The following is a 113,522-nucleotide window of genomic DNA, read 5'->3' as shown; positions in this document are numbered from 1 at the left end:
AGCAGCCGCAGCAGCGCGGCCCCGTCGGTCGGGTCGGCCAGCACGCGCAGGGTGCACACCACGTCGCGGACCTCGGGAGTGTCCAGCAGACCGCCGAGGCCCACCACCTCCACCGGCAGGCCGCGCTCGCGCAACGCCGACTCGATCGCCGGGATCTGGCTGCGGACCCGGACCAGCACGGCGGTCGTCGGCCGCTGCGCCACCGGGATGTGCTCCGGCGCCGCGCCGGGCATCCGGGCCGCGCCGCGCCAGGCGGCGAGCACACTGTCGGCGATCCACGCCGCCTCGTCGGCGTACGTGGGCAGCAGCGCGCAGTGCACCGTGCCACCGGCCGCCCCGCCGGGGCTGCGATGCGGAATCGGGTCGCGGACGGTCAGCGCGGAGCGCAGCTCCGGCACCCGGGCGCCGGCCGCGCGCAACGGCGTGGACAGGGCGTTCGCCACCCGGAGGATCTCCGGGCGGTTACGCCAGCTGGTGGTGAGCCCGAGCGCCGGGGCCGGCTGGCCGTCGGCGCGGGCGAACTCGGTGGGGAACCGGTCGAGGGTGCCCGCGCTGGCGCCCCGCCAGCCGTAGATGGACTGGCACGGGTCACCCACCGCCGTCACCGGGTGCCCGCCACCGAACAGCGCGTTGAGCAGCACCACCTGCGCGTGGCTCGTGTCCTGGTACTCGTCGAGCAGCACCACCCGGAACCGGTCCCGCTCGATCTCGCCAACCCCGGGGTGATCCCGGGCCACCCGGGCCGCCCGGGCGAGCTGGTCGGCGAAGTCCATCGCCTCGAAGTCCAGCTTGCGCCGGGCGTACGCCCGCACCAGCGGCAGCAGGCGCAGCCGGGTCTGTTGCAGGGCGAGCGCCTTGCGCACGTCGGCGTACACCCGGCCCGGCCGCGACTGCACCTCGGCGAAGAACCGGCCGGTCCAGGCGGCCAGTTGGTCCGGTGCGACCAGGTGCTCGTCCAGCTCACCGGCGAGCGCCAGCACCGCGTCGGTGATGGTGCTCGGCATCCGATCCACCTCGGACATGTCACCGTCGTAGTTGCGCACCAGCAGGTCGACCAGCTGCCAGCGGGACGCCTCGGTGAGCAGTCGGGTGGACGGCTCGTAGCCGGCCCGCAGACCGTGCTCGGTGACGATCCGCCCGGCGTACGAGTGGTAGGTGGAAACGGTGGGCTCACCGGCGAGCGGGTCGTCCAGCGGGTCGCGACCCTTCCGGCCGAGGCGGCGGATCAGCTGGTCCAGCCGGGTGCGGACCCGGTGGGCCAGCTCACCGGCCGCCTTACGGGTGAAGGTCAGCCCGAGGATCTGCTCCGGGCGCACGTACGAGTTGGCCACCAGCCAGACCACCCGCGCGGCCATCGTCTCGGTCTTGCCGGACCCGGCCCCCGCCACCACCAGCAGCGGCTCCACCGGAGCGGCGATGATCGCGGCCTGCTCCCGGGTGGGCGCCGGCAGCCGCAGCAGTTTGGCCAGCTCCACCGGGGTGTACCGGGGCCCGGAGTCCGCCAGCCGGGGCGTCGGCGGGGGGCCCGCGCCGAACAGGGTGGGCTGGGTCATGGGTTCTCCGGACGTCGGACGGTCGGCGGCTCGACCACCTGGCGCCCCTGCCCGGAGACCGGGCAGCTGGTGCGCACCGGGCAGACCCGGCACTTCGAGTTGGCCACCGCGGCGAACGTGGCGGCTGCCATCGTATCGGCGGTCCGCCGGACCAGCGCCGTCGCCCAGCCGGCCGCCGGGCCCTCGCCCGCCGCCGGCTGATTCTGCTCCCGGGCATCCTTCGCGGACGTGCCGAGCTGCACCAGCGCCGCGCCGCCGGACTCGTCGCCGAACTCGGCGAACGCGCCCGCCTCCACCGCCGCCTGGTACGCGCCGAGCTGCGGGTGCTCGGCCAGTTCGGAGCCGGTCACGGCTGTCGACTTGCCGGTCTTGAGGTCGATCACCACCAGCCGGCCGGCCTCGTCGACCTCCAGCCGGTCGACCCGCCCGGTCAGGTCGACCGGTCGCTGCGGATCGTCCAGGCGGACCGCGAACTCGTGTTCGATGGCGAGCAGCCGGCGCGGGTTGGTGGCCAGCCAGCGCAGCAGCTTGTCGACCATCGCCTCGGCGCGCTCCCGCTCGGGGCCGGCCATCCATCGGGCGGCCAACTCGATCGCGTCGAACCGGGCGGCCACGTAGTCGAGCAGGGCGCCCCGGTCGGCGCTGGCGTCCTCGGCGAGCATCGCGGCGGCGTGCACCAGGTTGCCCACCCCCTGCGCGGTGCTGGTCGGGCCGCTGCCGCCGTGCCGTTCCAGGAGCCAGCGCAGGCTGCACCGCAGCGCGCTCTCCATCGCCGACGGGGTGACCCGCACCGGCGCCCCCTCGTCGACAAGCGGCCGGTCGTCGGAGAGCGCCCGCAGCCCCCACCAGTCGTCCGGGTGCGCGCCGGGCACACCCGCGGCGGCGAGCCGCGCCAGCTCGGCCGCCGCGGCGCGCCGCCGGGCCGCCGGTGCGGCCGGGTCGGTGATGGCGGTACGCAGTTCGGCGACCAGCGCCGGCAGGGTGAGAGCCCGGGGCGGCCGGGTGACCGGCAGCGCGCCGGGCTGGTCCGGCTCGTCGTCGTCCCTGCCCTCGGCGCCGTCATTCCCGGCCGCCGGCGCTGCCACCCGAGCCGGTCCGCCGTTGCCGACCACGCCGCCACCGGTCCCGCCGCCGGTCGCGCCGTCAGCGGTCACGCCGCCGGTCGCGCCGTCAGCGGTCACGCCGCCGGTCGCGCTGCCGCCGGTACCGGCCTCGGCGGAGGGGGTGCCGTCCGGTACGCCGGTGACGGGGCCGCCGCTCGGGGGGCCGGTGCGCGGGCCGGGCGTGCTCGGCGGCGCGGTCGGCGGGCCGGGCGTGCTCGGCGGCGTGCTCGGGCCCAGTTCGTGCAGGAAGCGGCTGGGCTGCTCCTCGTGGTCGTCGCCGCCGACCGCCGCCGACGCCACGGCGCTGACCAGCAGGCGGTGGCGGGCCCGGCTGATGGCGACGTGGAAGAGCCGGCGCTCCTCGTCCAGCAGTGCCGAGGTCTGGCCCACCACGGTTGCCGCCCGGGCGCCGCCAACGGACCGGCCGGCCAGCACGTCGACCAGCCGTTCGGAGCCGAGCAGGCTGCCGCGCAGGCGCAGGTCCGGCCAGATGCCCTCCTGCACTCCGGCGATTGCGACCAGGTCCCACTCCAGGCCCTTCGCGGCGTGCGCGGTGAGCAGTCGTACCGCCGCGCCCCGGTCGGCCGTCGGCGCGATGGTGTCCGCCGGCAGGTCCTGGGCGAGCACGTGGTCGAGGAAGACCTCGGTACGGGCGCCGGGCAGCCGGTCGGTGAAGCGGGCCGCCGCGTCGAAGAGCACCAGCACGGCGTCCAGGTCCCGGTCGGCAGCCTCGGCTCGCCGGCGTCGGGCCAGGTCGCCCTCGCCGGCGGCCGGCCGCCCCTGGGCGATCGCGCCGGCCCAGCGCTCGGCCAGCCCACTGGCGTCCCAGACCTCCCAGAGCACGGTCTCGGCGGTCGCGCCGGGTTGGGCCGCGGCGTCCCGGGCGGTGGCGAGCAGCCCGGCCACCGCCTGCGCCGGCTCCGCCCACCGCCTGTCGATGCCCGCCAGGTCCGTCGGGTCGCGCAGCGCCTCGACGATCAGCTCCCCGGACGGACGGCGGTCGCCGCCGGCCAGCGCCAGGGCGCGCAGGCCCTGACGCAGCCGCCGTTCGGCCAGCGGGTCCGCACCGCCCAGCGGCGAGTGCAGCAGCGCGACGGCCGCCTCCTCGTCCAGCCGGTCCGGTTCCAGTGCGCAGCGCAGCAGGAGCAGCAGCGGCGCCACCGCGGGTTGCAGGTGCAGGGGCAGGTCCTCGCCGTGCACCACGGTCGGGACGCCGGCGGCGTGCAGCGCGCGTTGCAGGGTGGGCAGCTGCAACGCCGTCGACCGCACCAGCACCGCCATCCGCGACCACGGGACGCCGTCGAGCAGGTGCGCGGCGCGCAGCGCGTGGGCCAGCCAGGCGGCCTCGCTGGTGGCCGAGCGGAACGTGTGCACCTCGACCACACCGGCCGGGGCGTCCGGCAGTGGGCGCAGCCGGCGGTGCGCCATCGGACCGCGCAGCCGGCGGCCCAGCCGGGCCATCGCGGCGAGCAGGACCGGGCCGGCCCGGTACGACGTGCTCAGCAGCACCTGCGCGGCCGGTGCGCCGGAGGCCGTCCGGAAACGGTGCCCGAACGTGGTCACGCCGGCCGGGTCCGCACCACGGAAGGCGTACGTGGAGGAGTCGGGGTCGGCGAACGCGACGAGCGACTTGCCCCCTCCGGCGATGACCGAGAGCAGTTCGAGCTGGGCGGGATCGGTGTCGGCCAGTTCGTCGACGTACACGTGGGCGAGGCGGCGACGCTCGGCGGCCAGCAGCTCCTCGTCGTCGCGCAGCAGACCGGTGGCGGCCCGGACCAGCTCGGCCGGGTCGTACGCGATCGAGCCCCGGTTGCTGACGTCACGCAGCGCGAGCACCGCGACGTACTCCCGCAGGAAGCGGGCGGCGGCCGGCCAGTCGGCGCGCCCGAGCTTCTCGCCCAACCGGGCCAGGTCGACCGGACCCACCCCGCGCTCGGCGGCGCGCATGAGCAGGTCGCGCAACTGACCGGCGAAGGCCCGGGTCCGCAGTGCCGGGCGCAGGTCGGCGGGCCAGCCGACCGGGTCGTCCTCGGGCTCCTCGCCCACCACGTCCAGCAGCTCGCGGATGATCAGATCCTGCTCGGGGCCGGTGAGCAGCCGGGGCGACGGCTCGCCGCGTTCGGCGGCGGCGCGGCGCAGCAGCCCGAAGGCGTACGCCGGGAAGGTGCGCACCAGCGGCTCGCGCAGCACGCGGTAGCCGTCCTGCGCGACCCGGGCCTCGATGCGCTGGCGCAGCGCGGTGGCGCCGCGGCGACCGAAGGTCAGCACCAGGATCCGCTCGGGATCGACCCCCTCGGCGACCCGGGCGGCGACCGCCTCGACGAGGGTGCTGGTCTTGCCGGTGCCGGGACCGCCGAGCACCAGCATCGGCCCGTCGGTGTGCGCGACGACCTCCTGCTGGACGGGATCGGCACGCCAGTGCAGGCTCGCCGGCCCGGGTGTGCCGGCGACGACACTGCCGTCGACGGGCGCGGCGGTGCCGCCCGCGTCCCCGTCCCCCCGCGCCGGCCCCCCGGGCCGCCGCACCAACCGGTACGCCTGCATCCCCAAATCCCATCACCCCCCTACGACACCAACCCCACCCCACCCGCGCCGGTCATGGAGGTGGCGGCACGACACGCCGACGGCCCTGCCGCCACCCTCATGACCGACCGGGTGGGACCCGGAGTCAGGGTAGGTGGGACTCCAGCGCTTTCACCGCTTCGGGGACCGTGGCGACCACGGTCAGCAGGTTGCGCCCGGCGGGTTTGAGGAAGTTCTGGTCGGTGAGGGTGGCCAGCCAGTCCAGCAGGGGCCGGTAGAAGCCGTCCGCGTCGATCAGCACCATCGGCTTGGCATGCATAGCGAGGGTGGCGGTGGTCCAGACCTCGAACAGCTCGTCCAGTGTGCCCAGCCCGCCCGGCAGGGCGAGGAACGCGTCCGACCTGTCGATCATCAGCGTCTTGCGGCTGGCCATCGAATCGGTCACCAGCAACTCGTCCGAGGCCAGGTCGGCGACCTCCAGATCGACGAGCGCCTGCGGGATGACGCCCACGGTGTACCCGCCGGCGGCCCGCGCGCCGTCGGCCACCGCGCCCATCATGCCGACGCAACCACCGCCGCTGACCAGCGTGTGCCCGCGCCGGGCCAGCTCCGCGCCGGTCTCCGCGGCGAGGTCGAGCCAGCGTTGGTCCAGGGTGCGGGACGAGGCGCAGAAGACGCAGACCGCCGCCATCAGCCCTCCCGGGGCCGGTCGGGGGCCTGCTCGGCGGCGGCCTGCTGGTCGGCGCCGGTACGCGCCACGGCCTCGTCGCGGACCGCCTCCTGCTCGACGGAGAGCGCCGCCTCGGCCTCGACGATGTGGCGGACGGCCGCGTTGACGTCGTCGGTGAGGCAGATCAGATCCAGGTCGACCGGGCCGATCTTTCCGCTGGCGGCCATCGTGTCGCGCAGCCAGTCGAGCAGCCCCTGCCAGTAGGCGACCCCCATCAGCACGACCGGGAACCGGGTGACCTTGCCGGTCTGCACCAGGGTGAGCGCCTCGAACAGCTCGTCCATGGTGCCGAACCCGCCGGGCAGCACCACGAACGCCTGGGCGTACTTGACGAACATGGTCTTGCGGGCGAAGAAGTAGCGGAAGTCGATGGCCAGGTCGACCCAGTCGTTGATGCCCTGCTCGAACGGCAGCTCGATGCCGAGCCCGACGGAGAGCCCGCCGGCCTCGGTGGCGCCCCGGTTGGCGGCCTCCATCACTCCGGGGCCACCCCCGGTGATCACCGCGTAGCCGGCCCGCGCGAGCGCGCCGCCCATCTCCTCGGCCAGCCGGCACTCGGCCGTGTCCGGGCCGCTGCGGGCCGAACCGAAGACGCTGACCGCCGGCGGCAGGTCGGCGAGGGTGTCGAAGCCCTCGACGAACTCGGAGAGGATGCGCAGCGCACGCCAGGCGTCCCTGGTCTTCCAGTCCTCGCGCCCGCGCGAGTCCAGCAGCCGCTGGTCGGCGGTGCTGCTCGGGATCGCCCCCCGGCGCAGCGTGACGGCGCCCCGGTGCCGCTCCTGCCCCGGGCCGCGGCCGGCCTCCCGCCCGTTGTTCTGGCTCATGAAGCAACCGTAGTGGAGCCGCACACGCCGGGTGTGCGGGGCGGGGACGTCGAGAAATAGTTCGCGATCATGGGCAACTATTTGGCTTCCCCGTACGTCTTACTATTCACATACCGGGTATGCCCGGGCGCGCGCCTTCGGGGGAGGAGACAGCGTGATCAGCAACAGCGAGATGATCCGGATCCGTCGACAGATGCAGCGACGGATCCACGACGTGGTGGCCGAGCGCCGCCGCGCCCGTGACCTCGACCCCGCCCTGTCGCCCGCCGCCACCGGATCCGGAGCCGATCAAGAGGTTCGCGCCGCCGACAACGGGCCAGGCTGACGCGAACCTCTTGATCGCCGGAAACCGGGCCGACCGGCCAGCCCGAAAAGGGCCCGACCAGGTCAGGCCGGGGCGAGCCAGCGGTGCAGCGTCGCCGCGCCGTCACGGATCTTGCTGATCTCGACGTGCTCGTCGGGGTGGTGGGCGAGGTTCGGGTCGCCCGGGCCGAAGTTCAGCGCGGGGATCCCCATGGCCGCGAACCGGGCCACGTCCGTCCAGCCCAGCTTGCCGATCGGCGCGGCGCCGACCGCGGCCAGGAACTCCTTCGCCGGGGCCGCCTCCAGCCCCGGCGCGGCACCCGCGGCGGTGTCGGTCACCCGCACCTCGAAGCCGGCGAACACCTCACGCAGGTGCGCCTCCGCCTCGGCGGGGGTGCGGTCCGGAGCGAACCGGTAGTTGACCTCGATCTCGCAGTGGTCGGGGACCACGTTGCCGGCCACGCCACCGTTGATCCGTACCGCGTTCATGCCCTCGCGGTAGTCGCAGCCGTCGATGGTGACCCGGCGTGCCTCGTACGTCTGGAGACGGCGCAGCACCTCCCCGGCCGCGTGGATCGCGTTCACGCCGTGCCAGGAGCGAGCCGAGTGGGCGCGGACGCCGGTCGTGGTGACCACCGATCGCATGGTGCCCTGGCAGCCCGCCTCGACGATGCCGTACGTCGGCTCCAGCAGCACCGCGAAGTCCGCCTCCAGCCACTCCGGGAACGCCTGCGCGACCAGGTTCAGCCCGTTGTAGCGCGACTCGATCTCCTCGGCCTCGTAGAAGAGGTACGTCACGTCGTAGCGCGGGTCGGGCAGCGTCACGGCCAGGTGCAGGGCGTACGCGACGCCGGACTTCATGTCGGAGGTTCCGCAGCCGTACATCAGGTCGCCGCGCATGGTCGACGGAAAGTTGTTGTTCAGCGGCACGGTGTCCAGGTGACCGGCGAGCACGACGCGCTGCGACCGGCCGAGGTCGGTGCGGGCCATCACGGTGTTGCCGTGTCGGTGCGTGGACAGGTGCGGTACTCCCCGCAGCACCTCCTCGACGAAGTCGGCGATCGCCTTCTCGTTGAGGGACACGGACTCTATGTCGACCAGTACGCGGGTCAGCTGCACCGGATCGGCGAGGACCTCGGGGGTCAGCGGGTTCTCCATGGTTCGCACGGTACCTTCAGGTCTGTCAGCGCGAGGAGCGAGCCGAGGCCGGCCTGGCCGCGACCGAGAGGTGTAACAGTGACGTCCGCAGATTCCGCCTGGGGCATCGGCCTGGCCACCGTCACCGCCGACGGGCAGGTGCTCGACACCTGGTATCCGACCGGCAAGCTGGGCCTGGGTGAGCTGCCGCTGGTTGCCGGCGAGGGCGAGTCGGACGTGCTGGACCTGCCGCCGGGCGCGCTGGGCGACCGGTCGCTGCCCGGTCTGCGTACCGTCCAGGTGGTCACCGTGATCGGCTCGCTGGACGACCCGATCAAGGACGCCTCCGACGCGTACCTCCGGTTGCACCTGCTCTCCCACCGCCTGGTGCGGCCCAACCAGCTCAACCTGGACGGCATCTTCGGCAAGCTCGCCAATGTGGCCTGGACGTCTGCCGGGCCGTGCCCGCCGGAGCGGGTGGACGAGCTGCGGGTGATCGAGCGGGCGGCGGGCCGGCACCTGTCGGTGTACGGGGTGGACAAGTTCCCCCGGATGACCGACTACGTGGTGCCCTCCGGTGTGCGGATCGCCGACGCGGACCGGGTCCGGCTCGGCGCCCACCTGGCCGCCGGGACCACAGTGATGCACGAGGGCTTCGTCAACTTCAACGCCGGCACCGCCGGCACCTCGATGGTCGAGGGGCGGATCGTGCAGGGCGTGCTGGTCGGCGACGGCTCCGACATCGGCGGTGGCGCCTCGATCATGGGCACCCTCTCCGGTGGCGGCACCGAGAAGGTCAGCATCGGCGAGCGCAGCCTGGTCGGCGCGAACGCCGGCGTCGGGATCTCGCTCGGCGACGACTGCGTGGTCGAGGCCGGCTGCTACATCACCGCCGCGTCGAAGATCACCCTCCCGGACGGCCGCGTGGTCAAGGCCCGGGAGCTGTCCGGCGTCGACGGCCTGCTGTTCTGGCGCAACTCGGTCACCGGCGCGCTGGAGGCCCGCCCGCGCACCGGCCGGGGCATCGAACTGAACGCCGCCCTGCACGCCAACGACTGACGCCCCCGCCGGGTCCGCGGCGCTCGGCCGCGGACCCGACGGGGTACGCCTCAGCGCAACCGGTACGCCTGGATGATCCGTTCGGTCACCGTGTTGCCGGCGGCGTCCCGAGCGGTGGCCCGCAGGGACACGTGGCCGGGTGCCGCGGGATGCCGGACGGTGGCCGTCCAGCCGTGGCCGCCGTGCCGGACTCGGGCGGGTCGCCAGGTCCGACCGCCGTCGTAGGAGACGTCCACCCGCAGCCCGGTCACGCGCGATCCGTTGGCACCGGGCTGTGGCTGCACCTGCACCGGGATGACCAGGCTCCGACCGGCCGCGGCGGCGTTGTCCCGGTCCAGCGCAGGCGTGAACCGGATCGCCGACAACGGCAGTGGCCGGTAGTCGTCGCCGGGCACGTGCCCGGACCGGAACGTCCACACCGCCCCGACCTCGGTGCTCAGGTCGGTGAAGCTGCGCTTCGTCGACACCTCCAGCCGGTAGTCCGCGGCGCCGGGCGGCACCGTGAACTGGCCGTACCCCGGCTCGGTCAGCTCGTCGACCAGGACACCGTTGCGGTACAGGGCGGTCCGGCCGGCGTCCGTGATCGACCCGCCGGCGTGGCCGTCGGCGTCGCCGTGCAGCGGGAGGCTCACCAGGATCTCGTCACCGAGGCGGGTGACGCCCTCGCCCGGCCAGCGCGGCGCGGGGAAGGACGGCCCGTACGGCGCGCTGTTCCAGGTCTCCCCGACGTGCCGGCCCGCCCGGTACGCCTTCGGTTCGGCCTGCAGCACGGCCTTGGTGTCGAGCCACCCCTCCTCTGTGGGCACGCCGAACGTCAGCTCGGAGGACCAGCGCACACCGTTGGTGTTGTAGTACTCGACGCGTCGCCCGGGCACCGCGGTGGGCAGGACCGTCGCCCAGCCGCCCAGGTCCGGTTCGAGGTGCGGGAAGACCACCCGCTCGGCGACCATGCCCGGGTAGCCGCCCCGGAACTCGTGCGTGACAGTGGCCAGGTCCCGAGCGCGGTAGGTCTTGTCGAAGCCGGTCGGCATGCGGCCGGGGATCTTCTCGCTGAGCGCGTACAGGTAGGGGCTGCTGGCCACCTCCGGCTTGCGCCACTGGCTGCTCACCGTGCCGAAGAACCGTGCGCCGGAGACCACCCGACCGAGGTGCCCGGTGGCCAGCCCGGTGAAGTCAAACCCGAGCAGACCGAAGCCGTAGGACTGGTCGTCCGCGCCGATGAAGTTCGCGCCGATCTCCACCAGATCCGGGACGGCAGTCCGCTCCGGGATGGTGGTGCGCACCGGCCGTGCCTTACGCGCGTCGACGGTGATTGTGACGTCACGGTCGAGCACCAGCTCCGGCTGGACCAGTTGGGCCGCGACGTCGTCGCCGAAGACGATGCTGGCCAACCCGTACCGGCCCCGGGGGACGCGGACCTCGACGGTGCCGTCGGGGTCGTACAGGTGGCGACTTTCGAAGGTGTCCAGGTCGACCAGCGCGGTGATGTGGTCGCTGGCTGCCGCGCCGCTGTCGTCGAGGTGCCGGACGGTGAGCTGATAGCTCTCCACCTCCCGGTTCACCGCGACCGGGGTGACCGCCACGGCGGCGCCGGAGCGGGCCACGATGCGGCCGGTCCAGTAGCCGTCCGTACCGAGCCGGGTGTCCACGGTGACCGTGGTGCCCGCCGTGCCGCCGGCGGGCACGGTGACCTGACCCGCCCCGAGGGAGAACATGCCGGCCGGAGCCGGTTGGCCGTCCGGGCCGGTCACCTCCAGACTCAGGTCAAGGGTGAGTGGGGCCGGGCCGTCGTTGTGCCAGTCGACCTGCCGGGCGACCGGGGCGTCGTCGTCGTGCGGCCAGGCCGGCTGACCGAAGGAGACGCTGACCGGGGTGCTGGTCACCCGCTGGGTGATCGCGCGGGCCACGTCGACCCGGCCGGCACCCTGCTGGAAGGCGGTCTGCTCCGGGTGCGGCTTCGCCGAGGCCATCAGGGTCGCCTTGAGCTGGGCCGCCGCCCACCCCGTGTGCTGCTGGGCGAGCAGCGCCACCGCGCCGGTGACGTGCGGCGCGGCCATCGAGGTGCCGGAGAGCGCGAGGTACCCCTCCCCCACCGGCTCGCCGATCTGCGCGCCCTTGGCACGGGCGGCGACGATGCCGACCCCCGGGGCGGTCAGGTCCGGCTTCAGCCCGCCGTCGCCCACCCGGGGGCCACGGCTGGAGAAGTCGGCCAGCGCGTCGTCGCGGTCCACCGCACCGACGGTGAGCGCCGCTTCGGCGCTGCCCGGCGAGCCGACCGAGCCGTCCGTGCCGTCGTTGCCGGCGGAGAGGACGAAGAGCGCGCCGGTCTGCGCGGTCAGCGACTCGACCGCCGCCTCCAACGGGTCCACGTCGGGGGTGTCGGTGCCGCCCAGGCTCATGTTTATCACATCGGCGTGCTGGTCGACGGCCGCCCACTGCATCCCGGCCAGGATCGCCGAGTCCGTGCAGCCCTGCTCCTCGCAGACCTTGCCGTTGAGCAGCGTGGCGTCCGGGGCGACACCGTGGTATTTGCCACCGGAGGCGGCCCCACTGCCCGCGATGATCGAGGCGACGTGCGTGCCGTGACCGACCGTGTCGTCGGTGTCGGTGGCCTCGGTGAAGTTCCGTGCCTCGGCGATCCGACCGCTCAGGTCGGGGTGGCTGGCGTCGATCCCGGTGTCCAGCACCGCCACGCGGACACCCCGGCCGGTGAAGCCGGCCTGATACGCGGCCGGGGCGCCGATCTGCGGCACGCTGTGGTCGAGGGTGACCTGCCGACGACCGTCGAGCCAGATCCGTTCGGCACCCCCCGCCGTGCCGACCCGGGCACCGGCGCCGGTGAGCGCCGCCCAGACCGTGGTGGCCTTCTGCTTGTCGGCGGTCGCGGCGAACCCGCCGATGGCCGGCAACTCCGCCGTGACGGTCAGGCCGGCGGGCGCCGCGACGCGCTTGCGGGCGCCCGAGTCGGCGGCGACCAGCACCGGCAGGTCGTTCCGGCGCGCGTCGTCGTAGCCGGCGGCGATCAGCCCGGTCACGTCGAACAACCGCCGGTCGACCCGGCCGGCGCGAACCAGGGGCAGCGCGTCCTGCGGCAGCACCGTGAGGTGGCCACGGTCGCGGGTGGTGAGGAACCGCTGGTGCGTACGCCCCGGACCGGGGCGCACGGAGGCGGACCCGGAGTCGGTGACGCTGACCCGGTCTCCGGTGAGCAGGGTGACGGTGGTCGTGGACGCGGCGCGCGGGGCGGCGCCGGTGGTGGCGTTGGTGGCCGTGGCGGTGCTGGTGGGTGGTTGGGCCGCGGCGATCACCGGAGTGCCCAGCACGAGGGCTGCGGCGGCGATGGCGGCGATCACTCTGCTGCGTCGATGCAACGGATCCTCCTTGGTGGAGCGTGGTAACCAGAAGACGCATTGACCGCCGCTAGTATTGCATACCGGGTATGCATAAAAGAGGGCCGAAATATAACGGACCTGCCAACTGATGGCAGGTCAGCGGGCATCATCGACCGGGTGACCTCCATGAAGGACAAAATGCTCGCGGGTGAGCCCTACCTCGCCGACGATCCCGAGCTCATCGCCGATCTGGACCGGGCCGCCCGGTTGATGGAGCGCTTCAACACCAGCCTCGCGGCGGATCCGGCGGCGCGGCTCGCGGTGCTGCGCGACCTGCTCGGCGAGCTGGGCGACGGCACCTGGATCCGTCCACCGTTCTACTGCGACTACGGCTGGCAGATCCGGATCGGGCCCCGGAGCTTCGTCAACTACAACGCCGTCTTCCTCGACGTCGCGGCGATCACCATCGGCGCGGACGTCCAGGTCGGACCGAACGTGCAGCTCCTCACGCCGACCCACCCGGTGGAACCCTGCCCGCGCCGCGACAAGTGGGAGGCCGCCAAACCGATCACCATCGGCGACAATGTGTGGCTCGGCGGCGGCGCGATCGTGCTCGCGGGAGTGACGATCGGCGCGAACACCGTCGTCGGCGCCGGAGCGGTGGTGACCCGCGACCTACCCGCCAACGTGGTCGCGGTCGGTAACCCGGCCCGACCGGTCCGCGAACTCGACTAGGAGAACAGCATGGGCACGATCCACATCGACCTGTTCGCGACCCTCGACCTGGTCGGCCAGGCGCCGGGCGGCCCGGACGAGGACCCGGAGGGCTTCCCGTACGGCGGCTGGCAGGCGCCGTTGTTCGACGAGACGGGCGGCCAGCAGGTCATGGAGGGCATGCGGGGCATGGACGCGCTGCTGCTGGGCCGCCGGACGTACGACATCTTCGCCGGCTACTGGCCGAAGCAGGGCGACGGGATCGACGGCGACATCGCCACCCTGTTCAACCGCATCCCGAAGTACGTCGCCTCACGGGGCAACCCGGATCTGGGCTGGGCCGGCTCGACCCAGCTGGGCTCCGACCTGGGTAGCGCCGTGCGCGAGCTGCGGGACAGGCACGAGACGATCCACGTGATCGGGAGCCTGAACCTGGTCCAGACGCTCCTGCGCGAACGCCTCTTCGACAGGCTCAACCTGTGGATCTTCCCCATCGTGCTGGGCGTCGGTAAGAAGGTCTTCGACGGTGGGGCCGTACCCGCCAACCTGACCCTCGTCGAGCCGCCCGCCACCTCCGCCAAGGGCGCGGTGCTCCTGCGGTACCGACTCGCCCCGGGAACGCCCGGCACCGGGGACATGACCGGCGAAGACCGCGGCGGGCAGTGACGGCGGTCTCGCTCAGGCCACCGGCGGGTCGGGCAGGCGGACCACCAGGTCGGCCCGATCGGCCGTGGGGGTGACGCGGGCCGCGTTGGCCTCGTCGCTGCCCAGCGCCCAGACCCGTGCCTGCTCCGGTGACCGCCCGTACGCCTCGTGCCGAGCGGTCAACCGGCGCTGGCGCAGCTCGACGTCCAGGTCGAGGAACCACACCTCGTGCAGCAGCGTCCGGACCTCCTGCCACGGAAAGTCCGGCACCAGCAGGTAGTTGCCCTCGGTGACCACCAGGCGGACCGACGGGGGCACCTCGATCGCCCCGGCCACCGGCTCCTCGATCTCACGGCGGAACTCCGGCGCGTAGACCGAGGTCGGCTCCAGCCGGCGCAACCGGCGCAGCAGTGAGACGTACCCGTTGGCGTCGAAGGTGTCGATCGCGCCCTTGCGGTCGGCGCGGCCCAACCGGACCAGCTGCGACTGGGCCAGGTGGAAGCCGTCCATCGGCACCAGCCGGGCGCTCGGCCCTACCTCGGCGACGATCCGCTCGGCCAGGGTGGACTTGCCGGCGCCGGGCGCCCCGGTGATGCCGAGCAGTTGCCGCGGGCCGGCGTCGGCAAGTGACCGCGCCCGCGCCACCAGTTCGTCGACGGCCAGCACCCGGGCCTGCGGCATCAGCCCAGCACCGGATCGCTGATCGTGAACCGGGCCTGCACCGCCGCCTGCACGGTCTGCGGCCGCGGGTCCAGCTCCAGCTCGGGCGCCCCGCCGCCGGCGCCGCCCCCGACGTCGAAGGCAGCGCGGGCGAACATCGGCCGGTCCCCCGGACCGGCGTCGGCCAGCTCGATCAGCGCGGTGACGCGGGCGCCGAGGGCCTCGGCGTACTCCCGGGCGCGCAGCAGTGCGTCGCCGATCGCGGCGTGCCGCGCCTCGCGGTGCGCGGGGCTGTCCGGGCGCAGCTCCCACCAGGGGCCGGCCACCTCGACCTGGTCCTGGTCGGCCAGCCGGAGCATCAGCTCACCCAGAGCGGTGAAGTCGGTGACGGTGACCGTCGTGGTGACGCTGCCGAGCCAGCCCACGACGCGCTCACCCGAGCGCTTGGTCTGCGGCCGGACCCACAGGTCGCCGGCCTCCCGCCGGGCCACCGCCGGCTCGGCACCGTCCAGCAGCACCCGGACAGCGGCGGCCCGCTCGGCGAGCTGCGTCAGCGTCGCCTCCCGATCCCGACCGCGGGCCGTCACGGTAACCGCGAACCGCGCCAACTCGGGCGGCACCTCCCGGGTCGCCTCGCCGCGCACCTGCACCACCGGGCCGTCCGTCGCCATGCCTGCCAGCCTAGTCAGCCACCGGGAGCCACGCCGGGTAGGAGACGACGTCCGGGCCGATCCGGCATCCCGTCAGGTGGCCACCGGCGTCGCCCAGCCCGCGCAGCCAGGCCACCTCGACGGCATGGTCGCCGCCGGCCGGGAACTCGCGGTCCGCCGGCGCGAACCGGCGGCCCCGCAACGCCGACCGCGCCGCGCCGGCCTGCGCGTACCCGGCGGTGAGCGCGGACGCGTCGCCAGCACGCAGCGCGCCGGCCAACTCGTCCAGCAGCACCCGGACCTCGGCCAGCTCGTGCAGGACCCGTTCGCGGTTGCCGAGCAGCATGTTCGCCGTCCGCTCGGCCGGGGTGCCGGCGACCCGGGTGCCGTCGGAGAAGCTGCCCGCGGCGAGCGCCAGCACGGCGTCGCGCAGCGGCGACCGCTGCACCGCCCCGGCCAGCGCGCCGGCCAACAGGTGCGGCACGTGCGACGCGAGCGCGGCCACCGAGTCGTGCGCCGGCGCGGACATCGGCACCACCCGGGCACCGAACAGCTCCACCAGCAGCCCGGTCAGCCAGCGGAACGCGACCGTCGCGGCACCCGTCGCCGGGCAGAGCACCCAGGCGGCACCGGTGAGCAGCGTCGGCGAGGCCGCCGTCAGGCCGGCGGACTCCGCGCCCGCCATCGGGTGCCCGGGTACGAAACGGTCGGTGAGCCCCAGCCCGTCGGCGGCCGCAGCCACCTCGACCTTGGTGCTGCCGACGTCGGTCAGCACACAACCCGGCGCGGTCAGGCCGGCCACCTGGGCCAGAGTCCGGGGCAGGGTGGGCAGCGGACCGCAGAGGAAGACCACGTCCCGGCCGGCGACGGCCTGCTCGATCGTGGCCGGGGCCGACACACCGCGCTCCCGCGCCCGTTCCCGCGTCACCGGGTCGGGATCCCAGCCGGTCACGTCGAGGCCGGCGTCGGCGAGGCGCAGCAGCAGCGAACCACCGATCAGGCCGGTGCCGAGCACCGCCGCCCGTACGGTGGCGTACCGTCCGGTGCCGCCGTCGGTCATCGCCGGCCGCCCGGGGTCAGGCCCGCAGCCGGCCGGCGACCGCTGCGACGTGCTCGTCGGACTCGGTCAGCGCCACCCGGACGTACCGCTGCGCGGAGGGGCCGTAGAAGACACCGGCCGCGACCAGGATGCCGCGCCGCGCCAGCCAGTCGACGGTCTGCCAGCAGTCCTCGTCGCGGGTGAGCCACAGGTAGAGGCCCGCCTCCGAGTGCTCGACCGTGAAGCCGGCGCCGGTGAACGCGGCGGTCAGCACCTCGCGCCGGGCGCGGTAGCGCTCCCGCTGCTCGGCGGCGTGCTCCTCGTCCTGGAGGGCGGCCACCATCGCGGCCTGCACCGGCGCGGGCACGATCATGCCGGCGTGCTTGCGGACCTTCAACAGCTCGGCGACGAGAGCCGGATCGCCGGCCACGAACCCGGCCCGGTAGCCGGCGAGGTTGGACCGCTTGGAGAGCGAGTGCACGGCGAGCACTCCGGTGTAGTCGCCGCCGCAGACCTGCGGGGACAGCACCGAGACCGGCTCGGCCGACCAGCCCAGCGGCAGGTAGCACTCGTCGCTGGCGACCACCGCACCGCGTTCCCGGGCCCAGTCGACGACCTTGCGCAGGTGCGCCGCGGGCAGCACCCGCCCGGTCGGGTTACCGGGCGAGTTGACCCACACCAGCCGGACGCGCGAGGACGGACCGACCGCGGTGAGCGAGTCGGCGCGGACCACGGTGGCACCGGCCAGCCGGGCCCCGTCCTCATAGGTGGGGTACGCGATCGACGGCACGACCACCACGTCGCCGGGGCCGATGCCGAGCAGGGTGGGCAGCCAGGCGACCAGTTCCTTGGAGCCGATGGTCGGCAGGACGCCGAGACCGTCGACGCCAGCGCCACAGGCCCGGGCGACCCACGCCGCGATCGCGTCGCGCAGCGCCGGGGTGCCCGCGGTCAGCGGGTAACCCGGAGCGTCGGACGCGTCCGCCAACGCCTGACGGATCACCGCCGGAACCGGGTCGACCGGCGTGCCCATGGAGAGGTTGATCAGGCCCTCCGGATGCGCCGCGGCCAGCGTGGCCGCGGCGTCCAGGGTGTCCCAGGTGAACTCGGGCAGCCGTGCCGAGACCGGCGCGGGCCGGTTCAGTGGCCCTCGCCGCGCGGCGGCTGCGCGGCGACGAAGGTGGCGTCCTTCTCCACCTTGCCGATCTTCGAGGCGCCCCCGGGCGAGCCCAGGTCCTCGAAGAACTCGTAGTTCGCGCCCGTGTAGTCCTTCCACTGCTCCGGGACGTCGTCCTCGTAGAAGATCGCCTCCACCGGGCAGACAGGCTCACAGGCACCACAGTCGACGCACTCGTCGGGGTGGATGTAGAGCATCCGGTTGCCCTCGTAAATGCAGTCGACCGGGCATTCCTCGATGCATGCCTTGTCGAGCACATCCACGCACGGCTCGGCGATGATGTAGGTCACCGGTCTTCTCCTCCGCAAGACGCGCCGCGATCTCCCGCGACGGTAAGAGCCTAGTATCTCGCCGGGGAGGGGGTCGATCGTGCTCCGACAGCAGGATGTGGGACACCGGATCGTGGTCCGCCGGATTGTGGGGATTCGCGAAGGCCGCCCGCTGTTTTCCGATGCCCTCGGCGAGCTGGTGGAGTTGAGCGAGACTCATCTCACCCTCGCCACGGCGCAGGGCCCGCTGCGGGTACCGGTGGCGCAGGTGCACCGGGCCAAGCGGGTGCCGCCGACCCGCCGGCCGACCGCCGCGGCGGTGGTGGCGCTCGAACGGGCCGCCGACGAGGCCTGGCCGGCGCCGACGCGCGGCCGGCTCGGCGACTGGCTGCTGCGCTCGGCCGAGGGTTGGACCGGCCGGGCCAACTCGGCACTGCCGATCGGCGATCCGGACCGACCGCTGGCGGCGGCGGTGGACGCGGTCGAGCGCTGGTACGCCGACCAGGGCCAGCCCGCGATGATCAACACGCCGTTGCCGCTCGCCGCGCCGGTCGGCGCCGAGCTGGACGAGCGCGGCTGGGACAGCCGCCCACCGACACTCGTACAGACCGCGCCGCTGCCCCTGGCGACGCCCACCCACGGCGTCCCGGCCGGCGGGCCGCGGGGCGCGGTCGTCGAGGTGACGACCGCGCCGAGCGACGAGTGGCTGGCCATCGCCGCCGGCCGCAAGGGCGGCCTGCCGGATGCCGCACGCCACGTGCTCACCGCCGTGGACCAGGTCCGCTTCGCCCACGCGTACGTCGACGGCACGCTGGTGGCGATCGGGCGGGGCGCGGTGACCGGTCCGGGGCGTTGGTTGGGACTCAGCCTCATCGAGGTGCTGCCGACGCTACGCCGGCAGGGGCTGGCCCGGCGCGTGATCGACACGCTGGTCGCGTGGGGCGCCTCGGCCGGCGCGACACACGCGTTCCTCCAGGTGGAGCAGCACAACGCCGCGGCGGTGGCGCTCTACCGGGCGCTCGGCTTCACCACCCACCACACCTACCTGACCCGGGTGGCCCCGCACTGACCCGCGCCGGGCCCGCGGCGCGGTCCGCTCAGCGGCGGACCACGCGGCGGGGCTTGGCCGCCTTGACCTCGGCGTACCGCTTGAGCTGCTGCGAGCGGTGGTCGAGACCGAGAGCGGTCGCCACCAGGTACCCGATCATGGTCCCGAGGCCGGTGGCGAGCAGGTAGAGCCAGATCTGGGCGAAGAACGTGCCCGCGCCGCCGGCGAACGGGTTGTGGCCCACCAGCAGCGGCCCGACCAGCACGGTCAGGGCCATGGCCACCAGCACCACGACCGCCACGTCGCCCGCCCACACGGCCAGCGGCCGCACGCGTCCCCAGCGGAAGGCGACCACGGCCAGCGTCAACCCGATCACCACGAACATCGCCAGCGACACCCGGTCGGCCGCCGCGTCGTCGCTATCGAAAGCGAACCGGGTGATCAGCCGGGCGACCACGTTGACCGCGAACAGTCCTCCCGCGAGCACCCCGATGGCCCGCCACCGTGTGTCCATCGCACGACCTCCTGCCGTACGCCCCGTTTGCGGGGCCGCATCCCTGGCAGGAATATCTACCACTCGTACCTGTGTGGCGTCACCAGCGGCCGAGAGTGGGCGGCGGGGCGAGGATCTGCCGGAAACCCATCACGGCGAACGTCATCGCGCCGGCCACGATCATCGCCAGGCCGACCCAGTTGTCGCCGGCCAGCAGCAGGTCGCCCTCGGTGGTGCGGATGGCGGCCACCGCCATCAGGGCGAACCACGGCACCGCCGGCAGCGCCACCGCCCAGCGACGGCCGACCACCTCGTGCGCGAACCAGCTCAGCACGATGTTGGCGCCGACGGCGAGCAGCGCCGAGACCCCGATGAGCTGCCCGCCGACCCGGAGGGTGGCGAGCAGCAGCTCCAGCACACCGGTCACGACGCCCGCCACCATCACGACGACCGCGCCGGTCAGCCGCAGACCCAGGTCCAGCAGTCGCGGCGGTGGCCCCGCCTCGGGCGGGGTGTCCTGGTCGTTCACGACCGACATCGGCGCGGCGGGGAGCGTCACCGGAGACCGGCCGCCGCGACCGGGGACCGGTCCGCGGGGGCCTCTCCGGGCAGCCCGGCGAAGAGGTCGTCCTCCCAGCGGTACGGGCCGACGCCCGGCCCCTTCGCGCCGACCGCGAGGGTGAAGAACTCCACGCCCATGAACTCGCCCCCGAAGTTGCCGGCGATCGAGTAGAGCCAGGAGGTGGCCGGGATCTGGGTGGCGTGCGCCCGCATGGCCGCCTCCTTGGCCGCGTGCTGGTCGGTGCCGTCGATCCGGGCGGCGATCTGGTCGTCCGGGGTGCCGAAGGGCAGCTCGGCCAGATCCTGGATGCCGGCGAACGGATTGTCCGAGGATTCGGCGAAGTGCGCCATGCCCGCCTCCAGCACACTGAGCGGCATGGCCGTCCAGTAGACCTTCGCCGGGGCGCAGCCCTCGGCCGCGGCCAACTCGACGGCGCGCATCGCCACCCGGTGCGCCTGGATGTGGTCGGGGTGGCCGTAGAAGCCGTTCGGGTCGTACGTGATCAGCACCTGGGGGCGTACCTCCCGCATGATCTCCACCAGGTGCCCGGCGGCCTCGTCGAGGTCGGCCTGCCAGAAGGCGCGGGGGTGGTCGTTCGTCGCGAGGCCCATCATTCCCGAGTCTCGGTAGCGGCCAGCGCCGCCGAGGAAACGGTGGTCGCTGACGCCGAGCGCGGCGCAGGCGGCGGCCAGCTCGGCGATCCGGTACCCGCCGAGCTGGTCGGCCTCGGCGGCGGCGAGCTGCGCGAGCACCGGTACGTGGATTTCGCCCTCCTCGCCGAGGGTGCAGGTCACCAGCGTGACGTGTGCGCCGGCGGCGGCGTAGTGGGCCATGGTCGAGCCGGTGCCGATCGACTCGTCGTCGGGGTGCGCGTGGACCAGCAGCAGGCGGCGGTCGGGCAACGTCGTCACGACGGTCACTCTAACCGGCGGTTCGGTTCTGGAGTCGTCGACGCGTCCGCCCAGGTCGGCCACATCACGCCCGGCGCGGCTCTACGATTTGGCCTGTGGACTTTCCGGAGCTGGCCGCCCGTACCCGCCGGTTCAGCCACGGCGCGCCGCGCGCTGTCTCCGTGGCCGAAGACGGCTCCCGGGTGATCTTCCTGCGCTCCGCGGGCCCGGAGGATCCGGCGGACGCGCTCTGGCTGCTGGACGTGGCGACCGGCGAGGAACGCCTGGTGGCCGATCCGGCGACCCTGCTGGGCACCGAGGGTGACGTGCGGGCGCTCTCCCCGGGCGAGCGGTCGCTGCGTGAACGGCTGCGACTCACTGCCGCCGGCATCGGCTCTTACGCGCTGGACGCCGCCGGACGGGTGGCGGTGTTCGCGCTGGCCGGTCGGCTGTTCCGGGCCGATCTGGTGCACGGTGACGTGGTGGAGGTGACCGCCGTCGGTCCGGTGCTGGATCCTCGACCAGATCCGACCGGGGAACGCCTGGCGTACGTGACCGACGCGGCCGGTGGGGTGCGCCGGGGTGAGCTGCGCGTCATCGAGGCGGATGGCACGGACACCCTGCTGGCTGGCGAGGACGCCGGGGTGAGCTGGGGTCTGGCCGAGCACATCGCGGCCGAGGAGTTCGGCCGGTACCGGGGCTACTGGTGGTCCCCGGACGGGCGGATGGTGCTCGCCGCCCGGGTGGACGAGTCCCGGCTGGACCGCTGGCACCTGCACGACCCGGCCGAGCCGGCCAGCCCGCCGACGGCCGTCGCGTACCCCCGGGCCGGCGGCCCGAACGCCGAGGTCAGCCTGCACCTGCTGGACCTGGACGACGGCTGGGTCGACGTGCACTGGGACCGGGAGACCTACCCGTACCTGACCGGGGTGAGCTGGGGCGAGGCCAGCCCGCTGATCACCGTGCTGCGCCGCTCGCAGCAGCACGGGCTGGTGCTCGCGGTGGACCCGCGCACCGGTGAGACGCAGGTGCACGCCGAGCTGGCCGATCCGCGCTGGGTGGAACCGATCGCCGGCACGCCGGCACACCTGCCGGACGGCCGGGTGCTGGTCGGCGGCGAGCTGGCCCACGACGGGTACGACGCCCGCTGCCTGTTCGCCGACGGCACCCTGCTCACTCCCCCGTCGCTGTACGTGCGACGGGTGGTGGGTCGACTGCCGGCCGTCAGCGGTCCCGCCGACCTGCTGGTCGAGGCGAGTGACGGGGAGCCGAGCGAACGGCACCTGTTCCGGGTCCGTACGACCATCGGGGGCGGGGTGGACGCCCGGCGACTCACCACCGACTCGGGCTGGCACACGGCGGCCGTCGGCGGGGACGTCCTGGTGGTGGGAACCGCCTCCCTGGACCACGCCGGAGTGCGGTGGACGGTGTCGCGCGGCGGGCAGGAGCTGGCCGAGCTGCGGTCACTGGCCGCCAACCCGCCGTACTCTCCGCTGCCCCTGCTGGAGCGAGTGACCGACCGGCGGCTGCCGGCGGCGGTGCTCTACCCCGACAACCATGTGACGGGCCGGCGGCTGCCGGTGCTGCTGGACATCTACGGCGGTCCGGGACACCAGGAGGTGGTGGCGGCCCGGGCCGCGTGGCTGGAACGGCAGTGGTGGGCCGACGCCGGGTTCGCGGTGGTCACCATCGACAACCGGGGTACGCCGGGCGTGGCGCCGTCGTTCGAGAAGGCGATCCACCGGCGGGTCGCCGACGTGATCCTGGCCGACCAGATCGACGCGCTGACCGCGCTCGCCGGCAAGCACCCGGACCTGGACCTGGGCCGGGTGGGGGTGCGGGGTTGGTCATTCGGCGGGTGGCTGGCCGGGTTGGCGGTGTTGCGCCACCCAGAGCTGTTCAAGTGCGGCATCGCGGGCGCCCCGGTGACCGACTGGGCGCTGTACGACACCGCGTACACCGAGCGTTATCTCGGCCTGCCCGAGGACGGCATGGACGTGTACGCGCACCACTCGCTCATCGAGTTGGCTGCGGAGCCGGTCACCGGTCCGGACCAGGCCCGCCCGTTGCTGCTGGTGCACGGCCTGGCCGACGACAACGTGGTGGCCGCGCACACGCTCCGGCTCTCCGCGGCCCTGCTGAGCACCGGCCGCCCGCACGCCGTGCTACCGCTGACCGGCGCCACCCACATGGCCGCGAACGGCACCGCCGAGCGGCTACTCCCCCTGGAACTCGACTTCCTCCGCACCCACCTGTTGTCGGGCGGTATTCGATAAGCCATTTCGGCACGTCGGGTCCCCTGCCGCATGCCATGCTGACCGAAGCGTGAGCCGACCGGGCCATTCCCGGGGCGGCACCGCTTTCCCTTGTGCCGAAAGGACTCCACGTGGTGGGGATTGCGTCGTCCTCGCAGTTCCGCCACCTGATCCCGCTGCTCGCGGACCGGTACCGGGTGATCGCGCCGGACTTCCCGGGTTTTGGCCACAGCGCCAGCCCGGACCGGTCGACGTTCGACTACACCTTCGCCACCTTCGCCGATCTGATGGACGGCCTCCTTGGCCAGCTCGGCGTGGATCGCTACGCGCTCTACTGCTTCGGCTACGGGGCGCCGACGGGGTTCCGGCTGGCCCTCAAGGGGCCCGAGCGGGTCGGCGCGCTCATCGTGCAGAACGGCAACGCGTACGAGGAGGGCCTGAGCGAGTTCTGGGATCCGATCAAGGCCTACTGGGCGGAGAAGACCGACGAGCGCCGTCAGGCCATCGCGTTCATCCTCGGCCCCGACACGGTCAAGTTGCAGTACACGCAGGGGGTGCACGACCTCAGCCGACTCGACCCCGACCGGTGGACCCACGACGCCACCCAGCTCGCCCGCCCCGGCAACGCGGACATTCAACTGGATCTGTTCTACGACTACGGCAGCAACGTCACGCTGTATCCGGAATTCCAGGCGTTCTTCCGCGACCATCAGCCACCGACGCTGATCATCTGGGGCCAGAACGACCCGATTTTCCCACCCGAGGGCGCCCACCCGTATCGGCGCGACCTGCCGTCGGCCGAGTTCCACCTGCTCGACACAGGCCACTTCCTGCTGGAAGACAAGCTCGACGTCGCCGCGCCGATCATCCGCGATTTTCTCGACCGCTCCATCGGTCGTTCCTGAACGCGGTCTGCTGGCGCCGCCTCCAACACTCAAGAGTTAGACGTTGTTTGGTCTTGTGGGGCGTCGACGAGGACCTGCATCAGATCCTGCAGTTGTCGCGTGAGGGTGCCCTGGTCCACGCCAGTGAGTGCCGGGGTTGCGATGACCTTGCGCATCAGCCACACCCCGGCGATTAGGGAGAGCAGCAGGTCCCCGCGTAGCGCGGCTTCCGGCCCGGGCAAGATGCCGGCCAGGTGCTGTCCCACGTGCTTTTCGATCGCCGCACGCATGATCTCAGCAGCTCGTGGATTTGCCGCAGAGCGCAGCATCAGCAGGAACGGGTCCAGGTTGTCGGCGTCTGGCGCGGTCCGGGCAGCCAACCTGGTGGCCGTCTGTTCGCTCAGCTCGCTCGGGTCGTTGCTGACGACGGTACGGGGAGCGAACGAGCGGTCCACCGCCTCGGCGAAGAGCTGCTCCTTCGAGCCGAAGTAGCGGTTGACCAACATCGCGGTCACCCCGGCACCCCCGGCGACCTCACGCACCCCAGCGCCGTCATAGCCCAGTCGGGTGAACGCCTCTATTGCTGAATTCAGGATCGCCTCGCGGGTTGCGCTGGCGTCTCGTCGCCGTGGGCCATGGTCCGATTCGTGTGTGCCTGTCGTCACATCTACGAGTGTAGACTACCGCTTCTCGGCGTGTCTACAGTCGTAGACATAGCAACGTGATGGCCATAGGAACGGGAGAACCTCATGGATCTGCAACTGAACGGCAAGCGTGCCCTGGTGACCGGCTCAAGCTCCGGCTTGGGCGAGGCGATGGTGCGTCTGCTCGCCACCGAAGGCGCTGAGGTGATCGTGCACGGACGGGACGAAAAGCGCGCTACGGCGGTAGCTGAGGCGATCCGTGCCGGCGGTGGGAAAGCCGACATCGCCCTGGGCGATCTCACCACCGACGAGGGCGCGGACGCGGTAGCTACAGCGGCTCTGGCCGGAGGTTCCGTCGACATCCTGGTCAACAACGCTGGCGCCTACAAGCACCTCTCCTGGACCGATGCCACGCCGGACACCTGGCGCGATACCTACGAGGGCAATGTCATCTCCGGTGTACGGATGATCCAACGACTGGTGCCCGCCATGCGAGAACGTGGCTGGGGCCGCGTCATCACCATCGGTGGAGGCCTCGCCACACAGCCGTTGTTCCAGCACCCGCAGTACAACGCCACGCTCGCCGCCCGGCACAACCTGGCTGTCTCGCTCGCCCGGGAACTGAAGGGCACCGGCGTGACCTCGAACATCGTCGCACCCGGCGCGATCCTCGTGGAGGCCGTCAAGGACCTGCTGACCGAGATCGCCCCCGCTCGAGGCTGGGGCGAGACCTGGGAGCAGATCGAACAGGACGCGACGAACGAGTTGGTTCCCAACGACGTCGATCGTCTCGGTCGGCCGGAGGAAATCGCCACCGCTGTGGCCTACCTGGCCAGTCCGCTGGCCGGCTACATCAGCGGCGCCAACCTCCGCGTCGACGGCGGTCACATCCGCAACGTCACCTGACGTGCGCCGCAGAACCCTCGACGACGAAGGTCCCCTTCCGACAGCTGTCGGAAGGGGACCTGCCTGCCCGGTCTTGAGTCCGTGCGCGTAATAGCGCGGACAGCGGTCAGCCCTTGGGGCTGGGGCCGAAACGGTTCGCTCCGGGCGTGCCGTCCTGCACGAAGAACACGATCAGGACGATGGCGCCCACGAGCGGCACCAGACCGATCAGCACCCACCACCCCGTGCGGTCGGTGTCGTGCAGGCGTCGCACCGCGACAGCCAGCGTCGGCAGCAGCAGCAACAGGGAAGCGATAAGACCGATGACACCGCTCGTCGAACCCTCCACGAAGGTCAATCCCAGCACGCTGTCCAGGATCGCGGCGGCAATGCTGACAAGGACAGTGAACAGGGCGAACCACCAGTACTCAGACCGGCGGGCCCGACCCGTAAAGCCGACGTACTGGCTGAGAACCGATTTGATTGCGGCACCGAAGGACATAACTATCTCCCGTTTGTGAGGGGCTCTCAAGGTCATCGCGAAGGCAGCCAAACAGATCGATGTGACGGGGTCAACGGCCGAGCGGTGCGTCATTGCCGCTCAAGCGGTGGTGCTGCCGCACTCTGTCGGCTCCGGGGCGGCCAAGGGCAGCGCCGGATCGAGCGACGGTACGGGAGCGCTGGAATGGCGGCGGCTGGTGTTGTACCAGCGATGCCGGCGTGTCGTCGGCGTCACGGCCGTGTTCAGTCGTCTTCGATGCGTCCGGTCGTGGGGTCAACCATGGCCAGGAAGTCGCGGATGTTCTCCCGGTGCTCGTCGAGTGACAGGCCGGCGGTCGGACTCATACCGAAGCCGTAGCCGGGGTTCGGCCCGCTGAGCCACGTGTAGTCGGTGCCATCGCACTCGTTTCGGCGGAGAGCGAACGTCTCTCCATCGACGTCGAGCGTGCGCGGCGTGGCATCAGCGGCGCCTTCACTCTCGGGGCGCAGGCCGGGCACGGCCTCTGTGGGGGTTTCCCCGTCGCCGTTGCCGTCATCTGGGTAGATCTCCGCCATGTGCCCATCTTCGTGGAATTGTCGGCCCGTCGGACCGATCCGTCCCGGTGGGTGGCGGAGGCGGCCAGCGTGCGCTTTGGCCGGCCCGGCATGTCGATGTGCTGTTGAGCGGTATACCTCAGAGGTATGAATATGACTCTGAGGTATACCGCTCAACAGGGCACCCGTCCCGGCGGAGGTGACCGACGGTCACCGCCGACGGCTGACACGTGCGCGTTGCCGCTGCTGGTGGGCACGCCAAGCCCTAGCTGAAACGGCGAGGCCCCCTCCCGACGACGCTGTGGAGAGGGGGCCCTGCCTGCCTGCGATACGACCTACGGCTTGACGTACGCGTTCACGAACGACGGGTAGCCGAAGACGCTGGAGATGAAGACCCCGCCGGCCTTGGACCCGTGCACGTTGTAGGCCACGTCGACGAAGAGCGGCACCACGGGCGCGTGCTCCTTCATGATCCGCTCGTCGAGCTTGGCCCACTCCGGGCCCTGGTCGGCGGCGGGCATCGCCTGGATGCGGTCCATCTCGGCGTTGATCGCCGGGTCGTTGAAGTAGGACTGGTTGCTGTTGCCCTCGGCCTTGATGGTGCGGCCGTCGTAGAGCACCGGCAGGATCGACGCCCCGCTCGGCCAGTCCGCCGCCCAGTTACCGATGTACAGGTCCCAGGGGTTGTCCTTCTTCTTGACCTCGTCGAGCTTGGCGTCGTCGGAGATGTTCCGCAGCGTGATCTTGAAGCCAGCCCGCTCCAGGTTGGCCTTGAGCTGGGCGCCCTGCTGCTGCTCGGTCGAGTTGTCGGCGACACCGAGGACCAGCTCCGGCGTCTTGCCGCCGAGCAGCTCCTTGGCCTTGTCGACGTTGCCGTTGGCGCCCGCCGGGTACGCGTCGTACGCCTTGTAGCCGATCGTGGCCGACGGCATCAGCGTGGTCATCGGCGCGGCGACGGTCTGCCCGCCCATCGCCTTGATGAGGCCCTCGCGGTCGATGGCGTAGTTGAGCGCCTGACGGACCTTCAGGTCGGTGACCCGCTGGTTGTTGATGACGAGCTGGTTGGCGCTCGGCGTGGGCGAGAGGATGGTGCGCGACTTGAGCGCGGCGTCCCCGGCCACCTTGGCGACCAGCGAGGCGGGCACGGTGTTGAAGGCGAGCGCGCTCTGGTCGGCGCCGTTGTCGGCGATCACCCGGTTGTTGGCGGCGTCCGCCGTCGGGCCGAAGGTCCACACGAACTGGTCCGGGTACTGGTGGCGGACCGGGTCGGTCTTCGGGTCCCAGTTGGGGTTGCGGTCCAGGGTGATCTGCACGCCGACCTGGTTCTTGGCGACCTTGTACGGGCCGGACGAGAACGGCTGCTTGTCCAGGTCGACGCCGGTGTCCTTGTCCGCCGGCAGCGGCGCGGTGGTCGGCAGCGAGACCGCGAACGGCAGGTCACAGCGGGGCTTGGCGAACTCGAAGCGCAGCGTCTTGGCGTCCGGCGTGGTGAGGCCGGGCGGCAGCGACGTCTTGTTCTTCTTGAAGTCCCACTTGGTGTCGAACTGCGGGGTGTCGGCCAGCCACTCCTGGATGTAGGTGGGGCCGCCGGAGAGGTCCGGGTCGAATGAGCGGGCGATGCCGTACGCGATCTCCTTGGAGGTGATCGGTCGGCCGTCCTCGAACTTCACCCCGTCCTTGATGGTGAATTCCCAGACCTTGCAGTCGTTGTTGACGTTCTTGCCCGGCGTCTCGGCCAGGTCGCCAACGAGGACGAGGCCGCCCCTGCCGTCGTCCTTCCAGGTGGTCAGGTAGCGCGCGAAGAGCGGGTTGGTCATCAGGCCGGCAAACGAGTACGTCCGCTGCGGGTCCAGGTGGGAGATCGGCGACTCCCGGATGATGGTGAAGGTGCCGCCCTTCGCGGCGCCGCTCACCTCGGCCGCCGGGCCCTGCGAGTCCTTCGGGTCGGTCGCGATGACCCCGGACTGCTGCCGTTCGGTGTCCACAGTGGTGCCCTCGCCCGTGTTCTTCGAGCACGCACCCAATGCCACCACCAGAGCGATCGCGCCGCCTGCGGCAGCCACCACGCGTGGTCTCATGAAGTACCCCCTTCACCCATGTGTCGTGCGGTTTCGCCGGGGCGAGAACCGCCGACGTCCCGAGGATCGTAAGGAAGAAAACCTACGAGTTGTGTAACAGTTGTCGATAAATTTCGCCACCAGCCGCGCGGTGGCCACCCACCGCGTCAGCGCAGCCGGACCCGGGGGTCGATGGCCGCGTAGAGCAGGTCCACCAGGACGTTCGCCAGCACCACGAAGACGGCCGCGATCAGCACGGTGGCCATGATGGTGGGCAGGTCACCCGAGCGCACCGCGTCCACGGCCGTACGCCCCAGCCCCTGGATGCCGAACGTCGTCTCGGTGATCACCGTCCCGCCCAGCGCCCCGCCCACGTCCAGGCCGGCGATGGTCACCACCGGGGTGATCGCCGCGCGCAGCGCGTGCCGCCCGTACACCGTCGGTTTGGCCAGGCCCTTGGCCCGCGCGGTCCGCACGAAGTCCTCCGACAGCGTCTCCAGCATCTGCGCCCGCGACAGCCGGGCGTAAATGGCCGAGAACAGGAAGGCCAGCGCCACCCAGGCGAGCACCAGCCCACTGGCCCACTTCGCCGGATTGTCGAACAGGGACGTGTAGCTGGGCACCGGCAGCAGCCGCAGGTTGTAGACGAACACCAGCAGCAGCACCGCGCCCACGAAGTAGAGCTGCAACGACGCGCCGGTCAGCGAGAAGCCGATGGCCAGGCGGTCCAGCCAGGTGCCCCGGCGCAGCGCCGAGATCATGCCCAGCCCCACCCCGAGCAGCAGCCAGAGGATCGCCGCGGGGATCACGATGCTCAGCGTCACCGGCAGCACCCGGGCGATGGTGTCCGAGACCGCCTCGTTGGAGACGTACGACCAGCCCAGGCAGGGCGCGTCACACCGGCCGCCCTGCGCGCTGCCCAGGTCACGACCGGTGACGATGCCCTTCATGTAACCGGCGTACTGGCTGATCAGCGGGTCGTTCAAGCCCAGGTCGTCGCGGACCCGCTCGAGCCGCTCCGGGTTGCAGTTCTTCGGGCACATGCCGGTCACCGGGTCACGCGGCAGGGCGAAGAACATCAGGAAGGTCAGCACGCTCACCGCGAACAGGGTCAGCGTCGCGGAGAACAGCCGCTTGATCAGAAACCGTGACATGAGTCCACCCCTACCGGGACGACTTCGGGTCGAGCGCGTCCCGCAACGCGTCGCCGAAAAGGTTGAAGGCGAACACCAGCGCGAAGATCGTGATGCCCGGGAAGAACACGTACGCCGGGTCGGTCTGGAGGAAGTCCAGACTGCGGTAGATCATCCGGCCGAAGCTCGGCGTCTCGTCGCTGAGGCCGACGCCGATGAACGACAACGCGGCCTCGCTGGTGATGAACTGCGGCACGGCGAGGGAGAACGACACCAGGATCGGCGCCCAGATGTTCGGCAGCAGTTGCCGGAAGATGATGTGCCCCAGCCCGGCGCCGCTGGCCTTGGCGGCCTCCACGAACTCCCGCTCGCGCAGCGCGATCACCTGCCCGCGCACCAGGCGGGCCGTGCTGGTCCAACCGAAGATGGCGAACACGGCGATCAGCACGCCCACCCCGAAGGCGGACGACACCTGCCCCCGCTCGCCGTAGAAGCGCAGCGTGATGGTGGGAGTGAGCGCCAGCGCGATGATCAGGAACGGCATGGCGAGGGTCAGGTCGGTGATCCAGTTGATCACCGCGTCCAGCCAGCCGCCGAGGTAACCCGCCAGCGCGCCGAGCACGATGCCGATCGTGGCGGTGATCAGCGCGGCGGCGAACGCGATGAACAACGACGTCCGCAGCCCGTAGATCAACCGGATGAAGATGTCCCGGCCAAGCCCAGGCTCCAGCCCGAACCAGTGGTCCCCGGTGACACCCCCGACGTAACCCAGCGGCATGCCGAAGCCGTCCAGCAGGCTCTGGAACTGCTCGCGCGGCCCAATCCCGTAGACCATCTCGATCAGCGGGGCGGAAAGCCCAAGGAGCAGGAAGAACACCAGGAGTACGCCGCTGACGACGGCCGTCCGGTCCCGACGCAGCCGCAGCCAGGCGAGCTGACCGGGCGAACGCCCGACGACGCCCTTGGCCTCGGGCCCGCCCGGGTCCGCGCTGGACTCGATCTCGGCGAGCGCCACACCCTCCACCGGAGACAGGCTCACGACGACACCTCCTCGACGTTCGCTGCGACGCCGCGACCTGTTCCGGCGGCGGCCACGTCCGGGCCGGCGTCGGCCGGCTCGGGGAAGTGACACGCGGTGGCCTGCCGACCGCCGTCGCGCGGCACCAGCGCCGGCTCCTCGGTGGCGCAGATGTCCTGCGCCTTCCAGCACCGGGTGCGGAACCGGCAGCCCGACGGCGGGTCGAGCGGGGTGGGCACGTCGCCGGTCAGCCGGATCCGGCCCGCCGGGCCGAGCTGCGTGACGTCCGGGATGGCCGAGAGCAGAGCCCGGGTGTACGGATGCTGCGGGCGCTCGTAGATGTCCGCCCGGTCGCCGATCTCCACGATCCGCCCGAGGTACATGACCGCTACCCGCTGGCAGAAGTGCCGGACCACGGCCAGGTCGTGCGCGATGAACACGAACGCCAGGCCCAGCTCCCGTTGCAGGTCGCGCAGCAGGTTGACGACCTGCGCCTGGATCGAGACGTCCAGGGCGGACACCGGCTCGTCGGCGACGATCAGCTTCGGCCGCAGGGCCAGCGCGCGGGCGATACCGATGCGCTGGCGCTGGCCGCCGGAGAACTCGTGCGGATACCGGTTGTAGTGCTCCGGGTTCAGCCCGACCAGCTCCAGCAGCTCCTGCACCCGCGCCTTGATCCCGCCCGGCGGCTTGATCCCGTTGACCTGCAACGGCATCGCCACGATCCGACCCACCGTGTGCCGGGGGTTCAGCGACGCGTACGGGTCCTGGAAGATGATCTGAAGTTCCTGCCGCAGCGGGCGCAGCTCGCGGCGGCCGGCGTGGGTGATGTCCCGCCCGTCGAACTCGATGCTGCCGGCGGTCGGCTCCAGCAGCCGCACCAGCATCCGGCCGGTGGTCGTCTTGCCGCAGCCGGACTCCCCCACCAGGCCGAGCGTCTCGCCAGGGCGTACGTCGAAGTCGAGACCGTCGACCGCCCGCACCAGGCCGGTGCCGCGCAGTCCCTGGCGGACCGGGAAGTGCTTGGTCAGTCCGCGCACGCGCAGCAGTGGTTCATCGGTCATCGGGCCACCCCCACGGATGCCACGTTCTCGGCGTAGATCGCGGCGCGTTCCTCGGCGCTCAGATGGCAGGCCACCAGGTGGCCGTCGGCCCCGGCCGGACGCAGCTCGGGCACCTCCGTGCGGGACCGGTCGCCGACGCGGTCGTCGTAGCGGCAGCGTGGGTGGAAGGCGCAGCCGGTCGGCAGGTTGATCAGGCTGGGCGGGTTGCCGGGAATCGGCACCAGGTCCGCGTCCGCGTCGCCGTGCAGCGACGGCACGCTGGAGAGCAACCCCCAGGTGTACGGATGCTGCGGCGAGCGGAGCACCTGCTCGACGCTGCCGTGCTCGACGGCCCGCCCGCCGTACATCACCAGCACCTCGTCGGCGACCTGACCGACGACGCCGAGGTCGTGCGTGATCAGGATGATCGCGGAGTGGAACTCGGCCTGGAGGTCGGCGAGCAGGTCCAGGATCTGCGCCTGCACGGTGACGTCCAGCGCGGTGGTCGGCTCGTCGGCGATCAGCAGCGCGGGGTCGTTGACCAGGGACATCGCGATCATCGCCCGTTGGCGCATCCCGCCCGAGAACTCGTGCGGGTACTGGTCATAGCGGCGGGCCGGCTGCGGGATGCCGACCCGGTCCAGCATGTCCACCGCGCGCTGGCGGGCCTCGCGCCGGTTGGCCTTCGGGTGGTGCACCCGGTACGCCTCGGCGATCTGCCGGCCGACGCTGTAGTACGGGTGCAACGCGGACAGCGGATCCTGGAAGATCATCGCCATGTCCCGGCCGCGCAGCCGGCGTACCTCCTCGTCGGGCAGGCCGACCAACTGCCGGCCGCCGACGGAGATCTCGCCGGTGATGGTGGCCCGCTTGGGGTCGTGCAGGCCGAGGATGGCCAGCGACGTGACGCTCTTGCCGGAGCCGGACTCGCCGACGATGCCGAGAGTGCGGCCCCGCTCGACGGCGAACGACACCCCGTCGACCGCGCGCACCACGCCGTCGGAGGTGTCGAACCGGACCCGCAGGTCACTCACCCGCAGGTAGGCGTCCTGGTCGGAGCGCTGTGCCGGCACGGCGGGACGGTCGTCCGGGTCCCCGGACGGCGACGGTTCCGAGCTGTCCACGGCCACCTCCCTCAGTGACGAAGAGAACTTACAACAAAGTCCCGAGGGTGAAAATAAGCTACAAAGTCGGCACGTGTCAGCGGGCCCGAGCGTAACGAGTCCGCATCGGCCCTGAACAGCCCTCACCTCGGGCATTCATGGTCTTAAGCGCACGTCAGGTGCGATCATTGGCCGAGCACTCAGCAGAGGATTCCCGCTGGCACGAGGTGGAGGTGAAGATGACCGCGGCGGTGTTCAACCACGAAGGCCCGTGGACCGAAGAGGAGTACCTCGCCCTCGGCGAGACGCAGCAACGCGTCGAACTCTTCGACGGGAGCCTCCACGTGACCCCAGCCCCCACCCCCCGACACCAGAACATCTCCGGCGAGCTACGCGCGGTGCTACGAGCCCCGGTTCGCGAAGCCGGCCTGCACGTCCTGGAAGCGGTCAACGTCCGCCTGCGGCCCGGCCGGATTCCGATCCCCGATCTTGTCATCACCGGGCCAATCGACTTCGACGAACTCAACGTCGAGGCAGGGGACGTGCGGCTGGTTTGCGAGATCATCTCGCCGAGCAACGCGTCGACCGACAAGGTGCTCAAGATGCACTACTACGCCGCCGCCGGCATCGAGTGGTATCTCCTGGTCGAGCAGGACAGCGGCACCATGCATCTGTACCGGCGGCGGGGCGGTCACTACACCGAGCAGTCCGTAACCCGACCGGGCGATCTGTTGGTGCTCACTGAGCCGGTGAAGGCCACCATCCGGCCGGAGGATCTGCTCCCCTGACGGGTGTCGGTCGGCTGGCCTAGGGTCGGTCCATGACCGAGTTCGACGCGGCCACCGCCGCCGTCCAGGCCGCCCTCGACGCGGGAGCGCGGTACGCCGACGCGCGGGTGATGCACCGCCGCTACGAGTCGATGACCGCGCGCAACGGCGACGTGGAGGAGCTGACCCAGGACGAGAGCATCGGGCTGGGCGTACGGGCGCTGGTCGGCGCGAGTTGGGGCTTTCACGCCGTACCCGATCTGTCGGATGCCGCCGCCCGCGACGCCGGCCGGCGCGCGACCCGGACCGCGATGGCGAGCGCGCGGGTGCCCGGCCCGCCGGTCGACCTGGTCGCGGTCGAGGCGGTCGCGGCGAGCTGGGCTTCGGACTGCCGGATCGACCCGCTCGGGGTGCCCCTGTCGGACAAGGGCGACCTGCTGGTCGGCGCGACCCGCACGATGGCCGAGCACGGCGCGGACCTGGCCGAGGGGCTGTACCAGATCTGGGACACCGCCAAGTGGTTCGTCTCCAGCGAGGGCCACCGGATCGACCAGCGCATCCGCGAGTGCGGCGGCGGCATCTCGGCCACCTCGATCGGTGACGGCGAGACACAGCGGCGCTCCTGGCCCAGCTACCGCGGGCAGTACGGCACCACCGGCTGGGAGCTGGTCGAGTCGCTCGACCTGGCCGCGCACGCCGCGCAGATCGCCGAGGAGTCCCGGGCGCTGCTGACCGCGCCGCCCTGCCCGGCCGGCGAGACGGATCTGATCCTCGGCGGCGAGCAGTTGGCCTTGCAGATCCACGAGTCGGTCGGGCACGCCATCGAACTGGACCGGATCCTCGGCTGGGAGGCCGCGTTCGCCGGCACGTCCTGGCTGGACCTCGCCCAGCTCGGCTCGCTGCGCTACGGCTCCGAGCTGATGAACATCACGATCGACCCGACGATCCCCGGCGCGCTGGGCAGCTTCGGCTTCGACGACGAGGGCTCACCTGCGGTCAAGCGGGACGCGGTGCGCGACGGTCGCTGGGTGGGAGTGCTCGCCGGCCGGGACTCGGCGGCCATGGCCGGCCTCGACTACGGCGGCAGCGTCCGCGCCGACGGATGGGCCCGGCTGCCGATGGTGCGGATGACAAACGTCGGCCTGGAACCCGGCCCGCACACCCTGGAGGAGATCATCGCGGCCACCGACGACGGCGTGCTGATGGACCTCAACCGGTCCTGGTCGATCGACGACAAGCGGCTCAACTTCCAGTTCGGCTGCGAGGTCGGCTGGGAGATCAAGAAGGGTCGCCGGGGGCGGATGCTGCGCAATCCCACGTACACCGGGATCGGTCCGCTCTTCTGGCGCTCGATGGACATGCTCTCCGGCGAGACGGTGCCCTGGGGGACGCCCAACTGCGGAAAGGGCCAGCCGGGCCAGATCGGGCACACCGGCCATCCGGCCGCGCCGGCCCGCTTCCGCAACGTCCGGGTGGGGGTGTCGGCGTGAACGCTGTACGCGCCGCGCAGTCGCGACCAAAGGAGCTGCCGTGAGTGGGGCGAGGGAGTTGGAGCTGGCCGGGCAGGTCATCGAGCTGGTTCGGCGTCTCGGCGGGCCGGCCGCGCAGGCCGAGGCGGTGGTGACCCGGGCGGACCTGGCGCTGACCCGGTTCGCCAACTCGGCCATCCATCAGAACGTCGCCGAGTCCACCGTCGGCGTCCGGCTGCGGGTGCACGTCGACGGACGGACCGCCGCCGGCAGCGGCAGCGTGGTCACCACCGACGGGTTGGGCGCGCTGGTGGAGCGCACCCTGGCGGCGGCGCGGCTCTGCCCGCCCGACCCGGGTTGGCCGGGGCTGGCCCCGCCGACACCCACACCGGACGCCCCGCCCGTCGACGAGGCCACCGCCCACGCCGAGCCGGACCAGCGGGCCGACCGGGTCGGCGCGTTCGTGGCCGCCGCCGGGGGCCTCATTACGGCGGGATACTGCCGCACCGCGCACCGCTCGTCGGCGTTCGCCAACTCGGCCGGGCACACCGCGTACGGTCGCTCGGCGGAGGCGGCGATGGACGGCATCGCCCGGCGCGACGGCGCGGACGGGGTGGCCCGACGCTGCGTCGACCGGCTGTCCGACCTCGACGGTGCCGAGCTGGGAGCGCACGCCGCCGCGAAGGCGCAGGCGGCGGCCGACCCGGTCGAGCTGCCGCCGGGGCGCTACGAGGTGGTGTTCGAGCCGGCCGCCGTGGCGGACCTGCTGCAGAACCTCTCCTGGTTCGGCTTCAACGGCAAGCGGTACGCGGAGCGGCAGTCCTTCGCCGAGCCGGGCGCGGCCCAGTTCGACCGACAGGTGTCCCTGGTGGATGACCCGCTGGGCGCGTCGGGTCTGCCGTTCGACGCCGAGGGCACCGGCCGGCGGGCGGTGACCCTTGTCGAGGCGGGCACCACGCGAGCGATCGCGCACGACCGCCGGACGGCCGCCGAGGCGGGCGCGGAGTCCACCGGGCACGCGATCGCGGGCGGTGCCACCTGGGGCCCCATGGCCCGCAACCTGCGGCTCTCTCCCGCAACGGCGGGCCCGGCCAGCGCGGTGGGCCGGAGCACCACGGGCACGGCGGCCGGCGCGGTGGTGGACACGGACACCGCGGCGCTGGTCGCCGGGGTGCGGCGCGGGCTGCTGGTGACCGATCTGTGGTACACGCGGGTGCTCGACCCGAAGAGCCTCGTCGTCACCGGGTTGACCCGCAACGGGGTCTGGCTGATCGAGGACGGCACGGTCGTCCGGGCGGTCCGCGACCTGCGGTTCACCGAGTCGTACCCCCGGGCGCTCGGGCCGGGCGCGGTGCTCGGGCTGGGCTCGCGGGCGGTGCGTCAACCGGACCGGGTGGACGGCGCCTGGTGGGCAGCACCGTCGGTGCGGCTCGCGTCCTGGCACTTCACCGGCGGCGCCTCCGGCTGACGTTTCTCGACGACGCGCCGCAAACCCGCGCGCTGAGGGCTTTTCCGCAGGCCAGACACACGGGACACTCCCTTGCGCGGACGGCTCGCAGAGATCGGCGTAACGTGTGTCACTTAGCTGCGTCGGTCGATCCGGCGTGGTCGTTGGTGTGCGCATGACGTGGCAGCGGGTGCGGGTTCGCCGGTCCGCGTGCCGACCGGAGAGAGGCCAGCCCGCCCGTACGGGCCCGTCGAGGAGACGACTCGAATGACTTCAACGGCAACGAGGCCGCGGGGAGCGCGGGCGCGCGCCGCCATCGCGGCGAAGACGTTGCGTACCGACCGCTGGTGGTTCGCCCCGCTGATCACCGTGATCGGGCTCAGCGCCTGGGTCGCGTACGCGACGGTCCGGGTGTTCATGCACAAGTGGTACTGGGTGGATCAGTTCCACTACCTGACCCCGTTCTACTCCCCGTGCGTGACCGACCGGTGCGTCGAGGAAGCCTCGCACTTCGGCCGGTTCCTGCCCGGCTGGTGGATCATCCCGGACGCGGCGCTGACCCTGCCGTTCCTGCTGCTGTTCCGGCTCACCTGCTACTACTACCGCAAGGCGTACTACCGGTCGTTCTGGCTGTCGCCGCCGGCCTGCGCCGTTCCCGACGGCCACAAGGAGTACGCCGGGGAGACCCGTTTCCCGCTGCTCGGCCAGAACCTGCACCGCTACTTCTTCTACGCCGCCGCGATCATTTCGCTGATCAACACGTGGGACGCGATCCTCGCCTTCCACTCGCCGAAGGGCTTCGGCTTCGGCCTGGGCAACCTCGTCCTGCTGCTCAACGTGGTGATGCTCTGGGCGTACACCATCTCCTGCCACTCCTGCCGGCACATCATCGGCGGGCGGCTCAAGCACTTCTCCAAGCACCCGGTGCGCTACCGGGCCTGGACCTTCGTCTCGGCGTTGAACGTCCGGCACATGCAGCTCGCCTGGATCACCCTCGGCACCCTCGCGCTTACCGACTTCTACGTCATGGCGCTCGCGGCCGGCTGGTTCAACGACCTGCGGTTCATCAACTAAAGGGCCCCTGACATGACCACTACCACTCGCATCGAACGACACCACTACGACGTCGTCGTCATCGGGGCCGGCGGCGCCGGCCTGCGCGCGGCCATCGAGGCCCGGCTCGCCGGCAAGAAGACCGCGATCATCTCCAAGTCGCTGTTCGGCAAGGCCCACACGGTGATGGCCGAGGGCGGCGCCGCCGCCGCGATGGGCAACGTGAACAGCCGGGACAGCTGGCAGGTGCACTTCCGCGACACCATGCGCGGCGGCAAGTTCCTCAACAACTTCCGGATGGCCGAGCTGCACGCAAAAGAGTCGCCGCAGCGGATCTGGGAGCTGGAGACGTACGGCGCGCTCTTCGACCGCACCAAGGACGGCAAGATCTCCCAGCGCAACTTCGGCGGACACGAGTACCCCCGACTGGCGCACGTGGGCGACCGGACGGGCCTGGAGCTGATCCGCACCCTCCAGCAGAAGATCGTCTCGCTCCAGCAGGAGGACAAGCGCGAGTTCGGCTCGTACGACGCCCGGATCCGGGTGTTCTCCGAGACGACCATCACCGAGCTGCTGCTCGACGGCGACCGGGTCGCGGGCGCCTTCGGCTACTACCGCGAGTCCGGCGAGTTCATCCTCTTCGAGGCGCCGGCCGTGGTGCTGGCCACCGGCGGTGTCGGGCGCTCCTACAAGGTCACGTCGAACTCCTGGGAGTACACCGGGGACGGGCACGCGTTGGCGCTGCGCGCCGGGGCGACGCTGATCAACATGGAGTTCCTCCAGTTCCACCCGACCGGCATGGTCTGGCCGCCCTCGGTGAAGGGCATCCTGGTCACCGAGTCGGTCCGCGGCGACGGCGGCGTGCTGAAGAACTCCGAGGGCAAGCGGTTCATGTTCGACTACGTCCCCGACGTCTTCCGCAAGCAGTACGCGGAGACCGAGGAGGAGGCGGACCGCTGGTACACCGACCCGGACAACAACCGGCGTCCACCGGAGCTGCTGCCCCGCGACGAGGTGGCCCGCGCGATCAACAGTGAGGTCAAGGCCGGTCGGGGCTCCCCCGCGGGCGGTGTCTTCCTGGACATCGCGAGCCGGCGCTCGGCCGACGAGATCCGCCGCCGGCTGCCCTCGATGTACCACCAGTTCAAGGAGCTGGCCGACGTCGACATCACGGCCGAGCCGATGGAGGTCGGGCCGACCTGCCACTACGTGATGGGTGGCGTGGAGGTGGACCCGGACTCGGGCGCCGCCTTCGGCCACGTACGCGGGCTGTTCGCCGCCGGTGAGGTCTCCGGCGGCATGCACGGCTCCAACCGGCTGGGCGGCAACTCCCTGTCCGACCTGCTGGTCTTCGGCAAGCGGGCGGGCGGGCACGCGGCCAGCTACGCCGACGGGCTGGCCGCCCGGCCGAAGGTGGCCGTGGACGCGGTCGAGGCGGCGGTGGAGACCGCCCTGGCTCCGCTGCAACGGGACACCGGCGAGAGCCCGTACACCCTCCAGCAGGACCTCCAGGCGGTCATGGGGGATCTCGTCGGAATCATCCGACGCGAAGGCGAGCTGGCCGACGCCCTGGTGCGACTGGCCGAGCTGCGCGAGCGGGTCGCCAAGGTGAGCGCCGCCGGCGGCCGGCGCTACAACCCGGGCTGGCACCTGGCCCTGGACCTGCGCAACATGCTTGTGGTCTCGGAGTGCACCGCGAAGGCGGCGTTGGAGCGGCAGGAGTCGCGCGGCGGGCACACCCGGGAGGACTATCCGGCGATGGAGCCGAAGTGGCGGCAGGTCAACCTGGTCTGCTCGCTGGACGGCGACAGCGTACGGCTGACCCGTAAGCTGCTGCCGAAGATGCGGCCGGAGCTGATCAGCCTCTTCGACCGGGCCGAGCTGGCCAAGTACCTCACCGACGAGGAGCTCGCCGACTTCGACGCTTCTCTCGCCGACGCTGGAGAGGCGGACAACCGATGAGCGCGAAGCGTCAGTTCCGGATCTGGCGGGGCGACGAGACCGGCGGCGACCTGCAGGATTACATGGTCGAGGTGAACGAGGGCGAGGTCGTCCTCGACGTCATCCACCGCCTGCAGGCCACCGACGCGCCCGACCTGGCCTGCCGGTGGAACTGCAAGGCCGGCAAGTGCGGCTCCTGCTCGATGGAGATCAACGGCAAGCCGCGGCTGGGCTGCATGACCCGGATGTCGACCTTCGGCGACGAGGAGACCGTCACGGTCACGCCGCTGCGGACCTTCCCCGTCATCCGGGATCTGGTCACCGACGTGTCGTTCAACTACGAGAAGGCGCGGGAGACCCCGGCGTTCGCCCCTCCGGCGGACGTCGCCCCGGGCGACTACCGGATGCAGCAGGTCGACGTCGAGCGCTCGCAGGAGTTCCGCAAGTGCATCGAGTGCTTCCTGTGCCAGAACGTCTGCCACGTGATCCGCGACCACGAGGAGAACAAGCAGGCGTTCTCCGGCCCGCGGTACTTCATCCGGGCTGCCGAGCTGGACATGCACCCGCTGGACGCCCGGACCGACCGCAGGGAGTACGCGCAGGCCGAACAGGGCCTCGGTTTCTGCAACATCACCAAGTGCTGCACCGAGGTCTGCCCCGAGCACATCAAGATCACCGACAACGGGATCATCCCCATGAAGGAACGCGTCGTCGACCGCAGGTACGATCCCCTTGTGTGGCTTGGTAGCAAGATCTTCCGTCGGGGCGAGACGCCCCAGACCAGCGTGACCACCGCCCGTCCGGGCTCGGCGAGCCTGCCGGGCACGAGCCGGGGCGGGACGCACTCGCACGCGGGTGGCTCGCACGACCCGCAGGCTGAGGCGCAGGCGCAGAGCGGCGTGAACTGGCACCGGGAGGTGCCGCACCCCACCGCGCCGGCGGTCGACGACCGGGGCCGGCTGCCGCTGACCGAGCTCACCTTCGACCGGGCCGCCGCGCCGTCGCCGTTCGGCGACGACGTGACCTTCCCGATGCATCCGGAGCACCTCAACTTCGCGCACCCCGACCAGGACGACAAGCACTGAGCACGACCACCCGAACGGGGGCCCCGGCAATAGCCGGGGCCCCCGTCCGCATACCCCCACCCGACCGGCCCTGTTGATCATGAAGTTGTTGCCCTGCCGACCGGCGTGTCGGGGCAATAACTTCATGATCAACCAGCGAGGAGGCGGGGGCGCAGGGCGGCGACGATGGGTGCGTCGGCGGGGAGCCAGGTGACCGAGTCCAGCTCGTCGGCGGCGAGCCAGCGCAGCGCCTGATGCTCCAACGCCCGCGGTTCATCGCCGTGCAGGAGGCGGGCCGCGTACACCTTGAGCACCGAGCGGCCGTGGGCCATCCGGACGTTGCGGCCGACCCGGTCGCCGATCTCCACGCGTACGGCCAACTCCTCGGCGCACTCCCGGATCAGCGCCTCGGTCTCCCCCTCCCCCGGCTCGACCTTCCCGCCGGGGAACTCCCACATGCCGGCCACCTCGGGCGGGGCGGAGCGCGCACACGCGAGCACCCGTCCGTCCCGGATGATCGCCGCCCCCACGATCACCTTCAGGTCCCGTCGTTCGGCCTGCCCGTCGCCATTAGCCCGTTCGGTCTGCACGGGCGTCCAGGGTGCCAGATCAATCGGCGGTTTGGGTACCGACGCCGTCCGCTAGGCCAACAGAACACGGAAGTGTGGGCGTGGACACCCTTACCGAGCGACGACAGACTAGAAGGCACCGACAAGACACGGGATGGCGACGATTTGGCCACAAGCCGGCAACGGCGCTTGGGGGGTGCGGTGATGCGCGTGCTGTTCAACAGCCGAGCCAAGCACGACTACCTGTCCGACGCGTTGACCTTGCTAACCGGTTGGACGCGGGAGGGTGAACAGATCCGGCGGACGCTCGTGATCGACGATACCCAACACGCGGCGCTAACTGAACGGGTCAAGGTCGTCGCCGACGCTCTGCACCTACGTCCCGAGATCAGCCGCCGGTCCGACAGCACCCTGATCCGGGTCGGGCACGGCAACGACGAGCCGCTGACCGAGGGCGAGGTCCTGCTGGCCGCCCGCATCGAGGACGCGTACCGCGCGGTCACCGAGTCCTGAGACTCTGTTGAAAGTCTTGTGAAGACCTGAGGTTTCCCTGAAAGGCACTCGGGTACCAGTTCGACACGGGAGCCAACAAAGCCCTCGAAACGAGCGGGACCTTCCAAATAGTGCTTTTCAGGAGCTGATATGACCACCCCCACGCAGAACCGCGCCAACGACCACGTCGAGCACGCCGGTCAGCACGACGTCCGCCGCGTCAACCGCCGCGGCGACGAGACGAAGCCGTCCTGGAAGACCAGCGAGCTGGCGATCTACGTGCTCGCCGTCATCGGTGTGCTGATCGCCTCGAACGCCGTCGGCGACGGTGCCGCCAACGACGGTGGGGACTACTTCGCCGCCGACAAGGCCTGGTGGTACATCACCCTGCTGACCATCGGCTATCTGGTGAGCCGGGGCCTGGCCAAGGCCGGCAGCCGCAGCACGGACCACGACCCCCGCAGCGACCACTGACCTACCGCCGGAGCCCCGCGCCTGCCCGCTTCCACACGGGGAGGTGCGGGGCTTCCGCATGTCGCCAGGCGTGGCCAACCCGCGGGCACCGAACCGGTCGACCGGTCACGTTGGCACCGGCTTTCTAGCCTGGGTCGCATGGCGAACATCGCGTACGACCGCAAAGAGCAGGTCCAGCAGATCGAGAGTGGCCTCCTCGACGGCGAGCAGATCATCGCCGTCTACGACGCCGTCGGCACCGGCACCGGGTTCATCGGGCTGACCGACCGCCGCGTGATCATCCAGGACCGCTCGTTCGTCGGGAAGCGGTTCGCGATCACCAGTATCCCGTACTCGAAGATCACCAGCGTGAGCGTGGTCAGCAACAAGTCGTGGGGTGGTTCGTTCTTCTCCACCGGCGCCATCGCCATCCACGTCGGCACGCACACCTACGAGGTGGAGTTCCGTGGCGCGCAGAAGAGCCACCACGTACACAACGTGATCCTGCACCACATCTCCTGACCGCACGTCCCGTCGCGGGCCCGGCTGGCGTAATTGCCTTGCCGGGCCCGCGGCGTCTCTGGTGTCCTCGGTCCACAGCCGCGCGGAAGGAGCATCCGACATGCCCCACTCGACGAAGTCCCTCCGACCCGACCTCATCCGATCCGAGGAATCGAGACTTCGTGAGCAGGACCGTTCCCCTGGCGCTGCTAGGCGCCACTGATCCCAACCCTGGAGGCCGCTGATGTCGGTCTTCGACGATCCCGGCCTCTTCGGCCGGCTCTGGGCCGCCGGATACGACGACGGCGGCACCAACCCCGACCCGGCCCCCGCCGTGGACTTCCTGGCCGATCTGGCCGATGGCGGCCCGGTCCTCGAACTGGCGATCGGCACCGGCCGCGTCGCGCTGCCCCTGGCCGAGCGTGGCCTCAGCGTGCACGGCATCGAGGCGTCCGAGGAAATGCTGGCCCAGATGCGGGCCAAGCCCGGCGGCGACCAGATCCCCGCGGTCGTCGGCGACATGGCCGACGTGGATGTGCAGGGCCCGTTCCGCCTGGCCTACCTGGTCTTCAACACCCTGTTCAACCTGGTGGACGCCGAGCGGCAGGCGGACTGTTTCCGCAATGTCGCCCGGGTGCTGTCGCCCGGCGGGGCGTTCGTCATCGAGACGTTCGTGCCCGACCCGCGCAGCTTCGACGCCGACGAGCAGGTGCAGGTCCGCGAGGTGACCGAGGACTCCGCGACGATCCGACTGCACCGGTACGACCGACCGGCGCAGCGGTTCATCCGGCAGACCATCACCTTCGACGGTGACGGTGTGCACCTGAAGCCGTTCGCCATGCGGTACGCCTGGCCGCACCAGATCGACGAGATGGCGCGGCAGGCGGGCCTCCGGCTCACCGAGCGGTACGCCGACTGGCACCGGCTGCCGTTCAGCGCCGACAGCCCGGCACACATCTCCGTCTACCGAACGGAGTAGCGGCGGTCGATCGACTCCGGTGCGTGCAGGTGTGCGTGACCCGCACCCGCGCGAACCGGAGTCGATCTCCGTCAGCCAGGGACGAGGACCGGCGTTCCGCTTCGGGCTGATTCTGCTGTCGGCAGCCTTTGCTGGCCGATCCGGCCTATGCCGGGTCGACTGTCGCCATGCCTCGGTTCCCGCGTACCTCGCCCTACTGGCCCGTGGTCAGCCATCCCCTGCTGCGGCGCGTGCTGCCCGGGCTGGCCGTGTCCGCCCTCGGCGACGGCATGGCGGTGGTCGCGGTGACCTGGCTGGCCATCCAGCTCGCGCCGCAGGGCCAGCGCGGCCTGTGGATCGCGGTCGCGGTGGCCGCGTACACCCTGCCCAGCGCGGCCGGGACGGTCATCTTCGGTCGGTTGCTGCGCGGGCGCAGCGGCGCTCAGCTCGCCGGCTGGGACGCGATCCTGCGAGCCGCCGCGCTCGCGGCGATCCCGATCGCCCACCTCGCCGGCATGCTCACCATCGGGCTGTACGTCGTCCTGCTCGCCGCTTCCGCGCTGCTGCACTCGTGGGGCTCCGCCGGGCGGTTCACCCTGATCGCCGAGCTGCTGCCGCAGCGCCACCACCTGCCGGCCAACGCGGTGCTCACCACCATCTCCGGGTTCGCCACCATCGTCGGCCCGCCGCTGGCAGGCATCCTGATCGGCTGGGCGGGTCCGGTCTGGGTCATCGCCGTCGACGCCGCGACGTTCGCCGTGCTGGCGCTCACCTATCGCCTCGCCCTTCCCGCCACCGACATGATCCATCGGTACGAGCGCGGCGCCTCTCGTACCGCGGGCTTCGCGCTCATCCGCCGTCAGCCCGCGCTGCTCGGCCTGCTGGTGCTGAGCGTCGCGTTCTTCTTCCTCTTCGGCCCGGTGTACGTCGCCATGCCGATCCACATCACCGACGACCTGCACGCCTCCGCGACGCTGCTCGGCGTGTACTACACCGCCTTCGGCGTCGGCGGCCTCGTCGGCGGTGTGGTGGCCGGGCACCTTCGCCACTGGCCGCTACGGGCAACCACCATCGGCATCGTCATCGGGTTCGGCGTCGCCATGCTGCCCCTCGGCCTGGGTGCGCCCATCGGCCTGTCCCTGCCGGCGTTCGCCGTGGCGGGCCTGATCTGGGCGCCGTACATGTCCACGTCGATGGCGTTGTTCCAGCGCAGCGCGTCCACCGAGCAGCTCCCCGCGGTGCTCGCCGCGAACGGCGCCGTGCTTGTGCTCGCGGTGCCGCTCGGCACGATGCTCGGCGGCCCGTTGGTCGGCGCCATCGGCGCACGCCCGACGCTGCTGCTCTGCGCGGTGGCGATCGTGACTCTCGGCCTGGTGGCTGCCGGGTTCCGCGTGGGGCGGCGGGACGGGGCGGGTTCCGTCGCCACCGAGGTCAGTGCCCGTCGCCGATCTGGACGTCGTCCGGCGCCGGCCGGCCGCGCCCCGTCTCCACCAGCTCCTTGAGACTCATCAGGAAGATCGCCCACTTGGTGCTGCACTCGTGCATGAGTTCGCTCGGCTCGCGCCAACCCGCGTGCGTGAAATCAACGTTCGTGTACGTCCCGCGCTGGTCGAAGCGCCAGTTCACCTCGGTGCCGATCCACTCGTCGGGGCCACCGACGACCCGCCACCGCACCCGTCCGGCCGGGTCCAACTCGATGATCTCCAGATCGAACCCACCGTCGGCACCGAACCGGACGGCCAACTGCCCGCCGACCTCAGCCTTTCCGGTCGTGTCGATCGACCACCAACCCGCGACGCCCTCGGGAGTCGCCACCGCTCGGTAGACGTCGCCGAGCGGGGCCGCGACGCCGACCTGATGCAGAATGTCCACCACGTCAGACTCCTTCGCCTCGTCAACATGCAACCTTTGGTTGCGTAACCGTACGACGACTGCCGCCCGTCGCGCAACCTTTAGTTGCGCTTCACGAACCCGTCGTACCCGAGGCACAGAATGCGGTGCATGTCTGAGTCAGCTCCCCATCGACACCACACCATCGACTACATCGAGCTCACCGTGACCGACCTCGCCGAGGCCAAGCGCTTCTACGCCGACGCGTTCGGCTGGCAGTTCACCGACTACGGCCCGGGGTACGCGGGCATCCGCAGCCCGCAGGGCGACGCCGCGCCCGAGGTGGGTGGTCTCCGTCTGGACGAGGAGGTGCGGGCGGGCGGCCCGCTGGTGCTGCTCTACTCAGGTGACCTGGACCGGTCCGTGCAGGCGGTGAAGGAGGCCGGGGGTCACGTGGTCAACGGGCCGTACGAGTTCCCCGGCGGCCGCCGGTTCCACTTCACCGACCCGAGTGGCAACGAGTTGGGCGTCTGGGCCGAGCAGTAGCGCGTGCGAGGCCGCTCGCGACTTCGAGGTTTTCTCGGTAGCCGAGCAGTCGCGCTGCAGAGCCGACTACTACCGCACGTGACCTGCTGACCGTCAGCGCCGGCGGGCGCGCAGCACGCCGGTCAGCATCGGCAGGTTGAACTCGCCCGCGGCGGTTTCGGGCCTGCTCCCGAGGAAGGCGCGGATCCGGCCGAGCGTGGCCTCCCGGTCCGGTTCCGGCATGACCAGCATCCCGGCCCGGGTCGCGAGTGTCGCGATGAGGGAGTCGGCGGTTCGGCGCTGACCGTGTGGAAACTCGGCCTGCTCCGACGAACCGAACCGGGAGGCCAGGCCGGTGCTCGGAACGAGCATGTCAGCGGTCGCCGCGCGCCAACTGGTGAGCGTGTCACGCGGGCCGATCGCCGCACTCCCGCTGACACGTTCGAGGTCGGCGACCCAGGCGATCCGGTCGTCCATGATGTTCCACAGGCCCGCCAGGACGCCTCCGGGTGCGAGGACCCGGGCGATCTCCGGCCCCGCGACGGCCATGTCGAACCAGTGCAGGGCGTTGCCGGCCAGCACGGCGTCGACGGACGCGTCCGGCAACGGGATCGCCTCGGCGCTACCCGCCAGGGCACGAACGGCCGGCATGGCACGGCGCAGCTCGGTGCGCATGGCCGGGTCGGGCTCGACCGCGACGACGTCCGCACCAACGGCGACCAACGTGTGGGTCAGCTTGCCGGTGCCGGCACCAAGGTCGAGCACTCGCGGGCCGGGCGCGAACTCAAGCGCCCACCGCACCGCGGCCTGCGCGTAATCCGGGCGATGCTCGGCGTACGCGGACGCCGCCGAGCCGAACGACGAACTGAGCAACGTCCGTTCCCCCACAAGGCACCGTCCTTCTGCCTGTCCGTGCCGGACCTGCATCCTCCCTCGGATTTCTGGATGTCGGGGTGTTCCAGCCGTCCGGATACCCCGGTTTCCAGGAATCCGAGTCGATCAGGCCCGCCAGCGGAGGTGCGACCGGTCAGCCAATGCAGACGGTGAAGTAGACGCTGACGGAACAGAATGAGTCGACTCTCGTGTCACGGACCGCGCCCTCGACGGACATCGCCACAGCGGTGCATGTGACCCAACCTCGCCCGGCACGGACCCGGCTCCCGGGGTCAGAGCTGGCCACCGGCGGCCCCAAGCTGGGTCATCTGGCGAATGACCGCGTGTGCGCCAACTTCGGTAACGGCCGCGCTGTCGATGACGCGTGGGGTTGTGGCCCCGACGTGCCCCCGGGTGACGACTCAACCGTCTGACCTCCGGGAACAGGCCAGCCTCAGACGTTGAAGCGGAACTCCACCACGTCGCCGTCCTGCATGACGTACTCCTTGCCCTCGATGCGGACCTTGCCCGCCGCCTTGGCCGCCGCCATCGATCCGTGCTCGACCAGGTCGTGGTAGGAGACCACCTCGGCCTTGATGAAGCCGCGCTGGAAGTCCGAGTGGATGACACCCGCGGCCTCCGGCGCGGTGGCGCCGACCGGGACGGTCCAGGCGCGCGCTTCCTTGGGGCCGGCCGTGAGGTACGTCTGGAGCCCGAGCGTACGGAAGCCGACGCGGACGAGCTGGTTGAGGCCGGGCTCGTTCTGCCCGATCGACTCCAGCAGCTCGCGGGCCTCCTCCTCGGGCAGGTCCACCAGCTCAGATTCGATCTTGGCGTCCATGAAGACGGCCTCGGCGGGGGCGACCAGGGCACGCAGTTCGTCGAGGAACGTCTCGTTGGCCAGCTCGGCCTCGTCGACGTTGAAGACGTACAGGAAGGGCTTCGTGGTGAGCAGGTGCAGCTCGCGCAGGTGCTCCAGCTCGATCTTGGCCGCGCCGGCCCCGGAGTAGAGCGTGGTGCCGCCGTCGAGCACCTCGATCGCGGCCTTCGCGGCGGCGACCGCGGCGGACCGGTCCTTGCGGAGCTTGGCCTCCTTCTCCAACCGGGGCAGCGCCTTGTCCAGGGTCTGCAGGTCGGCGAGGATCAGCTCGGTGTTGATCGTCTCGATGTCGTCGGCCGGGGAGATCTTGCCGTCGACGTGCACCACGTTCGGGTCGGAGAACGCCCGGACCACCTGGCAGATCGCCGAGGCGTCGCGGATGTTGGCCAGGAAGGCGTTGCCCCGGCCCTGCCCCTTGGACGCGCCACGGACCAGGCCGGCGATGTCGACGAACGACACCGGGGCCGGCAGCACCTTCTGCGAGGAGAAGATCTCGGCCAGCTTGCCCAGCCGCTCGTCGGGCAGCCCGACCACGCCGACGTTGGGCTCGATGGTGGCGAACGGGTAGTTCGCCGCCAGCACGTCGTTCTTGGTCAACGCGTTGAAAAGCGTGCTCTTGCCGACGTTGGGCAGGCCGACGATGCCGATGGTGAGACTCACGACGGGCCAGCTTACGCCGGTGCCGGCCGCGCCGGTCCAGGCGGCTCCGATTACACCGAACCGGACGCTGCCCCCGGTCGCGCATCGGCGGGTACGGCAGGTGGCGTCCCGTTGCTACCCTCTCGATGTCGCGTGCGACGTGAGGGGGCGTTGTGGACCAGGTGACGGAATTCGACCGACTGTTCCAGCAAACCCGACAGGCACTGGCGTCGATGCGTTCGACCGGGCAGGTCCCCGACGATCTGGACGTCGAGCCGGCACGGGGCACCGGGTCTGCGGCGGGCGGTCAGGTCGAGGTCGTGGCGGTCGGCCAGCATGTCGAGTCGGTGACGGTGGACCCGCGCGCGTTCCGGATGGGCGCCGAGATGCTCGGCGAGCAGATCACCATGGCGGTCAACGCCGCGCTGGACGACCTGCGGCTTGCGGCCGGCGAGGCCGCAGACGCACCCGCGGTCGACCCGGTGGCGCTGGGCCAGCAGCTCGACGAGTTGCAGAACGAGTCGGTGCGCAGCATGGCGGCGATGACCGATGCGCTCACCGACGCGGTGCGGCGCATCCAGCAGGCAGCGAGGTGATGTCATGCGCGAGGACCTACAGGTGCACCCGCCCGCGCTGCGGCAGGGCGGCGGCCACCTGACGACGGTGGCCGAGCAACTGGCCGCGCAGTGGGAGGTGCTGCGCGCGCGGACGGCCTCGATGGGCGACATCTTCGGCGACGACGACGTGGGCGGCCTGATCGGCATGTCGTACCAGGTGGCCGAGGAGATCGCGGCGGAGTGCCTCGGGTCGGTCGTCGACGGGCTGCGCGGCTTCGGTGCCGGGTTGGGCCTGATGGCTGACCAGTACGACTCGGTCGAGCAGGACAACGACGCCCAGTTCACGACGATGAGCTGGTAGGCGGGTCGATGGGGATCATGCTGCCCGGCGAGCTCGCCGGCCTGTTGAACGAGCTGGGTTACACCTGGCCCAAGTCGGACGAGACAAAGATGTTCGAGCTGGGCCAGATGTGGATGGAGATGGCCGACTCGCTGCACAACGCGGCGGCGGAGGGTACGGCGGCCGCGCAGCGGGTGCTGACCGGCAACCAGGGCGATGCGTTGACCGCGTTCCAGGAGCGCTGGGAGGCCGACGGTTCGGCGATGTCGGTGCTGCGGGACGGCGGCACCGGCGCACAGATGGTGGCGGCGACGCTCTTCGTGTGCGCGCTGATCGTCCTCGCCCTGAAGATCAACGTGATCGTCCAGCTGATCATCCTGCTGGTGCAGATCATCCAGGCGATCGCGACGGCCGCTCCGACGTTCGGCGCCTCGCTGCTGGAGATCCCCGTCTTCAAGAAGCTCACCGACATCGTCCTGAACATGCTGATCGACCAGGCCATCGGGGTGGTGCTGGGATGACCACTCCCCTGCCCGAGCTGTACGTCGGCGTCGACGTGGAGGCGGACGGGCCGATCCCCGGGCCGTACAGCATGATCTCGTTGGGCATGGCCGTGGCCGGTCGCCCGGATCTGACGTTCTACACCGAGCTGCGGCCCATCTCCGACGAGTTCGTACCGGCCGCGCTGGCCGTGTCGGGTCTGGACCGGGACCGTCTGCTCCGCGAGGCGCCCACCGCGCCGGTGGCGATGGCAGCGGCGGCGGCATGGGTCAACGGGCTGCGCCGGATCGGCCGCCCGGTCTTCCTCGCCGCTCCCGCTGTCTGGGACGGCATGTTCGTGCACTGGTACTTCGTGCGTTTCGTCGGCCACAGCCCGTTCGGCGCCACCGGTTCCGGCGTCGACCTGCGCAGCTACTGGATGGGGCTGACCGGCAGCGAGTGGGTCCAGACCCGCAAGGGCAAGATCAAGCACGAGCTGGGTCTGCACGACGTACCGCACACCCACCACGCTGGCGAGGACGCCGCCGAACTGGCGCAGGTCTTCGACGCCGTGCTGCGCCGCCGCCAGTCGGGCGGGCTGGAATGACCGGTCGTCGACGGGACCTGCCGGACGGCGCCACGACGGCCGCCCGGGGCATCGTGGCGCAGGCCGCCCGGAGCATGATGCGACGGGCCGACGACGTGGCGGGCGAGACGGCCGAGGCGGCGGCCACCCGGGCCGCCCGGCAGATCCCGCAGGGCTTCACCGAACGCCAGTGGACCCGCTTCGCTCGGGGCGCCCGGCAGACCCAACGGCAGGCCGGGCTGCCCGACGGGGACCTGGTCGCCCACGGCAGCCGGGTGAAGGGCACCGCCCGCCCGGACTCCGACATCGACGTGGCGCTCATCGTCGACGACAAGACCTTCTTCGACCTGGCCGAACGCTCCCTGTCCCGGGCGCCGGACGGGACCCGGCTGCGCAAGACGATGCTGCGCCGGATCAACGAGAACGGTCAGCTCGCCAGTTTCGATCTGGGCACCGACTTCACCCACCTGCGCCGTGAACTCATGGACACGCACGTGCCGCACAAGGTGCAGTTCTCCGTGCTGCGCCGAGGCGGCAAGTTCGACAACGGCCCGTTCCTCCCGCTCGATTGAGCGATTCCGCATCTGGCAAGGTGGCAGACGTGCAGACGACGTTGCAGTTCCTCATCATGGTCGACGGCCCGCTGACGGCGGCGGAGCTGCTCGACCTGATCCGAACACGGCTGCCCGACGCGGTGCCCTACCGCCGGGACTCGGTGGACGTCCGGGGCAACCTGCTGGAGATCAACCCCAACGAGGACGCCGACCCGCGGCTCGCCGCCACCGACGAGGACGACTACCTCTACTTCCGGTGGCGGGTGGAGCTGACCCCGATGGACCGGTCAGTCGACGAGTCGCACCAGATCGCCCTCGCCCGGGAGCTGCTGCGATCGATCAAGGGGCCGCAGGTGCGGGCGACCGTGTGCGCCGCGTTCGAGGATCGGGTCTGACCGGCGCTCAACCAAGCAGGCGGGGCGCGATGACCGCCTCCCGCACACTGCCGTCCGCGGCGCGGCTCACCTCGTACGCCGAGACGCCCTCGCGGTCGGCGACCGCCTCGACCAGCCGGGTACCCCGGTAGACCAGGCCGACGCCGTCGTCGGTGCAGTGGCTGGTCGGCAACGTGCCGTCGCCGACCAGCTCGTGCATCAGCGGTCGGCGCTGGGCCTCGCTGTCGTAGTGCACGCCGTTGCCGTACGGCAGCCAGCCCAACGCCTCGGTGAACCCGCGCAGGCGGGGGCCGAAGCTGTCGGTGGCGCCGCCCACGTGCCAGCAGATCGAGCCGGCGGAGACGCCGGCCAGCACTACGCCGGCCTGCCAGCACTCGTGCAGGATCTCGTCGAGCCCGTGCACCCGCCAGACCGCGACGAGGTTGGCGACGCTGCCGCCGCCGACCCAGATCACGTCCTGGGCGAGCAGGTGGGCGCGGACGTCGTCGACGTTCGGCATCGGGAACAGCGCGAGGTGCGACAGGCGGAACCGGGTGTCGGCGAACGCGCCGTAGATGGCGGCGAACGAGGTGGGCTGGTCGCCCACGGCCTGCCCGAGGTAGCAGATCCGCGGCTGCGGACCGGCCTCGGCCAGCTCGGCGGCCAGCTCGAAGACCGGGCTGGGACGCATGTCGTACGGCCCTCGGTCGCCCCGGGAGAAGCCCATGCTGGTGGCGATGATGGTCGGCTCGCTGGCGGGCATCGGGGCGTCCTTCCGTCGGGGTGGTACCGCCTCATCCTGCCGCAGCCACGAGGCGGCCGGTCACCCGCCCGCGTGCCGGCCGCTGCGCTGGCGGGGCACCTCGACCTCGGGCCAGTGGTCCGCGGGCGGCCGGTCGGCCGGGGGCAGTTGCGCCGCGGCGGCACGGGGCAGGGTGAACCGGTCGGCGGCGGCCGGGCCGGCGGAGAACGACTCGCGCAGCATCCAGCGCACCTCGTCGGCCGTCCAGCCCAACTCGGCCCGCGCGGCGATCTCGCGCACCAACCGCCGACCGACGCGGGTGTCGTCGTCGTAGAAGCGCATGCACCAGTGATGGGTCCACATCCCGAGTGCGCGCACGCCCGCGTCGTCGAGTGAGCCGACCAACCGGCCACAAGCGGTGTCGGCGAAGACCTGCTCCGCCTCGGCCGCCCGGTCCCGTTCGATGGCGCCGACGGCGGCCGGCGCGACGGCCCGCATCCGGCGGTAGAAGGACTGCGCCACCGCGCGGGGCAGCGGCGGGAACGCGCCCGGTGTCGACGCCGCCGCCCAACCCGCCACGCTCGTCATGTCCCGCATCCCCTTCTTCAGTTGGTGGCCGGACGGTACCCGTCACGACCGACACTTCCGGGCCGGAAAAACACAGCGGATCGCGGATAGCGACGATGACCTGGGGCGTCTGTATCTGTGACAACGAAACGGGGGTGGTGGGTGGACGAGGACGAGCGCGCTCGGCTGGCCGAGTTCGTCGGCAGCCGGACACCGGCGCTGATGCGGGTCGCGTACCTGCTGACCGGGGACCGCAACGCCGCCGAGGACCTGTTCCAGTCGGCGTTGGCGCGGACCATCCCGAAGTGGGAGACCATCCGGCACGCCGATCCCGAGGGGTATCTCCGCGTCGTGATGTACCGCGAGCAGGTCAGCTGGTGGCGGCGACTTCGCCGACGGCGGGAGACGCCGCTCAACCCGGCCGACGAGCCGGTCGGCGCGGACCCGAGCGGCGGCTCCGACGTACGGCTGGCGATGCGTGCCGCGCTGCGTCAACTGCCACCGGCGCAGCGGACGGTGGTGGTCCTGCGCTACTACGAGGACCTGCCCGAAGCTCGGGTGGCCGAGCTGCTCGGTTGCTCGGTGGGCACCGTCCGCAGTCGTACGCACCGGGCCGTCCAGCGGCTCCGCGACCTGCTGCCGGAGATCGAGCTGCTGGAGGTACGGCGATGACCGATCCCTTCGAGAGCCTCATCCGATCCACCCTCACCGACCTGGCCGAGGAGGCACCGATCGTGCATGACCAGTTGAACCAAGCGGAACGGCGGGTCCGCAACAGACGCCGCGCCACGGTGACGATGGGAGCGGTGGGGACTCTCGCGGCGATCCTGATCGCGGCTCCGATCGCCCTGGCCGCGAGCGGCTCGGACGGGCCTGGGCCAGCCGTGCCGACCCCAGCGGGCCCGGCGGCCGTACCCGACCCGTCCGGGCCGCCCGGCGTGCCGGGCCGGCCCGGCCTACCGGGTTCGGTGCCGTCGCCGGCCACCTCCGACGAGCCGGGAGACCCCGGGGTGCCGGGCAGGCCGGACGAGCCCGGCCCTCCGGGTGTACCGGGTAGGCCGGACGAGCCCGGCCCTCCGGGTGTACCGGGTAGGCCTGACGAGCCCGGCCCTCCGGGTGTACCGGGTAGGCCGGGCGAGCCGGGGCCGACCACGGGTGGCGCGCCGGGCGTTCCGGGGCGACCGGGCTCCCCGACGATCAAGTCGAGCCCGTCCGGGTCGAGCACGGGGCCCAGCTCCGCGAGGTGATCGGGTCCGGTCCGACCGAGGTGATCTCCACGCCTCGGTCGGACCGGCCCGGATGCCCTCGTCGGCGGAGATTCCGGTCACTACGACCGACCACTTGTCACCGCCCAGGGCTCCTTGACCGCTTACCAATGGTTGGTGGCCGACCCGGGGTTTGCCAACGCCGTCGCCGTCGCCCCACTCTTGGGCCATGAGCGACCACGACGGCCGAGCGGCCCAGGGCCAGCGATGACCACCGCCATGGCCCGGGTGCCCGACTCCCTGCGGGGGCAGATCGTCACACCCGGCGACCGCCGGTACGCGCAGCTGCGCTCGACGTACACGACGACCGCCTCGCCGGCCGCCGTGCTGCTGCCGAAGACCACCGCGCAGGTGATCGACGCGATCCGGTACGCGCGGGAGCAGCGGCTGCCGATCGCGGTGCGCAGCGGCGGGCACGGCCTGTCCGGAGCCTCCTCCAACAACGGCGGCGTGGTGATCGACCTGTCCATGCTCAACCGGGTGCGGGTGCTCGACGAACGGGCCGGGCTGGTCCGGGTCGAGGCCGGCGCCCGCTGGGCGAACGTCGCGACGGCGCTTGCCCCGTACGGCCTGGTGGTCAGCTCGGGCGACTACGGCGGTGTCGGCGTCGGCGGGCTGGCCACCGGCGGCGGCGTCGGCTGGCTGGTACGCGCCCACGGCCTCACCATCGATCGCGTCCGCGCGGTGGAGGTCGTGCTCGCGGACGGGACGCTGGTACGCGCCGACGCGGCGCACGAACCGGAGCTGTTCTGGCTGGTCCGGGGTGCCGGCGCGGGGGCCGGTGTCGTGGTGGCGTTCGAGATCGAGGCCGCGGAGCAGCGCAACGTCGGCGTGGCGCAGCTTATCGTCGAGGCGCACCCGGACGGCCGTACCGTCCGCGAGTGGGCGAGCTGTCTCGCACAGGCCCCCCGGGAGCTGTCCGCCGCCGCCGTGCTGTTCGCCGACGGCCGCTCGACGCTCATGTCCATCACCGCAGTGGTGGCCGCGGAGAGCCTGCGCCGCGTCCGGCCCGTCGTGGAGCCGCTGCTGGCCATCGGGAAGGTGCTCGAACACCGCAGCGACCTGCTGCCCTACCCGACGCTGGTGCCGACCGCGCACCTGCACCCGAACGTCGGGCAGCAGCGGGGTACGACCACCAACGGGCTGTTCGCCGAGCTGGACCCGGGCGTCGCGCGAGCGGTCACGCGGGCGACCACCGGTCCGGGCCGGGCGGTGATCCAACTGCGCTCGGTCGGCGGGGCGGTCAACGACGTCGCCGTCGACGCGACGGCCTACCCGCACCGGCACCAGAACACCCTGGTCATCGCCTCGACGTTCCCCCCGCAGGGCGGCGCGGCGCTGGACACCGCCTGGCGGGCCGTCGGCGCGCGAGCCGATGGCGAGTACGTCAACTTCGAGAGTCGACCGGACCCGGCCGCGTTCGCCCGGATCTACCCGGGCGAGACCGGCGCCCGGGTGCGCCGGCTGTGGAAGCGGTACGACCCGGACGGCGTGTTCCGCTCGCCCCTGCTCAACGGCCAGGCCAACCGGTTGGGACAGTCGATTCGGTCCGGCCAGCGGTCCGGCCAACCCGCCCGCTCCGGACAGCGTTCCGGCCAGCCGCACCGCCGCCGCCGCTGAACATTGCCCGGGTCGGCAGTGCGCCGTCGGCCGCGCACACCCAGGTCCGAATCCCGCCAGCCGAGGGCCCGACCAGCGGGGCACCATAGGTGACGTGGAGATGGACTTCGAACGGTGCTACCGCGCGGTGGACAGCCGGGACCAGCGGTTCGACGGCTGGTTCTACACCGGCGTGACGTCGACCGGGATCTACTGCCGGCCGTCCTGCCCGGCGACCACCCCCAAGCGGCAGAACGTCCGGTTCTTTCCGTCGGCCGCCGCCGCGCAGGGCGCCGGGTTGCGCGCCTGCCGCCGCTGCCGGCCGGATGCCGCACCCGGCTCGCCCCAGTGGGACGTCCGCGCCGACGTGGTCGGCCGGGCGATGCGACTGATCGCCGACGGCGTGGTCGACCGGGACGGCGTGCCGGGGCTGGCCGCCCGCCTCGGCTACACCGAACGGCACCTGCACCGGATGTTGCGTGCCGAGATGGGTGCCGGGCCGCTCGCGCTGGCCCGGGCCCAGCGGGCGCAGACCGCCCGGATCCTGATCGAGACGACCGGCCTCGGCATGGCCGAGATCGCGTTCGCCGCTGGGTTCGGCAGCGTGCGGCAGTTCAACGACACGGTCCGCGAGGTGTACGCGAGCGCACCGTCCGAGCTGCGAACGGCCCGTGGTCGGCACCTGGCGGCGGTCGGGGCGGGAACCATCACGCTCCGGCTGGCGTACCGTCCGCCGCTGCACGCTCGGGCGCTGCTGGACTTCCTCGCGGTGCGCGCGCTGCCCGGGGTGGAGGAGGTGCGCGACGGGACGTACCACCGGGGGTTGCGGTTGCCGCACGGCGCCGGCCAGGTGGCGCTGACCCCGGCGGACGGGCACGTGGCGGCGACGCTGCGCCTGGCCGACCTGCGCGACCTCGCGCCGGCGGTGGCCCGCTGCCGACGCCTGCTCGATCTGGACGCGGACCCGGTCGCGGTCGACGCCACGCTCGCGGCGGACCCGGCGCTGGCCCCGGTGGTGGCCGCCGAGCCCGGCATCCGCGTCCCCCGCGCGGTCGACGGCTTCGAGATGGCCGTCCGCGCGATCATCGGCCAGCAGGTCTCGGTGACGTCCGCGCGAACAACCCTCACCCGCCTCCTGACCGCCCGCGTTGATCATGAAGTTGTTGCCCCCGACGACGGCGTGTCGCGACAACAACTTCATGATCAACGGACCGACCTGCGGGGGTTTCTCAGCCCTGAGGAGGTTCTGGACCTTCCGGATGCCGCGTTTGGGATGCCGGTTCGGCGGCGGGAGACCATTCGTGGGCTTGCCCTCGCCGTGGCGGACGGGACCGTGGACCTGGCGCCGGGTGGTGACCGGGAGGAGACCGTACGGCGGCTGCTCGCGCTGCCCGGCATCGGCCCGTGGACCGCCAGTTACCTCGCCATGCGCGCCCTCGGCGACCCGGACGTCCTCCTCGACACCGACCTCGCGATCCGCCGCGGCGCAGCAGCGCTCGGCCTGCCCGACACGACCCTCACGGCGCACGCCGAACGGTGGCGCCCCTGGCGGTCCTACGCCACGATCAGACTCTGGAGAGCGGCATGAGCATCGACAGCACCGTGCTGACCACCCCGACCGGCCCGCTGAGCATCCTCGCCGGCACCGATGGCGAGGTCCTGGCGGCCGGTTTCACCCCCGACCCGGCGGCGCTGCTGCCCCTGATCCACCCGACCCTGCGGGCGCCGCTGCGGCAACGCGCCGACCTCGGGCCGGCGACCGTGGCCGTCCGGTCCTACCTGGACGGTGACCTCACCGCCATCGACTCGGTGCCGGTACGGCAGCACACCGGCGGTGAGTTCATGGCGCACGCCTGGCAGGTGCTGCGGGAGGTTCCGCCGGGCACTCCGGTCACCTACACCGGGTACGCGGCGCTGGCCGGCCGGCCACCGGCGGTGCGCGCCGCGGCGGCGGCCTGTGCCCGCAACGCGGCCGCGCTCTTCGTACCCTGCCACCGGGTGCTGCGCACCGACGGCACGCTCGGCGGCTACCGCTGGGGGCTGGACGTGAAGAAGTGGCTTCTCGGTCATGAGCGGCGGTTGACGGCAAGCTGACAGCAGCATCGACACCTATTGACGCTACCGTCGGGTAGTGCCTGTGGAGAGCGACGGCGACCGGGCCGCCCCGGTCGCCGCGGGCCACCACCCCGTGCACAACCTCTGGCGGCTGCGCCGCTACCTGCGCCCGTACGCCGCCGAGTTCGCCTGGTTGCTGGTCGCGGGCCTTGCCGGCACGGCCGCCGGGATCGCCGTACCGCTGGTGGTGCAGCGGGTGGTGGACGGACCGGTGGCCCGGCACGAGCCCGCCGGCCTGCTGCAGCTCGGTGGCCTGGCGCTGCTGCTCGGCGTGGCCGAGGCGGTGCTCATCTTCATCCGACGGTGGGTGCAGTCCTCCTCGGCGGTGGGCATGGAGGCGGCGCTGCGCGCCGACGTCTACGCGCACCTGCAACGACTGCCGGCCAGCTTCCACGACCGCTGGCAGTCCGGCCAACTGCTCTCCCGGATCACCAGCGACCTGTCGGTGATCCGCCGGTTCCTCTCGTTCGGTGTCTTCTTCCTGGTGCTCAACCTGACCACCTACGTGGTGGTGGTCCTGCTGCTGATCCATCTGCACGCGGCGCTCGGGCTGCTGGTCGCCGCCAGCGCCGTGCCACTACTGCTGATCACCCGCCGCTTCGGCCGGCACTACCACACCGCGTCCCGCCAAATGCAGGACCAGCAGGGCGACGTGGCGACGCTTGTCGAGGAGACCGCGCAGGGCCTGCGCACCATGAAGGCGTACGGCCGGGGGCCCGAGTTGGCGGCCCGCTTCGCCGCGGGGACCCGGACGCTGCACGACACCGGTGTGGGCAAGGGCCGGCTGCTGGCGAACACCGCGGCGCTGCTCGACCTGGTGCCCAACGTGACCCTGGGCGTGGTGCTGGTGGCCGGGGCCGCCGCCGCCGCGCAGGGCGTGCTCACGATCGGCGAACTGGTGGCGTTCGCCAGCCTCCAACTGATGCTCATCTGGCCGGTGCAGTCGCTGGGCTGGATCATCGCCAACGGCCAGGAGGCGGCCACCGCGGCGGACCGTATCCAGGAGGTGCTGGACACTCCGCCGCAGATCGTGGACGCTCCGGACGCGCGCACGCTGGCCCGCGAGGCGGTCCACGGCCGACTCCGCTTCGAACGGGTCGACTTCCGCTACCCGGGCGCCACCACCGCCGTACTGCACGGGATCGACCTGACCATCGAGCCGGGCGAGACGGTGGCCCTGGTCGGGGCCACCGGCTGCGGCAAGAGCACGCTGCTCTCCCTGGTGCCCCGGCTGCACGAGGTGACCGGCGGCCGGATCACCCTGGACGGGCACGACCTGCGCGAGCTGCGGCTGGCCTCGCTGCGCCGACTGGTCGGGGTGGCGTTCGAGGAGCCCACGCTCTTCTCCATGTCGGTATGGGAGAACCTCACCCTGGGTCGCCCGGACGCCGACGCCGAGGAGGTCCGCGCGGCCCTCGCGCTGGCCCAGGCCGATTTCGCGTACGACCTGCCGTGGGGTCTGGCCACCCGGGTGGGTGAGCAGGGGTTGTCCCTCTCCGGCGGCCAGCGGCAGCGGTTGGCGCTGGCGCGGGCGGTGCTCGGCCGACCGGCGCTGCTGGTGCTCGACGACCCCCTGTCCGCCCTCGACGTGCACACCGAGGCGCTGGTGGAGGCGGCGCTGCGGCAGGTCCTGCGGGCCAGCACCGCGCTCCTGGTGGTGCACCGGCCGTCGACGATCGCGCTGGCCGACCGTGTCGCCCTGCTCGACGGTGGACGGATCTCCGCGATCGGCCGGCACTCGGAACTGCTGGCCAGCGTGCCCGCCTACCGGGCGTTGCTCGCCGCCGAGCCGCCGCCCGCGCAGCCGGCCGGGCCCACCGACCCGGAACCGGGGCGCACCGGGGACGCGGGATCCGGAGCGTCCACCCCGGACGACTGGGGGCTGGTGCGCTCGTGAACTCTTCGCAGCAGGTCGACCCGCCTCCCGCCGAGGAGCCGGAGCTGACCCGCTGGCGGGGAACGGCCACCGACCCGGAGGCCGACCGGAGTCGGGCCGAGGAGACCACCCCGGAGGCGGTGGCCCGGCTGCGCCGGCACAGCCGAGCCCTGCTGGCCCATCTGCTCCGCCCGCACCGGAGAGGACTCGCCGCGGCGGTCGGCCTGCTGCTGGCGCAGAACGCTGCCGCGATGGCCGGTCCGTACCTGGTCATGGTCGGCATCGACCGGGCCATCGCGCCGCTGCGCGCCGGGAACGCGGTCCCGCTGGCCGCCGTCGCCGGCGCGTTCGCCGTCGCCGCCGTGACCGAGTACGCGGCCCGCCGCGGTTTCCTCACCCTCTCCGCCCGGATCGGCCAGGCGGTCCTCCTCGACCTGCGGCAGCGGGTGTTCGGGCATTTCCTGCGACTGTCGGTGGGCTTTCACGAGCGGTACACGTCAGGCCGGATGGTGTCCCGACTCACCAGTGACCTGGACTCGATCGCCGAACTGGTCGACGGCGGGATCGACAGCCTGGTGCTGGCCGCGTTGTCGATCCTGTCGGTGGCCGCCATCCTGCTCTGGCTGGACCTGCCGCTGGCCGCGGTGACGCTGTTCGCGTTCCCGTTCCTGTTCTACCTCTCCCGCTGGTTCGCGCGGGCCTCGGCCGGCGCGTACCGGCGGACCCGGGAGGCCGTGGCGCTGGTCATCGTGCACTTCGTCGAGTCGATGCGGGGTATCCGCGCGGTGCAGACGTTCCGCCGGGAGCCCCGCAACCAGCGGATCTTCGTGGCGCTCGGGGACGACTACCGGCGCACCAGCCTGCACGCGTTCCGGCTGATCGCCACGTACTCGCCGGCGATCAAGCTGATCGGCAACGTCACGGTCGCGGTCGTGCTCTGCTACGGCGGATGGCGGGTGCTCGGAGGCCGGACCGAGGTCGGAGTGCTCGCCGCGTTCCTGCTCTACCTGCGCCGCTTCTTCGAGCCGATGCAGGAGCTGAGCCAGTTCTACAACTCGTTGCAGTCGGCGACGGCGGCGCTGGAGAAGCTGGCCGGGGTGCTCGACGAGCGGCCTGCCGTGGCCGAACCCGCCCGGCCGGTGTCGCTGCCGACCGGCCCCGGTCACGGTGAGCTGACCTTCCGGGGCGTCTCCTTCGGCTACCGCGCCGACACGCCCATCCTCGCCGGGCTGGACCTGACCGTGCCGGCCGGGCAGACGGTGGCGCTGATCGGGCCGACCGGCGCGGGCAAGTCGACAATCGCCAAGCTGGTCGCCCGGTTCCACGACCCGAACGCCGGCGCGGTCCTGCTGGACGGGATCGACCTGCGCGAGGCGGCCGACGCCGATCTGCGCCGCGCGGTGGTGCTGGTGACCCAGGAGAACCACCTGTTCAGCGGCACCGTCGCGGAGAACATCCGGTTCGGCCGGCCGGACGCCGACGACGCCGACGTGCGGGCCGCCGCCGAGGCGATCGGCGCGCACGACTTCATCGCCGCGCTGCCCGACGGGTACGCGACGCAGGTGCACCGGCGCGGCGGCCGGCTCTCCGCCGGGCAGCGGCAACTGGTCGCGTTCGCCCGGGCGTTCCTGGCCGACCCGACCGTGCTGATCCTCGACGAGGCGACGTCGTCACTGGACGTGCCGACCGAACGGCTCGTGCAGCGGGCGCTCGGCACCATCCTGCGGGACCGGACCGCGCTGGTGATCGCACACCGGCTCTCCACTGTGGAGACCGCCGACCGGGTGCTCGTCCTCGACGGCGGGCAGGTCGTCGAGGACGGCCCACCCGCCGTGCTGGCCGCCACCGACGGCCGCTACGCGGCGCTGCACCGGCAGTGGCGCGACTCGCTCGTGTAGAGCCGGCGATGCGCAACTCCGTGGCTCGACACCCGGCTGGTGCCTACGATCGGCAGATGACCGATACGGCGAGGACGGCCCGCGCCGGCGTTCCCGAGCGTCCCAGCCTGGACGGGCTCGAGGAGCGCTGGGCGCACCGCTGGCAGGAGGACGGCACGTACGCGTTCGACCGCTCGAAGAAGCGTGGTGACGTGTACGCCATCGACACCCCGCCGCCGACCGTATCGGGCGAGCTGCACATGGGGCACGTCTACTCGTACACGCACACCGACACCGTCGCCCGCTACCAGCGGATGCGCGGCAAAGCCGTGTTCTACCCGATGGGCTGGGACGACAACGGCCTGCCCACCGAACGTCGGGTGCAGAACGTGTACGGGGTGCGCTGCGACCCGGCCCTGCCGTACGACCCGGTCTGGCGGCCCCCGGCCACCCCGGTCGACGAGGCCGCGCGCCGCGACCCCACCCCGATCTCGCGGCGCAACTTCATCGAGCTGTGCGAGCGGCTGACGGTCGCCGACGAGCAGGTCTTCGAGGCCCTCTGGCGGCGGCTCGGGCTCTCGGTGGACTGGTCCCTGACGTACACGACGATCGGTCGGGTGGCCCGCGCCACCAGCCAGCGGGCGTTCGTGCGCAACCTGCTGCGGGGTGAGGCGTACCAGGCGGAGGCGCCGACGCTGTGGGATGTCGGCTTCGCCACCGCGGTCGCCCAGGCCGAGTTGGAGGACCGGGAGCGCCCCGGCGCCTACCACCGGCTGCGGTTCACCGGGCCGGGCGGGCGCGAGGTGCTCGTCGACACCACCCGGCCGGAGCTGTTGCCGGCCTGCGTCGCGCTGGTCTGCCACCCCGACGACGAGCGGTACGCCGACCTGGTGGGCCAGACGGTGCGCAGCCCGCTGTTCGACGTCGAGGTGCCGGTGTACGCCCATCCGCTCGCCGACCCCGCGAAGGGCACCGGCATCGCCATGGTCTGCACGTTCGGCGACCTGAGCGACGTCACCTGGTGGCGGGATCTCGGACTCGACACCCGGGTGGTCATCGGCCGCGACGGTCGGCTGCTGCCGGAGCCGCCGGCCGGGGTGCCCGCGCAGCCGTACGCGGCGCTGGCCGGGCAGACCGTCAACGGCGCCCGCCGGGAAATCGTCGGGATGCTCGCCGACGCGGGTGACCTGATCGGCGAGCCGCGTCCGATCACCCACCCGGTGAAGTTCTACGAGCGCGGCGACCGGCCACTGGAGATCGTCTCGACCCGCCAGTGGTATCTGCGCAACGGCGGGCGGGACGCCGACCTGCGGGCGGCGCTGCTGGCCCGGGGCGCGGAGCTGCACTGGGTGCCGGCGCACATGAAGCACCGCTACGACAACTGGGTGAGCGGCCTGACCGGGGACTGGCTGGTCAGTCGGCAGCGCTTCTTCGGGGTGCCGGTGCCGGTGTGGTACCGGCTCGACGACGCTGGCGAGCCGGACTGGTCCCACCCTCTCACGCCCGACGAGTCCGCGCTGCCAGTCGACCCGTCCAGTGATCCGGCGCCCGGCTACGACGAGTCGCAGCGCGGCCAACCGGGCGGTTTCCTCGGTGACCCGGACGTGCTGGACACCTGGGCCACGTCGTCGCTGACCCCGCAGATCGTCGGTGGCTGGGAGACCGACCCGGCCCTGTTCGCCCAGGTCTTTCCGATGGACCTGCGCCCGCAGGGTCAGGAGATCATCCGAACCTGGCTGTTCGACACCGTGGTCCGATCGCACTTCGAGCACGGGGTGCTGCCCTGGCGGGACACCGTGCTGTCGGGCTGGATCCTCGACCCGGACCACAAGAAGATGGCCAAGTCCAAGGGCAACGTGGTCACCCCGCTGGCGCTGCTGGAGCAGCACGGCTCGGACGCGGTGCGCTACTGGGCGGCCAGCGGCAAGCCCGGCATGGACCTGGCCTTCGACCCGGCGCAGATCAAGGTCGGCCGGCGGCTGGCCACCAAGCTGCTCAACGCGTCGAAGTTCGCGCTCGGCCTGGGCGCCGGGGACGCGTTGCGCGCACCGGCGACCGCCCCGCTGGACCGGGCCATGCTCGCCGAACTGGCCACCGTGGTCAGCGCCGCGGGCACCGCCTTCGACTCCTACGACCACACGGCCGCGTTGCAGGCCACCGAGGCGTTCTTCTGGCGCTTCTGCGACGACTACATCGAGTTGGTCAAGGAGCGGGCGTACGGCACCGGAGCGGCGGCCGACTCGGCGCGGGCCGCGTTGGCCTGCGCGCTGTCGGTGCAGCTACGGCTGTTCGCACCGGTGCTGCCGTACGTCACCGAGGAGATCTGGTCGTGGTGGCGGTACGGGTCGGTGCACCGCGCGCCCTGGCCCACCACCTACGAGGTGGCCCGGACGATCGAGGGGACGGGAGAGCCGGCGCTGCTGCGGCTCGCCGGTGACGCGTTGGGCCAGGTGCGGCGGGCCAAGTCGGAGCGGAAGCTGTCCATGAAGGCGGAGGTGCCGTTGGCCGAGGCACTGGGCCCGGCGGCGCTGCTGGAGCAGCTCACCCTGGTCGCCGACGACCTGCGCGCGGCCGGCCGGATCGGCAAGCTCGACCTGCTACCCGACCGCACCCCGGAACTCGTCATCGCCTGCGCCTTCTGACCGGCGTCCGCCGCAGCCCGCACTGACCGGCGTCCGCCGTCGCCCGCACTGACCGGCGGCGGCGGACCGGTCGTTCACCAGCCGCGCAGGAAGCGCAGGCCGAGCAGGATGGCCGCCACGGCGGGACCGACCAGCAGGGTGATCGCCTGGAGCCGGTACGGCATCCGATGCCGGGTCAGCTCGCCCGCGTTGCCCAGCACGATCGCCCCGGCCAGCATCAGGAACACGCCCCACCAGCCCGTCTCCAGGTGGATGAGACGGATGTGGATCAGTTGCAGGGTCACACCGAGCAGCGCGCCGGTGAGCGCGAGCAGCGCCACCGCGCGGTGCAGGCCACGGGCCAGCGGGTGGGCGGCCCGCCAGCCGTATGTGCCGGCGACCGCCAGGCAGGGCAGCACCACCAGCAGCGGCCAGCCCTGACCCATCGCCCCGAACATCAGCAAGGCGCCCACCACGAACACCAGCGTGCCGACGCAGGCGATGACGTACCCGGCGAAGGCCCGACCGCCGCCGCGGGCCAGCAACGGCCCGCCGCTGGCCGCGATCAGCGCGGCCGGGATCAGGATGAAGCCGGCCCACCAGTGGAACCGGCCGCTGCCCTGGGCGGCCGTCGCGACCGTCGCGCACGCCAGCCCGGCGACCGCCAGGCTGGTGAGCCACGGCCGGCTGCTCCGGGAGTACGGCTCAGCCAACGATGTCCACTCCGCTTCGACGCTCACACCAGTCAGCCTGGGCCCCGGCACCCCGGCCGGTCCATCCGGCCAGCCCTACCCGTCGTGGGAGGCTGGCCGGAACCGTACCCCGCATGTGTCTCAGCTCGTCTCGCCGGCCACGCTGAACGAGCGCAGGCGGTCGATCGCCAGCACGGTGAAGCCGACACTGACCAGCGCGGTCATCACGGAGGCGACCGGCACCGACACGGTGGTCTCCAGCAGCCCGCTGGGGGCGAGCCGGTCGGCGAGGGCGATCACGTACTGCTGGATGGAGAGCACCTTGGTGCCGCTGACGAAGTTGCCCAGCAGCCCTTCCCAGATGAGCACGTAGACGAGGCCGAGCAGCACCGGACGCCGGGTGACGAGGCTGAGCGCGAGGAACAGCGCCGAGTACGCCAGCGCGCCGAGCGCCGCCGCGAACGCCAGGGCCAGACCGAGGCGTACCGAATCGGCCAGCACGCCCGCGACGTAGAGCGGCACCGCGACGGTGGCCGCGGTGACCCCAGCGGCGACCGCGAGCTTCGGCAGCACGATCTGCCAGCGCGGCAGCGGCTTGGTCAGGATGTGCACGACGGTGCCGTCGTCGATCTCCGCACCCAGCACGCCGGTACCGATGATCAACGCAACCACCGGCAGCACCACCGCCAGGCCGAGGCCGACCAGCACCGGCGGCCCCCACTGGCCCGGGTCCACGCCCAGCGACCGGCAGAGGATGGCCAGCCCGAGCAGCACCAACGGCAGCGGGAGCAGCAGCAGGAACCGGCGCCGGCCGAACAGCCCGCGCGCGGTGATCCAGGTAATGGTCGACATGTTCTCAGGCCTCCACCAGGTAGGAGAAGACGCTCTCCAGGGACTCGTCGGACGGCACCAGCTGGCGCACCCGGATGCCCTTGTTCAGGGCGATCCGGGGCAGCGCCCGGGTGAAGGCGCCGTAGTCGCCGGCGCGTACGGTCAGGCCGGTACGGTCCAGCTCGACGCCACTCACCGACGCCTCGGCGATCAGGGCCACGGCCAACGCCCGATCGTCGGTGGAGCGCACCGCGAACACGTGCGGGCGGTTGGTCATCAGCCGACGGATGGTCCGGAAGTCGCCGGAGGCCGCCAGTCGACCGGCCACCATCACCTGCACCGTCCCGGAGACCTGCTCGACCTCCTCCAGGATGTGCGAGCTGAACAGGATCGTCCGGCCGGCGTCGCCGAGGCTGTGCAGCAGGTCCATCATGTGCAGCCGCTGACGCGGGTCCATGCCGTTGAACGGCTCGTCGAGCAGCAGCACCTGCGGGTCGTGCACCAGCGCCGCGGCCACCCGGGCCCGCTGGCGCATGCCCTTGGAGTACGTGCCGATCCGGCGGTCCTGCGCCGACTCCAGCTCCACCAGGTCGATGGCCCGTCGCGCCGCCGCCGCCGGGTCGGCCAACCGGTGCAGCTTCGCGCTGGCGAGCACGAACTCGTACGCGGTCAGGAAGCTCTGCACCGCCTCCCGCTCGCTGACCAGCCCCAGCCGGCGGTAGACGTCGGGGTTGCGCCAGGTCGGCTCGTCGTCGAGGGTCACCGTGCCGCGCGACGGGGCGAGGAACCCGGCCATCATGTGCAGCAGCGTGGTCTTGCCGGCGCCGTTCGGACCGAGCAGACCGGTCACGCCCGGCCCGAGGGCCATGCTGATGTCGTTGACGGCCACCACGTTGCCGTACCACCGGGACACCCCGGTCAGGCTCAGCGTGCTCATCAGGAGGCGACCTTCCGGTAGCGGGCCAGCAGGAGGGCGGTCGCGCCGGCGACCAGCAGCACTGCGACCAGGGCGTAGACCGGGCCGAAGTCGCCGATCATCATCTCGCCCGGATCGCCCTCGACCAGCAGGTCACCCAGCGACCAGATGCCCACCCCCTGCACCAGCGTGGAGGGCGAGGCCAGGCCGGCCAGTTCGTTGGCCGTGTTCGACGGCAGGATGCTCAGCACGCCCACGATCGGCGTGGTCATCAGGAAGACCGCCACCACCCCACCGGCGGCGAAGGCGCGCTTGCCGGTCAGCGAGGCGACGAGCAGCCCGACCGAGGCGAAGACCACCGCCCACAGCCCGGCGTAGAGCAGCCCGGGCAGCAGGTCGAGCAGTTCGTTCCACACCCCGCGCATGCCCTGCTTGGTGGTGAACGCGGCACCCAGGAACATCACCAACTGCGGCCCACCGAGCAGCAGCCAGAGGCCGGTGACCAGCGCCAGCAACTTGGCGAGCGCGTAGTCGGCGCGCGGCAGCGGCCGGGAGAAGTACAGCGGCAGCACACCGCTGCGCAGGTCCCGGGAGACCAGCTCCGGCGCCGCCACCGCGACGAAGAACAGGACCAGCCAGCTCATCGCGTCGGCGAACTGGGCGTACGTGGCGACCGGCTCGCCGAGCTGGCTGCGGACGGCGGCCAGGGCCACCGCGACCAGGGTGACGATGCCGACCACCAGCCACGGGAAGATCTTGGCCTTGGCGCTGCGCCCGAACCCGAAGATGGTGCGCAGCCCGTGCAGGTAGAGCGCGCCGAAGACGTGCCGGCGGCCCAGCCGTGGGCCCTCGTAGCGCTGATAGCCGATGTCGTGGATGACGCCGGTCGGTGTGGGCCGCACGGCGGCGGATGACACCTCAGGCATGGGTGAGCTCCCTCGTGGCGAAGAGTTCGGCCACCCGGTGCCGGCGCTGGTCCAGCCGGTGCAGAGGCAGGTCCAGTTCGGCGACCGCGCCGAGGATCAGGTCGTAGGTGCTGTCGTCGGCGAGCGGTACGAGCAGCAGCCGGCCGTCGCGCGCCACCGGCAGGTCGAGCGCCGCGAGCCGGGCGGCCAACTCCTCGGTGCCCTCGCTGACCTCGACGGCCAGCACGTCGGTGGCCGAGGTCATCGCGGAGATGTGGTCCGCACGCAGCAGCCGGCCACCGTCGATGGCGATCAGCGTGTCGCAGATCCGCTCGACCTCGCCCAGCAGGTGTGAGCACACCAGCACGGAGATGCCGAACTCGGTGCCGATCCGGTGCACCAGCGCCAGCATCGCGTCCCGACCGGCCGGGTCCAGCCCGTTGGTCGGCTCGTCGAGCAGCAGCAGGTCCGGGTCGTGCACCAGCGCCTGGGCCAGCTTGACCCGCTGCTTCATGCCGGTGGAGTAGCCGCCGACCGGGCGGTAGCGCTCCTCGTAGAGCCCGACGTGGCGCAGCGCCTCCGAGGCGCGCTCGCGGGCCGCGGTGCGCGGCAGGCCACTCATCCGGCCGAGGTGGGTCACCAGCTCGGCGGCGGACAGGTCCGGTGGGAGGCAGTCGTGCTCGGGCATGTAGCCGACGCGGGCACGGACCGCCGCCGGTTCGGTGGTCGGGTCGATGTCGAGTACCGAGACCTGACCGCTGGTCGGGGCGATCAGGCCGAGCAGGATCTTGATCAAGGTGGATTTGCCGGCGCCGTTCGCGCCCACCAGGCCGATGATCCCGGGCTCGACGGCGACGGTGAGGTCGGTGAGCGCGGTGACCCGACCTCCGTACGTCTTGGTGAGCGACTGGGTCGCGATCAGTGTCACGACGCCAGCGTAGGGAGTCGATGCCCCGCATCGACACCGGCGCGCCCCCGGCGCTCCCCTGATCTCACGGCGGTCCACCCCTAAGGTCCGGTGCGGTGTTCGCGCCGGTCCCGCGCTCGGTCCGACCCCGCCGCCGGAAAGTCCGCTTCGAGGTGGCACGATTCACTTCCCGTTCACCGGGCAGGGTTCCGGGGGATATTCGACCGCCAAGGCGGGGAGGATCGTGATGGTCGAGGTTGGCGTCCCCAAGGTGAGTGTCGTGGTGCCCGCGTACAACTGCGGCCGGAACATCGAGAAGCTGGTGGCGTCGCTGCTGCGCCAGTCGCTACCGGCCGACGAGTTCGAGGCGATCTTCGTCGATGACGGGTCCACCGACGGCACGGGCAAGCGGTTGGACCGGCTGGCCGCCCAGCACCCGCACATCCACGTGGTGCACATCGAGAACTCGGGCTGGCCGTCGCGCCCGCGCAACGTCGGCATCGAACGGGCCCGCGGCGAGTACGTCTTCTTCGCAGACGACGACGACTGGTTCGCCGACCAGGCGCTGGAACGGCTCTACGACTGCGCGAAGAAGTACGACGCGGATGTGGTGATCGGCAAGATGGCCGGGCACGGGCGCGGCGTGCCCCGGGAGCTGTTCCGCAAGAACCGCTTCGACGCCACCCTGGCGAACGCCCCGCTGATCGACAGCCTGACCTGCCACAAGCTGTTCCGCCGCTCCTTCCTGAACGAGCACGGGCTGCGGTTCCCCGAGGGCGGCAAGCGGCGGCTCGAGGACCACTCCCTGGTCGTACGGGCCTACTTCCGGTCCCGCCGCACCTGCGTGCTGTCCGACTACACCTGCTACCACCACGCGCAGCGGGCCGACGCCCGCAACGTCACCGCGGCCCGGCTGGAGCCGTCGAGCTACTTCGCGAGCGTGCGCGACGCGCTGGACATCGTCACCGCCAACACCGAACCGGGACCGCTGCGCGACCGGCTGCACCGGCGGTGGCTGCGCAACGAAATGATCAACCGGCTCCGCGGCAAGCGGCTGCTGGAGGCTCCCCACGACTGGGTGGACCAGGTCGCCACCGAGATCCAGAAGATCATCCAGGAGCGGTTCGCTCCCGGGGTCGCCGCCGGCCTGCCGCCGCTGCAACGGGCCGTGGCGTACCTGGCCGAGCGGGGCCGGGTCGAGGACCTGCGGCGGCTGGCCCGGTGGGAGTCGGGCATCGCCGGGCACGGCCGGATCGACGACCTCCAGCCGGACGAGCACGCCGTCACGCTCACCGTTGCCGCCGAGCTGCGCTCCGCAGACCAGCCGATCGGGTTCCGCGCCGACGACGGGCGCGACGTGCTGGTGCTTCCGGTCGATGAGATCTCCCCCGACGTGCTCGACTCCACCGCGCAGGTCCGCAAGGCCCGCCTCGACATGGTCGCCCGCCGCCGGGAGACCGGCGACGAGATCTTCCTGCCGGTGCAGTTCCAGATCGAGCGGGTCGCCGGCCCCGGCGGCGCGGAGACCGTCCACCTGGTGCACCGCGCCACCACCACCATCGACTTCCGCAACCTCAACGGGGGCCGTACGCGGGGCAGTTGGCTCCTCAAGGCACGGATCACCAACGCCGGGTGGACCGAGGACGCGCGGCTGCCGCTGCTCTTCATCTGCCCGGCCGACGGCGCGCCGCCGCGGATCCGCGACGAGCGGAAGGTCTGGAACCGGCTGCGGTCGGCGGTGGGTCGCCGGGTCCGCCGCTGACCCGACCGCCCGGGTCGTGGAGTGGCGGCCTCGACCGATCGGCGGTCGGCTGCGAAACTGTGTGCCGGTCAGCGAGTGGGGGGTGTGGATGAGCAACGGCTGGGTGCTGCCCGACGAGGTGCTCCGGGACGCGCCGGCGTACACGCCGCGTCCCGGTGAGCTCGCGGATCTGGAGCTGCTGCTGACCGGCGCGTACGCCCCCCTGACCGGCTTCATGACCCGCGCCGACCTGGTGTCGGTGAGCCGACGCGGCCGGCTGGCCGACGGCACGCCGTGGCAGGTTCCGGTGACCCTGCAGGTGCCGGCCGCGCTGGCGCAGGGCTTCGACCCGCGCGATGAGGCCCGCCGGGCCCTCGTGCTGACCGACGGCGAGGGGGCGCCGGCCGCCGCCCTGGACGTCGCGGACGTCTGGCCGGTACGCGAGGGCGTGGCGGGCCTGGGCGGCCAGCTCCGCCGGCTCGGCGAGGGCGGTCACGGCCCGTTCCAGCGGTTGCGGCGCAGCCCGGAGGAGGTCCGCGCGCTGCTGCCTCCGGGTCGGGTGCTCGGGGTCATCGCCGACCGTCCGCTGCACCGGCCGCAGCTCGCCCAGATCGCGCACGCCGCCCGCACCCTGGCCGCGCACCTGCTGGTGATGATCCCGGTCGGCGAGGGCGGTGTCGGCGGGCTCGCACCGGAGGCGCTGGTGCGTACGATCTTCGCCGCCCGGGACCGGATGCCCCCGGCCACCCTGGTGGCCGTGCCGCTGTCGCATCGCCGGGAGGAGATCAGCGACGCGCTGCTGCGGGCGCGCGTCTCCGCCGCGTACGGGGTCACCCACCTGCTCTCGACCGGGGACATGCTCTCCGGTGCCGGGCTGCGGGTGCTGGTGCCGCGCGAGCTGGCGTACGACAACCGGGACGGGCAGTGGCGCTGGCGGGAGGACATCCCGCCGCGCAACCGCCGCCTCGCGCTCACCCAGGACGAGATCGACGACCTGCTCGACCGGGGCTTCCCGCTGCCGGAGTGGCACACGCCTCCGGCGGTGGCGAAGGAGTTGGCCCGGGCCCGGCCGCCGCGCCGGCACCGAGGGCTGGTGGTCTTCCTGACTGGCCTCTCCGGCTCCGGCAAGTCCACCATCGCCCGGGGGCTGGCCGACGCGTTGCGGGAGTACGGCGACCGGACGGTGACCCTGCTCGACGGTGACGTGGTACGCAGGGAGCTCTCCGCCGGGCTGGGCTTCAGCAAGGCCGACCGGGATCTCAACGTCCGGCGGATCGGCTGGGTGGCGGCCGAGATCGCCCGGCACCACGGGGTGGGCATCTGTTGCCCGATCGCCCCGTACGCGGCGGCCCGCGCGACGGCGCGGGAGATGGCCCTGTCCGCCGGGGCGGGCTTCGTGCTGGTGCACGTCGCGACGCCGCTGGAGGTGTGCGAGCAGCGGGACCGCAAGGGTCTGTACGCGCGGGCCCGCGCCGGTCTGCTCACCGGCATGACCGGCATCGACGACCCGTACGAGGAGCCGACGGACGCGGACCTGGTGCTCGACACCACCCACCTGAGCGTCGCGGACGCGGTGCAGGCCGTGCTTCACCACCTGACCGAGAGCGGCTGGGTGGAGTTGAAGATCCAGTCGGCCTGAGGCGTCATCCCACCCCTTTCCTTCCGCCGGTTCCGGGCACGCGCTAGTGTTCATCTTTGTTGGAACACGTTCGACCGCGTGAGAGTACGTGGACCCCTGGGAGGCACGGCGGATGCTCGCTCAGCAGCGGCAGTCGGCGATCCTGGATCGGGTCCGGTCCGCCGGTGGCGTTCGGGTAACCGACCTGGCGACCGAGTTCGGCGTCTCCGACATGACCATCCGCCGCGACCTGGAGGCCCTGCAGGAGCGCGGCCTGCTGGCCAAGGTGCATGGCGGCGCCACCGCGGCCGGCCCCAGCTCGACCGACGAGCCGGGCTTCCACGCCAAGTCGGTCCGGCAACTGCCGGAGAAGGCCGCGATCGCGGACCGGGCGGCGCGGCTCGTGCGGCCCGGTGCGGCGGTCGCCCTCTCCGCCGGCACCACCACCGCCGAACTGGCCCGCCGACTGGTGGACGTTCCCGGCCTGACCGTGGTGACCAACTCGCTGCCGGTGGCCGAGATCCTGCACGGCGGAGGCCGGCCCGACCAGACGGTGGTGCTCACCGGCGGCGTACGGACACCGTCGGACGCGCTGGTCGGCCCGCTCGCGGTCGGCGCCGTCCGGCGGCTGCACCTCGATCTGCTCTTCCTCGGCGTCCACGGCATCACCGAGCGCGCCGGCTTCACCACCCCGAACCTCATGGAGGCGGAGATCGACCGGGCGCTGGTGGCCGCGGCGGACCGGCTGGTGGTGCTCGCCGACCACACGAAGTGGGGCACCGTGGGCATCTCCTCGATCGTCGAGCTGGCGGCAGCCCACGTGCTGGTGAGCGACGAGGCGTTGCCTCCGCCCGCACGACGGGTACTCGGCGAACAGGTGGGCGAATTGATCATGGCAAAGGCAACAAGGGCGGGCCGCGCGACGCGCACGCCGACGAGTGAGGAGACGGCGACGTGAAGCGCACCGCGATCAACCTGGCCGACGGCCGGGAGCTGATCTACTTCGACGAGAACGACGACGCCGTCCGCGACCAGCCGGACCGCCGGGACCTGCCGCCACCGCCACCCGCGTCGCAACTGCGCTACGACCCGCTGACCGACGAGTGGGTGGCCGTTGCCGTGCACCGGCAGACCCGCACCTTCCTCCCGCCCGCGAACGAGTGCCCGCTCGACCCCTCGGTCGGCGACCGACTGACCGAGATCCCCGCCCCGGACTACGACGTGGTGGTCTTCGAGAACCGGTTCCCGTCGCTGAGTGGCCGCGTCGCCGACGAGCCCGGGGAGATCACCCCGTTCACGCCGGTCCGGCCGGGCCTGGGCCGGTGCGAGGTGGTCTGCTTCACCTCCGACCACAACGCCTCCTTCGCCAGCCTCCCGCCGCGTCGCGTCCGCACCGTGCTGGATGCGCTCGCCGACCGGACCGAGGTGCTCGGCGAGCTGCCCGGCGTGGAGCAGGTGTTCTGCTTCGAGAACCGGGGCGTCGAGATCGGCGTCACGCTGCACCACCCGCACGGGCAGATCTACGCGTACCCCTTCGTGACGCCGCGCACCCGGGCGCTGCTGGCCGCGGCCCGCCGGCACGCCGAGCGGACCGGCGGGGGCAACCTGTACGCGGACGTGCTGGCCGCCGAGCGCGCGGCCGGCGAGCGGGTGGTCACCGAGAACGAGCACTGGACGGCGTTCGTGCCGGCGGCGGCCCGCTGGCCGTTCGAGGTGCATGTCGCGCCGCGCCGCGTGGTGCCGGACATCCCGGCGCTCAGCGACAGCGAGCGGGACGCCTTCGGGCCGCTGTACCTGGATCTGCTGCGCCGCTTCGACGGCCTGTTCGACATGCCGATGCCCTACATCGCGGCGTGGCACCAGGCGCCGGTGCGGATCGACCGCGAGCTGGGCCACCTGCACCTTCAGCTGTTCAGCATCCGACGGGCGAAGGACAAGCTGAAGTACCTGGCCGGCTCCGAGTCGGGGATGGGCGTCTTCATCAACGACATCTCCCCCGAGCGCGCCGCCGAACTGCTCCGCGCCGCCTGAGCCGGAAGGTCCGACGGGGCGGGCTGGGCTTGCGGGGAACAGGGCGCGGGGGGCCCGGGACAGGGCCCCCCGCAGGGAAGGGACGGCTGGCTGTGCTCGACACAGCCGGGAAGGCTGGCTGATCGGCACGCATCCGCGGTCGACCGCGGTCAACCTTCCTTGGACGCGACTGGCATCTCGTCCACCCTGGTCAACGAGGCGCGCCGGGCCGGGTGACGCCGCAGGCGTGTCAGCCGGCAGACACGCCGGAGCCCGTCGGCGGGTGCCGACGGGCTCCGGTGCTTGGTGCGGTCGAATCAGGCGGCGAGCCTGCGGGCCAGGTTCTCGTCGAGCGCGTTCATGAACTCGTCGGTGGTCAGCCACGGGGCGTCGCGCGAGATGAGCAGCGCGAGGTCCTTGGTCATCTGGCCACCCTCGACGGTGTCGATGATGACCTGCTCCAGGGTGTTGGCGAACTCGGTCACCGCCGGCGTGCCGTCCAGCTTGCCCCGGTGGGCCAGGCCCCGGGTCCAGGCGTAGATCGACGCGATCGGGTTGGTCGAGGTCTTCTCGCCCTTCTGGTACTGCCGGTAGTGCCGGGTGACCGTGCCGTGCGCGGCCTCGGCCTCGACGGTACGGCCGTCCGGGGAGAGCAGGACCGAGGTCATCAGACCCAGCGAGCCGAAGCCCTGCGCCACGGTGTCGGACTGCACGTCACCGTCGTAGTTCTTGCAGGCCCAGACGTACCCGCCCTCCCACTTGAGCGCGGCGGCGACCATGTCGTCGATGAGCCGGTGCTCGTAGGTGAGGCCGGCGGCGTCGAACTCCGCCTTGAACTCGGTCTCGAACACCTCGGCGAAGATGTCCTTGAACCGGCCGTCGTACGCCTTGAGGATGGTGTTCTTGGTCGACATGTAGACCGGGTAGTTGCGGTCCAGGCCGTACCGGAACGAGGCCCGGGCGAAGTCCCGGATCGACTCGTCGTAGTTGTACATGCCCATGGCGATGCCGCCGCCGGGGAAGTTGGCGACCTCCATCTCCATCGGCGTGCCGCCGTCGGCCGGGGTGTAGGTGATGGTCACCGTGCCCGGGCCGGGGACGACGAAGTCGGTGGCCTTGTACTGGTCACCGTGGGCGTGCCGGCCGATGATGATCGGCTTGGTCCAGCCGGGGACCAGCCGCGGCACGTTGGACATGATGATCGGCTCGCGGAAGACGACGCCGCCGAGGATGTTGCGGATGGTGCCGTTGGGCGACCGCCACATCTTCTTCAGGCCGAACTCCTCGACCCGGGCCTCGTCCGGGGTGATGGTGGCGCACTTGACGCCGACGCCGTGCTCCTTGATGGCGTTGGCGGCGTCAATGGTGACCTGGTCGTCGGTCTCGTCGCGGTACTGGATCGACAGGTCGTAGTAGTGCAGGTCGACGTCGAGGTAGGGCAGGATCAGCTGCTCCCGGATCTGCTTCCAGATGATCCGGGTCATCTCGTCGCCGTCGAGCTCCACGACCGGGTTGTTTACCTTGATCTTCGCCATCGGCCGGCGCTCCTCTCGGGGGACACGTGCTCAAGCAGTACGAGCGTACTGCAATTGGGCCGGCAGCCCTCAGCCGGCCTCGACCGACCGGCGGAACCGGGCTGCACGGCACAGCAGTTCCCTGACACCATCGCTCGATGCCACTTCGCCGCACCCTCGGGTCTATCACGGTTACCGCGCTCACCGACGGTGAGGGTGCCTTCTTCCAGCCCCGCGAAGAGGCATTTCCGCACGCCACGGCGGCGCACTGGGCGGAGGCTGACCGCCGCGACCCCGCCTCGGTCACCGCCGACGGGCGGTGGTGGCTGCCGTTTCGCAGCTTCGCGATCCGTTCGGGTGACGGGCCGGTGACCCTTGTCGACGCCGGGATCGGCCCGGTCGACGCACCCGCCGCGAGCTGGGCGCCGGTGCCCGGTCGGCTACCCGCCGAACTGGCCGCCGCCGGCATCGACCCGGTCGACGTCGACACGGTCGTGCTGACCCACCTGCACAGCGACCACATCGGCTGGGCGGTCACCGGCACACCGGGCCGGCCGCACTTCCCGAACGCCAGCTACCTGCTCCAGCGCGCGGAACTGGAGGCGGCGGAGGCGATCAACCCAGGACTGCCGGCCGGGCTGGTCGCGCCGTTGCGCGCCGCCGGCCAGCTCCGGGTGGTCGACGGCGAGACAACCCTGACCCCTGCGGTACGACTGCTGCCCACTCCCGGGCACACCCCCGGCCACCAGTCGGTGCTCCTGACAGCGGCCGACGAGCGAATGCTGCTCACCGGCGACCTCCTGGTGCACCTGGTGCAACTGATCGACCCCACCCTGGCGTACGTCCACGAGGTAGACCCCGACGAAGCGCGCGCCTCCCGCCTGACGGCCCTACACACCCACAACCCCACCCTGCTGGCCACCCCCCACCTCTCCACCCCCTTCACCCCCCACCCCCACCCTCTCCCCACCCCACCCACGTCCCCACCCCGCCTTGTCGATCATGAAGTTATTGCCCCGACACGCCGCGCAAGGGGGCAATAACTTCATGATCACCGGGGGTGAGGGCAGGCTGGGTGGAAGCGCAAGGGGCGCGCCGGCTCTGCCGGCGCGCCCCTTGCGTTGGTGGGTACGGATCACATGCTGGAGATGTCGCCCTGCTTGGCGCGGACGGCCTCGGCGGCGGCCAGGAGGCTGGCCAGCTCGTCGGCGTCCAGGTCGGTCTCGACGATCCGACGGACACCCTCGGCGCCGATCTCGGCCTCGACACCCAGGTAGACGCCGGAGATGCCGTACTCGCCGTCGACCCAGGCGCAGACCGGCATGACGTCGCCGGAGTCCTCGGCCACGGCCTTCGCCATCCGCGCCGCGGCGGCGGACGGGGCGTAGTACGCCGAACCGGTCTTGAGCAGCGCGACGACCTCGGCGCCACCGTTGCGGGTCTTGACGACCAGTTCCTCGATCTGCTCGGCGGGCATCGCGTCGCGCAGCGGCTTGCCGTTGACGGTGCTCTTGGACGGCACCGGGACCATGGTGTCGCCGTGCGAGCCCAGGGTGAGCGTGCGTACCGACGCCACCGGCACGTTCAGCGCCTCGGCGACGAAGTTGCTGAACCGGGCGGTGTCGAGCATGCCGGCCTGGCCGAGCACCCGGTTCTTGGGGAACTGGGTGGCGAGCTGCGCCAGCGCGGTCATCTCGTCCAGCGGGTTGGAGACGACGATGACGACGGCGCTGGGGGCGTACTTGGCCACGTTCTCGGCGACCTGCCGCACTATCTTGGCGTTGGTCTCCAGCAGGTCCATCCGGCTCATGCCCGGCTTGCGGGGCAGGCCAGCGGTGATGACGACGACGTCGGAGCCCTCGATGGCCTCGTAGCCCTCGCCGTTCGGGCCGGTGGTCACGCCGACGACCTTGGTCTCGAAGCCCTCGATGGCCCGCGACTGGTTGAGGTCGAGCGCGAGGCCCGCGGGCTTGCCCTCCACGATGTCGGTGATCACAACGGTGTCGAAGACGTCGTACTCGGCCAGGCGCTGTGCGGTGGTGGAGCCGTAGAAGCCAGCCCCGACGACAGTGACCTTCTTACCCATGGTCGTCCCACTCCCTGATACCAGTCGGTTTTCCGGACCGTATCAGCCATCCTGGCACTGATCGGGCCAGGGGCGGACAGTTATGACCGGACAGACGCGAACGGCACTCGTGGGACAGCGTCGCCGCGTCAGCCGCGCTCGGCGCGCTCCACGACGTTGGTCAGCAGCATGGCGCGGGTCATCGGGCCGACGCCGCCGGGCATCGGGACCAGCGCGCCGGCCGTCTCGGCCACCTCCGGAGCGACGTCGCCGGTGTAGCGGCCCTTGCCGTCCGGGCCGATCACCCGCGTGATGCCGACGTCCACGACGACGGCACCGGGGTTGATCATGTCGGCGGTCAGCAGCCCCGGTACGCCGGCCGCGACGATGACGATGTCGGCGGCCCGGGTGTGCGAGGCGAGGTCGAGGGTGCCGGTGTGGCACAGGGTGACGGTGGCGTTTTCGCTGCGACGGGTGAGCAGTAGGCCGAGCGGACGGCCGACGGTGTTGCCCCGGCCGACGACCGCCACGGTGGCGCCGCGCAGCGCCACGTCGTGGCGGCGGAGCAGCTCCACGATGCCGCGCGGGGTGCAGGGCAGCGGGCCGTCGTAGCCGAGGACGAGCCGGCCCAGGTTGACCGGGTGCAGGCCGTCGGCGTCCTTATCCGGGTCGATCAGCTCCAGCACCCGCTGGGTGTCCAGGTGGGCGGGCAGCGGCAGCTGGACGATGTAGCCGTGGCACGCCGGGTCGGCGTTCAGCTCGGCCAGGACGTCGTCGACCTGCTGCTGGGTGGCGTCGGCCGGCAACTCCCGGCGGATCGAGGCGATGCCCACCTCGGCGCAGTCACGGTGCTTGCCGTTGACGTACGCCTGGCTGCCCGGATCGGCCCCGACCAGGACCGTGCCGAGCCCGGGGGTGATGCCGCGCTCCGCGAGAGCCTTCACCCGTATCCGCAGCTCGTCCTTGATCTCCGCCGCGGTCGCCTTGCCGTCCAGAAGCGTCGCCGTCACCACCAGATCGTCTCATGTCCGGCACGTGCCGTTCCGGCGACCTCGCTCCGGACGGCCGCCGAGGCCCCAACTACACCACCGAAGGTCACGATGAGTTACGTGTTGCTCATCACTCTAGGTGACAATTTGTGGACCCTCTCACCGAGAAATCGGTCGGCGCCCGCGAACGCGGCGGATACCGGACGGACCCGCCGGAGGCCACGGAATCCCTCCCAGCAGACCCCACGACACGTCGATCTCATTGGCGAATGTGCACCCCAGAGCCGCTTATCCGGTTTGGGCTAGCACGCACGAGAGAGCCGTGCAAGGAAGGCGTCCTCGGACCGTTACCCGCCCGCAACCGGGCCGTTGTCGACGGCCGGTATCTCGACCTACCGTTACCGCTTGTTGCGCAGCGTAAACCCAGCGTCGGGCCTGACTGCGCAGCGTGAGGAGATGAGGAGGCTCTATGCGAGTTCGTAGACTCGCCGCCTGGACCGCCCTCCCGCTTGCGGTGACGCTGGGCCTCGCGGCCTGCGGCAGCGGCGGAGACGGTGGATCCGGCGGCAGCGGCACGTCGGCTGTCAGCATCCAGATCGGCGAGCCGAAGCACCTGGTTCCCACCAACACCACCGAGACGTCCGGCGCGCAGGTCCTCACCGGCCTGTTCAGCCCTCTCGTCGACTACGACGCCCAGAACAAGCCGTACGAGGTCGCCGCGCAGTCGATCACCTCGTCCGACAACAAGGTCTGGACGATCAAGCTCAAGGACGGCTACACCTTCCACAACGGTGAGAAGGTCACGTCCGAGGACTACATCAACGCCTGGAACTACGGCGCGTACGCCCCCAACGGTCAGGACAGCAACTTCTTCTTCGAGAAGATCGCTGGCTACGCGGACCTGCAGGGCGACAAGCCGAAGGCCAAGGAGCTGTCCGGGCTGAAGAAGGTCGACGACCTGACCTTCACCGTGACGCTCTCCGAGCCGTACATCGACTTCCGGACGATGCTCGGTTACACCGCGTTCTACCCGATGCCGGACGCCGCGTTCTCGGCGCCGGGCGTGGTCAAGGACTCCTACGAGCAGGCCCCGATCGGGCAGGGCCCCTTCAAGATGAAGGGCACCTGGCAGCACGACAGCAAGATCGACGTCGAGCGCTACGACGCGTACCCGGGCGAGAAGCCCAAGGTCAAGGACATCGAGTTCCGGATCTACCAGCAGCTCACCGCGGCCTACGCGGACGTCCTGGCGGACAACCTGGACGTGCTGCCGACGATCCCGACCGAGAGCCTGAGCACCGCGCCGACCGACCTGGGCGACCGGTACCAGACCAGCCCGATGTCGTCGTTCCAGTTCCTGGCGTTCCCGACGTTCGACAAGGACTACAGCAAGCCGGACGTGCGTAAGGCGATCTCGATGGCGATCGACCGTGACGAGATCACCAAGTCGGTCTTCAAGGGCTCGCAGCAGTCGGCGCGCTCCTTCGTCTCGCCGGTCCTGCCGGGCTACCGCGAGAACACCGCGGGCGCGGCTGGCGAGTTCAACCCGACCGAGGCCAAGAAGCTCTACCAGGCCGCCGGCGGCCCGTCGAAGATCGTCATCTCCTACAACGGCGACGGCGGTCACAAGGACTGGGTCGACGCCACGGTCAACCAGCTCAAGGCCAACCTGGGTGTCGACGCCGTCGGTGTCGCCGAGCCGAAGTTCGCCGACCTGCTGACCAAGGTCGAGAAGAAGCAGCCGGTGGGCGCGTTCCGGATGGGCTGGGTGATGGACTACCCGAGCATGGAGGACTACCTCGGCCCGCTGTACAGCACCAACGGCTCGTCGAACTACTACGGCTACAGCAACCCGGAGTTCGACAAGCTCGTCAAGGAGGGCTCCGCCGCCAAGACGCAGGACGAGGCGATCGCCAAGTACCAGCAGGCGGAGGACATCCTGGCCAAGGACATGCCGGTGATCCCGCTGCGCTTCGGCCAGAACGTGTACGGCCACTCGTCCAAGGTCAAGAACGTGGAGATGGACCTGTTCCAGCGGGTCAACCTCATCAAGATCGAAGCGGCCAGCTGAGCTGACCAACGGTTGCGGGCCACCCGGACGACGACGCCCGGGTGGCCCGGACCGCGCTATCCGGCACGGGCCGCACGCGGGCCCGGAGTCGGTGGCGCCGGCCTCCCCCGGGCCGGACGGCACGTCTCGGATATTTCGGGTACGACCAGAGATGCCGTCCTGCGACCCTTTCGCATATTTCCGGAGAGACTGCTAAGCATGTTCCGCTACATCTTGCGGCGCCTACTGCAGATGGTCCTGGCGTTCTTCGGGACCACCCTGATCGTCTACGCGCTGATGTTCGCCGGCCAGGGCGACCCGATCCAGGCCCTCGCGGGCGAACGCCCGGTGACGCCGGCCCAACGGGCCTACCTGACGGAGAAGTACCACCTCGACGCGACAGGCGTCGGCGGCTTCTTCTACCGCTACTTCGACTACGTCAAGAGCCTGCTCCAGGGTGACCTCGGCCAGTCCCTGACCGGCCGCCAGATCGGTGACATCCTGCAGGCGGCCTGGCCGGTCACCCTCAAGCTCGCGCTCATCGCGCTCGCCGTGGCGATCATCTTCGGAGTCAGCGCCGGCGTGGTCGCCGGCATCCGCCGGGCCAGCATCTTCGACAACTCGACGCTGGTGCTGACCCTGCTCGTGCTGGGCATCCCGACCATCGTGCTGGCACCGCTCGCCCAGTACTTCCTGGGCGTCAAGTGGCAGCTCTTCCCGCCCACCGCCGGCTCCCAGCCGACGTTCTACGCGCTGCTGCTGCCGGGCATCGTGCTCGGCTCGCTGTCGCTGGCCACCGCCCTGCGGCTGACCCGAACCTCGGTGGCCGAGAACCTGCGCGCCGACTACGTCCGGACCGCGCGGTCCAAGGGCCTGGTCAAGCGCCGCATCGTCACCGTCCACGTGCTGCGCAACTCGCTCATCCCGGTGGTCACCTTCCTCGGTGTGGAGCTGGGCAACCTGATGAGCGGCGCGATCATCACCGAGGGCGTCTTCAACATCCCCGGCGTGGGCTTCAACCTCTTCCGCGGCATCCGCACCGAGGACGGCCCCCTGGTGGTGGGCATCGTCAGCGTGCTCGTCGTGGTCTACCTGGTCTCGAACCTGGTGGTGGACGTCCTGTACGCCGTACTCGACCCGAGGATCCGCTATGAGTGAGCGCAGCGAGGTGCCGGCATGAGTGACTTTGAGACTGTGGCGGCCACCGAGAACCAGGCCGCACGGCGTGGCCCCTCGGGCGAGCCGGGCACCCCGAACCAGGTGGGCGCGCCGCAGAAGCCGCGCAGCCTGGCCGGCGACGCCTGGCGCGACCTGCGTCGCAACCCGATCTTCTGGATCTCGCTGACACTTGTCGTCGTCTTCACCCTGATGGCGCTGGCCCCCGGCCTGTTCACCGCCAACAGCCCGAACGACTGCCTGCTGTCCCGACAGCACGCCGGGCCGTCCGGCGGGGCCATCTTCGGGTACGACTTCCAGGGCTGCGACACGTACTCCCGGGCGGTCTACGGCACGCGGGCCTCGCTGCTGGTCGGCGCGCTCGCCGCGCTCGGCACCGGCATCATCGCCCTGGTCGTCGGCATGCTGGCCGGGTACTTCGGCCGCTGGGTCGATGCCGTGCTCTCCCGGGTGATCGACGTGGTGCTCGGCATTCCGCTGCTGCTGGCCGCGATCGTGCTGCTCAAGCGGGTGTCCAGCGACAGCGACAACGCGCGGATCGCCGCGGTGATCTTCGTGCTGGCCATCCTGGGCTGGACCACCGCCGCCCGGGTGGTGCGCTCCTCGGTGATCACCGCCAAGGAGCAGGACTACGTGGCGGCGGCCCGGATGCTCGGCGCCGGCAACGGCCGGATCATGTGGCGGCACATCCTGCCGAACTCGCTGGCCCCGGCCATCGTGGTGTTGACCATCGCGCTCGGCTCGTTCATCGCCGCCGAGGCGACGCTCTCCTTCCTGGGCATCGGCCTCAAGGCGCCGACCATCTCGTGGGGCCAGGACATCGACACCGGCCGTATCCACATGCGGGAGGCGGCGACGCCGCTGATCGTCCCGTCGGCCTTCCTCGCGCTGACCGTGCTGGCGTTCATCATGCTCGGCGACGCGATCCGTGACGCCTTCGACCCGAAGTTGCGGTGACTCTCTGATGACCCACTCCACCGTCGAACCCACCCCCGCCTCCCCCACCCCTGAGGGCGGCCACCTGCTGGAACTGCGGGACCTGCACGTCGAGTTCCGGACCAACGAGGGCGTGGCCCGGGTGATCAACGGCGTGTCGTACCACCTGGACGCCGGGGAGACCCTCGCGGTGCTCGGCGAATCCGGCTCGGGTAAGTCGGTCACCGCCCAGGCGATCATGGGCATCCTGGACACGCCGCCCGCGTTCGTCCGCTCCGGCCAGATCCTCTACCGGGGTCAGGACCTGCTCGCGGCGTCCGAGGAGCAGCGCCGGCAGGTCCGCGGCAAGGAGATCGCGATGATCTTCCAGGACGCGCTCTCCGCGCTGAACCCGGTCTTCCCGGTCGGCTGGCAGATCGGCGAGACGCTGCGCCAGCGCTCCGGCATGTCCCGGGGCGACGCCCGCCGCCGGGCCATCGAGCTGATGGACCTGGTCAAGATCCCGGGTGCCGCCAAGCGGATCGGCGACTACCCGCACCAGTTCTCTGGCGGCATGCGGCAACGCGTCATGATCGCCATGGCGCTGGCGCTGGACCCGAAGGTGCTGATCGCCGACGAGCCCACCACCGCGCTCGACGTCACCGTGCAGGCCCAGATCATGGACCTGCTGGCCGACCTGCGCCGGGACCTCAACATGGCGATGATCCTGATCACCCACGACCTGGGCGTGGTCGCCGGCGTCGCGGACCGGATCGCGGTCATGTACGCGGGTCGGATCGTCGAGCACGCCGACGTCCGCTCGCTCTACAAGGCGCCGGCCCACCCGTACACAAAGGGGTTGTTGGAGTCGATCCCGCGGATGGACGTCCGCGGCCAGGAACTGTCGACGATCAAGGGGTTGCCGCCGAACCTGATGCGCATCCCCTCCGGCTGCCCGTTCCACCCCCGGTGCCCGTACGTGCAGCAGGTCTGCGTGGACGTGGTGCCGCACGACCTGGTCCTCGGCGACGGCCGGACCAGCGCTTGCCACTTCGCGCAGGAGGTTCGTGATGACAGCGCCCGCTAGCTCCACAAAGGTCCGGGGCGAGACCATCCTGTCGGTCGACAACCTGGTGAAGCACTTCCCGATCAGTCAGGGTGTGCTGTTCCAGCGGCAGATCGGCGCCGTCAAGGCCGTCGACGGCGTGAGCTTCGAGCTGCGCCGGGGCGAGACGCTGGGCGTGGTCGGCGAATCCGGCTGCGGCAAGTCCACCCTCGCCCGGCTGCTGATGCGGTTGGAGACGCCCACCTCCGGGCGGGCCACCCTGGAGGGCCGTGACCTGTTCAAGGCCTCCGGGTCGGAGCTGCGCCGGCTGCGCCGCAACATGCAGATGGTCATGCAGGATCCGTACACCTCGCTGAACCCGCGGATGACGGTCGGCGACATCATCGGTGAGCCGTTCGAGATCCACCGGGACGCCGCGCCGAAGGGCAGCAAGCAGAAGCGGGTCCAGGAGCTGCTGGACGTCGTCGGGCTCAACCCGGAGCACATCAACAGGTACCCGCACCAGTTCTCCGGCGGTCAGCGTCAGCGCATCGGCATCGCCCGCGCGCTCGCGCTGCGGCCCGAGGTGATCGTCTGCGACGAGCCGGTCTCGGCGCTGGACGTCTCCATCCAGGCCCAGGTGATCAACCTGCTGGAGCAGCTCCAGGACGAGTTCGGGCTGTCGTACATCTTCATCGCCCACGACCTGTCCGTGGTTCGGCACATCGCCGACCGGGTGGCGGTCATGTACCTCGGTCGGATCGTCGAGATCGGCACCGAGGACGAGATCTACGAGCGCGCCACCCACCCGTACACCCAGGCTCTGCTCTCGGCCGTGCCGGTGCCGGACCCGGAGGTACGCGACCAGCGCAACATGATCCGGCTGGTCGGCGACGTGCCCAGCCCGGCCGACCCGCCGAGCGGCTGCCACTTCCGCACCCGCTGCTGGAAGGCCCAGGACATCTGCGCCAAGGAAGATCCGCAGACGGTCCCGAGAGCGGCCGACCCGCACCCGTCCGCCTGTCACTTCGCCGAACTCCGCCCCACCACCCCGGCCTGACCCACAGTGGGCCGTTGATCATGAAGTTATTGCCCTGCACATCGGCGTGTCAGGGCAATAACGTCATGATCGACGGGGTGATCGACGGGGTACAGACGAGGGTCAGTGGAAGAAGTGGCGGGTTTTCGTCAGGTACATCGTCACGTTGGCCTTCTTGGCGGCTTCGATGACCTCTTCGTCGCGGATCGAACCGCCGGGCTGGACGATGGCGCGGACGCCGGCGTCGATGAGGATCTGCGGGCCGTCGGCGAACGGGAAGAACGCGTCCGAGGCGGCGACCGAGCCCCGGGCGCGGTCGGCACCGGCCCGGTCGACCGCCAACCGCGCGGAGTCGACCCGGTTGACCTGACCCATGCCGACCCCGACGGTGGCGCCGTCCTTGGCGAGCAGGATCGCGTTGCTCTTCACCGCGCGGACCGCCCGCCAGGCGAACGCGAGGTCCCGCAACAGCTCCTCGTCCGCGGCCTCGCCGGTCGCCAACTGCCAGTTCGCCGGGTCGTCACCGGGAGCATCCACCCGGTCGGCGACCTGGGACAGCACGCCACCGGTCACCGACCGCCACTCGAGCTTCGCCGGGGTCCAGGCCGGCGCGCGCAGCAGCCGGATGTTCTTCTTGCCCTGCAACACCTCGACCGCGCCCTCGTCGAAGCCGGGGGCGACCACCACCTCGGTGAAGATCTCGGCGACCTGCCGGGCCAGCTCGACCGAGACCGGCCGGTTGACCGCGATGACGCCGCCGAACGCCGACACCGGGTCACAGGCGTGCGCCCGGCGGTGCGCCTCGGCCACGTCCGCGCCCACCGCGATGCCGCACGGGTTGGCGTGCTTGATGATCGCCACCGCCGGCTGGTCGGCGAAGTCGTTGGCGGCCCGCCAAGCGGCGTCGGCGTCGACGTAGTTGTTGTACGACATCTCCTTGCCGTGCAGCTGCTCGGCCTGGGCCAGCCCCGCCGGGGCGTCCGGGTCGACGTAGAGCGCGGCGGGCTGGTGCGGGTTCTCCCCGTAGCGCAGCACTGTCGACTTGCGCAGCGCGGACCCGGCGAACGTCGGCCACGAGTCGTCGGCCGGGGCCAGCTCCTGGGCACACCACTGGGCCACCGCGACGTCGTACTCGGCGATGTCGGCGAACGCGCGGGCGGCAAGCGCGCGGCGCTGGGCCAGCGTGAAGCCACCCTCGTCGAGCGCGCCGAGTAGCGCCGGATAACCGGCCGGGTCGGTGAGGACCGCTACCGAGGCGTGGTTCTTGGCGGCGGCCCGCACCATGGCCGGGCCACCGATGTCGATCTGCTCCACGCACTCCTCGACGCCGGCGCCGGAGGCGACGGTCGCCTGGAACGGATAGAGGTTGGAGACCAGCAGGTCGAACGCGGCCACCCCCAGCTCGTCGAGCTGGGCGACGTGCGTGTCCTTGCGCAGGTCGGCGAGGAGACCGGCGTGCACCTTCGGGTGCAGGGTCTTCACCCGGCCGTCGAGCACCTCGGGGAACCCGGTCACCGTCTCCACCGGCGTCACCGGCACCCCGGCGGCGGCGATGGTGCCCGCCGTGCTGCCGGTGGAAACGATCTCCACACCGGCCGCATGCAGGGCCTGGGCCAGCTCGACCAATCCGGTCTTGTCGTAGACGCTGACCAGCGCCCGCCGAATCGGGCGACGCCCGTCCTGAGTGGGACTCACGGAACCGTGACCTTCCTTCCGGTGATGGTCCAGCCTTCGCGGACCAGGCGGCCGACCTGCTCGACGAGCTGGCGCCGTTCGGCTTCCTTGATGCGCTCGGTGAGCGCGTCCACGTCGTCGTCGTCGAGCACCGGAACCGCGACCTGCGCCACGATCGGCCCGGTGTCCATGCCGGCGTCGACGAAGAAGAGCGTGGCCCCGGTGAGCTTCACGCCGTAGGCGAGGGCGTCGCGCGGGCCGTGGATGCCGGGGAACGCCGGCAGCAGAGTGTTGTGGGTGTTCAGGTAGCGGTCGCCGAAGGCGGCGAGGAAGTGCGGGCCGACCAGCTTGAGGAAGCCGGCGGAGATGACCAGATCGGGCTGGTGCTTGGCGACGTGCGCGGTGAGCGCGCGGTCCCAGTCCTCCCGGCTGTCATGGTCGCGGACCCGCTCGACGAAGGTCGGCACCCCCGCGGCCTCGGCCCGGTCCAGGCCCGCGATGCCGTCGCGGTCCGCGCCGACCGCGACGACCTGTGCGCCGTACGCGGGGTCGGCGGCGGCGTCCAGCAGAGCCTGAAGGTTGCTCCCGGAGCCGGAGACGAGGACGACGATGCGGGCGGCGGACGCGGGCTCGGTCACCGGGCCACCCTATCGGGCAGGTCAGGACGCCCCTCGGTTGGGCGGTTCGCCGATCTGTGACAGTGACCGACGGGCGGACTGAATGGTTATCCGGGGTAATGCGCGGTATGTCGTCGCGCTGCTGTGCTGTGCCTGAGGTGGTCTGACCGCGATCATGGATGGGAACAACAGCAGCAACTGACGGAACCAGTCCAAGGAGCTTCTCGAATGCAGCCCGGCAACCCCGGTCAGGACCCGTACGGCCAGCAGCCCAACCAGGACCCGACCGCCCCCCAGCCGCCGCACGACCCGTACGCCCCGCCGCCGGCCGCCCCGTACGGCCAGCAGCCCACCTCGGGTCAGCCCTACGGCCAGCCCACCTCGGGCCAGCCGTACGGCCAGCCGCCGGCGGCTCCCTACGGCCAGCAGCCCGGCGCCCCGTACGGCCAGCAGCCGCAGGACCCGTACGGCGCACCGCAGGCCCCGTACGGCCAGCAGCAGCCCTACGGTGGCGCCCCGACGTACCCGAACGCCGGCTACCCGCAGCAGCAGGGCCAGAACAACACCCTGGGCCTGGTGTCGATGATCCTCGGCATCGCGTCGATCCCGTTGATCTGCTGCCTCTACCTGGGCATCCCGGTGGGTATCGCGGGCGTGGTGACCGGTTACCTCGCGAAGCAGAAGGTCGCCCAGGGCCAGGCCAGCAACGCCGGCCAGGCCAAGACCGGCCTGATCTGCGGCGCGGTCGGCGTCGGCCTGGGCATCCTGGTGCTCATCATCAGCATCGTGGCGAACGTCAACCTGCCGACCGAGCCCTGAGCAGACCCTGCTCCGACGGGGCGCTCCGGATCCGTCCGGGGCGCCCCGCGGCGTCTCCACACCACGTTGGCCGCACCGCCGTCGGCCGTGCCCACCCTCGGTCGAACCACCGACGGCAACGCCGTCGGACGGTCAGACTCCGGGGCGCACCGGCGGCGTCTGAGCGGCGCGCGGGCTCCGGGCGAGCACCCGGGTGGCGGCGGCGCCGAGCAGCGCGCCGACCGCGACGACACCGGCCGCCACCGCGCCGACCTGCCAGGCCACCGGCCCGAGCTGTGCCAGCCGTCCCGCGCCGAGCGGCCCACCGGAAGCCGCGGCGGCGACGCCGAGCAGCACGCCGGCCACCGGCCCGGCCAGCGCCGCCGGCGCCAACAGCTCCGCCCAGCGCCGCGGCGGCCGCTCCGACCCGGCGGACCGGGCCAGCCGGCGGGCGAGCAACCAGCCGGCGACCATCCCGGCCAGCACCGGAACCGCGAGCAGCAGCGCGCCGAGGCCGTCCACCGGGCCGCGCGGCAGGCCAGCGAGCAACGGTATGGCCGGCAGCGCGCCGACCGACACCTCACTGGTGCGCACGGCCGTGTCGACGCCGACCGCGAAGCCCGGCCCGAGCAGATAACTTGTCGACCAGACCGCGGCGTTCGGCGCGTACGCCATGCTGACCAGTGTGATCCCGGCCTGCCCGGCCACTCCGGTCCGGTACGCGCCGATCATGTCCGCGGCGTCACCGCCACCCATGGCCACAGCCAGGCCGGCCGCGCCGGCGCCCGCCCCGAGCAGGAGGAGCGCGGCCACCAGCCCGGTGCGTACGCCGTCGCGCAGCGGGCCGGGTATCCGTGTGACGAGCAGCCGGGTCACTGCGGTGATCCGGATCGCGCCGATCAGCGCGCCGAGCGTGCCGACCACCGCGAACGTGACCGCCGCCCGCACCGGGGACACCTGCGGCCCGCCCGCGCCGATCAGCACCGCGGCGAGCGCGCCGAGCAGCGCGTACGCCAGACCGACCGCTGCGGCGGCGATCAGCGCGCGGCGCGGTGAGCGAGTGTCGCGCGCGCCGATCGCGCGGCTCACGTGCACGCCGGCCCGGGTCAGTCGCCAGAGCGCGAGCACGGTGAGCGCCAGCGGGGCGAGCCCGAACGGGCCCGCCTCGGTGTGCAGCGGCACCCCGTGCCCCACCAGCCAACCGGCCAGCGCCGTGCGCAGGGTGCCGCCCAGCGTGGTGGAATCCGCGCCGAGCTGAACCAGGCCGAGCACGATGGCGACCGGCAGATACGAGGTGAGAGCCGCACCGGCCGCGGCGACCCCGGCGGCGACGGCCAGCGGCGCACGCCCACGCGGCGACCCACCGGCGCGCGGCGCGGGAACCCGCGGACGCGGCGCGGCGCGGTCGACCGGCCGGTCGTCGGCGCGTACGCCGCCGGCACGGCTGGGTGGGTCAGGGGTGACGGGGGACATCCGCTCTACTCTGGCACGTCGCGCGGGCGGGGGCAGTCCGTTAACCCGCCCCGGAGGGCGGCGAGTTGGGCGAACCGGAGTCGGAGCCGCCCCGTCGGGTCTAGCGTCGGGCCAGAGGGGGTGGCCGTCGCCGCCAACCGGCTCTCGTTGGCCGGTCGCGGACCGGAGCCCGCCGCCCACGACCGCCCGGAGGTAGCCGTGACGAACGCATACCCGCCGCCCCCACCACCGCCGGCCCGGGGACGCGACCGCACCACGCTCTGGGGCGTGCTGGGCATCGTCCTCGGTCTGATCTGTTGCGGCATCCTCGGCATCATCTTCGGCTACCTGTCACTGCGCGACGCGCGGCGCAACGGCCAGTCGCCGGTTCTCGGCTACCTCGCCATCGCGTTCGGCGTGATCAACATCATCGGCGGCGCGATCCTGCGCCTCACCGGCAACTACCCGTTCTGGAACAACGACTGATCCGGCGGTACGACGAAGGGGCCGACCAGTTCCGGTCGACCCCTTCGGTGTTGCCGTGCCGGCTCAGCTGCCGGACATGATCTCCCGCATCAGCTTCGCGGTCTCGGTCGGCGTCTTGCCGACCTTGACGCCGACGGCTTCGAGCGCCGCCTGCTTCGCCTCGGCGGTGCCGGCCGAGCCGGAGATGATCGCCCCGGCGTGACCCATGGTCTTGCCGGGGGGCGCGGTGAAGCCGGCGATGTAGCCGACCACCGGCTTGGTGACGTTGCCCTTGATGAACTCGGCGGCCCGCTCCTCGGCGTCGCCACCGATCTCACCGATCATCACGATGGCGTCGGTCTCCGGGTCGGCCTCGAACGCCTTGAGGGCGTCGATGTGCGTCGTGCCGATGATCGGGTCGCCACCGATGCCGACGCAGGTGGAGAAGCCGATGTCGCGCAGCTCGTACATCATCTGGTAGGTCAGCGTGCCGCTCTTGCTGACCAGGCCGATCCGGCCGGAGCCGGTGATGTCGGCCGGGATGATGCCGGCGTTGGAGGCGCCCGGCGAGGCGATGCCGGGGCAGTTCGGCCCGATGATCCGGGTCCGCTCGCCCTGCGCGAGGTTGTACGCCCAGAACGCGGCGGTGTCGTGCACCGGCACGCCCTCGGTGATCACCACGGCCAGCGGGATCGCGGCGTCGATCGCCTCGACCACGGCGGCCTTGGTGAACTGCGGCGGCACGAAGATGACCGATACGTCGGCCCCGGTCTCGGCCATGGCGTCCGCCACGGATGCGAAGACCGGCAGCTCGGTGCCGTCGAAGTCGACAGTCTGGCCCGCCTTGCGCGGGTTGACGCCGCCCACCACGTTGGTGCCGGCGGCGAGCATCCGCCGGGTGTGCTTGGAGCCCTCGGAGCCGGTCATCCCCTGAACGATGACCTTCGAGTCCTTGGTCAGCCAGATAGCCATGATCAGACCCCCGCAGCTGCCAGCTCGGCGGCCCGCTCGGCCGCGCCGTCCATGGTGTCCACCCGCTGTACCAGCGGGTTGTTCGCGCCGTCCAGGATCGCCCGGCCGGCCTCGGCGTTGTTGCCGTCGAGCCGGACGACGAGCGGCTTGGTGACCTTCTCGCCGCGCTGCTCCAGCAGGGCGAGCGCCTGGATGATGCCGTTGGCGACCTCGTCGCAGGCGGTGATGCCGCCGAAGACGTTGACGAAGACGCTCTTCACGGCCGGGTCGGAGAGCACGATCTCCAGCCCGTTCGCCATCACGGCGGCACTCGCGCCGCCGCCGATGTCGAGGAAGTTGGCCGGCTTGACGTTGCCGTGCCGCTCACCCGCGTACGCGACGACGTCGAGGGTCGACATGACCAGACCCGCGCCGTTGCCGATGATGCCGACCTCGCCGTCGAGCTTGACGTAGTTGAGGTCCTTGGCCTTGGCGGCCTGCTCCAGCGGGTCCACGGCGGCCTGGTCGACCAGGGCCTCGTGGTCCGGGTGCCGGAACGCGGCGTTCTCGTCCAGGGTGATCTTCGCGTCGAGCAGCAGCAGCCGCCCGTCGCCGTTCTTCGCGAGGGGGTTCACCTCGACCAGGGTGGCGTCCTCGGCGACGAACGCCTGCCACAGGCCGACGGCCACCTCGACGACCTGGTCGGCGACCTCGGCCGGGAAGCCGGCGGCGGTGACGATCTCCCGCGCCTTGGCCTCGTCGACGCCGGTGTTCGCGTCGATCGGCGCCTTCACCACGCGGTCGGGGGTCTCGGCGGCGACCTGCTCGATGTCCATACCGCCGGCCACGCTGGCGATGCAGAGGAAGGTGCGGTTCGCCCGGTCGAGCAGGTACGAGAAGTAGTACTCCTCGGCCACGTCCGCCGTCACCGTGATCATGACCTTGTGGACGGTGTGGCCCTTGATGTCCATGCCGAGGATGTCGGTGGCGCGGGCCACCGTCTCCTCGGCGCCCTCGGCCAGCTTGACGCCGCCGGCCTTACCTCGGCCGCCGACCTTCACCTGCGCCTTGACGACCACGCGACCGCCGAGGCGTTCGGCGATCGCACGGGCCTCTTCCGGGGTAGTGGCGACGCCGCCGGCCAGCACGGGCAAGCCGTGCCGCTCGAACAGGTCCCGCCCCTGGTACTCGTACAGGTCCACGATTGCGCGTCCCGTCCCGTCTCCGCGGCGCGCCGTCGCGCCGCCACCAGCGTTCAGAAAACAGTTTGACGCCTGTCATCAGTTGAAACAGGCCATTGGCGGCAGCCTAGCGAGGTGGGCACCGCCGGCAACCGAGCGGGTGCACGGTGTGCGGTAATGCACAACCCCCGTGCCGAGTGGGGCTGATTCCGGCCGCGCCGTGGGCGGCGTCAATCGTCCGGACGATGTTGCCCGGGGTCCGTAACCCGCCCGTCGGGGCGTCGTTGAGTCAGGTGTCGGCGCGCTGATCAGCGCGAAGACGGGATACGGCCGATGCCCTGTCGGTCGAGGGGTGGCGGCGGGGCATCGTGCATAGAGGGGCCGGACGTGTGAGGGGTGCGTCCGGCCCCTCCCCCGTGCCCAGATCCGGTCGGCGCCGCGGACCGACGCGGTCGACTCGGCGCAGCGGACCGGTGCCTCAGGCGACCGGCTGCGCGACGTTCTGCCGGACCCACTCGACGATCGCCTGCGTGGTGGCGCCCGGCGTGAAGATCTTCGCGACGCCCAGCTTCTCCAGCTCGGGGATGTCGCCGTTGGGAATGATGCCGCCACCGAACACGACGATGTCCCGGGCGTCACGCTCGGCCAGCAGCTCCAGCACCCGACGGAAGAGCGTCATGTGCGCGCCGGAGAGTACGGAGAGACCGACAGCGTCGGCGTCCTCCTGGATGGCCGTCTCCACGATCTGCTCGGGCGTCTGGTGCAGGCCGGTGTAGACGACCTCCATCCCCGCGTCGCGCAGGGCGCGTGCGACGACCTTCGCGCCACGGTCGTGGCCGTCCAGACCTGGCTTCGCGACGACGACCCGAATACGAGAGCTCATCAGCGCACACCTTTCACCGGCTTCACGGCCTTCACCTGAACGAACGGTAACCCGCCCGGCCGGGGCCGGGAAATCCGGGCCGGAACCACGTCCGACATTCTGCCGTGCCCAGGCACGGCCTCGGGCACTGTCGATCGAGGCCGCCTTACCCGGGCCCCGGCGTCAAGCCGGACGACTCCGCCGGATCGGTCACGCTCGGCGACGAACGGGTGGTAACGGGGGCACCGTTCGACGGCGCGATGCATGACAATCTCGGACGCAAACGGACAGATCGACACGCCAATTCGGCGGTCTGGCTTGTGAGTCGCCTGGTGGTTGGCTAACGTGTCCACGGTTGTCATCAGGTCCATGGACGGGTGACGACGCGGTCGGCAGACGTTCACCGGAGCTTCACGGACGTCCACCAGCCGCCTCGGAACCCCGACAACGGAGGGTGTGCGTGCGCCAGCGCCTGTCGTCTGAGCCCGATCGATATCGCGGTCGCCGCCGCGTACCCACCCCCCCGCGTAGCCGTTACGCGGCCGTCGTCACCACCGCCTTCGTCGGCGCGGGCATCGTCGCGCTGGGCGCGTCGGCTCTGCCCGACGCCAAGGACGTCAGCCCGACCGTGCTCGACGAGCTCAAGCAGGCGTCGATCACCAGTCAGGACGTCGCGGCCCGTGCGGACAACGCCGAGCGCGCCTCCCGGGACAGCCGCACGAAGGAAGCGGCCGAGCCCGAGGTCTGGATGCTGCCGCTGCAGGGCTACGACTTCAACTCCCCGTACGGGATGCGGTGGGGCAAGCTGCACACCGGCGTCGACCTGGTCGTCCCCGAGGGCACGCCGTACGTGGCGGTCCACGACGGGCTGGTCACCAAGGCCGGCTGGTTCGGCGGCTACGGCTACGCGGTGATCGTCCAGCACGCCGACGGCAGCGAGGCCATCTACGGTCACTCCTCCGCGCTCAGCGTCAAGGAGGGCCAGCAGGTCAAGGCGGGCGACCAGCTTGGCCTGGTGGGCCAGACCGGCCACGCCTACGGCACCCACCTGCACCTTGAGCTGCATGTCAAGGGCGCGCCGATCGACCCCGTTCCGTACCTGCAGGAGCGCGGAGTGGACATCAAGCTGCAAGTCGAGGCAATTTACAGCGAGGTAGCGGGTTCCTGACGCTGCGTACTGCCCGTTGACCGCCCGGATCTGTCGATCCGGGCGGTTCTCTTTGCTCAGCCTGCGGCTGATGTCTGCTGGATCACAGCATGGACTGTGACCGACCGCACGGCACAGCATGATCCCTTTTCCGGACGGAGTGCTTCAGATCGGTGCATACCAGGTCAGCCGGCCTGCCGCCCCCGGTCCGGACGCCCGGTCCCGGACGGTCGTCTCGCGCGGCCCGACACCAGTATTTCGAGGTCAAGTGCCCCTCGACTGTGAAGGTCCGCCGTGCAGGAAGACAGCCCCGTCCAGAACGAGAACACCCCCGACACCACCGTCGAGCAGCCGCGACGTGCCCGCCGGCGGAACCGCCTGATCGTGGCCGGCGCGGCCGCGCTGGTCGCCCTCGGCCTGGGTGGGGTCGCCGTCGCCACCTCCGGCCCCGACCGGCCGGCGCCCACCGCCGTCTCGCTCGACGCCCAGTCCCGCGCCGAGGCCGCCAGCCGGGCCGACCGCTCGACCCGCGAGTCGAGCGCGCCGGCGTCGGCCAGCCCGACCGTGAGCCCGTCGACGGCCAGCGCCAGCCCGAAACCGACGAAGACGGCCACCGCCACGCCGAAGCCGAAGCCGAAGCCGAAGAAGACCACCAGGCCGACGGCCGCCTGGGTCGACCCGATGCCGGGCGCCTCGGTCACCTCCTGCTACGGCCAGCGCTGGGGCACCCTGCACGCCGGGATCGACCTGGCGCTGCCCTCGGGCACCCCCATCCGCGCCGCGGCCGCCGGAACGGTCACCCAGGCCGGCGACGCCGCGGACGGGTACGGCAACTCCGTCTTCATCGACCACGGCAACGGCTACCTGACCCACTACGCCCACCAGAGCCGCATCGCGGTCACCGTCGGGCAGAAGGTCAAGGCCGGCCAGGTGATCGGCTACGAGGGCGCCACGGGCGACGCCACGGGCCCGCACCTGCACTTCGAGGTGCACCAGGGCATGTGGAACCAGATCGACCCCGCGCCGTTCATGCGGGCGCACGGCGTCGACCTGGGCTGCTGATCCAGCGCACCATCGCGAAAACAGTGGCCTCCGCGCTGGCGGAGGCCACTGTTTTCAGCAACTGGCGCGGATCGTGCTCGGGCGGCCCCGCCACGGGTCAGAGCTTGTCGACCGGGGCGTGTCGCAGCACCAGCCACATGGTCTGGTCGCCGAAGTCGATCTGCGCGCGGGCGCCCGGGCCGTGCCCCTCCACGGCGAGCACGCGCCCCAGCCCGTAGCGCTGGTGGTTGACCCGGTCGCCGGCGGCCACCTTCGGCCCCTGCGGCAACTCGCTGGCCGTGGTGAGGCGGCTGCCGTCCACGCCGAGCCGCTGGGCCAGCTGCGCCGCCTTCGGGGTGCCGCCGGTGAAGGTGCCCCGACCGCCGGGCGCACGGTCGGCACGACCGCCGACGCCGCCGCCCCCGCCGGCCCACGAGGTGTACGACCCCTCGGTGCGCTCCCAGCGCACCAGCTCCGGCGGCAGCTCCTCCAGGAACCGCGACGGCGGGTTGTAGGACGGCTGTCCCCAGGCCGAGCGGGTCACCGCCCGGGAGAGGTAGAGCCGCTGTCGGGCACGGGTGATGCCCACGTACGCCAGCCGGCGCTCCTCCTCCAGCTCGCGGGTGTCGCCCAGCGAGCGCAGGTGCGGGAAGACGCCGTCCTCCAGGCCGGTCAGGAAGACCACCGGGAACTCCAGGCCCTTGGCGGTGTGCAACGTCATGAGGGTGACGACGCCCTGGTGGTCGGGGTCGTCGGAGGGGATCTGGTCGGCGTCGGCCACCAGCGCGACCTGCTCCAGGAAGCCCGCCAGGGTGGCGCGCTCCCCGTCGGCGCCGGTCGCCTCGATCCGCTCGGTGTACTCCCGGGCGACGCTGACCAGTTCCTGGAGGTTGTCCACCCGGCCCGCGTCCTGCGGGTCCAGGCTCTCCTCCAGCTCGGTGAGGTAACCCGAGCGGGTCAGCAGGGCCTCCAGCACCTCCTCCGGAGTGCCGGTCTCGGCCAGCTCCCGCGCGCCGTCGAGCAGCGCCACGAAGTCGGCGATGCCGTTGGCCGCCCGAGTGGAGATGCCGGGCGCCTCCCGGGCCCGGCGCAGCGCCGCGCCGAAGGAGATCCGATCACGGCTGGACAGCGCCTCGACGCACGCCTCCGCGCGGTCGCCGATCCCCCGGCGGGGGGTGTTCAGCACCCGCCGCAGGCTCACCGTGTCGTCGTCGTTGACCACCGAGCGCAGGTACGCCAGGGCGTCGCGGACCTCCTTGCGCTCGTAGAAGCGCACCCCGCCGACCACCTTGTACGGCAGGCCGGCGCGGATGAACACCTCCTCGAAGACGCGGGACTGGGCGTTGGTGCGGTAGAAGACCGCGACGTCACCGGGGCGTGTCTCGTCGGCGTCGACCAGCCGGTCGATCTCCCGGCCCACCCAGTCCGCCTCGGCGTGCTCGGTGTCGGCCACATAGCCGACGATCCGCTCGCCGTCGCCGGCCTCGCTCCACAGCCGCTTCGGCTTACGGGAGGTGTTCCGGTCGATCACCGCGTTGGCCGCGTTGAGGATGGTCTGGGTGGAGCGGTAGTTCTGCTCCAGCAGGATCGTCCGCGCGTCGGTGAAGTCCCGCTCGAACTCCAGGATGTTGCGGATCGTCGCGCCCCGGAACGCGTAGATCGACTGGTCGGCGTCACCGACCACGCACAGCTCGGCCGGCTCCAGCCCGTCGGTGCCGGAGACCAGCTCCTTGATCAGGACGTACTGGGCGTGGTTGGTGTCCTGGTACTCGTCCACCAGCACGTGCCGGAACCGCCGCCGGTAGCTCTCCGCGACGTGCGGGTGGGACTGGAGCAGGTGCACCGTCGTCATGATCAGGTCGTCGAAGTCCAGCGCGTGCGCCTCGCGCAGCCGGCGCTGGTACAGCGTGTACGCCTCGGCCAGCGCCCGCTCGTTGGGCCCGCTGGCCCGCGCGGCGAACTGCTCCGGGTCGACCAGCTCGTTCTTGAGGTTGGAGACCTGGGCGGCCAGACCACGCGCCGGGTAGCGCTTCGGATCGAGATCCAGCTCGCGGGTGACCAGCTGCATCAGTCGGCGGGAGTCGTCCGCGTCGTAGATCGAGAACGTCGATTTGAGGCCGGCGTGCTCATGCTCGGCGCGCAGGATGCGGACGCACGCCGAGTGGAACGTCGACACCCACATCAGTCGGGCCCGTGGGCCGACCAGCGCGGCGACCCGCTCCTTCATCTCGCCGGCCGCCTTGTTGGTGAAGGTGATGGCGATGATCTCACCGGGATGCACGTCCCGTGCGGCGAGCAGGTAGGCGATCCGGTGGGTGAGCACCCGGGTCTTGCCGGACCCCGCGCCGGCCACGATCAGCAACGGGGAACCGGCGTGGCTGACGGCGTCACGCTGCGGCCCGTTCAGCCCGGCGAGGAGCTGCTGCGGATCGAGGCGGACGGAGGCCGACCCGGGCCGGTGCGGACGGGCCGGCGCGGACTCCGGCGCGGGCGGGGACGCGGGAATGTCGAAGAGAGGATGCATCGCGCACCAAGTCTATGCCGCCAGCCGGACACTTCCCGACCGCGCCGTCCGCCAGGCCGGGTCGCCGTGCCTGCGCCTGGAGCACACGGCCGGGCCGCCCTTTTGCGCCGGAATCCTTGCGCGCCGGCCACCGGCGTGGGCATACTCGACGGCGTGATCGCTGCGCGCTACTACTTTTACTACGGCACCGGGAGTCCGGCTGCCGTAGGTCGCGCCTGATCGACAGACCTGCGAAAAGCCCCGGGCTCCTGGAGTCCGGGGCTTTTTCGTCCCGGGTTCCGGGCACCGGGCACCACAGCGCGAGAGGTACCCGATGATGACAGACGTGGTGGAGCAGAACGGTGGCCCGGCCGGAACGGAGGCGGGACAGCCCTCGGCGAGCGGGAGCGTGCCGGAGGTGGTGCCTTCGGTGCGGACGGGCGACCCGTCCGAGGCACGGACCGGCACCGTGGAGCCGACCGCCGCTGCGCGGATCGTGCAGATCAGAGAACGGATCGACGAGATCGACCACGCGTTGATCGCGCTCTGGCAGGAGCGGGCCGCGCTGTCACAGGAGGTCGGGGCGACCCGGATGGCCTCCGGTGGAACCCGCCTGGTGCTCTCCCGCGAACGGGACATCCTGGAGCGCTTCCGGCTCGCGCTCGGCGCCGACGGCACCCAACTGGCGCTGCTGCTGCTGCGTGCGGGCCGCGGGCCACTCTGAGGCGCTTCGATGGGCCGCCGGTGCGGTCGTCACCGACCGGCGGTGCGGGAGCGTGGCGACCCGCTCAGAGGGCTCCGGACAGACGAAACCGCCTGCCGTCGTCGTGGTGACGTCGGCAGGCGGTTTCGGTGACTCACACCTCGTGGGTGGCGACGATCTCGCGCCGCTCCGCGAAGTGGCAGGCGCTCGGGTGGTCCGAGTCGCGCCGGATCTCCAGCAGCGGGACCTGCTCGGCGCAGACCGCCTGCGCCTTCCAGCAGCGGGTCCGGAACCGGCAGCCCGAGGGCGGGCTGATCGGCGACGGCACGTCACCCGTGAGCCGGATGATCGTCTTGTTGTTGCGCTGGGTCGGGTCCGGCACCGGCACCGCCGAGAGCAGCGCCTGGGTGTACGGGTGGGTCGGCCGCTCGTAGATCTCGTCCTCGGTGCCGATCTCAACGATCTTGCCGAGGTACATCACCGCCACCCGGTCCGACAGGTGGCGGACCACCGACAGGTCGTGGGCGATGAAGATGTACGACAGCCCCAGCTCGGTCTGCAGCTTCTCCAGCAGGTTCATCACCTGGGCCTGGATGGAGACGTCCAGCGCCGAGACCGGCTCGTCGCAGACGATCACCTCGGGCCGCAGCGCGAGCGCGCGGGCGATGCCGATGCGCTGACGCTGACCGCCGGAGAACTGGTGCGGGTACCGGTTGATGTGCTCCGGGTTGAGCCCGACCAGATCGAGCAGCTCGCGGACCTTGGCCCGGCGGCTGCCCCGGGGCGCCACCTCCGGGTGGATCTCGAACGGCTCCCCGATCAGGTCACCGACCGTCATCCGCGGGTTCAGCGAGGTGTACGGGTCCTGCATGACCAGCTGGATCTGCCGACGCAGCCGACGCAGCGCCCCACCGGAGAGCTTGGAGATGTCCTGGCCCTTGTAGACCACGCTGCCGGCGGTCGGCTTCTCCAGGTTCATCAGAACCCGGGCGAGCGTCGACTTGCCGCAGCCGGACTCGCCGACGACACCGAGCGTCTCGCCGGCCCGCAGACCGAACGAGACCCCGTCGACGGCCTTGACCTGACCGACGGTCTTCTTGAACACCACACCCTGGGTGACGGGGTAGTGCTTGACCAGGTCACGGACCTCGAGGATGTTCTCAGACACGGTTCACCAGCTCCTCGGCGAAGTGGCAGGCGCTGGCCCGGGCGGGGCCCACCTGGAGCAGCGGGGGGACCTTCTCCCGGCACACCGGCTGCGCCATCGGGCAGCGCGGGTTGAACGGGCAGCCCGGCGGGATGTTCATCAGGTTCGGCGGGAGGCCCTTGATCGTCCGGAGCTGCTGCCCCTTCTCGTCCAGACGCGGGATCGAGTCGATCAGACCCAGCGTGTACGGGTGCGCCGGCTTGGCGTACAGGTCGTACACGTCGGCTTCCTCGACGATCCGGCCCGCGTACATGACGGCGATCCGATCGGCGACGTCGGCGACCACGCCGAGGTCGTGGGTGATCAGGATCATGCCCATCTGCCGCTCACGCTGGAGTTCCGCGAGCAGGTCCATGATCTGGGCCTGCACGGTCACGTCGAGCGCGGTGGTCGGCTCGTCCGCGATCAGCACCTCGGGGTCGAGCGCCAGCGACATCGCGATCATCGCGCGCTGCCGCATACCGCCGGAGAACTGGTGCGGATAGTTGTTGAACCGGCCCTTGGCGTTAGGGATCTTGACCTGGTCGAGCATCTCGATCGCGCGCTTCTTGGCCTCCGCGCGACCCAGGCCCCGCCGAATCCGGAACTGCTCGGCGATCTGGAACCCGACGGTGAAGACCGGGTTCAGGGCGGAGAGCGCGTCCTGGAAGATCATCGCGATGCCCTCGCCGCGGATGCGGCGGCGCTCCTCGGGGGACATGCGGAGCATGTCCTTTCCGTGGAAGCGGACCTGCCCACCGGTGACGAAGCCGGGGGGCGTGTCGAGGATGCCCATGATCGTTTGCGCCGTGACGCTCTTACCGGAGCCGGACTCGCCGAGCACGGCGAGGGTCTCCCCCGCGTCGACGTGGTACGTGACCCCGTTGATGACCTTTGCGACGCCGTCCCGGGTACGGAACTCCACCCGCAGGTCGTCGACCTCGAGCAGCCGGCCGGAGGGGCGCCCGGACCCGCCGGATCCCGGCGCGGACTGCTCAGACACGAGAATGTCGGACACTGGATCTCCCCTAGCGGAGTTTCGGATCGAGGGCCTCGCGGACCGCTTCACCGAGCATCACGAAGCTCAGCACCGCGGCGACGAGGAAGGCGGCGGGGAAGAAGACGAGCCCCGGCGCGACCCGGATGAAATCCTTACCCTCGCTGATCATGATGCCCCAGGACACCACCGGCGACTTCAGGCCGACACCCAGGAACGACAGGGTGGCCTCGGCGCCGATGAACGAGCCGACCATGATCGTGCCGTAGACCAGCAGCGGGGCCAGGCAGTTCGGCAGCAGGTGCTTGAGGATGATCCGACCGCTGCCGGCACCCAGCGCGCGCGCCGCCACGATGTAGTCGGCCTCCCTGGTGGCGAGCACCGAGGAACGCATCAACCGCATCACGACCGGCCAGCTCAGCACGATCAGCGAGATGGTCACCAGGCCCATGATCTCGGCCTTGCTGTTGGTGCTGCCCGAACCGTTGAACGTGGTCAGGATGACGATCGCGCCGAGCACGAACGGAACCCCGAAGAACACGTCGGCGACCCGGCTGAGCAGCGTGTCGACCCAGCCACCGAGGTAGCCGGAGATGATGCCCATGGTGCCGCCGACCAGCAGGGTGCCGACCACGGAGAGCACGGCGACCACGACGGAGGCACGCGCGCCGTAGATGACCCGGGCGTAGACGTCCCGGCCCTGCAGGTCGTACCCGAACCACGCGTCGCCGGACGCCTTGTTGAGGCTGCGCGACAGCGATCCGTTGACCGCGTCGCCCGGGGCGAACAGCGACGGGAAGGCCGCCATCAACAGGAAGATGACGATGAACGTCGCCGAGATCCAGAACAGCGGCTTACGGCGCAGATCCCGCCAGGCGTCACCGAGCAGACCACGTGGCTTCTCGTTGCCCTGCGGCCCGGGGGCGGCGGGAGTGTCGGTCGGCTGCGCGGCGGGGGTGCTGACAATCGAAGCGGTGCTTGGGTCACTCATAACGGATCCTCGGGTCCAGGGCGGCGTAGAGCAGGTCGACCAACAGGTTCATCACCAGATAGACGACCACCAGTACGACCACGATGCCAACCACGGTAGCGCTTTCCTTGGTGACGATCGCGCGGTAGACCTCGCGGCCGATTCCGTTGATGCCGAAGATGCCCTCGGTGACGATCGCGCCGCCCATCAGGGCGCCGAGGTCGGTGCCGAGCAGGGTGACCACCGGAATGAGCGAGTTGCGCAGCAGGTGCACACCGACGACCCGGCGCATCGGCAGGCCCTTGGCGATCGCGGTGCGCACGTAGTCGGCGCGGCGGTTCTCCGCGATGCTCGTGCGGGCCACCCGGGCGATGTACGCCACCGACGCGCTACCGAGCACGAAGCCCGGGACGATCAGTTCGGAGAACCGCATCTCGGACGAGACGGTCGGCTTGACGATGTGCCACTGCACGCCCAGCAGCCACTGCAGCACGAAGCCGACGACGAACACCGGCAGCGCGAGCAGGAAGAGGGTCGAGACCAGGACCAGGTTGTCCAGGAAGCCGTTGCGGCGCAGACCGGTCAGGATGCCGGCGCCGAGGCCGATGACGGCCTCGATGGCGAGCGCGACCAGGGCCAGCTTCAGCGTGTTCGGGTATGCCGTGGCGATGATGTCGCCGATGTCGCGCTGCGAGAACGTCTGCCCGAAGTCGCCCTGGAGGAGGTTCTTCATGTAGTTGCCGTACTGCACGAAGACGTTCTGGTCCAGGTGGTACTTCTCGGTCATGTACGCGACGTACTGATCCGGGCAGCGGCGCTCGCCGCACTTGCCCGCGAACGGGTCGCCCGGGACGGACCAGACGAGCCAGTAGATCAGGAAGGTCGAGCCGATGAAGACGGGCACGAGTTGGAGCAGCCGTCTCAACAGATAACGGCCCATGGGGTGGTCCTCCAGACAGGGGGCGCGTCGGACGGCCGACACGGTGGTGACAACGTGGCGAGTGGAGTGTTGTAGCACCCACTCGCGGAACGGCCCCGGGTCGGGCTCACCGGATGTGGCGAGCCCGACCCGGGGTCAGACCGTACGGATCAGAGCTCGACCGAGGTGATGTCGAGTTCGCCGACGTTGTTCAGCTCGAGCTTCTTGATCTTCTCCGAGTGGCCGGACTGCTGGCCGTAGAAGTAGATCGGGATGCTCGGGACGTCCTGGTCGACAACCTCGACGGCCTTGGCGAACGCCTCGTGGGAGGCCTCCAGGCTCGGCGCGGCGCTGGCCTGCTTGGCCAGGGTGTCGACCTGCGGGTTGCTGTAGAGACCGTCGTTGGAGGAGCCACCCTTGACGTAGAGCGGGTTGACCCAGTTCTCCACGTCCGGGTAGTCCTGCTGCCAGGCGGCACGGTACGGGCCGGTCATCTTGTGGGCGTTGATGTTCTGCCGGAAGACCGCGAAGGTCGGGATGCCCTCGGCGCGAGCGTTGATGCCGAGGTTGGTCTTGACCTGCTGCGCAACGGCGTCCATCCAGTCCTTGTGGCTGGAGTCGGCGTTGTAGTAGAAGACCATCTCACCGGTGAAGCCGCCGGCCTCGGTCAGCAGCTGCTTGGCCGTGGTCGGGTCGAACTTGCAGGCGGTGCAGTTACCCGGCTTGGCGCCCGGGGTCAGCGGGTTCGCCCAGCTGTCGGCCGGCTTACGGGTACCGAAGAAGATCTTGTCCGAGATCTCCTGCCGGTTGATCGACAGCGAGACCGCGCGACGCAGCTTCGGGTTCTGGAAGCGCGCGTCGTAGATCGGGAACGCGATGAACGCGGTCGACGGGGTGACCGTGTTCAGGCCCCGGTCACCGAGGTCGGTCTTCCACTTGTCACCGGCGAGCGCCGAGGTGGGGACAACCTCCATGAAGTCGAGGTTGTTGGCGAGCAGGTCGGCGTAGGCCGCCGTCTCGTCCTGGTACAGCTTGACGTCGACGTCCTTGATCTTCATCTTGTCGCGCAGGCTGTAGTCGTCGAAACGAGTCAGCTTGATGAGGACGTTGTCCTGCCACGAGACGAACTTGACCGGGCCGTTGCCGATCGGCTTCTTGCCGAACTCCTCGGGCTTCATGGTGAAGAACGCGTCCGGCAGCGGCATGAAGGCGCTGTAGCCGAGCTTGGTCGGGAAGACCGCGGTCGGCGCGGCGAGGGTGACCTCGAAGGTCTGCTCGTCGATGACCTTCAGGCCGGAGAGCTCCTTGGCCGTCGGGGCCGGGGCCTTCTGCGGGCCGTCCGGGCCGTCCGGGTCCTCGGTGTAGGTCTTGTCGAAGCCCGCGATGTCCGAGAAGAAGGAGCCGTTCTGCGCGCCGTTCGGCGAGTACGCGGCCCAGTTCCAGGCGTCGACGAAGTTCTTCGCCTTCACCTCGGTACCGTCGTGGAACTTGGTACCCTTCTTGATCTTGATCGTGAAGACCTTGGAGTCCTTGGTGTCGATGGACTCGGCCAGCGCGTTGCGCGGGGCCCCACCGTCGTTGGGGTACTCGACCAGGCCGGTCCACAGCCAGTCGATGACCTTGCCACCGCCGGTCTCCGTGGTGTTCGACGGAACCAGCGGGTTCTCCGGCTGGACGCCGTGGATGACGATCGCGCCATCCTTGCTGGCGGCGGCGTCGCCGTCGCCGTCACCGCTCGAGCAACCGCTCGCGACAAGCGCGGCAGCCGCGCTGAGCGCGATCGCGCTCGTCGCCCGCTTCGAGACTCTCATTCCGAGGGGCCTCCTCTTTCTAAACCTGGTTCCGTCGTGGGTTTCACGCACGTTTGGGGGTGACACCGCCCGACCACCCCGGGGCGGGGGTCGCCGGGACCACAGGGAAGTTTGGGGACACCCCTGATGTTCCGATCCGCCGGGCTCCCTCACCCGACGAGGCACGACCCTACGCAGGCGACACAGCCACGAACCCGCCAGGAACAGCGGAGGTCGTGGTCGCAGGCCGTACGGAGTGCCACACACCGAGGGTGAGGTGCTGCCACTGTGACACCCACTGGCCGCTTCCGTGAAGGTGCCGTTATCAAGCCGTTAGTTGCCCGCCACGTTGCCGATACTTGAAAAATGATCACAAAACGGTCGGGGCGGGTGTCTCTGACCTGGAAGTACATGACCTGCTGGGACGCTCGCGCCCCGCTCAGGCTCGACTTCTGTGAGCTTTTCCGCTTGACGACCACGCGGTCCGACGCCCATCTCGGGCCCGGTTTTCTTTACCCGTCCGGACGAGGTCGACGTCGGCTGCACGGGCACCATGGCCGACTGGGTGGACGAGGGCGCCGCGGCCGGTTCTCTGATCATGAAAGGCGGCCGCGACGACACCGGCCCCGGCGCCGCGTGGAGGCGGGGCCGGGGCCGGTGATGTGGCGGGGATGGATCAGGCGGTGAAGCGGACCTTGCGACGACGCACCAGGAGGACGGCCACCGCACCCGCGGCGAGCAGCAGCAGACCGGCGGTCGCCGCCGCCGCGATCGGCGAACCGGTCAGCGGCAGGCCGCCACCGTTGCTGGCCGGCGAGGTGGACGGCGCCGGGCTGGCCGGCTGCGACGACTCCGACGGCGTGGCCGACGGGGTGGTCGGCGAGGGCGACGCGCTCGGGGTCGCCGTCGGGGTGGTCGGCGGCGTCGTGGGGACGGCGGTGAAGGTGGCCGCCGCCTGGGTGGTGACGGTGGCGCCGGTGCTGCCGCCGAGGATCAGCTTCTGCGCCTTCTTGGCGCCGGTGAACAGGAACACCCGGCCGAAGGAGACCGAGTCCTGCGCGGTCAGGGTCACGTTGACCGTGCCGGCGGCCTCAGCGGCCAGCCAGAACTGCCCGCCGTTGGTGGTCGTGGTGACCGGCTTGCCCTCGGCGTCGACGGCGGTGCCGCCGGTGGCCGCCACGGTGATGGCGCCCGCCGGGCCCTTCACCGTGAACGGACCGGCCTTGCCGCCGACCGTCGCGGTGGCGCTGGCCGGGTCGACGGACAGCTCGGCACGCGGCTCCGGCTGGTCGGTGGCGTTCTTGATGAGGTAGTCACGGACCTTCGTGATCACCTCGTACTGGTTGCGGGCCTGCAGGTCCTTCTCCCAGGCGCCCAGCTCGATGCCGTCGCTGAAGTGCCAGACGGCGGTCTGCGTGCCGAAGTAGAGCAGCGTCTCCAGCTGCTTCTTACCGATCTTCGTCTCCACGCCGGCGGCGGCGAGAAGCGCGGTGGAGTCGGCGTTCGGGTAGCCGTGGGTGAGCACCCACTGGACCTTGCCGAGGTTGCGCACCTCGGACTTGTCCCAGGTGCCCTCCTCGTACTTGCCGTCGAGCTTCACGCTGGTGTGGTAGTCGATGCAGAACGCCGGCACCAGCTTGCCGTCGATCTTCAGAGCGAGCGCAGACGTGGTGCGCGTCTTGCCGTCGAGCTTCAGGGTGACCTCGGTGCCATCGACCACCTTGGCCACGCCGGTGGCCGGAGCAGCGGCTGCGGCACCCGCCACGCCGAGCGCCAGCGCGCCGCCGGCGACGGCCGCCAACGCGACCCGCGCCCAGTGTCGTCCTCGTTGTCCCAACATCAAGAGTGGTACCTCTCCCCCAGGGGTGACCCGCTACCGCGGGCACGCGTGAGTCGCCGCCTCCGCGGGATGCCAACACCCACGCGCGGAAACGGGACCGGGGCAGTATGGGACGACGGGTGATCGTTTGTCAGCCCCGCCCAGCGGCATCCGTGGCATCTGCCCGAAATGCCGGGGCGGAGGAATAGATCACACGAGCCGGCGGTCGGCCGCCCAGCGGGACAGTTCGTAGCGGTTGGACATCTGGAGCTTGCGCAGCACGTTCGACACGTGCGTCTCCACCGTCTTGATGGAGATGAACAGCTCCTTGGCGATCTCCTTGTACGCGTACCCCCGGGCGAGCAGGCGCAGCACCTCCCGCTCCCGGTTGGTGAGCTGGTCCAACTCGGGGTCGGCCACCGGGGCGTCCGGCCGGGCCGCGAAGGCGTCCAGCACGAACCCGGCGAGCCGGGGGCTGAACACGGCGTCACCGTCGGCGACCCGACGGATCGCCGCGGTCAGCTCGTCCGGGGAGATGGTCTTGGTGACATACCCCCGGGCGCCGGCCCGGATCAACCCGATCACGTCCTCCGCCGCGTCGGAGACGCTCAGCGCCAGGAACTTGACCTGCGGATGGCTGCGCCGCATCGCCTCCAGCACGGCCCGACCACCGCCGTCGGGCATGTGTACGTCGAGCAGCACCACGTCCGGAACGGTGGCGGCGATCCGGGTGACCGCCTCGGCCACCGTGCTCGCCTCACCCACCACCTCGACGTGGGCGCCCAGCTCGGCACGCACCCCGGCGCGGAACATCGCGTGGTCGTCCACCAGGAACACCCGCAGGCGTTCCGGGCGGCTGGTCGCCGGGTCGAGGTGCTCCATCGGCTGCTCGGCCATGGTCATTTGTTCCTCTCCGCTGCGGACGAGTCCCGGGAGATCGGCAGGATCAACCGGACCTCGGTCCCCTCCCCCGGGCCGGACCGGATCTCGGCCCGTCCGCCGTGCCGCTTCATCCGTCCGATGATCGAACCGCGTACGCCGTGCCGGTGGTCCTCCACCGTATCCGGATCGAAGCCCTTGCCCCGGTCCCGGACGAAGACGCTGACCTGATCGGGCTCCACCTCCGCGTAGAGCGACACGGTCTGCACGCCGGCGTGCCGGGCCGCGTTCACCAGCGCCTCCCGCGCGGCGGCGACCAGCGCGCCGACCTTCTCGTCAGTCTCCCGGTCGCCCACCACCACGGTCTCCACCGTGATCGCGAAGGTGTCCTCGACCTCGGCGGCGGCCTGCTCCAGGGCGGCCGCGAAGCGCTCGCTCGGTGACGCCGTGGGCTTGTAGAGCCAGTTGCGCAGCGAACGCTCCTGCCCCCGGGCCAACCGCTGCACCGTCTTGACGTCGCTGGCGTTGCGCTGGATCAGCGCCAGCGTGTGCAGCACCTGGTCGTGCACCATCGCGGCCAGCTCGGCCCGCTCCTGCTCGCGGATGCGCCCCTCGCGCTCCGCGCGGAGCTGGCTGTACGTCCGCCACAGCACCGGCGCGGCGACCACCCCGACCCCGGCCAACCCGACCAGCGCGAAGATCACCCCGTTGATCACCGCGTCGAAGTTCTGTGCCGGCGAGTAGACCGCCGCGACACCGATGATGCCGACCGCGACCAGCACCCCGCCGCCGATGAACCGGAGCACGAAGGCCCGCCGGTCGCTCTCCTCGACGACCGCCCCGAGCCACGGGACCGGCATCGTGTCGCCCCAGCGCCGCCGCCGCTCGGGCGCCGACTGGTGCCAGATGACCCCGGCGCCGACCGCGATGATGGCCACCAGCCAACCGGCGGTGCCCGCCGCGCCGACCGAGTCGAAGACCATCACCTGGATCAGCAGGACACCGAGCCCGATCCCGACGAACGGCAGGAGCTGGGCCACGTCGCGCCGGGGCGGCACCGCGGTGTCACCGGGGCGCAGCGGCACCACCGCCCAGAAGGCCGCATAGAGCAGCAGTCCGAGCCCGCTCAGCCCGAGCAGCACCATGAACGCGACCCGCACGCGCAGCACCGAGATGCCGAGATGGTCGGCGATACCGGCGGCGACGCCAGCGGCCATCCGATGCTCGGGGGCGCGGTACAGGCGCGGAGGCGGGGTCACGGTGCTGATCGCAGGCTCCCTGGTCACGGGGGTGGACTGTCCGGAGGTCGGTGAGTCCGATCGTCACACGCTGCGGCGTCCGCCGACCACGGGGACGCCCCCGACATTCCGGCCGCCCGGATCTCAGGGTGGGGTCAGGGTCGGGTCCTGAGGTCGTTCGGGCGACGCGGGCAGCAGGATCGAGACATGACCGAGGAAGCTGCCCCGCCACCCCGCCCCGGGTCGGCACAGCCGGGCGGTTCAGCACCGCCCGCACCAGCCGGGACGCCCGCCGGCTGGACCGAGCCCACCACGTTCGGCCCGACCGCCGAACCGACACCGGGCGCGTACGAGCCTCCGAGCGCGAGCTACGCGCCCGGCGCCGGCTTCACGCCCGGCACGGGCCAGGGGCCCGGCGCCGGCTTCGCGCCCGGCGCGGGCTACGGGCCCGGTGCGGCCTACGGGCCCGGCGCCGGTACGACCGGTGCGAGCTACGGGCCCGGCGGGGGCGCGGGTACGCCTGGAGGGCCTGGTGGGCCGGGGCCGTCCGTGGGGCCGCTGGGCGGCACCGGCTTCACCTCGCGGTACGGGCTGGTCCGGCCGCGCGACGGCCGTTACCTGGCCGGGGTCTGCGCGGCGATCGGACGAGCCACCAACACCGATCCGGTGCTCTGGCGGGTGCTGCTCGCGGTGCTCGGGTTCTTCGGCGGCATCGGCATCCTGGTGTACGTCGCCGCCTGGCTGATCATCCCGAACGAGGGCGACACGGCATCCCCGGTGGAGTCGATGCTGGGGCGCGGCCGTTCCAGCATGTCCCCGGTTACCGTGATCGTGCTGGGCATCCTGGTGGCGGCCAGCTTCGGCTACATCGTCACCGACGCCTTCCGCGCGGTGCTGCTCGGCGCGGCCATCCTGATCGGCGGCGCGTTGCTGCTCAACCGGGACAGTCGTGGACCACAGCCCGGCGCCCCGGGTGGGCCGGTGCCGCCCACCCCGACCGGTACGCCACCCGGGCCGGTCCCGCCGGTCGCCTGGCCCGCTCCGACGCACGGCGCGGCGCCGTCGACCGGGCCGCTGGCGACCGCGCCGCTGGCGGGTGGCGCTCCGGCGTACGCCGCCGCGGCGCCGGGTGAGACGCCGAGCGCACCCGCGCCCGTGCACGGCACCCAGCCGGCCACCGCCACGCAGCCGTTCGTCGGCGCGCAGCCGGTGTCCGGGGCGGCGCTGTCGTCCGGGGCGGGGCCGGTGTCCGGGCAGCCGGCCGGTGCCACCACGGGGCCGCAGGAGGCCACCTGGCCGGTGCCCGAGCCGGGCTGGCCGGGCAGCGGCACGGCCACCGAGGGCACCGCCGCCGCCGGCTGGCCGTCGGCGCCGGTGACCGCCGTACCCGCCGGCCCGGCCGGTTACCCGGTCGCGGCGACGCCGGGCGGGTACCGCCCGCCGTTCGCGCCACACGGCCCGTACGCCGCGCCGGCCCCCGCCGCGTACCCGCCGCCCAAACCACCGAAGCCGCCGAAGCGGCCCCGGGAGCGTTCGCCGCTCGGCGCGGTGACCTTCTCGCTGATCTTCCTGGCCCTCGGCGTGGTCGCCCTGCTCGACCTGCTGGACGTGTTCGCCGTCAGCGCCTCGGCGTACTTCGCGGCCGCGTTGGCCACGATCGGGCTGGGGCTGCTGGTCGGCACCTGGTTCGGGCGGGCCCGCTGGCTGATCGCGCTCGGCCTGGTGACCGCCGCGGCTCTGGGCACCGCCACGGTCGCCGAGTCCTACGACCGCATCCGTGGCGTGGACGGCGCGGTCACCTGGGCGCCCACCGACTACCGCGACCTCGCCAACCGGTACGAGAACAGCTTCGGTGACGCCGTGCTCGACCTGCGGGGCATCGACTTCACGAAGCAGGACAGCGAGGTGACCGTCGCGATCAACTTCGGGCAGGCGACGGTTGTCGTACCGCCGAACGTGGACGTCACCACCGTGGCCGACGTCAACGCCGGCGACGCCACCATCTTCGGCAACCGTTCCGGCGGGATCGACGGCCGCCTGCGGGAGTCCACCGACCTGGGCGCGGACGGCCCCGGCGGCGGGAAGTTGCGCCTGTACATCCACGTCAATGCCGGCAACCTGGAGGTGACCCGGTGAAGGCTCACCGTACGGACCTGCTCTCGTTCGCCTTCGGGCTGGTGTTCCTGGCGTTGTCGGCCTGGTGGCTGCTCGCCCAACTGCTCGGGCTGGCGCTGCCGCCGGTCGGCTGGTTCCTGGCCGGCGCGCTGATCCTGATCGGGATCTTCGGTCTGGTCGGCGCGCTGCGCTCCGGCCGATCCAGCCGCCCGGAGCCGAACGACGTCGCCGACCCGGCCACGATCGCGGCCCAGCAGCCCGGCGTGCCGACCTCCGGGGTGCCCGCCCCGACCTCCGGCGCGGGCCTTCCGGCCTGGACCGCCGAACACTCCGCCTGGGACGCTCCCCTGCCGGGACCGGCGCCAGAGGCACCGACGGTGGCCCTGCGGGCACCGGAGCCGCCGACCGCCGAGATGCGTCTGCCGGAGGCGTCGACCGCCGAGATCCGGGCACCGGAGGCGTCGGCGGACGCCATCCACCCCGCCTGGCTGGCCCACGGCGCGTCGGAGTCGCAGGCGGCGCCGGTCTCCGGCCAGCCCGGCGACGGGGCCGACGAGCAGCCCCGGCCCGACCACCCGAGCACGGCGACCGGCGACGATCCGGCGGACGAGCGGGAGGGCCGACAGCGGGAATCCTGACCCGGCTACCTGCCCGCGACGGCCCGCACCACCTCCACGGCGGTGCGGCCGGCGCGGGCAGGCGCATATGCTGACCGGTGGAGATCTCGCCTCCGCCGGCCGGCCCGTCCCCGCCATGGCGGCCCCGCCGCGATTCCCGTCTCTACCCCGTCAGGAGCCCGCCCGACATGACGCAGTCCCCCGCCGTGCGTACCACCGGCCGGTCCGGTCCGGTCCGCATCGGCGAGCGAGCCGCCCGTACCCTCGTCACCGAGCTGGCCCGGATGAACGACCCGAAGGCCGCCCTGCTGGTCGGCGCGAGCCCGGAGTCCGCGGTGCTGGCCGCGGCCATCGAGGCGTTGCTCCCCGGTGACCAGCTCACCGTGGTGCCCGCCGACTCGTCCGGCGCCCCCGTGCTCCGCGAGCACGTCACCGCCCAGGGCCGGTGGGTCGCCGACCGCGTACGCGTGGTCGACTCGCTCGCCGACGCCGAGGCCGCCGCCGTGGTCATCGCCGGCGAGGCGTTCATCGGCACCGCCGAGGAAACCCGGAGCGGCATCGACGGGTTGTCCAAGTACCTGACCGAGGGCGGGGTGCTGAGCGTGGCGACCACCGCGACGCCGGGCCGGACGACAGGCGCAGCCAGCGAGCTGGCCCGGCAGGACGCCCTCTACGGCGTCGGCGGGGACCTGGTGCTGCGGAACACACCGCCGGTACGCGTCTACCGGCTCCGGTTCACCCCGGCCAGCCCGGCCGCGGCCGACCGGTTGGCCCCGGCGTACCGGCCGTCGAGCGTGCCGCTGACCCGGGGAATGCACATCGACTCCAACGGGGTGGCCGCGGCGGGCATCACGCTGGGTCTGGCGGCGCTGGCCCGGGTGGCGCGTCCGTCGTCCAAGTTGTGGCTGCTGCCGGCGCTGGCCGCCGGGCCGGTAGCCGCGTTCTTCCGCGATCCCCAGCGGGACGTCCCGGAAGACCCGAACGCCGTGGTGGCCAGCGCGGACGGCAAGGTCCTGTCGGTGCAGCGCCTGCACGACGAGCGTTTCGGCGACGGTGAGTGGCTGCGCGTCGCGGTCTTCCTCTCCGTGCTGGACGTGCACGTCAACCGGGCTCCGGTCGCCGGCAAGGTGGTGGACTACTTCGTCGCCGACGGCGGCTTCGTCAACGCGATGAAGCCCGACGCCGAGCACAACGTCGCCGCGTACACCGTCCTGGACACCAGCCGTGGCACGGTGGTGGTCGCGCAGCGCACCGGCCTGATCGCCCGCCGCATCGTGCAGCGCGCGCCGATCGGCGCGCTGCTGGCCAAGGGGGAGCGCTTCGGGCTCATCCGGTTCGGCTCGCGGACCGACGTCTACCTGCCGGCCGAGGCCGCGGACCCGCTGGTGGGGCCGGGCGACAAGGTGATCGGCGGCTCCACGGTCATCGCCCGCTGGCGCTGACGCCGAGACGCGAAAACGGGGCGCCGCTGTCCGCGGCGCCCCGTTTCGTGTGTCGGATCAGGCGGTACGACGCTGGCGCAGCCAGAGCACCGGCCCGCTGACCAGGTAGCCCACCACGATCAGGGCGAACGTGAGCCGGATGTCGACGAGCGCGCCGAGCACCGGGGCCAGCCAGAGCCACGGCGGCAGCTTCACCAGGCGCGCGAGCTTGGCGTACGGGAAGCTGGACACCATCGCGAAGGCGAGCAGCGCCACCCCGGCGACCAGCACCAGGCCGGGCACCGGCAGGCCGATCGCCACGGTCACGGCGAGCACGGCCGCGGACATGGTGGTGGGGACACCGCAGAAGAAGCGGCCGTCCTTCGGCGAGACGTTGAAGCGGGCCAGCCGGATCGCCGCACACGCCGCGACCAGGGCGCAGGCCACCGCGGCCGCAGCCGTCGACACGGAGCCGGCGAGCGAGGCGTAGACCACCACCGGCGCGGCGAGGCCGAACGAGCACATGTCGGCCAGCGAGTCCATCTGGGCGCCGAACGGGCTGGCGACGCCGAGCCGGCGAGCCAACGCGCCGTCGAGGCCGTCGAAGCCGACGCAGGCGATCAGGCAGAGGGCGGCGATGCGCACCTCGCCCTGCATGGCCAGGAAGATGGCCAGCATGCCCAGCATCAGGCTGGCCAGGGTGCAGGCGTTGACCACGCCGAACTTCATCCGGCGGGCGACGGTGCGCTCGCCGGGCAGCAGGGGGATCGACCCGGACGACGCCTCGTCGGCGTGCGCCATCGGCGGCAGCGCCGGGCTGACCGGCATGACCGCCTCGATCTCGGCCCGGTTGACGCCGAGCGACGGACGGCCGAGCCGGTCCAGGCCGTAACGGCGGCGCTGGCGGTCGGCGTACCGGTGCTCGGGCAGTGTCACGTCGGTGGTCCGCAGGTCGCCGTCACGGCGACCCACCCGGACCAGCAGCACCTGGCGGGCGAACGTGCTGCTGCGGCGCAACGGGCCCGCCCAGCGACGCCCTGCGGGGCGCGGACTGTCAGTCGTACGACGCCGGCGCCATGGGGCTCTCGGCACGTTTCCTCCATCACCGGATCGGCTTGCCGCCGTTTGGGGCGGGTGTCCGGCTGTCTCGTGCCGGACCTTGCGTGGCCCGGCAGCCGTTTTGCGGAGTACACCATCGCATAGGGGAACGTGGCTTGGCGATAGCTGCCGGCGGTACTTATATCTGGTGCAAACCGCGCGAACCGCCTTGTTATTCCCATCCCGGGCCTCATCGCCCGTTTCCTCCACCATTCCCGTCTCCGACTGTACCGGAGGGTCACCATCTCGGCTCGCCGAGCCGGGTGCTATCGACCCAGCTGTCCGATTGCCGAGGCAGCGATGCCGGTCAGCAGCAGGTCATCGGTCTCGGCGATGGTGAACCAGCCCGCCCGGGCGGTCGAGCCACCGGCGGACTCGGTCACCACCGCGTCAGTTGGTACGTCCACGAGCACCCGATAGATCACCCGGACGCCGTGCCAGTTCAGCGGACGGCCCTCCGGGCCGAGCGCAGCCGGGTTGTGCAGGTTGTCCACGCCGAGCAGCTCCACGACCCGGCCCACCTGACCGCCCTCCTCGACCAGCTCACGGAGCAGCCCGGTGGTCGGCTGCTCGCCGTGATCGGTGCCACCGCCGGGCAGGTGCCACTTGCCGGCCCCGGGATAGCCGTCGGCGATCTGGGTGAGCAGGACCCGCCCGGCCGGGTCGGTGACCAGCCCGTACGCCCCGAACCGCAGCCGGCGATCCGGGTGCGACGGCGGGAGCGGCTCGGCGGACGGGTGCGCGTCGGCCGGGAGCGGGGTGACCGGCAGTCCGAGCAGTTCGGCGCTGAACGGTGTCAGCGGCAGCCGGGCCGCGTCCTCGGGGCTGACCCAGCGGGCCTCGATCGTGCCGTCTCCGATGTCGGCCGGCACATCGCCGTGAAC

Annotated in this window: 102 protein-coding genes and 3 pseudogenes (2 of these 105 only partly in view); 52 read left to right on the top strand and 53 right to left on the bottom strand. The window is 71.5% G+C overall.

All coding sequences use genetic code 11. The features are described from left to right. The 4 genes from ACGGAQ_RS25045 to ACGGAQ_RS25030 all read right to left on the bottom strand — a co-directional run. Positions 1–1,553, bottom strand: partial view of an ATP-dependent helicase gene (locus tag ACGGAQ_RS25045; RefSeq protein ID WP_393052923.1) — the start only. The gene continues 1,864 nt to the left of window position 1, outside the view; 1,553 of the gene's 3,417 nt are visible here — the first part of the coding sequence; the start codon lies at positions 1,551–1,553; its stop codon lies off the left edge, out of view. Next, the gene (locus ACGGAQ_RS25040) at positions 1,550–5,200 is read right to left on the bottom strand and encodes an ATP-dependent helicase (RefSeq protein ID WP_393052922.1); all 3,651 of its coding nucleotides are present in this window, start codon (positions 5,198–5,200) and stop codon (positions 1,550–1,552) included. Before ACGGAQ_RS25040 ends, ACGGAQ_RS25045 begins: the two co-directional genes overlap by 4 nt. Before the next feature lie 124 nt (positions 5,201–5,324). Next, positions 5,325–5,870, bottom strand: a complete 546-nt coding sequence (locus ACGGAQ_RS25035; RefSeq protein ID WP_393052920.1) for a TIGR00730 family Rossman fold protein — start codon at positions 5,868–5,870, stop codon at positions 5,325–5,327. Beyond that, a complete protein-coding gene (locus tag ACGGAQ_RS25030) occupies positions 5,870–6,733 on the bottom strand; it encodes a TIGR00730 family Rossman fold protein (RefSeq protein WP_354861504.1) in 864 nt (287 codons plus the stop codon). The genes ACGGAQ_RS25035 and ACGGAQ_RS25030 overlap by 1 nt, the downstream gene beginning before the upstream one ends. Before the next feature lie 154 nt (positions 6,734–6,887). On the opposite strand from ACGGAQ_RS25030, the gene ACGGAQ_RS25025 reads away from it, so the two are divergent. Continuing rightward, positions 6,888–7,058 carry a hypothetical protein gene (locus ACGGAQ_RS25025; RefSeq protein ID WP_234583810.1) on the top strand — a complete coding sequence of 57 codons (171 nt, stop codon included), beginning with the start codon at positions 6,888–6,890 and terminating at the stop codon, positions 7,056–7,058. A 62-nt stretch (positions 7,059–7,120) separates the two neighbouring features. Here ACGGAQ_RS25025 and dapE read toward each other — a convergent pair whose 3' ends face one another. Further along, positions 7,121–8,194 (bottom strand): succinyl-diaminopimelate desuccinylase, encoded by a 1,074-nt coding sequence (dapE, locus tag ACGGAQ_RS25020; protein ID WP_393052918.1) that lies wholly within the window; start codon positions 8,192–8,194, stop codon positions 7,121–7,123. A gap of 78 nt (positions 8,195–8,272) precedes the next feature. Here dapE and dapD point away from each other — a divergent pair, with 78 nt between their 5' ends. Next, complete coding sequence (gene dapD, locus ACGGAQ_RS25015; RefSeq protein ID WP_393052916.1) at positions 8,273–9,232, top strand: 2,3,4,5-tetrahydropyridine-2,6-dicarboxylate N-succinyltransferase; 960 nt, start codon at positions 8,273–8,275, stop codon at positions 9,230–9,232. A gap of 50 nt (positions 9,233–9,282) precedes the next feature. Here the strand turns inward: dapD and ACGGAQ_RS25010 are convergent, their stop codons facing one another. Then, complete coding sequence (locus tag ACGGAQ_RS25010) at positions 9,283–12,603, bottom strand: S8 family serine peptidase (RefSeq protein ID WP_393052914.1); 3,321 nt, start codon at positions 12,601–12,603, stop codon at positions 9,283–9,285. A gap of 138 nt (positions 12,604–12,741) precedes the next feature. Here ACGGAQ_RS25010 and ACGGAQ_RS25005 point away from each other — a divergent pair, with 138 nt between their 5' ends. Both ACGGAQ_RS25005 and ACGGAQ_RS25000 read left to right on the top strand, forming a co-directional pair. After that, complete coding sequence (locus ACGGAQ_RS25005; protein WP_393052912.1) at positions 12,742–13,299, top strand: sugar O-acetyltransferase; 558 nt, start codon at positions 12,742–12,744, stop codon at positions 13,297–13,299. Positions 13,300–13,308: 9 nt separating this feature from the next. Continuing rightward, positions 13,309–13,944: a dihydrofolate reductase family protein gene (locus ACGGAQ_RS25000; RefSeq protein ID WP_393052910.1), complete on the top strand. Its 636-nt coding sequence runs from the start codon at positions 13,309–13,311 to the stop codon at positions 13,942–13,944. 12 nt (positions 13,945–13,956) lie between these two features. On the opposite strand, the gene ACGGAQ_RS24995 is transcribed toward ACGGAQ_RS25000, so the two are convergent. Genes ACGGAQ_RS24995 through fdxA form a run of 5 tightly spaced genes read right to left on the bottom strand, consistent with a single transcriptional unit; the run spans position 13,957 to position 17,739 of the window. Further along, on the bottom strand, positions 13,957–14,604 hold the full coding sequence (locus tag ACGGAQ_RS24995; RefSeq protein WP_393052908.1) for a nucleoside/nucleotide kinase family protein: 648 nt from the start codon (positions 14,602–14,604) through the stop codon (positions 13,957–13,959). Next, positions 14,604–15,254 (bottom strand): SIMPL domain-containing protein, encoded by a 651-nt coding sequence (locus ACGGAQ_RS24990; protein ID WP_354861514.1) that lies wholly within the window; start codon positions 15,252–15,254, stop codon positions 14,604–14,606. The genes ACGGAQ_RS24995 and ACGGAQ_RS24990 overlap by 1 nt, the downstream gene beginning before the upstream one ends. A gap of 10 nt (positions 15,255–15,264) precedes the next feature. Then, entirely contained in the window at positions 15,265–16,293 is a 1,029-nt protein-coding gene (locus tag ACGGAQ_RS24985; RefSeq protein WP_393052906.1) for a prephenate dehydrogenase, read from the bottom strand. Positions 16,294–16,309: 16 nt separating this feature from the next. Next, positions 16,310–17,416 carry a succinyldiaminopimelate transaminase gene (gene dapC, locus ACGGAQ_RS24980; protein ID WP_393052983.1) on the bottom strand — a complete coding sequence of 369 codons (1,107 nt, stop codon included), beginning with the start codon at positions 17,414–17,416 and terminating at the stop codon, positions 16,310–16,312. Next, positions 17,413–17,739: a ferredoxin gene (fdxA, locus tag ACGGAQ_RS24975; protein WP_007464872.1), complete on the bottom strand. Its 327-nt coding sequence runs from the start codon at positions 17,737–17,739 to the stop codon at positions 17,413–17,415. Before fdxA ends, dapC begins: the two co-directional genes overlap by 4 nt. Before the next feature lie 79 nt (positions 17,740–17,818). On the opposite strand from fdxA, the gene ACGGAQ_RS24970 reads away from it, so the two are divergent. Next, entirely contained in the window at positions 17,819–18,787 is a 969-nt protein-coding gene (locus ACGGAQ_RS24970; protein WP_393052904.1) for a GNAT family N-acetyltransferase, read from the top strand. A 28-nt stretch (positions 18,788–18,815) separates the two neighbouring features. Here the strand turns inward: ACGGAQ_RS24970 and ACGGAQ_RS24965 are convergent, their stop codons facing one another. The 3 genes from ACGGAQ_RS24965 to mshB all read right to left on the bottom strand — a co-directional run bounded on the left by ACGGAQ_RS24965 (position 18,816) and on the right by mshB (position 20,741). Beyond that, positions 18,816–19,280, bottom strand: coding sequence for a hypothetical protein (locus tag ACGGAQ_RS24965; protein ID WP_393052902.1), 465 nt, complete (start codon positions 19,278–19,280; stop codon positions 18,816–18,818). A gap of 79 nt (positions 19,281–19,359) precedes the next feature. After that, positions 19,360–19,797: a hypothetical protein gene (locus tag ACGGAQ_RS24960; protein WP_354857025.1), complete on the bottom strand. Its 438-nt coding sequence runs from the start codon at positions 19,795–19,797 to the stop codon at positions 19,360–19,362. Positions 19,798–19,814: 17 nt separating this feature from the next. Beyond that, a complete protein-coding gene (gene mshB, locus ACGGAQ_RS24955) occupies positions 19,815–20,741 on the bottom strand; it encodes an N-acetyl-1-D-myo-inositol-2-amino-2-deoxy-alpha-D-glucopyranoside deacetylase (protein ID WP_393052900.1) in 927 nt (308 codons plus the stop codon). An 86-nt stretch (positions 20,742–20,827) separates the two neighbouring features. Between mshB and ACGGAQ_RS24950 the strand changes: the two genes are divergently transcribed. After that, the gene (locus tag ACGGAQ_RS24950; RefSeq protein WP_393052898.1) at positions 20,828–22,987 is read left to right on the top strand and encodes a prolyl oligopeptidase family serine peptidase; all 2,160 of its coding nucleotides are present in this window, start codon (positions 20,828–20,830) and stop codon (positions 22,985–22,987) included. A gap of 110 nt (positions 22,988–23,097) precedes the next feature. Then, positions 23,098–23,871: an alpha/beta fold hydrolase gene (locus ACGGAQ_RS24945; RefSeq protein ID WP_393052896.1), complete on the top strand. Its 774-nt coding sequence runs from the start codon at positions 23,098–23,100 to the stop codon at positions 23,869–23,871. A gap of 29 nt (positions 23,872–23,900) precedes the next feature. Here ACGGAQ_RS24945 and ACGGAQ_RS24940 read toward each other — a convergent pair whose 3' ends face one another. Further along, entirely contained in the window at positions 23,901–24,515 is a 615-nt protein-coding gene (locus ACGGAQ_RS24940) for a TetR/AcrR family transcriptional regulator (RefSeq protein ID WP_393052894.1), read from the bottom strand. 84 nt (positions 24,516–24,599) lie between these two features. On the opposite strand from ACGGAQ_RS24940, the gene ACGGAQ_RS24935 reads away from it, so the two are divergent. After that, the gene (locus ACGGAQ_RS24935; protein ID WP_393052892.1) at positions 24,600–25,400 is read left to right on the top strand and encodes an SDR family NAD(P)-dependent oxidoreductase; all 801 of its coding nucleotides are present in this window, start codon (positions 24,600–24,602) and stop codon (positions 25,398–25,400) included. Positions 25,401–25,506: 106 nt separating this feature from the next. Here ACGGAQ_RS24935 and ACGGAQ_RS24930 read toward each other — a convergent pair whose 3' ends face one another. The 7 genes from ACGGAQ_RS24930 to ACGGAQ_RS24900 form a co-directional block, all read right to left on the bottom strand. Continuing rightward, on the bottom strand, positions 25,507–25,881 hold the full coding sequence (locus ACGGAQ_RS24930; RefSeq protein ID WP_393052890.1) for a DUF805 domain-containing protein: 375 nt from the start codon (positions 25,879–25,881) through the stop codon (positions 25,507–25,509). Positions 25,882–26,123: 242 nt separating this feature from the next. Further along, complete coding sequence (locus tag ACGGAQ_RS24925; protein ID WP_393052888.1) at positions 26,124–26,435, bottom strand: hypothetical protein; 312 nt, start codon at positions 26,433–26,435, stop codon at positions 26,124–26,126. A gap of 314 nt (positions 26,436–26,749) precedes the next feature. Beyond that, on the bottom strand, positions 26,750–28,492 hold the full coding sequence (locus ACGGAQ_RS24920; protein WP_393052886.1) for an ABC transporter substrate-binding protein: 1,743 nt from the start codon (positions 28,490–28,492) through the stop codon (positions 26,750–26,752). Positions 28,493–28,638: 146 nt separating this feature from the next. Continuing rightward, entirely contained in the window at positions 28,639–29,625 is a 987-nt protein-coding gene (locus ACGGAQ_RS24915) for an ABC transporter permease (RefSeq protein WP_354857043.1), read from the bottom strand. A gap of 10 nt (positions 29,626–29,635) precedes the next feature. After that, the gene (locus ACGGAQ_RS24910) at positions 29,636–30,643 is read right to left on the bottom strand and encodes an ABC transporter permease (RefSeq protein ID WP_393052884.1); all 1,008 of its coding nucleotides are present in this window, start codon (positions 30,641–30,643) and stop codon (positions 29,636–29,638) included. Further along, positions 30,640–31,686, bottom strand: coding sequence for an ABC transporter ATP-binding protein (locus ACGGAQ_RS24905; RefSeq protein ID WP_393052882.1), 1,047 nt, complete (start codon positions 31,684–31,686; stop codon positions 30,640–30,642). Before ACGGAQ_RS24905 ends, ACGGAQ_RS24910 begins: the two co-directional genes overlap by 4 nt. Beyond that, positions 31,683–32,738: an ABC transporter ATP-binding protein gene (locus tag ACGGAQ_RS24900; RefSeq protein ID WP_393052980.1), complete on the bottom strand. Its 1,056-nt coding sequence runs from the start codon at positions 32,736–32,738 to the stop codon at positions 31,683–31,685. The genes ACGGAQ_RS24905 and ACGGAQ_RS24900 overlap by 4 nt, the downstream gene beginning before the upstream one ends. Positions 32,739–33,007: 269 nt before the next feature. Here ACGGAQ_RS24900 and ACGGAQ_RS24895 point away from each other — a divergent pair, with 269 nt between their 5' ends. The 6 genes from ACGGAQ_RS24895 to ACGGAQ_RS24870 all read left to right on the top strand — a co-directional run bounded on the left by ACGGAQ_RS24895 (position 33,008) and on the right by ACGGAQ_RS24870 (position 40,530). Beyond that, positions 33,008–33,556: a Uma2 family endonuclease gene (locus ACGGAQ_RS24895; protein ID WP_089021897.1), complete on the top strand. Its 549-nt coding sequence runs from the start codon at positions 33,008–33,010 to the stop codon at positions 33,554–33,556. Positions 33,557–33,588: 32 nt separating this feature from the next. Continuing rightward, entirely contained in the window at positions 33,589–35,025 is a 1,437-nt protein-coding gene (locus ACGGAQ_RS24890) for a TldD/PmbA family protein (protein ID WP_387258472.1), read from the top strand. Positions 35,026–35,065: 40 nt separating this feature from the next. After that, positions 35,066–36,472 (top strand): TldD/PmbA family protein, encoded by a 1,407-nt coding sequence (locus ACGGAQ_RS24885; RefSeq protein WP_393052879.1) that lies wholly within the window; start codon positions 35,066–35,068, stop codon positions 36,470–36,472. A gap of 246 nt (positions 36,473–36,718) precedes the next feature. Continuing rightward, positions 36,719–37,525, top strand: coding sequence for a hypothetical protein (locus tag ACGGAQ_RS24880; RefSeq protein WP_354857056.1), 807 nt, complete (start codon positions 36,719–36,721; stop codon positions 37,523–37,525). A gap of 12 nt (positions 37,526–37,537) precedes the next feature. Then, positions 37,538–39,466, top strand: a complete 1,929-nt coding sequence (locus ACGGAQ_RS24875) for a fumarate reductase/succinate dehydrogenase flavoprotein subunit (protein ID WP_393052877.1) — start codon at positions 37,538–37,540, stop codon at positions 39,464–39,466. Beyond that, positions 39,463–40,530 carry a succinate dehydrogenase/fumarate reductase iron-sulfur subunit gene (locus ACGGAQ_RS24870; protein WP_393052875.1) on the top strand — a complete coding sequence of 356 codons (1,068 nt, stop codon included), beginning with the start codon at positions 39,463–39,465 and terminating at the stop codon, positions 40,528–40,530. Before ACGGAQ_RS24875 ends, ACGGAQ_RS24870 begins: the two co-directional genes overlap by 4 nt. 128 nt (positions 40,531–40,658) lie before the next feature. Here ACGGAQ_RS24870 and ACGGAQ_RS24865 read toward each other — a convergent pair whose 3' ends face one another. Beyond that, positions 40,659–41,099, bottom strand: a complete 441-nt coding sequence (locus ACGGAQ_RS24865) for a (deoxy)nucleoside triphosphate pyrophosphohydrolase (protein ID WP_393052873.1) — start codon at positions 41,097–41,099, stop codon at positions 40,659–40,661. Positions 41,100–41,282: 183 nt separating this feature from the next. Here ACGGAQ_RS24865 and ACGGAQ_RS24860 point away from each other — a divergent pair, with 183 nt between their 5' ends. The 5 genes from ACGGAQ_RS24860 (at position 41,283) to ACGGAQ_RS24840 (ending at position 44,984) form a co-directional block, all read left to right on the top strand. Continuing rightward, the gene (locus ACGGAQ_RS24860; protein WP_393052871.1) at positions 41,283–41,591 is read left to right on the top strand and encodes a 4a-hydroxytetrahydrobiopterin dehydratase; all 309 of its coding nucleotides are present in this window, start codon (positions 41,283–41,285) and stop codon (positions 41,589–41,591) included. Positions 41,592–41,720: 129 nt separating this feature from the next. Then, entirely contained in the window at positions 41,721–42,044 is a 324-nt protein-coding gene (locus tag ACGGAQ_RS24855; protein WP_088950099.1) for a hypothetical protein, read from the top strand. Positions 42,045–42,182: 138 nt separating this feature from the next. After that, a complete protein-coding gene (locus ACGGAQ_RS24850; protein ID WP_203147864.1) occupies positions 42,183–42,545 on the top strand; it encodes a PH domain-containing protein in 363 nt (120 codons plus the stop codon). A 223-nt stretch (positions 42,546–42,768) separates the two neighbouring features. Beyond that, entirely contained in the window at positions 42,769–43,503 is a 735-nt protein-coding gene (locus tag ACGGAQ_RS24845) for a class I SAM-dependent methyltransferase (RefSeq protein ID WP_393052868.1), read from the top strand. Between the two features lie 167 nt (positions 43,504–43,670). Next, a complete protein-coding gene (locus tag ACGGAQ_RS24840) occupies positions 43,671–44,984 on the top strand; it encodes an MFS transporter (RefSeq protein ID WP_393052866.1) in 1,314 nt (437 codons plus the stop codon). Here ACGGAQ_RS24840 and ACGGAQ_RS24835 read toward each other — a convergent pair. Continuing rightward, positions 44,914–45,357 (bottom strand): SRPBCC domain-containing protein, encoded by a 444-nt coding sequence (locus ACGGAQ_RS24835; protein WP_393052864.1) that lies wholly within the window; start codon positions 45,355–45,357, stop codon positions 44,914–44,916. The two genes, ACGGAQ_RS24840 and ACGGAQ_RS24835, sit on opposite strands and share 71 nt — an antisense overlap. A gap of 126 nt (positions 45,358–45,483) precedes the next feature. On the opposite strand from ACGGAQ_RS24835, the gene ACGGAQ_RS24830 reads away from it, so the two are divergent. Continuing rightward, a complete protein-coding gene (locus ACGGAQ_RS24830) occupies positions 45,484–45,858 on the top strand; it encodes a VOC family protein (RefSeq protein ID WP_393052862.1) in 375 nt (124 codons plus the stop codon). A gap of 93 nt (positions 45,859–45,951) precedes the next feature. Here the strand turns inward: ACGGAQ_RS24830 and ACGGAQ_RS24825 are convergent, their stop codons facing one another. Together ACGGAQ_RS24825 and ychF are read right to left on the bottom strand one after the other, a co-directional pair. Then, positions 45,952–46,764, bottom strand: a complete 813-nt coding sequence (locus ACGGAQ_RS24825; protein WP_393052860.1) for a class I SAM-dependent methyltransferase — start codon at positions 46,762–46,764, stop codon at positions 45,952–45,954. Positions 46,765–47,164: 400 nt separating this feature from the next. Beyond that, entirely contained in the window at positions 47,165–48,250 is a 1,086-nt protein-coding gene (gene ychF, locus ACGGAQ_RS24820) for a redox-regulated ATPase YchF (protein ID WP_387184412.1), read from the bottom strand. A gap of 161 nt (positions 48,251–48,411) precedes the next feature. On the opposite strand from ychF, the gene ACGGAQ_RS24815 reads away from it, so the two are divergent. Genes ACGGAQ_RS24815 through ACGGAQ_RS24790 form a run of 6 tightly spaced genes read left to right on the top strand, consistent with a single transcriptional unit; the run spans position 48,412 to position 51,141 of the window. Next, entirely contained in the window at positions 48,412–48,825 is a 414-nt protein-coding gene (locus ACGGAQ_RS24815; protein ID WP_393052857.1) for a YbaB/EbfC family nucleoid-associated protein, read from the top strand. 4 nt (positions 48,826–48,829) lie between these two features. After that, on the top strand, positions 48,830–49,147 hold the full coding sequence (locus ACGGAQ_RS24810) for a hypothetical protein (RefSeq protein ID WP_393052855.1): 318 nt from the start codon (positions 48,830–48,832) through the stop codon (positions 49,145–49,147). Positions 49,148–49,155: 8 nt separating this feature from the next. Continuing rightward, on the top strand, positions 49,156–49,647 hold the full coding sequence (locus ACGGAQ_RS24805; RefSeq protein WP_354857085.1) for a hypothetical protein: 492 nt from the start codon (positions 49,156–49,158) through the stop codon (positions 49,645–49,647). After that, on the top strand, positions 49,644–50,213 hold the full coding sequence (locus ACGGAQ_RS24800) for an exonuclease (RefSeq protein ID WP_393052853.1): 570 nt from the start codon (positions 49,644–49,646) through the stop codon (positions 50,211–50,213). The genes ACGGAQ_RS24805 and ACGGAQ_RS24800 overlap by 4 nt, the downstream gene beginning before the upstream one ends. Then, on the top strand, positions 50,210–50,764 hold the full coding sequence (locus tag ACGGAQ_RS24795; protein ID WP_393052851.1) for a nucleotidyltransferase domain-containing protein: 555 nt from the start codon (positions 50,210–50,212) through the stop codon (positions 50,762–50,764). Before ACGGAQ_RS24800 ends, ACGGAQ_RS24795 begins: the two co-directional genes overlap by 4 nt. A 29-nt stretch (positions 50,765–50,793) precedes the next feature. Next, positions 50,794–51,141: a hypothetical protein gene (locus tag ACGGAQ_RS24790; RefSeq protein ID WP_354857092.1), complete on the top strand. Its 348-nt coding sequence runs from the start codon at positions 50,794–50,796 to the stop codon at positions 51,139–51,141. A gap of 7 nt (positions 51,142–51,148) precedes the next feature. Here the strand turns inward: ACGGAQ_RS24790 and ACGGAQ_RS24785 are convergent, their stop codons facing one another. Beyond that, positions 51,149–51,883 carry a Type 1 glutamine amidotransferase-like domain-containing protein gene (locus ACGGAQ_RS24785; protein ID WP_393052849.1) on the bottom strand — a complete coding sequence of 245 codons (735 nt, stop codon included), beginning with the start codon at positions 51,881–51,883 and terminating at the stop codon, positions 51,149–51,151. A gap of 60 nt (positions 51,884–51,943) precedes the next feature. Next, positions 51,944–52,450: a hypothetical protein gene (locus tag ACGGAQ_RS24780; RefSeq protein ID WP_393052848.1), complete on the bottom strand. Its 507-nt coding sequence runs from the start codon at positions 52,448–52,450 to the stop codon at positions 51,944–51,946. A 141-nt stretch (positions 52,451–52,591) separates the two neighbouring features. On the opposite strand from ACGGAQ_RS24780, the gene ACGGAQ_RS24775 reads away from it, so the two are divergent. The 8 genes and pseudogenes from ACGGAQ_RS24775 to valS all read left to right on the top strand — a co-directional run bounded on the left by ACGGAQ_RS24775 (position 52,592) and on the right by valS (position 63,803). Further along, positions 52,592–53,101 carry a SigE family RNA polymerase sigma factor gene (locus ACGGAQ_RS24775; RefSeq protein ID WP_393052846.1) on the top strand — a complete coding sequence of 170 codons (510 nt, stop codon included), beginning with the start codon at positions 52,592–52,594 and terminating at the stop codon, positions 53,099–53,101. An 800-nt stretch (positions 53,102–53,901) separates the two neighbouring features. Beyond that, the gene (locus ACGGAQ_RS24770; protein ID WP_393052845.1) at positions 53,902–55,314 is read left to right on the top strand and encodes an FAD-dependent oxidoreductase; all 1,413 of its coding nucleotides are present in this window, start codon (positions 53,902–53,904) and stop codon (positions 55,312–55,314) included. 94 nt (positions 55,315–55,408) lie between these two features. After that, positions 55,409–56,432 (top strand): annotated as a pseudogene (locus ACGGAQ_RS24765) (bifunctional transcriptional activator/DNA repair enzyme AdaA); the annotation flags it as partial. A gap of 92 nt (positions 56,433–56,524) precedes the next feature. After that, positions 56,525–56,881: pseudogene (locus ACGGAQ_RS24760) on the top strand (DNA-3-methyladenine glycosylase family protein); the annotation flags it as partial. Then, the gene (locus tag ACGGAQ_RS24755; RefSeq protein WP_393052843.1) at positions 56,878–57,387 is read left to right on the top strand and encodes a methylated-DNA--[protein]-cysteine S-methyltransferase; all 510 of its coding nucleotides are present in this window, start codon (positions 56,878–56,880) and stop codon (positions 57,385–57,387) included. The pseudogene ACGGAQ_RS24760 and the gene ACGGAQ_RS24755, both read left to right, overlap by 4 nt. Positions 57,388–57,424: 37 nt before the next feature. Further along, entirely contained in the window at positions 57,425–59,305 is a 1,881-nt protein-coding gene (locus ACGGAQ_RS24750) for an ABC transporter ATP-binding protein (RefSeq protein WP_393052841.1), read from the top strand. Further along, a complete protein-coding gene (locus ACGGAQ_RS24745) occupies positions 59,302–61,182 on the top strand; it encodes an ABC transporter ATP-binding protein (RefSeq protein WP_393052839.1) in 1,881 nt (626 codons plus the stop codon). The genes ACGGAQ_RS24750 and ACGGAQ_RS24745 overlap by 4 nt, the downstream gene beginning before the upstream one ends. Positions 61,183–61,238: 56 nt before the next feature. After that, entirely contained in the window at positions 61,239–63,803 is a 2,565-nt protein-coding gene (gene valS, locus ACGGAQ_RS24740; protein ID WP_393052838.1) for a valine--tRNA ligase, read from the top strand. Positions 63,804–63,877: 74 nt separating this feature from the next. Here valS and ACGGAQ_RS24735 read toward each other — a convergent pair whose 3' ends face one another. The 5 genes from ACGGAQ_RS24735 to ACGGAQ_RS24715 form a co-directional block, all read right to left on the bottom strand. Next, complete coding sequence (locus ACGGAQ_RS24735; RefSeq protein WP_354857111.1) at positions 63,878–64,522, bottom strand: hypothetical protein; 645 nt, start codon at positions 64,520–64,522, stop codon at positions 63,878–63,880. Positions 64,523–64,615: 93 nt separating this feature from the next. After that, complete coding sequence (locus ACGGAQ_RS24730) at positions 64,616–65,326, bottom strand: ABC transporter permease subunit (protein ID WP_393052836.1); 711 nt, start codon at positions 65,324–65,326, stop codon at positions 64,616–64,618. 4 nt (positions 65,327–65,330) lie between these two features. Then, on the bottom strand, positions 65,331–66,242 hold the full coding sequence (locus ACGGAQ_RS24725) for an ABC transporter ATP-binding protein (RefSeq protein WP_363936936.1): 912 nt from the start codon (positions 66,240–66,242) through the stop codon (positions 65,331–65,333). After that, positions 66,242–67,147 carry an ABC transporter permease gene (locus ACGGAQ_RS24720; RefSeq protein WP_393052834.1) on the bottom strand — a complete coding sequence of 302 codons (906 nt, stop codon included), beginning with the start codon at positions 67,145–67,147 and terminating at the stop codon, positions 66,242–66,244. Before ACGGAQ_RS24720 ends, ACGGAQ_RS24725 begins: the two co-directional genes overlap by 1 nt. Continuing rightward, positions 67,140–68,054: an ABC transporter ATP-binding protein gene (locus tag ACGGAQ_RS24715; protein WP_354857119.1), complete on the bottom strand. Its 915-nt coding sequence runs from the start codon at positions 68,052–68,054 to the stop codon at positions 67,140–67,142. The genes ACGGAQ_RS24720 and ACGGAQ_RS24715 overlap by 8 nt, the downstream gene beginning before the upstream one ends. A gap of 226 nt (positions 68,055–68,280) precedes the next feature. Between ACGGAQ_RS24715 and ACGGAQ_RS24710 the strand changes: the two genes are divergently transcribed. The 4 genes from ACGGAQ_RS24710 to galT all read left to right on the top strand — a co-directional run bounded on the left by ACGGAQ_RS24710 (position 68,281) and on the right by galT (position 73,423). Further along, complete coding sequence (locus tag ACGGAQ_RS24710; protein ID WP_393052831.1) at positions 68,281–69,795, top strand: glycosyltransferase family 2 protein; 1,515 nt, start codon at positions 68,281–68,283, stop codon at positions 69,793–69,795. Between the two features lie 88 nt (positions 69,796–69,883). After that, on the top strand, positions 69,884–71,413 hold the full coding sequence (cysC, locus tag ACGGAQ_RS24705) for an adenylyl-sulfate kinase (RefSeq protein WP_393052829.1): 1,530 nt from the start codon (positions 69,884–69,886) through the stop codon (positions 71,411–71,413). A 112-nt stretch (positions 71,414–71,525) separates the two neighbouring features. Continuing rightward, positions 71,526–72,350: a DeoR/GlpR family DNA-binding transcription regulator gene (locus ACGGAQ_RS24700; protein WP_393052827.1), complete on the top strand. Its 825-nt coding sequence runs from the start codon at positions 71,526–71,528 to the stop codon at positions 72,348–72,350. Then, the gene (gene galT / locus ACGGAQ_RS24695) at positions 72,347–73,423 is read left to right on the top strand and encodes a galactose-1-phosphate uridylyltransferase (RefSeq protein WP_393052825.1); all 1,077 of its coding nucleotides are present in this window, start codon (positions 72,347–72,349) and stop codon (positions 73,421–73,423) included. Before ACGGAQ_RS24700 ends, galT begins: the two co-directional genes overlap by 4 nt. Positions 73,424–73,719: 296 nt before the next feature. Here the strand turns inward: galT and ACGGAQ_RS24690 are convergent, their stop codons facing one another. After that, on the bottom strand, positions 73,720–74,937 hold the full coding sequence (locus ACGGAQ_RS24690; protein ID WP_355063784.1) for an NADP-dependent isocitrate dehydrogenase: 1,218 nt from the start codon (positions 74,935–74,937) through the stop codon (positions 73,720–73,722). Between the two features lie 137 nt (positions 74,938–75,074). Here ACGGAQ_RS24690 and ACGGAQ_RS24685 point away from each other — a divergent pair, with 137 nt between their 5' ends. After that, a complete protein-coding gene (locus ACGGAQ_RS24685) occupies positions 75,075–75,959 on the top strand; it encodes an MBL fold metallo-hydrolase (protein WP_393052823.1) in 885 nt (294 codons plus the stop codon). 92 nt (positions 75,960–76,051) lie between these two features. Here ACGGAQ_RS24685 and ACGGAQ_RS24680 read toward each other — a convergent pair whose 3' ends face one another. Continuing rightward, entirely contained in the window at positions 76,052–77,002 is a 951-nt protein-coding gene (locus ACGGAQ_RS24680) for a malate dehydrogenase (protein WP_393052822.1), read from the bottom strand. A gap of 128 nt (positions 77,003–77,130) precedes the next feature. Next, positions 77,131–77,991: a bifunctional methylenetetrahydrofolate dehydrogenase/methenyltetrahydrofolate cyclohydrolase gene (locus ACGGAQ_RS24675; RefSeq protein ID WP_393052820.1), complete on the bottom strand. Its 861-nt coding sequence runs from the start codon at positions 77,989–77,991 to the stop codon at positions 77,131–77,133. A gap of 448 nt (positions 77,992–78,439) precedes the next feature. Here ACGGAQ_RS24675 and ACGGAQ_RS24670 point away from each other — a divergent pair, with 448 nt between their 5' ends. From ACGGAQ_RS24670 to ACGGAQ_RS24650, 5 genes are all read left to right on the top strand, one after another. After that, complete coding sequence (locus tag ACGGAQ_RS24670; RefSeq protein WP_393052818.1) at positions 78,440–80,041, top strand: ABC transporter substrate-binding protein; 1,602 nt, start codon at positions 78,440–78,442, stop codon at positions 80,039–80,041. A gap of 198 nt (positions 80,042–80,239) precedes the next feature. Next, positions 80,240–81,178 carry an ABC transporter permease gene (locus ACGGAQ_RS24665; RefSeq protein WP_355247061.1) on the top strand — a complete coding sequence of 313 codons (939 nt, stop codon included), beginning with the start codon at positions 80,240–80,242 and terminating at the stop codon, positions 81,176–81,178. A gap of 18 nt (positions 81,179–81,196) precedes the next feature. Next, entirely contained in the window at positions 81,197–82,153 is a 957-nt protein-coding gene (locus ACGGAQ_RS24660; protein ID WP_393052816.1) for an ABC transporter permease, read from the top strand. A gap of 7 nt (positions 82,154–82,160) precedes the next feature. Beyond that, the gene (locus ACGGAQ_RS24655; protein WP_393052814.1) at positions 82,161–83,198 is read left to right on the top strand and encodes an ABC transporter ATP-binding protein; all 1,038 of its coding nucleotides are present in this window, start codon (positions 82,161–82,163) and stop codon (positions 83,196–83,198) included. After that, positions 83,182–84,216, top strand: coding sequence for an ABC transporter ATP-binding protein (locus ACGGAQ_RS24650; RefSeq protein ID WP_393052813.1), 1,035 nt, complete (start codon positions 83,182–83,184; stop codon positions 84,214–84,216). The genes ACGGAQ_RS24655 and ACGGAQ_RS24650 overlap by 17 nt, the downstream gene beginning before the upstream one ends. 102 nt (positions 84,217–84,318) lie before the next feature. Here the strand turns inward: ACGGAQ_RS24650 and purH are convergent, their stop codons facing one another. Continuing rightward, positions 84,319–85,890 carry a bifunctional phosphoribosylaminoimidazolecarboxamide formyltransferase/IMP cyclohydrolase gene (gene purH, locus ACGGAQ_RS24645; protein WP_393052811.1) on the bottom strand — a complete coding sequence of 524 codons (1,572 nt, stop codon included), beginning with the start codon at positions 85,888–85,890 and terminating at the stop codon, positions 84,319–84,321. Next, entirely contained in the window at positions 85,887–86,507 is a 621-nt protein-coding gene (gene purN, locus ACGGAQ_RS24640; protein WP_393052809.1) for a phosphoribosylglycinamide formyltransferase, read from the bottom strand. The genes purH and purN overlap by 4 nt, the downstream gene beginning before the upstream one ends. Before the next feature lie 207 nt (positions 86,508–86,714). Between purN and ACGGAQ_RS24635 the strand changes: the two genes are divergently transcribed. Further along, entirely contained in the window at positions 86,715–87,305 is a 591-nt protein-coding gene (locus ACGGAQ_RS24635) for a DUF4190 domain-containing protein (protein ID WP_393052807.1), read from the top strand. 132 nt (positions 87,306–87,437) lie between these two features. On the opposite strand, the gene ACGGAQ_RS24630 is transcribed toward ACGGAQ_RS24635, so the two are convergent. After that, positions 87,438–88,757, bottom strand: a complete 1,320-nt coding sequence (locus ACGGAQ_RS24630; RefSeq protein WP_393052806.1) for a DUF6350 family protein — start codon at positions 88,755–88,757, stop codon at positions 87,438–87,440. A gap of 198 nt (positions 88,758–88,955) precedes the next feature. Here ACGGAQ_RS24630 and ACGGAQ_RS24625 point away from each other — a divergent pair, with 198 nt between their 5' ends. Further along, positions 88,956–89,222 carry a DUF4190 domain-containing protein gene (locus tag ACGGAQ_RS24625; protein WP_393052804.1) on the top strand — a complete coding sequence of 89 codons (267 nt, stop codon included), beginning with the start codon at positions 88,956–88,958 and terminating at the stop codon, positions 89,220–89,222. A gap of 63 nt (positions 89,223–89,285) precedes the next feature. On the opposite strand, the gene sucD is transcribed toward ACGGAQ_RS24625, so the two are convergent. The 3 genes from sucD to ACGGAQ_RS24610 form a co-directional block, all read right to left on the bottom strand. Then, positions 89,286–90,173: a succinate--CoA ligase subunit alpha gene (gene sucD / locus ACGGAQ_RS24620; RefSeq protein WP_393052802.1), complete on the bottom strand. Its 888-nt coding sequence runs from the start codon at positions 90,171–90,173 to the stop codon at positions 89,286–89,288. A 2-nt stretch (positions 90,174–90,175) separates the two neighbouring features. Further along, positions 90,176–91,354: an ADP-forming succinate--CoA ligase subunit beta gene (gene sucC / locus ACGGAQ_RS24615; protein ID WP_354855379.1), complete on the bottom strand. Its 1,179-nt coding sequence runs from the start codon at positions 91,352–91,354 to the stop codon at positions 90,176–90,178. 457 nt (positions 91,355–91,811) lie between these two features. Beyond that, positions 91,812–92,216 carry a cobalamin B12-binding domain-containing protein gene (locus ACGGAQ_RS24610; RefSeq protein ID WP_393052800.1) on the bottom strand — a complete coding sequence of 135 codons (405 nt, stop codon included), beginning with the start codon at positions 92,214–92,216 and terminating at the stop codon, positions 91,812–91,814. A gap of 439 nt (positions 92,217–92,655) precedes the next feature. Between ACGGAQ_RS24610 and ACGGAQ_RS24605 the strand changes: the two genes are divergently transcribed. Beyond that, positions 92,656–93,363, top strand: a complete 708-nt coding sequence (locus tag ACGGAQ_RS24605) for a M23 family metallopeptidase (protein WP_234590189.1) — start codon at positions 92,656–92,658, stop codon at positions 93,361–93,363. 273 nt (positions 93,364–93,636) lie between these two features. Further along, positions 93,637–94,404 (top strand): M23 family metallopeptidase, encoded by a 768-nt coding sequence (locus ACGGAQ_RS24600; RefSeq protein WP_393052799.1) that lies wholly within the window; start codon positions 93,637–93,639, stop codon positions 94,402–94,404. A 97-nt stretch (positions 94,405–94,501) separates the two neighbouring features. On the opposite strand, the gene pcrA is transcribed toward ACGGAQ_RS24600, so the two are convergent. Beyond that, entirely contained in the window at positions 94,502–96,907 is a 2,406-nt protein-coding gene (gene pcrA, locus ACGGAQ_RS24595) for a DNA helicase PcrA (RefSeq protein ID WP_354855376.1), read from the bottom strand. A 313-nt stretch (positions 96,908–97,220) separates the two neighbouring features. Between pcrA and ACGGAQ_RS24590 the strand changes: the two genes are divergently transcribed. Next, a complete protein-coding gene (locus ACGGAQ_RS24590; protein ID WP_393052798.1) occupies positions 97,221–97,610 on the top strand; it encodes a chorismate mutase in 390 nt (129 codons plus the stop codon). A 133-nt stretch (positions 97,611–97,743) separates the two neighbouring features. Here the strand turns inward: ACGGAQ_RS24590 and ACGGAQ_RS24585 are convergent, their stop codons facing one another. From ACGGAQ_RS24585 to ACGGAQ_RS24550, 8 genes are all read right to left on the bottom strand, one after another. Beyond that, on the bottom strand, positions 97,744–98,757 hold the full coding sequence (locus tag ACGGAQ_RS24585) for an ABC transporter ATP-binding protein (RefSeq protein ID WP_393052797.1): 1,014 nt from the start codon (positions 98,755–98,757) through the stop codon (positions 97,744–97,746). After that, entirely contained in the window at positions 98,750–99,778 is a 1,029-nt protein-coding gene (locus tag ACGGAQ_RS24580) for an ABC transporter ATP-binding protein (RefSeq protein WP_393052977.1), read from the bottom strand. Before ACGGAQ_RS24580 ends, ACGGAQ_RS24585 begins: the two co-directional genes overlap by 8 nt. 25 nt (positions 99,779–99,803) lie before the next feature. After that, positions 99,804–100,763, bottom strand: a complete 960-nt coding sequence (locus tag ACGGAQ_RS24575; RefSeq protein ID WP_393052796.1) for an ABC transporter permease — start codon at positions 100,761–100,763, stop codon at positions 99,804–99,806. Next, positions 100,756–101,682, bottom strand: coding sequence for an ABC transporter permease (locus ACGGAQ_RS24570; RefSeq protein ID WP_393052794.1), 927 nt, complete (start codon positions 101,680–101,682; stop codon positions 100,756–100,758). The genes ACGGAQ_RS24575 and ACGGAQ_RS24570 overlap by 8 nt, the downstream gene beginning before the upstream one ends. A gap of 149 nt (positions 101,683–101,831) precedes the next feature. Continuing rightward, positions 101,832–103,472 (bottom strand): ABC transporter substrate-binding protein, encoded by a 1,641-nt coding sequence (locus ACGGAQ_RS24565; RefSeq protein WP_393052793.1) that lies wholly within the window; start codon positions 103,470–103,472, stop codon positions 101,832–101,834. Positions 103,473–104,127: 655 nt separating this feature from the next. Then, the gene (locus tag ACGGAQ_RS24560; RefSeq protein WP_393052791.1) at positions 104,128–105,291 is read right to left on the bottom strand and encodes a thioester domain-containing protein; all 1,164 of its coding nucleotides are present in this window, start codon (positions 105,289–105,291) and stop codon (positions 104,128–104,130) included. Positions 105,292–105,480: 189 nt separating this feature from the next. Beyond that, a complete protein-coding gene (locus ACGGAQ_RS24555) occupies positions 105,481–106,167 on the bottom strand; it encodes a response regulator transcription factor (protein ID WP_354855393.1) in 687 nt (228 codons plus the stop codon). 2 nt (positions 106,168–106,169) lie between these two features. Next, complete coding sequence (locus ACGGAQ_RS24550) at positions 106,170–107,435, bottom strand: PspC domain-containing protein (RefSeq protein WP_393052789.1); 1,266 nt, start codon at positions 107,433–107,435, stop codon at positions 106,170–106,172. Between the two features lie 159 nt (positions 107,436–107,594). On the opposite strand from ACGGAQ_RS24550, the gene ACGGAQ_RS24545 reads away from it, so the two are divergent. From ACGGAQ_RS24545 to ACGGAQ_RS24535, 3 genes and pseudogenes are all read left to right on the top strand, one after another. Further along, on the top strand, positions 107,595–109,523 hold the full coding sequence (locus tag ACGGAQ_RS24545) for a PspC domain-containing protein (protein ID WP_393052787.1): 1,929 nt from the start codon (positions 107,595–107,597) through the stop codon (positions 109,521–109,523). Next, positions 109,520–109,703 (top strand): annotated as a pseudogene (locus ACGGAQ_RS24540) (hypothetical protein); the annotation flags it as partial. The gene ACGGAQ_RS24545 and the pseudogene ACGGAQ_RS24540, both read left to right, overlap by 4 nt. A gap of 604 nt (positions 109,704–110,307) precedes the next feature. Next, positions 110,308–111,561 carry a phosphatidylserine decarboxylase gene (locus ACGGAQ_RS24535; RefSeq protein ID WP_393052785.1) on the top strand — a complete coding sequence of 418 codons (1,254 nt, stop codon included), beginning with the start codon at positions 110,308–110,310 and terminating at the stop codon, positions 111,559–111,561. A gap of 57 nt (positions 111,562–111,618) precedes the next feature. Here the strand turns inward: ACGGAQ_RS24535 and ACGGAQ_RS24530 are convergent, their stop codons facing one another. Then, positions 111,619–112,557 (bottom strand): CDP-alcohol phosphatidyltransferase family protein, encoded by a 939-nt coding sequence (locus ACGGAQ_RS24530; protein WP_393052783.1) that lies wholly within the window; start codon positions 112,555–112,557, stop codon positions 111,619–111,621. 347 nt (positions 112,558–112,904) lie between these two features. Further along, positions 112,905–113,522: the 3' portion of an NUDIX hydrolase gene (locus tag ACGGAQ_RS24525; RefSeq protein WP_393052974.1), read on the bottom strand. 273 nt of this gene lie beyond the right edge of the window; 618 of the gene's 891 nt are visible here — the last part of the coding sequence; its start codon lies beyond the right edge, outside the window; the stop codon is at positions 112,905–112,907.

Source organism: Micromonospora sp. NPDC047557 (assembly GCF_043205095.1).
Classification (GTDB): Bacteria; Actinomycetota; Actinomycetes; order Mycobacteriales; family Micromonosporaceae; genus Micromonospora.
The sequence above is the reverse complement of the archived record's forward strand: the minus strand, read 5'-3'. Positions and strand labels throughout refer to the sequence as shown.

Excerpts from the sequence above, each read along its gene's own strand:
- ACGGAQ_RS25040 (WP_393052922.1), bottom strand. The coding sequence starts at position 5,200 with ATGCAGGCGTACCGGTTGGTGCGGCGGCCCGGGGGGCCGGCGCGGGGG.
- ACGGAQ_RS25035 (WP_393052920.1), bottom strand. The coding sequence starts at position 5,870 with ATGGCGGCGGTCTGCGTCTTCTGCGCCTCGTCCCGCACCCTGGACCAA.
- ACGGAQ_RS25030 (WP_354861504.1), bottom strand. The coding sequence starts at position 6,733 with ATGAGCCAGAACAACGGGCGGGAGGCCGGCCGCGGCCCGGGGCAGGAG.
- dapE (WP_393052918.1), bottom strand. The coding sequence starts at position 8,194 with ATGGAGAACCCGCTGACCCCCGAGGTCCTCGCCGATCCGGTGCAGCTG.
- ACGGAQ_RS25000 (WP_393052910.1), top strand. The coding sequence starts at position 13,309 with ATGGGCACGATCCACATCGACCTGTTCGCGACCCTCGACCTGGTCGGC.
- ACGGAQ_RS24995 (WP_393052908.1), bottom strand. The coding sequence starts at position 14,604 with ATGCCGCAGGCCCGGGTGCTGGCCGTCGACGAACTGGTGGCGCGGGCG.
- ACGGAQ_RS24990 (WP_354861514.1), bottom strand. The coding sequence starts at position 15,254 with ATGGCGACGGACGGCCCGGTGGTGCAGGTGCGCGGCGAGGCGACCCGG.
- ACGGAQ_RS24985 (WP_393052906.1), bottom strand. The coding sequence starts at position 16,293 with ATGACCGACGGCGGCACCGGACGGTACGCCACCGTACGGGCGGCGGTG.
- ACGGAQ_RS24965 (WP_393052902.1), bottom strand. The coding sequence starts at position 19,280 with ATGGACACACGGTGGCGGGCCATCGGGGTGCTCGCGGGAGGACTGTTC.
- ACGGAQ_RS24960 (WP_354857025.1), bottom strand. The coding sequence starts at position 19,797 with ATGTCGGTCGTGAACGACCAGGACACCCCGCCCGAGGCGGGGCCACCG.
- ACGGAQ_RS24935 (WP_393052892.1), top strand. The coding sequence starts at position 24,600 with ATGGATCTGCAACTGAACGGCAAGCGTGCCCTGGTGACCGGCTCAAGC.
- ACGGAQ_RS24930 (WP_393052890.1), bottom strand. The coding sequence starts at position 25,881 with ATGTCCTTCGGTGCCGCAATCAAATCGGTTCTCAGCCAGTACGTCGGC.
- ACGGAQ_RS24925 (WP_393052888.1), bottom strand. The coding sequence starts at position 26,435 with ATGGCGGAGATCTACCCAGATGACGGCAACGGCGACGGGGAAACCCCC.
- ACGGAQ_RS24920 (WP_393052886.1), bottom strand. The coding sequence starts at position 28,492 with ATGAGACCACGCGTGGTGGCTGCCGCAGGCGGCGCGATCGCTCTGGTG.
- ACGGAQ_RS24915 (WP_354857043.1), bottom strand. The coding sequence starts at position 29,625 with ATGTCACGGTTTCTGATCAAGCGGCTGTTCTCCGCGACGCTGACCCTG.
- ACGGAQ_RS24905 (WP_393052882.1), bottom strand. The coding sequence starts at position 31,686 with ATGACCGATGAACCACTGCTGCGCGTGCGCGGACTGACCAAGCACTTC.
- ACGGAQ_RS24895 (WP_089021897.1), top strand. The coding sequence starts at position 33,008 with ATGACCGCGGCGGTGTTCAACCACGAAGGCCCGTGGACCGAAGAGGAG.
- ACGGAQ_RS24890 (WP_387258472.1), top strand. The coding sequence starts at position 33,589 with ATGACCGAGTTCGACGCGGCCACCGCCGCCGTCCAGGCCGCCCTCGAC.
- ACGGAQ_RS24880 (WP_354857056.1), top strand. The coding sequence starts at position 36,719 with ATGACTTCAACGGCAACGAGGCCGCGGGGAGCGCGGGCGCGCGCCGCC.
- ACGGAQ_RS24875 (WP_393052877.1), top strand. The coding sequence starts at position 37,538 with ATGACCACTACCACTCGCATCGAACGACACCACTACGACGTCGTCGTC.
- ACGGAQ_RS24870 (WP_393052875.1), top strand. The coding sequence starts at position 39,463 with ATGAGCGCGAAGCGTCAGTTCCGGATCTGGCGGGGCGACGAGACCGGC.
- ACGGAQ_RS24860 (WP_393052871.1), top strand. The coding sequence starts at position 41,283 with ATGCGCGTGCTGTTCAACAGCCGAGCCAAGCACGACTACCTGTCCGAC.
- ACGGAQ_RS24855 (WP_088950099.1), top strand. The coding sequence starts at position 41,721 with ATGACCACCCCCACGCAGAACCGCGCCAACGACCACGTCGAGCACGCC.
- ACGGAQ_RS24850 (WP_203147864.1), top strand. The coding sequence starts at position 42,183 with ATGGCGAACATCGCGTACGACCGCAAAGAGCAGGTCCAGCAGATCGAG.
- ACGGAQ_RS24845 (WP_393052868.1), top strand. The coding sequence starts at position 42,769 with ATGTCGGTCTTCGACGATCCCGGCCTCTTCGGCCGGCTCTGGGCCGCC.
- ACGGAQ_RS24840 (WP_393052866.1), top strand. The coding sequence starts at position 43,671 with ATGCCTCGGTTCCCGCGTACCTCGCCCTACTGGCCCGTGGTCAGCCAT.
- ACGGAQ_RS24830 (WP_393052862.1), top strand. The coding sequence starts at position 45,484 with ATGTCTGAGTCAGCTCCCCATCGACACCACACCATCGACTACATCGAG.
- ACGGAQ_RS24825 (WP_393052860.1), bottom strand. The coding sequence starts at position 46,764 with ATGCAGGTCCGGCACGGACAGGCAGAAGGACGGTGCCTTGTGGGGGAA.
- ACGGAQ_RS24810 (WP_393052855.1), top strand. The coding sequence starts at position 48,830 with ATGCGCGAGGACCTACAGGTGCACCCGCCCGCGCTGCGGCAGGGCGGC.
- ACGGAQ_RS24805 (WP_354857085.1), top strand. The coding sequence starts at position 49,156 with ATGGGGATCATGCTGCCCGGCGAGCTCGCCGGCCTGTTGAACGAGCTG.
- ACGGAQ_RS24800 (WP_393052853.1), top strand. The coding sequence starts at position 49,644 with ATGACCACTCCCCTGCCCGAGCTGTACGTCGGCGTCGACGTGGAGGCG.
- ACGGAQ_RS24795 (WP_393052851.1), top strand. The coding sequence starts at position 50,210 with ATGACCGGTCGTCGACGGGACCTGCCGGACGGCGCCACGACGGCCGCC.
- ACGGAQ_RS24785 (WP_393052849.1), bottom strand. The coding sequence starts at position 51,883 with ATGCCCGCCAGCGAGCCGACCATCATCGCCACCAGCATGGGCTTCTCC.
- ACGGAQ_RS24780 (WP_393052848.1), bottom strand. The coding sequence starts at position 52,450 with ATGACGAGCGTGGCGGGTTGGGCGGCGGCGTCGACACCGGGCGCGTTC.
- ACGGAQ_RS24770 (WP_393052845.1), top strand. The coding sequence starts at position 53,902 with ATGACCACCGCCATGGCCCGGGTGCCCGACTCCCTGCGGGGGCAGATC.
- ACGGAQ_RS24755 (WP_393052843.1), top strand. The coding sequence starts at position 56,878 with ATGAGCATCGACAGCACCGTGCTGACCACCCCGACCGGCCCGCTGAGC.
- valS (WP_393052838.1), top strand. The coding sequence starts at position 61,239 with ATGACCGATACGGCGAGGACGGCCCGCGCCGGCGTTCCCGAGCGTCCC.
- ACGGAQ_RS24730 (WP_393052836.1), bottom strand. The coding sequence starts at position 65,326 with ATGTCGACCATTACCTGGATCACCGCGCGCGGGCTGTTCGGCCGGCGC.
- ACGGAQ_RS24725 (WP_363936936.1), bottom strand. The coding sequence starts at position 66,242 with ATGAGCACGCTGAGCCTGACCGGGGTGTCCCGGTGGTACGGCAACGTG.
- ACGGAQ_RS24720 (WP_393052834.1), bottom strand. The coding sequence starts at position 67,147 with ATGCCTGAGGTGTCATCCGCCGCCGTGCGGCCCACACCGACCGGCGTC.
- ACGGAQ_RS24710 (WP_393052831.1), top strand. The coding sequence starts at position 68,281 with ATGGTCGAGGTTGGCGTCCCCAAGGTGAGTGTCGTGGTGCCCGCGTAC.
- cysC (WP_393052829.1), top strand. The coding sequence starts at position 69,884 with ATGAGCAACGGCTGGGTGCTGCCCGACGAGGTGCTCCGGGACGCGCCG.
- ACGGAQ_RS24700 (WP_393052827.1), top strand. The coding sequence starts at position 71,526 with ATGCTCGCTCAGCAGCGGCAGTCGGCGATCCTGGATCGGGTCCGGTCC.
- ACGGAQ_RS24690 (WP_355063784.1), bottom strand. The coding sequence starts at position 74,937 with ATGGCGAAGATCAAGGTAAACAACCCGGTCGTGGAGCTCGACGGCGAC.
- ACGGAQ_RS24685 (WP_393052823.1), top strand. The coding sequence starts at position 75,075 with ATGCCACTTCGCCGCACCCTCGGGTCTATCACGGTTACCGCGCTCACC.
- ACGGAQ_RS24680 (WP_393052822.1), bottom strand. The coding sequence starts at position 77,002 with ATGGGTAAGAAGGTCACTGTCGTCGGGGCTGGCTTCTACGGCTCCACC.
- ACGGAQ_RS24670 (WP_393052818.1), top strand. The coding sequence starts at position 78,440 with ATGCGAGTTCGTAGACTCGCCGCCTGGACCGCCCTCCCGCTTGCGGTG.
- ACGGAQ_RS24665 (WP_355247061.1), top strand. The coding sequence starts at position 80,240 with ATGTTCCGCTACATCTTGCGGCGCCTACTGCAGATGGTCCTGGCGTTC.
- ACGGAQ_RS24660 (WP_393052816.1), top strand. The coding sequence starts at position 81,197 with ATGAGTGACTTTGAGACTGTGGCGGCCACCGAGAACCAGGCCGCACGG.
- ACGGAQ_RS24655 (WP_393052814.1), top strand. The coding sequence starts at position 82,161 with ATGACCCACTCCACCGTCGAACCCACCCCCGCCTCCCCCACCCCTGAG.
- ACGGAQ_RS24650 (WP_393052813.1), top strand. The coding sequence starts at position 83,182 with ATGACAGCGCCCGCTAGCTCCACAAAGGTCCGGGGCGAGACCATCCTG.
- ACGGAQ_RS24635 (WP_393052807.1), top strand. The coding sequence starts at position 86,715 with ATGCAGCCCGGCAACCCCGGTCAGGACCCGTACGGCCAGCAGCCCAAC.
- ACGGAQ_RS24630 (WP_393052806.1), bottom strand. The coding sequence starts at position 88,757 with ATGTCCCCCGTCACCCCTGACCCACCCAGCCGTGCCGGCGGCGTACGC.
- sucD (WP_393052802.1), bottom strand. The coding sequence starts at position 90,173 with ATGGCTATCTGGCTGACCAAGGACTCGAAGGTCATCGTTCAGGGGATG.
- ACGGAQ_RS24610 (WP_393052800.1), bottom strand. The coding sequence starts at position 92,216 with ATGAGCTCTCGTATTCGGGTCGTCGTCGCGAAGCCAGGTCTGGACGGC.
- pcrA (WP_354855376.1), bottom strand. The coding sequence starts at position 96,907 with ATGCATCCTCTCTTCGACATTCCCGCGTCCCCGCCCGCGCCGGAGTCC.
- ACGGAQ_RS24590 (WP_393052798.1), top strand. The coding sequence starts at position 97,221 with ATGATGACAGACGTGGTGGAGCAGAACGGTGGCCCGGCCGGAACGGAG.
- ACGGAQ_RS24575 (WP_393052796.1), bottom strand. The coding sequence starts at position 100,763 with ATGAGTGACCCAAGCACCGCTTCGATTGTCAGCACCCCCGCCGCGCAG.
- ACGGAQ_RS24570 (WP_393052794.1), bottom strand. The coding sequence starts at position 101,682 with ATGGGCCGTTATCTGTTGAGACGGCTGCTCCAACTCGTGCCCGTCTTC.
- ACGGAQ_RS24565 (WP_393052793.1), bottom strand. The coding sequence starts at position 103,472 with ATGAGAGTCTCGAAGCGGGCGACGAGCGCGATCGCGCTCAGCGCGGCT.
- ACGGAQ_RS24560 (WP_393052791.1), bottom strand. The coding sequence starts at position 105,291 with ATGTTGGGACAACGAGGACGACACTGGGCGCGGGTCGCGTTGGCGGCC.
- ACGGAQ_RS24555 (WP_354855393.1), bottom strand. The coding sequence starts at position 106,167 with ATGGCCGAGCAGCCGATGGAGCACCTCGACCCGGCGACCAGCCGCCCG.
- ACGGAQ_RS24545 (WP_393052787.1), top strand. The coding sequence starts at position 107,595 with ATGACCGAGGAAGCTGCCCCGCCACCCCGCCCCGGGTCGGCACAGCCG.
- ACGGAQ_RS24535 (WP_393052785.1), top strand. The coding sequence starts at position 110,308 with ATGACGCAGTCCCCCGCCGTGCGTACCACCGGCCGGTCCGGTCCGGTC.